The 115,343-nt window shown below is 43.8% G+C and carries 72 protein-coding genes and 2 tRNA genes (1 of these 74 only partly in view); 34 read left to right on the forward strand and 40 right to left on the reverse strand.

Translation table 11 applies throughout. The features are described 5' to 3' along the window. Positions 1-1,100 precede the first annotated feature (1,100 nt). Positions 1,101-1,703, reverse strand: coding sequence for a nucleotidyltransferase family protein (locus tag A3EU_RS0118295; RefSeq protein ID WP_020537647.1), 603 nt, complete (start codon positions 1,701-1,703; stop codon positions 1,101-1,103). A gap of 68 nt (positions 1,704-1,771) precedes the next feature. On the opposite strand from A3EU_RS0118295, the gene A3EU_RS0118300 reads away from it, so the two are divergent. Further along, the gene (locus A3EU_RS0118300) at positions 1,772-2,755 is read left to right on the forward strand and encodes a DUF2279 domain-containing protein (RefSeq protein ID WP_026211456.1); all 984 of its coding nucleotides are present in this window, start codon (positions 1,772-1,774) and stop codon (positions 2,753-2,755) included. On the opposite strand, the gene A3EU_RS0118305 is transcribed toward A3EU_RS0118300, so the two are convergent. Then, entirely contained in the window at positions 2,752-3,708 is a 957-nt protein-coding gene (locus A3EU_RS0118305) for a succinylglutamate desuccinylase/aspartoacylase family protein (RefSeq protein ID WP_020537649.1), read from the reverse strand. The two genes, A3EU_RS0118300 and A3EU_RS0118305, sit on opposite strands and share 4 nt — an antisense overlap. 5 nt (positions 3,709-3,713) lie before the next feature. Beyond that, positions 3,714-4,607 carry an ATP-grasp domain-containing protein gene (locus A3EU_RS0118310; RefSeq protein WP_020537650.1) on the reverse strand — a complete coding sequence of 298 codons (894 nt, stop codon included), beginning with the start codon at positions 4,605-4,607 and terminating at the stop codon, positions 3,714-3,716. Positions 4,608-4,691: 84 nt separating this feature from the next. Between A3EU_RS0118310 and A3EU_RS0118315 the strand changes: the two genes are divergently transcribed. Then, positions 4,692-6,020, forward strand: coding sequence for an MFS transporter (locus tag A3EU_RS0118315; RefSeq protein ID WP_020537651.1), 1,329 nt, complete (start codon positions 4,692-4,694; stop codon positions 6,018-6,020). Between the two features lie 266 nt (positions 6,021-6,286). Here A3EU_RS0118315 and A3EU_RS0118320 read toward each other — a convergent pair whose 3' ends face one another. The 6 genes from A3EU_RS0118320 to A3EU_RS0118345 all read right to left on the reverse strand — a co-directional run bounded on the left by A3EU_RS0118320 (position 6,287) and on the right by A3EU_RS0118345 (position 12,885). After that, positions 6,287-7,729, reverse strand: a complete 1,443-nt coding sequence (locus A3EU_RS0118320) for a hypothetical protein (RefSeq protein WP_020537652.1) — start codon at positions 7,727-7,729, stop codon at positions 6,287-6,289. Then, positions 7,710-8,261 (reverse strand): RNA polymerase sigma factor, encoded by a 552-nt coding sequence (locus A3EU_RS0118325; RefSeq protein ID WP_020537653.1) that lies wholly within the window; start codon positions 8,259-8,261, stop codon positions 7,710-7,712. Before A3EU_RS0118325 ends, A3EU_RS0118320 begins: the two co-directional genes overlap by 20 nt. Positions 8,262-8,336: 75 nt before the next feature. After that, entirely contained in the window at positions 8,337-10,154 is a 1,818-nt protein-coding gene (locus A3EU_RS0118330; RefSeq protein ID WP_020537654.1) for a carboxypeptidase-like regulatory domain-containing protein, read from the reverse strand. A gap of 127 nt (positions 10,155-10,281) precedes the next feature. Beyond that, on the reverse strand, positions 10,282-11,307 hold the full coding sequence (locus A3EU_RS0118335) for an acyl-CoA reductase (protein ID WP_020537655.1): 1,026 nt from the start codon (positions 11,305-11,307) through the stop codon (positions 10,282-10,284). Beyond that, positions 11,300-11,839, reverse strand: a complete 540-nt coding sequence (locus tag A3EU_RS0118340; RefSeq protein ID WP_020537656.1) for a DUF1415 family protein — start codon at positions 11,837-11,839, stop codon at positions 11,300-11,302. The genes A3EU_RS0118335 and A3EU_RS0118340 overlap by 8 nt, the downstream gene beginning before the upstream one ends. After that, positions 11,836-12,885 carry an RluA family pseudouridine synthase gene (locus A3EU_RS0118345; RefSeq protein ID WP_020537657.1) on the reverse strand — a complete coding sequence of 350 codons (1,050 nt, stop codon included), beginning with the start codon at positions 12,883-12,885 and terminating at the stop codon, positions 11,836-11,838. Before A3EU_RS0118345 ends, A3EU_RS0118340 begins: the two co-directional genes overlap by 4 nt. A 221-nt stretch (positions 12,886-13,106) precedes the next feature. Here A3EU_RS0118345 and A3EU_RS0118350 point away from each other — a divergent pair, with 221 nt between their 5' ends. Together A3EU_RS0118350 and A3EU_RS0118355 are read left to right on the forward strand one after the other, a co-directional pair. Continuing rightward, entirely contained in the window at positions 13,107-14,309 is a 1,203-nt protein-coding gene (locus A3EU_RS0118350) for a trans-sulfuration enzyme family protein (RefSeq protein ID WP_020537658.1), read from the forward strand. Between the two features lie 168 nt (positions 14,310-14,477). Then, a complete protein-coding gene (locus A3EU_RS0118355; protein ID WP_020537659.1) occupies positions 14,478-15,674 on the forward strand; it encodes a hypothetical protein in 1,197 nt (398 codons plus the stop codon). A gap of 100 nt (positions 15,675-15,774) precedes the next feature. Here A3EU_RS0118355 and A3EU_RS0118360 read toward each other — a convergent pair whose 3' ends face one another. From A3EU_RS0118360 to folD, 3 genes are read right to left on the reverse strand one after another with little or no spacing between them, the layout of a single operon-like run. Further along, on the reverse strand, positions 15,775-20,370 hold the full coding sequence (locus A3EU_RS0118360; protein WP_020537660.1) for a hypothetical protein: 4,596 nt from the start codon (positions 20,368-20,370) through the stop codon (positions 15,775-15,777). Positions 20,371-20,385: 15 nt separating this feature from the next. Beyond that, positions 20,386-21,219 (reverse strand): 50S ribosomal protein L11 methyltransferase, encoded by an 834-nt coding sequence (gene prmA / locus A3EU_RS31020; protein ID WP_020537661.1) that lies wholly within the window; start codon positions 21,217-21,219, stop codon positions 20,386-20,388. Then, on the reverse strand, positions 21,212-22,093 hold the full coding sequence (folD, locus tag A3EU_RS0118370; protein ID WP_026211457.1) for a bifunctional methylenetetrahydrofolate dehydrogenase/methenyltetrahydrofolate cyclohydrolase FolD: 882 nt from the start codon (positions 22,091-22,093) through the stop codon (positions 21,212-21,214). The genes prmA and folD overlap by 8 nt, the downstream gene beginning before the upstream one ends. A 460-nt stretch (positions 22,094-22,553) precedes the next feature. Here folD and A3EU_RS0118380 point away from each other — a divergent pair, with 460 nt between their 5' ends. Both A3EU_RS0118380 and A3EU_RS0118385 read left to right on the forward strand, forming a co-directional pair. After that, positions 22,554-27,182 (forward strand): T9SS C-terminal target domain-containing protein, encoded by a 4,629-nt coding sequence (locus tag A3EU_RS0118380; RefSeq protein WP_020537663.1) that lies wholly within the window; start codon positions 22,554-22,556, stop codon positions 27,180-27,182. A gap of 69 nt (positions 27,183-27,251) precedes the next feature. Then, positions 27,252-28,331: a PorP/SprF family type IX secretion system membrane protein gene (locus A3EU_RS0118385; RefSeq protein WP_020537664.1), complete on the forward strand. Its 1,080-nt coding sequence runs from the start codon at positions 27,252-27,254 to the stop codon at positions 28,329-28,331. On the opposite strand, the gene A3EU_RS31025 is transcribed toward A3EU_RS0118385, so the two are convergent. Further along, positions 28,328-29,605 carry an N-acetylmuramoyl-L-alanine amidase family protein gene (locus A3EU_RS31025; protein WP_020537665.1) on the reverse strand — a complete coding sequence of 426 codons (1,278 nt, stop codon included), beginning with the start codon at positions 29,603-29,605 and terminating at the stop codon, positions 28,328-28,330. The two genes, A3EU_RS0118385 and A3EU_RS31025, sit on opposite strands and share 4 nt — an antisense overlap. Before the next feature lie 179 nt (positions 29,606-29,784). Between A3EU_RS31025 and A3EU_RS0118400 the strand changes: the two genes are divergently transcribed. From A3EU_RS0118400 to A3EU_RS0118460, 11 genes are all read left to right on the forward strand, one after another. Continuing rightward, a complete protein-coding gene (locus tag A3EU_RS0118400; protein WP_020537667.1) occupies positions 29,785-30,471 on the forward strand; it encodes a heme exporter protein CcmB in 687 nt (228 codons plus the stop codon). Between the two features lie 16 nt (positions 30,472-30,487). Continuing rightward, positions 30,488-31,579 (forward strand): cytochrome c biogenesis protein CcsA, encoded by a 1,092-nt coding sequence (gene ccsA / locus A3EU_RS0118405; RefSeq protein ID WP_020537668.1) that lies wholly within the window; start codon positions 30,488-30,490, stop codon positions 31,577-31,579. Between the two features lie 85 nt (positions 31,580-31,664). Beyond that, positions 31,665-31,883: a CcmD family protein gene (locus tag A3EU_RS0118410; protein WP_020537669.1), complete on the forward strand. Its 219-nt coding sequence runs from the start codon at positions 31,665-31,667 to the stop codon at positions 31,881-31,883. Continuing rightward, on the forward strand, positions 31,870-33,303 hold the full coding sequence (locus A3EU_RS0118415) for a Glu/Leu/Phe/Val family dehydrogenase (protein ID WP_020537670.1): 1,434 nt from the start codon (positions 31,870-31,872) through the stop codon (positions 33,301-33,303). Before A3EU_RS0118410 ends, A3EU_RS0118415 begins: the two co-directional genes overlap by 14 nt. Before the next feature lie 225 nt (positions 33,304-33,528). Then, positions 33,529-34,002 (forward strand): Lrp/AsnC family transcriptional regulator, encoded by a 474-nt coding sequence (locus A3EU_RS0118420; RefSeq protein ID WP_020537671.1) that lies wholly within the window; start codon positions 33,529-33,531, stop codon positions 34,000-34,002. Between the two features lie 229 nt (positions 34,003-34,231). Further along, the gene (locus A3EU_RS0118425; RefSeq protein ID WP_020537672.1) at positions 34,232-39,412 is read left to right on the forward strand and encodes a choice-of-anchor L domain-containing protein; all 5,181 of its coding nucleotides are present in this window, start codon (positions 34,232-34,234) and stop codon (positions 39,410-39,412) included. Between the two features lie 87 nt (positions 39,413-39,499). Then, complete coding sequence (locus A3EU_RS0118430) at positions 39,500-40,633, forward strand: THUMP domain-containing class I SAM-dependent RNA methyltransferase (protein WP_020537673.1); 1,134 nt, start codon at positions 39,500-39,502, stop codon at positions 40,631-40,633. 25 nt (positions 40,634-40,658) lie between these two features. After that, a complete protein-coding gene (locus A3EU_RS0118435) occupies positions 40,659-41,063 on the forward strand; it encodes a hypothetical protein (RefSeq protein ID WP_020537674.1) in 405 nt (134 codons plus the stop codon). 185 nt (positions 41,064-41,248) lie between these two features. Continuing rightward, the gene (locus A3EU_RS0118440; RefSeq protein ID WP_020537675.1) at positions 41,249-44,701 is read left to right on the forward strand and encodes a pyruvate carboxylase; all 3,453 of its coding nucleotides are present in this window, start codon (positions 41,249-41,251) and stop codon (positions 44,699-44,701) included. A 114-nt stretch (positions 44,702-44,815) separates the two neighbouring features. Continuing rightward, positions 44,816-46,768 (forward strand): T9SS type A sorting domain-containing protein, encoded by a 1,953-nt coding sequence (locus A3EU_RS0118445; RefSeq protein WP_020537676.1) that lies wholly within the window; start codon positions 44,816-44,818, stop codon positions 46,766-46,768. A 1,346-nt stretch (positions 46,769-48,114) separates the two neighbouring features. Then, positions 48,115-53,862 carry a T9SS type B sorting domain-containing protein gene (locus A3EU_RS0118460; RefSeq protein WP_020537679.1) on the forward strand — a complete coding sequence of 1,916 codons (5,748 nt, stop codon included), beginning with the start codon at positions 48,115-48,117 and terminating at the stop codon, positions 53,860-53,862. Between the two features lie 131 nt (positions 53,863-53,993). Here the strand turns inward: A3EU_RS0118460 and A3EU_RS0118465 are convergent, their stop codons facing one another. The 3 genes from A3EU_RS0118465 to A3EU_RS31030 are packed head-to-tail and all read right to left on the reverse strand — an operon-like array spanning position 53,994 to position 57,500. Further along, complete coding sequence (locus A3EU_RS0118465; protein WP_020537680.1) at positions 53,994-54,998, reverse strand: O-methyltransferase; 1,005 nt, start codon at positions 54,996-54,998, stop codon at positions 53,994-53,996. Then, positions 54,998-56,407, reverse strand: a complete 1,410-nt coding sequence (locus tag A3EU_RS0118470) for an ATP-binding protein (RefSeq protein ID WP_020537681.1) — start codon at positions 56,405-56,407, stop codon at positions 54,998-55,000. The genes A3EU_RS0118465 and A3EU_RS0118470 overlap by 1 nt, the downstream gene beginning before the upstream one ends. Before the next feature lies 1 nt (position 56,408). Continuing rightward, positions 56,409-57,500 (reverse strand): DNA cytosine methyltransferase, encoded by a 1,092-nt coding sequence (locus A3EU_RS31030; protein WP_020537682.1) that lies wholly within the window; start codon positions 57,498-57,500, stop codon positions 56,409-56,411. Between the two features lie 270 nt (positions 57,501-57,770). On the opposite strand from A3EU_RS31030, the gene A3EU_RS0118480 reads away from it, so the two are divergent. After that, positions 57,771-58,499 carry a sulfotransferase-like domain-containing protein gene (locus A3EU_RS0118480; RefSeq protein ID WP_020537683.1) on the forward strand — a complete coding sequence of 243 codons (729 nt, stop codon included), beginning with the start codon at positions 57,771-57,773 and terminating at the stop codon, positions 58,497-58,499. Between the two features lie 356 nt (positions 58,500-58,855). On the opposite strand, the gene dapF is transcribed toward A3EU_RS0118480, so the two are convergent. Together dapF and A3EU_RS0118490 are read right to left on the reverse strand one after the other, a co-directional pair. Next, positions 58,856-59,641, reverse strand: coding sequence for a diaminopimelate epimerase (dapF, locus tag A3EU_RS0118485; RefSeq protein WP_020537684.1), 786 nt, complete (start codon positions 59,639-59,641; stop codon positions 58,856-58,858). Positions 59,642-59,643: 2 nt separating this feature from the next. Continuing rightward, complete coding sequence (locus A3EU_RS0118490; RefSeq protein WP_020537685.1) at positions 59,644-60,339, reverse strand: RluA family pseudouridine synthase; 696 nt, start codon at positions 60,337-60,339, stop codon at positions 59,644-59,646. 27 nt (positions 60,340-60,366) lie between these two features. Between A3EU_RS0118490 and A3EU_RS0118495 the strand changes: the two genes are divergently transcribed. Continuing rightward, positions 60,367-61,200: a 1,4-dihydroxy-6-naphtoate synthase gene (locus A3EU_RS0118495; protein WP_020537686.1), complete on the forward strand. Its 834-nt coding sequence runs from the start codon at positions 60,367-60,369 to the stop codon at positions 61,198-61,200. Positions 61,201-61,204: 4 nt separating this feature from the next. On the opposite strand, the gene A3EU_RS0118500 is transcribed toward A3EU_RS0118495, so the two are convergent. Together A3EU_RS0118500 and A3EU_RS0118505 are read right to left on the reverse strand one after the other, a co-directional pair. Then, complete coding sequence (locus A3EU_RS0118500) at positions 61,205-63,037, reverse strand: pyruvate kinase (protein ID WP_020537687.1); 1,833 nt, start codon at positions 63,035-63,037, stop codon at positions 61,205-61,207. Positions 63,038-63,251: 214 nt separating this feature from the next. Then, positions 63,252-66,011 carry a putative LPS assembly protein LptD gene (locus A3EU_RS0118505; RefSeq protein WP_020537688.1) on the reverse strand — a complete coding sequence of 920 codons (2,760 nt, stop codon included), beginning with the start codon at positions 66,009-66,011 and terminating at the stop codon, positions 63,252-63,254. A 48-nt stretch (positions 66,012-66,059) separates the two neighbouring features. Here A3EU_RS0118505 and A3EU_RS33500 point away from each other — a divergent pair, with 48 nt between their 5' ends. Beyond that, a complete protein-coding gene (locus A3EU_RS33500; protein ID WP_020537689.1) occupies positions 66,060-67,607 on the forward strand; it encodes an N-acetylmuramoyl-L-alanine amidase family protein in 1,548 nt (515 codons plus the stop codon). A 153-nt stretch (positions 67,608-67,760) separates the two neighbouring features. Beyond that, the gene (locus A3EU_RS0118515; RefSeq protein ID WP_020537690.1) at positions 67,761-68,798 is read left to right on the forward strand and encodes an MlaD family protein; all 1,038 of its coding nucleotides are present in this window, start codon (positions 67,761-67,763) and stop codon (positions 68,796-68,798) included. 1 nt (position 68,799) lies between these two features. Here A3EU_RS0118515 and A3EU_RS0118520 read toward each other — a convergent pair whose 3' ends face one another. From A3EU_RS0118520 to A3EU_RS31040, 5 genes are all read right to left on the reverse strand, one after another. Further along, on the reverse strand, positions 68,800-69,444 hold the full coding sequence (locus tag A3EU_RS0118520) for a class I SAM-dependent methyltransferase (RefSeq protein WP_020537691.1): 645 nt from the start codon (positions 69,442-69,444) through the stop codon (positions 68,800-68,802). Between the two features lie 5 nt (positions 69,445-69,449). After that, positions 69,450-70,610 (reverse strand): BtaA family protein, encoded by a 1,161-nt coding sequence (locus A3EU_RS0118525; RefSeq protein ID WP_020537692.1) that lies wholly within the window; start codon positions 70,608-70,610, stop codon positions 69,450-69,452. Between the two features lie 141 nt (positions 70,611-70,751). Next, a complete protein-coding gene (gene ppk1 / locus A3EU_RS0118530; RefSeq protein WP_020537693.1) occupies positions 70,752-72,788 on the reverse strand; it encodes a polyphosphate kinase 1 in 2,037 nt (678 codons plus the stop codon). A gap of 124 nt (positions 72,789-72,912) precedes the next feature. After that, positions 72,913-73,365, reverse strand: coding sequence for an arsenate reductase ArsC (locus tag A3EU_RS0118535; protein WP_020537694.1), 453 nt, complete (start codon positions 73,363-73,365; stop codon positions 72,913-72,915). 151 nt (positions 73,366-73,516) lie between these two features. Continuing rightward, positions 73,517-74,344, reverse strand: coding sequence for a DUF6089 family protein (locus tag A3EU_RS31040; RefSeq protein WP_020537695.1), 828 nt, complete (start codon positions 74,342-74,344; stop codon positions 73,517-73,519). 208 nt (positions 74,345-74,552) lie between these two features. Here A3EU_RS31040 and A3EU_RS0118545 point away from each other — a divergent pair, with 208 nt between their 5' ends. Both A3EU_RS0118545 and A3EU_RS0118550 read left to right on the forward strand, forming a co-directional pair. Continuing rightward, positions 74,553-76,388 carry an ABC transporter ATP-binding protein gene (locus A3EU_RS0118545; protein WP_020537696.1) on the forward strand — a complete coding sequence of 612 codons (1,836 nt, stop codon included), beginning with the start codon at positions 74,553-74,555 and terminating at the stop codon, positions 76,386-76,388. 64 nt (positions 76,389-76,452) lie between these two features. After that, the gene (locus A3EU_RS0118550; RefSeq protein ID WP_020537697.1) at positions 76,453-76,986 is read left to right on the forward strand and encodes a hypothetical protein; all 534 of its coding nucleotides are present in this window, start codon (positions 76,453-76,455) and stop codon (positions 76,984-76,986) included. A gap of 17 nt (positions 76,987-77,003) precedes the next feature. On the opposite strand, the gene A3EU_RS0118555 is transcribed toward A3EU_RS0118550, so the two are convergent. The 3 genes from A3EU_RS0118555 to gyrA form a co-directional block, all read right to left on the reverse strand. Next, entirely contained in the window at positions 77,004-79,559 is a 2,556-nt protein-coding gene (locus A3EU_RS0118555; RefSeq protein ID WP_020537698.1) for a M1 family metallopeptidase, read from the reverse strand. Positions 79,560-79,653: 94 nt separating this feature from the next. Continuing rightward, entirely contained in the window at positions 79,654-81,030 is a 1,377-nt protein-coding gene (locus tag A3EU_RS0118560; protein WP_156825818.1) for a tetratricopeptide repeat protein, read from the reverse strand. A 102-nt stretch (positions 81,031-81,132) separates the two neighbouring features. Continuing rightward, positions 81,133-83,688, reverse strand: a complete 2,556-nt coding sequence (gyrA, locus tag A3EU_RS31045; RefSeq protein ID WP_020537700.1) for a DNA gyrase subunit A — start codon at positions 83,686-83,688, stop codon at positions 81,133-81,135. Positions 83,689-83,975: 287 nt separating this feature from the next. On the opposite strand from gyrA, the gene ubiE reads away from it, so the two are divergent. The 4 genes from ubiE (at position 83,976) to A3EU_RS0118590 (ending at position 85,923) form a co-directional block, all read left to right on the forward strand. After that, positions 83,976-84,707 (forward strand): bifunctional demethylmenaquinone methyltransferase/2-methoxy-6-polyprenyl-1,4-benzoquinol methylase UbiE, encoded by a 732-nt coding sequence (ubiE, locus tag A3EU_RS0118575; RefSeq protein ID WP_020537702.1) that lies wholly within the window; start codon positions 83,976-83,978, stop codon positions 84,705-84,707. Continuing rightward, positions 84,656-85,399 carry a type IX secretion/gliding motility protein PorT/SprT gene (gene porT, locus A3EU_RS0118580; protein ID WP_083937480.1) on the forward strand — a complete coding sequence of 248 codons (744 nt, stop codon included), beginning with the start codon at positions 84,656-84,658 and terminating at the stop codon, positions 85,397-85,399. Before ubiE ends, porT begins: the two co-directional genes overlap by 52 nt. A gap of 199 nt (positions 85,400-85,598) precedes the next feature. Further along, a tRNA-Leu gene (locus tag A3EU_RS0118585) sits at positions 85,599-85,680 on the forward strand. 161 nt (positions 85,681-85,841) lie between these two features. Beyond that, positions 85,842-85,923: transfer RNA gene (locus tag A3EU_RS0118590), tRNA-Leu, on the forward strand. Positions 85,924-86,125: 202 nt separating this feature from the next. Here A3EU_RS0118590 and A3EU_RS0118595 read toward each other — a convergent pair. Further along, entirely contained in the window at positions 86,126-88,834 is a 2,709-nt protein-coding gene (locus tag A3EU_RS0118595; RefSeq protein WP_020537704.1) for a phosphoenolpyruvate carboxylase, read from the reverse strand. A 299-nt stretch (positions 88,835-89,133) separates the two neighbouring features. On the opposite strand from A3EU_RS0118595, the gene A3EU_RS31050 reads away from it, so the two are divergent. The 5 genes from A3EU_RS31050 (at position 89,134) to A3EU_RS31055 (ending at position 92,306) form a co-directional block, all read left to right on the forward strand. After that, positions 89,134-89,565 (forward strand): RrF2 family transcriptional regulator, encoded by a 432-nt coding sequence (locus A3EU_RS31050; RefSeq protein ID WP_020537706.1) that lies wholly within the window; start codon positions 89,134-89,136, stop codon positions 89,563-89,565. A 104-nt stretch (positions 89,566-89,669) separates the two neighbouring features. Then, the gene (locus tag A3EU_RS0118610) at positions 89,670-90,101 is read left to right on the forward strand and encodes a hypothetical protein (RefSeq protein ID WP_020537707.1); all 432 of its coding nucleotides are present in this window, start codon (positions 89,670-89,672) and stop codon (positions 90,099-90,101) included. Then, entirely contained in the window at positions 90,098-90,616 is a 519-nt protein-coding gene (locus tag A3EU_RS0118615) for a hypothetical protein (protein WP_156825819.1), read from the forward strand. Before A3EU_RS0118610 ends, A3EU_RS0118615 begins: the two co-directional genes overlap by 4 nt. After that, entirely contained in the window at positions 90,603-91,298 is a 696-nt protein-coding gene (locus tag A3EU_RS0118620; protein ID WP_020537709.1) for a metallophosphoesterase, read from the forward strand. The genes A3EU_RS0118615 and A3EU_RS0118620 overlap by 14 nt, the downstream gene beginning before the upstream one ends. A gap of 24 nt (positions 91,299-91,322) precedes the next feature. Continuing rightward, a complete protein-coding gene (locus A3EU_RS31055; RefSeq protein WP_044086187.1) occupies positions 91,323-92,306 on the forward strand; it encodes a hypothetical protein in 984 nt (327 codons plus the stop codon). Positions 92,307-92,579: 273 nt separating this feature from the next. On the opposite strand, the gene A3EU_RS0118635 is transcribed toward A3EU_RS31055, so the two are convergent. The 3 genes from A3EU_RS0118635 to A3EU_RS0118645 form a co-directional block, all read right to left on the reverse strand. Beyond that, positions 92,580-93,575 carry an RNA ligase (ATP) gene (locus A3EU_RS0118635; protein ID WP_020537712.1) on the reverse strand — a complete coding sequence of 332 codons (996 nt, stop codon included), beginning with the start codon at positions 93,573-93,575 and terminating at the stop codon, positions 92,580-92,582. Positions 93,576-93,654: 79 nt separating this feature from the next. Then, a complete protein-coding gene (locus A3EU_RS0118640) occupies positions 93,655-96,090 on the reverse strand; it encodes a glycoside hydrolase family 2 TIM barrel-domain containing protein (protein WP_020537713.1) in 2,436 nt (811 codons plus the stop codon). A gap of 31 nt (positions 96,091-96,121) precedes the next feature. Next, complete coding sequence (locus tag A3EU_RS0118645) at positions 96,122-97,261, reverse strand: glycoside hydrolase family 53 protein (protein WP_020537714.1); 1,140 nt, start codon at positions 97,259-97,261, stop codon at positions 96,122-96,124. A gap of 361 nt (positions 97,262-97,622) precedes the next feature. Here A3EU_RS0118645 and A3EU_RS0118655 point away from each other — a divergent pair, with 361 nt between their 5' ends. Further along, entirely contained in the window at positions 97,623-99,200 is a 1,578-nt protein-coding gene (locus tag A3EU_RS0118655; RefSeq protein WP_020537716.1) for an RluA family pseudouridine synthase, read from the forward strand. Between the two features lie 121 nt (positions 99,201-99,321). Then, positions 99,322-103,059: a DUF3857 domain-containing protein gene (locus A3EU_RS0118660; protein ID WP_020537717.1), complete on the forward strand. Its 3,738-nt coding sequence runs from the start codon at positions 99,322-99,324 to the stop codon at positions 103,057-103,059. Positions 103,060-103,194: 135 nt separating this feature from the next. On the opposite strand, the gene A3EU_RS0118665 is transcribed toward A3EU_RS0118660, so the two are convergent. The 8 genes from A3EU_RS0118665 to A3EU_RS0118700 all read right to left on the reverse strand — a co-directional run. Continuing rightward, a complete protein-coding gene (locus A3EU_RS0118665; protein WP_020537718.1) occupies positions 103,195-103,527 on the reverse strand; it encodes a YegP family protein in 333 nt (110 codons plus the stop codon). A gap of 435 nt (positions 103,528-103,962) precedes the next feature. Beyond that, complete coding sequence (locus A3EU_RS0118670; RefSeq protein WP_020537719.1) at positions 103,963-105,030, reverse strand: ATP-binding protein; 1,068 nt, start codon at positions 105,028-105,030, stop codon at positions 103,963-103,965. After that, the gene (locus A3EU_RS0118675; protein WP_020537720.1) at positions 105,030-106,898 is read right to left on the reverse strand and encodes a CHAT domain-containing protein; all 1,869 of its coding nucleotides are present in this window, start codon (positions 106,896-106,898) and stop codon (positions 105,030-105,032) included. Before A3EU_RS0118675 ends, A3EU_RS0118670 begins: the two co-directional genes overlap by 1 nt. A gap of 113 nt (positions 106,899-107,011) precedes the next feature. Then, on the reverse strand, positions 107,012-109,561 hold the full coding sequence (locus A3EU_RS0118680; RefSeq protein WP_020537721.1) for a WD40 repeat domain-containing protein: 2,550 nt from the start codon (positions 109,559-109,561) through the stop codon (positions 107,012-107,014). 87 nt (positions 109,562-109,648) lie between these two features. Then, positions 109,649-110,953: a hypothetical protein gene (locus A3EU_RS0118685; protein WP_020537722.1), complete on the reverse strand. Its 1,305-nt coding sequence runs from the start codon at positions 110,951-110,953 to the stop codon at positions 109,649-109,651. Positions 110,954-110,986: 33 nt separating this feature from the next. Further along, positions 110,987-112,615, reverse strand: coding sequence for a WD40 repeat domain-containing protein (locus A3EU_RS0118690; protein WP_020537723.1), 1,629 nt, complete (start codon positions 112,613-112,615; stop codon positions 110,987-110,989). 26 nt (positions 112,616-112,641) lie between these two features. After that, positions 112,642-113,895: a hypothetical protein gene (locus A3EU_RS0118695; RefSeq protein ID WP_020537724.1), complete on the reverse strand. Its 1,254-nt coding sequence runs from the start codon at positions 113,893-113,895 to the stop codon at positions 112,642-112,644. Continuing rightward, positions 113,892-115,343: the 3' portion of a caspase family protein gene (locus A3EU_RS0118700; RefSeq protein WP_020537725.1), read on the reverse strand. Its footprint extends 822 nt past the window's final position; only the last 1,452 of its 2,274 coding nucleotides appear in the window; the start codon falls outside the window, past its right edge; the stop codon is at positions 113,892-113,894. The genes A3EU_RS0118695 and A3EU_RS0118700 overlap by 4 nt, the downstream gene beginning before the upstream one ends.

Below are 115,343 nucleotides of genomic sequence, written 5' to 3' on the forward strand. Positions count from 1 at the left end.
AAAAAAGAGCTTTGAGAGGCTATCTACATACCAAAAAATGAAACATCCATTGATGTTCCTAAAACTTCATGAGATTATAATTGATCTTGAAAGACAAATAAGTCATGGGGTTATAATTATTATTAGCAGGTCTTTTTCAACCTTTAGTAGTCATGATTATTTGTTTGGGCAATTCTCCTTCGAGAATTCAAGAAGCTTTTAACTTCCTCATCAACACCTTATCTCCTGTTGACAATACAAATATGCAGCAAGAATTAGCCTAGACGAAGTACATTTGAGTTTCCTACTGTAAACAAATATATTCAAACAAAAAACATAACTAAATAACAAACAGCTATTTAAGCTGACTAAAAAAACACAAATCTGGATAAACCAAACTATATTATTACCCTTTTAAAGGTGGTTAAACTAGCATATAATCACATTAAAAGCCACATACATCATAAAAAGACAGACACAAACCACTCATTAATCCCGTAAAAACGAAACTAATCAATTAGGTTTCCGTAAATCAACAGCAGAAGTACCAAAGAATAGAGCAAGAAAGGAATTAACCATTAAGAGCAGATCATTTTCACAAGAAGAATTCTGCTTATTTTATGCTTGAACAGGGGCATAAAAAAACCGGCTGGGATCACCAACCGGTTTAAAAAAGAGCTTTGAGAGGCTATCTACATACCAAAAAATGAAACATCCATTGATGTTCCTAAAACTTCATGAGATTATAATTGATCTTGAAAGACAAATAAGTCATGGGATTATAATTGTTATTAGCAGGTCTTTTTCAACCTTTAGTAGTCATGATTATTTGTTTGGGCAATTCTCCTTCGAGAATTCAAGAAGCTTTTAACTTCCTCATCAACACCTTATCTCCTGTTGACAATACAAATATGCAGCAAGAATTAGCCTAGACGAAGTACATTTGAGTTTCTTACTGTATTCCTAAAGAACACCAAAAAATCTATAAACAACTCATTGTCAATAACCAATCACCCATTTTACATCAAAAAAATGGAATAATAAACCTAATTTATCGCTCCTTTTTGCCGTTTTATTTCTTGTTTTTTCTTAAAAAAGTTTCCCCAAGCCTGTAATTGCATCTACTTTTCCCTAAACCTTTCCCAATCTTCTGGCCGATCAAGGTCAAATATGCCTTCCGGAAAATCAATAGCAACCAAATTGCCCTTTTCCTGCTTGATTATTTTTCGAGCACCTTCCCCTGGCGCAACTTTTTTCAATTCTTCAAACCATTGGCAGCTAAATAAGGCAGGTACTCCTAACTGTCCATTATCATACCTTGCCGCAAGTATTCCTACAGAATCGACTTCTAGCTTATCAAACGTTTCTAAAAAGAGGTGCAAAAGCGCTTCACTTAAGTAAGGTTGATCTACTACACAAAACAAAACACCGTCCATACTAGAGAAGGAGTTTAAGCCTGCCACCAAGGAGGTCCCCATCCCCTTTTGCCAAGCCGGGTTAACCACAATTTTTAGTGGCAAATCAGAAATAACCGCCTTGATAACTTCAGCACGCGCACCTAAAACTACCGTAACGGGCCTCTTTAGCCTTAGTAGTAACTTAGCTATGTGCCTGATGAGCGGTTCCTTTTCATGAACGAGCAATTGTTTTGGCATTCCCATTCTCTTCGCTTCCCCCGCCGCAAGCAAAATTATTCCCGTATCTTTTTTCCAAATTGTATTCATCCCGATAAGTTAGGTATTTGAATTAGGATTAATCGAGAAGAATGTGGCTTTGTTACTAACTTTACCACATGCAAAAAACGCTATATATCCTACTATTGCTATGGAGCGTCGTAATTACGCCAGCTTATACTCAAGATGCCTGGCAGTGGATGACGCCTGCCGACACACTCAATAAACAACGCTTTTGGGGAACTGTCGGTGCAGGTGCTGCCATCTATACTGGCGCAGCCTATGGCTTGTACCAAACCTGGTATAAAGATTATGAGCTGACCAAATTTAGGACTTTCGATGATGCCCGGGAATGGCAGCAAATGGATAAAGCAGGGCACTTTCTAACCACCTACTCGGAAGCTCGCTGGCTCTATGATGGCGCTCGCTGGACAGGGCTGGACAAAAGACGCTCACTCTGGCTGGCCGGTGGAATAAGTATGTTTTTGCAAGGCACACTGGAAGTCATGGATGGCTTTTCAGCCGAATGGGGCTTCTCCTGGTCAGACATTGGCTTCAACACCCTCGGCATGGGCTTATTTGTTGCTCAGGAAAGCATCTGGGATGATCAGCGAATAATTTTGAAAATTTCTACAAACAGGAAGCTCCCCTCCGCCACTCCCCTGCTAAGCACCAACGGAGAAGCAACCAGTAGCCTTAGAATGCGGCATATAGACCTTTATGGCTCCTCTATACCCGAACGTTTTTTAAAGGACTATAACACCATGACGATATGGGCCAGCGTAAGCCCCAAAGCTTTTGCACCACAAAGTCGCTGGCCAAAGTGGCTCAACATTGCGGTTGGTTATGGTTCTGAAAACCTCTACGGTGGCTTTAGCAACACCTGGACAGACGAGGACGATAACAGCTTCTCCTTATCGGAAACAGATTATCCCCGCTACCGGCAGCTTTATCTCTCCTTTGATATTGATATGAAAAAAATCCGTACGAACCGTCCACTTCTGAGGTCCGCCTTGAGCATTCTAAATGTTATAAAAATTCCAGCCCCGGCGTTAGAGTGGAACACTTTAGGCCAAGTCAAATTCCACCCGCTCCATTTTTAAGAGCTCAGCCCTTCTTCTCGATAAGCTAAATGAAACAGCGCATCGCCTTGGCTTACAACTGGCGTATTATTATGCCCAACAATATAGCCATCAGCGCGCGCGTGGATATACCGCGCAGGCTTAATCGCCTGTGGATCACTAATAAAACCCAGCGGCTCTCCTTTCTTTACCCAACTACCTGATGATTTCATCCACTGAAACAAACCTCCTCGCCCAGCTCTCAGCCAGCTAGATTTATTAAAGAACAGCCCTTCTTTTGGCGTGTATTCGCCAGCTATCATTTTATGGTACTGCAAAATTCGGCGTATCCCAGCCAAACCGTGCTGAATACTCAGACCATCGTACCGTTGATTCTCTCCGCCTTCAAACACCAGAATAGGAACCTGATGTTTATCCAATGCGACCCTCCGTAAGGATTTCCGAAGTGTTCCATAAGCTATTCGTAATGGTGCCCCAAAGACTTCCGCCAATTGACTGGCCTGTTCATTGCCTTTTGTATAACGAATTTGAGGATAGTTATAATTACTTCTACCTCCAGTATGAAAGTCTACCCCAAAATCAATCAATGGTAAAATATGCTTATGANTAGCAAAAGCTACGCGAGAGGCCAGTGATCCGGTTTTTGTTCCAGGAAAAGACCGATTAACATCTTTCCCATCGGGCACCTCTCTGGAAAAGTTAATAAACCCGTAGGTATTAAGGATAGGTATAGCTATAACATTTCCGGCCTTAAGGCTATTGAACATACCGCTTTCAATAGCTTGCCTGATAATCTCCATCCCATTGATCTCATCGCCATGAACGCCCGCCAAAAAAAGCACTGTAGGTCCAGGCTTTTTCGACCTGAAAACATGCGCCGAAACAATAATGGTATTCCCACTAGGAAGCTGCCCTACAGGTATTTTGATCAATTGCTTTTTCCCGGGAGCTACCGTCGTATCAAGGATTTTCATAAAATTTAATCTTTCCTGTTATTCGCTTTAACTTTCCTTTCCACCAACTTAATAATAGTACCTGCTACATCTTTGCCTGTTGTGCCTTCAATACCCTCTAAACCTGGACTGGCATTGACCTCCATCACCAAAGGTCCTTTTGACGATGGTAAAATATCCACACCTGCTACTTCAATGTTCAACACCTTGACAACCTCTTTTACCAAGGCTTCTTCTTCCGGCTTTAGCTGAATAGCCAAAGAGCTTGCTCCCCTGTGTAAATTGGAGCGAAATTCTCCCGGCTTCGCCTGCCTGCGCATACTCGCGATAATTTGCCCGTCAACCACCAACACTCGGGTATCAGCACCTCTTGCTTCTGCGATATACTCCTGCATCAAAAGCCGGTCTTCATCACGAAAAAAACTGGCTGTAATACGCTGTAAAGCCCAATAGTTGTGTGCAAGTTCCACCCCTTCTCCATGCGTACTTTCCAACATCTTCACGACCACAGGAAAGCCCCCTAGCTGTGCTACCGCATCGTGTAGATTTCCATAAGGGTTGATCATAATGGTCTTAGGAACAGGCACCTGGTTTTGCACCAAAGCCTGAAAACTTCTTAATTTATCCCTAGCTAACTGTAGTGCCTCCGGGCTTGTTGGACTAACAATACCCATCAATTCGAATTGGCTGATCACCGCCGCCCCTAAGCCCGTAACACTGGCCCCAATTCTGGGAATAATTGCATCCAGAAAATCAAGAGGCTTCGATTTATAAAAAATATTAGGCGCTTCAGCATCAATCATCAAACTGCACCGTGTATGGTCAATCACGTGCATAGTATGCCCTTTTCGCTTACCAGCTTTATAAAGGCTGCGAGTAGAATAAAGTTCCGTACTGCGAGAAAGGATTCCGATGTTCATAACGGCACGAAAGGTAAGTGTTTTTAATAAGCAAACCAATTCTCAAGATTCTTGTATCTTGACGATTCTAAACTACCAATCTCCATGGATATTCTGGATACGCCGAACGCACCTGTACTTAAGAATAATCGTCGTACCCTTAATGGATGGGCAATGTTCGACTGGGCCAACTCTGCTTTCGCCCTTGTTATTACGGTCGCTATTTTCCCTCCTTATTTCCTAAGCGTCACCAATGACATCATCCATATTGGCGCTTTAGAAGTTTCCAATAGTAGCTTATTTGCATTTGCAATTTCTGCCGCCTACATCCTAATCGCACTGGTATCCCCATGGCTATCAGGAATTGCAGATGCCGGAGGAAGAAAAATGTGGTTCCTGAAGTTCTTTACTACATTCGGAGCTATTGGCTGTTTGTCACTACTTTGGTTCAATGGAATGTCGACTTTATGGGTGGGTACTGTTGGCTTTATTATGGCCATGATCGGTTTTGCTGGCGGCTTGGTTTTTTACAATAGCTACCTTCCTGATATTGCTACCGAAGACATGTACGACCGTGTAAGTGCCCGAGGCTTCGCCTTTGGCTACGTTGGAAGCGTTTTATTATTGATCATAAACCTGGTTATGATCCTCAAACCAGAAGTTTTCGGACTTCCAGCAGAAGACACGCTTCCTGCAAGAATATCTTTCGTAATGGTTGGTTTATGGTGGATCGGGTTTTCCCAGATCTCCTTTCGCAGACTACCCAAAGACCAACGGCGTGGCAGTGACAAAATCAGCACCATGGCCAAGCAAGGCTATCAGGAGATAAAAAAAGTATGGAAAGATCTCAAGGGCCAACAAGAAGTCAAACGTTTCCTTTATAGCTTCTTTTGCTATAGCATGGGTGTTCAGACCATCTTGTACCTCGCTTCGGTTTTTGCAGAGAAAGAGCTTGCCTTCGCGGCAGAAGAATTAATTTACGTAGTCCTTATTCTCCAGGTTGTTGCCATTGGTGGGGCTTATCTTTTTGCGCTGATTTCTGAATATAGAGGTAACGTTTTCAGCCTGGCAAGTATGCTCATCATCTGGATTCTTATTTGTCTTTTTGCCTACTTCGTTGAAGGAAAAACAGAGTTTTACTATATCGCAGGTGCGGTGGGTTTAGTCATGGGCGGCATCCAATCGCTTTCCAGGTCTACCTATTCAAAACTTCTCCCTGAAGGCACAGAAGATACCACCTCCTATTTCAGCTTTTACGACGTGCTAGAAAAAGTAGCTATCGTATCTGGCACTTTTATTTTCGGCCTCGCAGAGCTTATTACCGGTAATATTCGTAACAGTGTTTTGGTGCTGGGTGTCTTTTTTCTTATTAGCCTGGTGCTCCTTCTTCGACTAAAAGTAGAGCGGCCTAAACGTAAAGCGGCGAAAGGGTAGTCGATCTAATAAGAGCTGAGTTTCTTTTGGGGCTATGCCTTCTCCCGACTGATGCAGTCGGGATAGGCACCGGGCTTTCCAGTCGCTACCGCTCCTTTCTATCCCTTATCCTTGGTCACTCCGTGCCCCGTGCTCCGGCCTATTGGCCTGCGCACCAATTTAAGCTACACTCATACGATCCCGTCAATCATTCTTGATCTACTCAAAAAGATGCCCAATGCGTATAAAACAATAGCTAATCTTAATATAAAATCATGCCCTGGCTCCTAAAATCGATACCGTAAACCCAATTGCCCGCCCAAAAGCTGATAGCGCTCCGTAAAAGGAGATTCCTCTGCGGAAAAGTCCTGCAAATTATAACGGACACTTCCTCCTGCAAGGATATCTAACTGCGAGGTAATAGGGTATGCCAATTGTAACCCTCCTTGCAGACTTACGCCCAAGCCTGTACGGTACCAATCAGTCGTAGACAAATCCTGGAATTCATTCTCCAGACTCTGGTTAAGGACAGTCCCCTCCCAACTGCGCTGAAGCCTTAGGCGCACACCGGCTTCTGCCAGTAAAGTCAAGCGTCCTAGTTCAAAATTGTAGCCTCCCAAAAGGGGCAATTCCCATTGACGAATACTATTATAGGTTTTCCTTTCCCTAGTTTGCGTTTCATAGTAAGCTACAGGCCCCAAAACAGAATCGACAGAATTTCCGGGTCCATAAATCAACATCGTCACTCCAGTTACCGTATCAACGGTTTGTGTGACTGCCGTACTTTCAAAGAGTGTATTCAGTTGCGTATAACCTAGCCCACCTCGCACTTGCCATCCATCTGGGCTACGGTATCCAAAGCTGACATCTGCACTTAGGCCTTCAAGCACTTCTTCTGAATTGACTCTTTTACTAACCCAGGAAACGCCTAATGAGTCTTTGTTCTCCAGTTGCCGCTGAACGCCAAGGTAGGCTACATCAACTTGTGCGAAAAACGGACTCGCCTTTCTATTCCGGCTTGGTAAATCTCCTAAAGTGATTATAGGCAACTCCTCTTCACCTTCAGTAAGGGATACTTCATAAGCAAGTGTACCTATATTTTGTACCGCTTTTGTGAATACGGGGTTGTTACTAACGGTAACTGAAGCGTCTTCTGTTACCGCCTCTGCTGTTCTATCTTCAGCATTATCTTCATCAATAGTATTCCCACTTGATGCTTCATTGGTAATATTTCCTAATACTCGTGTATCTTGTTCAGGCTTTTCATTTGCCACTACCAAGTTGGTATTAACAGCTTCTTCTGTTACCTGTATTTCGGTATCGCCAACAGTTGTATTCTTAGCTACTGATGTTAAAGAGCTTGTAGTGTTTTTAGTTGCTAGTACGCTCATGGGTACCTTGTCCGCTAACAACATATCATCTTGTGGCTCTAAACCACTAGCTGCCTGATTTGCAGTTTCTTGATAGGTTTCATCACTTGTATTACCTTCTTCATTTGCAACTGTAGCATTACTAACAACTTGCTGCGAATCAACTACTGTTTCGCTTCCATCATCAGACCATAGCCAAAGTCCTCCGGCGATAGCTACCGCTCCAAACAATGCTAGGAACCACAACCACGGCATACGCCTTTTAGGTGGCTTAACAGCTTCCCAAAGCGCCTCTGCATCTACATTAGACTCGTACCGTCCCAGGGTTTCCCCTATATGCTTATCCAACTCGTTTGACATAAGTCTCCTTTTCTTGTTGTAAAATCATGGCTTGTAATTTTTGCCGGGCACGCACCAATTGCGAGCGAGAAGTACCGGGAGCAATACCTAGTATTCCTGCGATCTCGTCATGAGCGTATCCTTCTACAACATATAAGTTAAAAACGTCCCGAAAACCCTCGGGTAATTTCTGTATCAAAGCGATCAACGCTTCTGCACCTAATTGCTGAACAATATTGGGTGACACCAAAGGATGAGTAATCTCTTCCAGTCCTGCTTGCTCTCTTTGATAAGAAGCCTTTTCTTTGGATTGCAAAGCGATGTTAATCACAATTCGTCGCAACCAAGCAACAAAAGACCCCGTTTCCTGATAGCGATCAATCGCTCGGAAGATGCGTATAAATGCCTCTTGCAGCACATCTTTCGCAGCATGATCATCCCTGCAGTAGCGCCGGGCTACTGTCATCATCATGGGCGAGTAGCGAAGTACCAGTGCTTTCTGGTACTTCGCTTTTCCTCGTTGACAACCGCGAATGATTTCGCTTTCAGTCATAAATTATCGGATGCGTTTTATATCCGGCAAGTAGTAAGAAATATTTTTTCTCACAACTTACTGTTATTCATCTAATTACTGCGGAATTCTCACCCTGAAAGTTCCACTCACAGGAGCATCAAGAACTTGTTGCTGTTGACTACCCCACCAGCCATTGGCAGTACCTGAATAGTTGCCCTCTAGAAACCCTCCAGGACCTTCATTATTGGTAATATTCACTGTAATGCTGCCACAAGGAGGGTAACAGTACAACAGACTGCTGTTGCCATTTGGGCTGTTAGAATAAATGCTATAGTTGTACCCTACATCTATACCCGTGTACGACCCAAGTCCAAGTTCATTAAGGTATAGCATAATAGTATGCTGATTGTTATCCTCATCAAAACCACGTCCACTAATAACACTATAGGTTTCGAAAATAATACTGTCTGGAGAAAGCTCAATCGTATCAATGGCTAAGGTAAGATCATAAAAATCAAGCAAAGTGCCATTCGCATCACTGCTCAAGTAGCTTTCCAGTTCTACACCACAAGCCGCAATTGTTCCGAGATCTAGGTCTTCCGTTAAAGTATAGCTGGCTGGTTCAGATGATTCTAAGTTATCAAAATCATAGACAACGATATTCAATTCCGTGCTAGAACAACCAGAATAAGTATAGGAGAAGTTTCCATTCTCATCAGCTACAGCAACCTGCGAGTACCACCAGATACTGTGATTGAGCATAACGATAGCGCCATCAACGGGGTCTCCACTACAGTCAACAACTTGGCCACTGATTGTAGCATCATCGGCAGACTCTAAAATAAAGCAACCCGTCACTTCTGTATCTTCAGAGAATGGCCCAGCAGTAAATACCTGGCTTCCTCCACAAGGGTTACTGAAGTAAAAATTCAAGGTTTCTCCTGTTGGTACTGGGCCATAATAGTGGCCAGCATCATCAGTCGTTCCCCAAATAATAGTTCCTTGACCTTCTACACCTACCGTAAAGGACTCAAAAGGTGCAATTGATCCATCTTCAAATTTCACACAGCCTGATATGTCAACAGTCTCTGTACCATAAGGGAAATCTACATTCCAGAAAGTAAAGTGACTTACTTCTCCATAGTAGAAATCACCTTCCATAATGGCTTTGCCATCTTCGATCCAAACACCATCGGTTTCGTCAAAATACCAGAGTGGGATTTCTACTGGTGCAATAGATCGGAGTTCTGCGGGCACGGGGTAGCTCAACATTGCTTCCTGTCCAGGAGCCATCTGCAGCTCATTGCCAGACTGGTCGTACAACTCTACGGCAAGCATCCCCATTGAAGTCATGGTTACTTCCTGGCCAGCTTCGTTTACACCAAATAATCCACCTGGCATAAAGTCGCCAAGGTTATCATCGGTTGGATCAAGCCACTGAGCGTATACCTTCACATCGCCAGTAACAACTTGGCCTTGTGGATTAACCACACTGTTTGCGGGAAGCTCAATACTAGCGCCTTCCACTTCAATTGTTCCACCCTGGTTTCCGGTAATCGTTGCTGCCAGGGTCTTAGGTAACAACTGAATACGATTTACATTCCGGGAACCATTCGCTGGATAAAAACGGTCAGAACCTAAAAAGTATCCTTCTTTAGTAACGGTAACATAAGTTCCCTTGGCGTTCATCTGAATATCACGAAACTGATAAAGTCCTGCATCATTGGTAACAGCAACCTCGCTACCTAAACGAACCATCGCATTCTCAATGCCTATACCATTAAGGTCAACAACTTGTCCTGCCAAGTTTGCGGTAACAATTATAGTAGGGGCCTCATAACCCGAACCTGTGGTTGTAGTAATATCATTGTCTTTTCGACAACTAAAAATAACTAGTGGCAGTGCCAGTAAAAGGAAAATCCAATTTTTCATTTTCTATTCTTTTGCTTTTCAAATGATGCATCGAAAAGCGGTGATAAGTTTTGTTTTGACAACGTTCTCACCCTTAGAATAGGACAAGTGCAACATCCGCTGCACGGGCACTGGATTTTTTTATTTTTTATTGCAAGCCAAGCAAAAATGCCATCGTATCCACACCATCTGCATAATCACTTAGCCCTGGCTGCTGGGCATCTCCTAACTTATATGGAGATAAACCAGCCAATGGAAATTGACTCACTACCAGTTGAATCTCATCTTCCCTCAACAATAGTGTTGTCGTAACTGCCTCTACACTCGAATAGTATTCATAATGCAATGTTGCTATCGGCGACTGAAGAGACGTATTCTCTGTCATTAACACACATCCGTTAGCCTCATAAGGCACCCTATTCAAAACGTATAGCGCGTAGTTGTAATCAAAGTTGTTCTTGTACTTCGTGTGATTGATCAATTGATGGCGGTATTCATGAAGCGCCTCTAAAAGTGGTTTAAAATCATACCCCTCTGGCAAATACAATTTCGACACATTGCGACAGCCCAACCCAAAGTAATCAAATATGTCATGCCCCAGCGCTAACAATTCCTCCTTGGACTCTTCTCCCGTCAATACAGCAACAGCATTACGGTTTTGACGAATGATATGTGGATATGCCGCAAAATATTCTTTAAAATACCGCGCAGAGTTATTACTACCTGTGGCGATGACAGCTTCAAAGCCTGCTAGCTTAGTTACAATTTTGAAATAATTAGCAGTACGCTCGTCAATGAGTTTTAAGGTTCGCAAAATCGCAGGGATTAAGTAAGGATCCTTATCAGACAACTTCAGGATTGCCTGATGGCCACTCATAAATACGGCCAGCAAATCATGAAAACCTACCAATGGTAAATTACCAGCCATGACTACCCCTACTTGTTTCGCAACCGTAGTTTCTGACAAATCGTAAGCCCCTAGCCATTCCGTCAACGCTCTAGGCTCGAGCATCTGTGTTGCTATAGCCTTTATGGCCTGCTGCTGATTAGCCTCCGTAAACCAACCATTGTGAATAGCCGAACGTTTAATACTTGCTTGTAAAAACTCGTCGTTCCCTTCTCGCAATAGTTCTCCTAAGCGTACTAGCGCATTAAATCTTTCTTCCTTAGTCATGATGTCCAATACGTAAATTCTCTAATACTTTTTTACTCAAGGTCCGCAGATAAGTGGCGTTGCGTTCTGGAATTTGATCTATTTCTGAAAATTGAGAAATGGCATCCTCCACACTCTCTTCTCTCAGAAGATGAATGAGCGGGTAAGGAGATCGGTTGGTATAGTTTGCCAAATCATCTTGATCACTCTCTCCAAAATAGAAATCTGGGTGAAACCCTACCAATTGAATCAAACCTTCCGTTTTACTCGCAACTAGGAGCTCTTGGGTCCATTCCCAATACGCCCAAAAATCGTCAAATTCAGGAAACAAATTCGGAAAAACCAGTAAAGTAGTTTCCAACCGAGCACGTTCAACAGTAACCAAATCACTCAATTCCTCCAGCAAAGCTTTTGTCAGTACTTCCTCATCGTTGGTTTCCACCACTCGGATTCGAATTCGATCTTGGGTGAATGGACGTTTTGCAAATGGGCATATATTATGCTCAATCACAAACTTGACTAACCACGATTGTACAACCTGATTTTCACTCAAGGCATGTTCTTTTTTCCAGCTTTACGCTGAGCTACATAATCTCGCCAAAGGTTCATTCCTGTTTGAAAATCTTCTGGCAGTTCCGAATCAAACAACATACGCTCCCCTGTTCGTGGGTGTTCAAATCCTATAGACTTTGCATGTAGTGCCTGACGAGGCATTGCCGTAAATATCTTTTCTACGTACTGCTTATACTTAGAGTAGACCGTCCCTTTTACGATTTTATCTCCGCCATAGTGGCGATCGCTAAACAAAGGGTGCCCCAGATGCTGCATATGTACTCTTATCTGATGCGTACGCCCGGTTTCAAGGTTACATTTTACCAGCGTAGTATAATACATCCGTTCGATAACCTCGTAGTGGGTGATGGCCAACTTGCCATCCTCTCCTTCTTCGTAGACCCGATTAACACGTGGATTACGGTCATCACGCCCCACATAATTTGAGATCGTTCCCTTATCCTGTTCCAAGTCTCCCCATACCAGGGCATAATAAGTTCGCTCAATGGTATGATCAAAGAACTGTTTTGCCAAATGGGTCATTGCCAAGTCACTTTTCGCCACGACCATCAGCCCCGAAGTATCTTTATCAATCCGGTGTACCAAACCAATTCGGTTATGGCCATTGCCTTCCAGTACCGGCAGCTCTTTCCCAAAATGGAAAGCTAAAGCATTCGCTAAAGTTCCTGTCCAGTTGCCTACTCCCGGATGAACGACCAGGCCTGGTGGTTTATGCAGGATCAGTAAATCTTCGTCTTCAAAGCGAATATCCAATGCAATATCTTCCGCGAGCAAGGGGGATTCAGCACCATAGTAACGAGGTAAAACCATTTTAATTAATTCCCCCGGCTTCACCTTGTGATTTGCTTTAATCTGTTTATCGTCAACCGTAATACTTCCAGCCTTAATAGCATCCTGGATTCTATTACGGGAAAATTGCGTACGGATCTGCAAAAATTTATCGATCCTCAGTGGCGATTGCTTTCCATCGACCTTGATTTCCGAAATTTCAAACAAGTCATCATTCTCTTTCTCTTCCTCCTGCATACTTATTGGCTATTCGTATTGCGCAAAAAATAAGTTGAGCCTTCTCTTAGGTTTTTCAAATAGCAGCCACGCTTAAAATGAACCGCTTAGCCATCTTTTTGAAAAACGAAGACTCAACTTACTTTTGTGCTGTTCTTTAACAACTGCAAAAGTAGTAATTTTGGCACTACGCCAGCAGTTTTCATTTACTACTGCATTCTGAATCTCAAGAAAAGTAACCTATGTCTAAGCAACCTCTTGGTCCTGCATCCATTAGCGCCCGTGATCCACAGTGGACAGCAGGTAATCCTCCTCATCAATTACCTATTTATGCAGCATCCTCTTTTACTTTTGAAAGTATAGAGCAGGGAATAGCCATTTTTGAAGGAAATACCCCCGGAAACATCTATTCCCGTTTTGGTAATCCAACAATTGATGCTGTAGCAGATAAAATCGCCCGCTTGGAAGGCCGTGGGTTACCCGGAGATACATACGGACTTTTGACCAGCTCAGGAATGGCAGCAATATCACTTATTGGACTAGGTTTGCTAAACCCAGGAGATGTGGTACTGACACAAGCTGACTTATACGGCGGTACGGTTGCTCTTTTTCGTGATGTTTTACAACCATTAGGCATCAAGATGATTATCCATGACCTTCGCGATGAAGAAGGGCTGACACGTATCCTGGAAGAAAATGATCAGATAAAAATGATCTATACTGAAACACCCTCCAATCCTACTTTACGTTGTGTAGATTTAGAGCGTCTCGCTGCTTTTGCCAAAGCATATGATTGCTTTACGGTAGTTGACAATACCTTTGCCACACCAATACTACAGCAACCTCTCGCTTACGGAATTGATTTTGTTTTGCATTCTACCACAAAGTACCTGAATGGTCATGCCACAGGCACTGCTGGTGTTCTGGTAAGCCAGCATAAAGACCTCATGCAGCAACAATTGTTAACCAAGCTACGCTTATTGGGTTGCACAGCAAGCCCCTGGGAAGCATGGTTGCTTCATAATGGTATGAAAACCCTCGCACTTCGGATGGAACGCCATTGCCAAAATGCACAGATGGTAGCAGAGATGCTCTTGGCTCAAGAGAATGTAGCCACTGTCCATTATCTCGGCCTCCCCGACCACCCTGATCACGAACTTGCTAAAACCCAAATGCAAGGGCCGGGTGGCATGATCAGCTTTGAACTAGCGGGCGGTTTAACCGCAGGAAAAGTCTTTCTCAATCGTCTGAAATTTTGCACCCTCACTCCTACGCTTGGAGATGTCGACACCTTGATTCTCCATCCCGCCACGATGTCACACCGCGCAATAGCCCCTGAGGTACGCCGTGCTCATGGTATAAGTGATGGCTTGATCCGAATCTCGGTAGGAATAGAAGACATAGCCGATATTCTGTATGATTTAGAACAAGCTATCAATAGTTAATTGTATTCACAACCTTTCCTTAACAATACTTAACAAGCTTTAACCAAGGCCAATTCTCCTTTAACCATTCCTTAGCGACAGGGATGAGAGGCCTCCCTTATCTTTATTATATGAAACGAAAAGGCCTGAAAGACACAGGCTAATTTGACGCCCATAAAATTTTGAGTTATGAAACGTATCACCCCAGCCTTCGTTTACTTGATCCTGGTTTTATTCACTTTCCAATCTTGTGTAAGTGCTGAAAAGCTCGTCGAGACCGGCAACTACGATCAAGCCATTGCTTTGGCACAAAGAAAACTTAGTGGCAAGCAGCGTAAAAATCCCAAGCTTGTTTTGGCAGCAGAAGAAGCTTTTGCAAAAATCACTGCCCGGGAAATGCGCGAACTGGAACGTCTTCAGCGTGCAAACAGAGAAGACAGCTGGGGGCGGATCAACGAATTGACTCGTAACATTCGCAAACGTCAGGAAGCGATTAGTTCTTTACTTCCTCTTACCGACAAAAACGGATATACTGCAACTTTCAATTTCGTGACGGTTGATGCCCTTGAGCAGGAAAGCCGCGACAAAGCTGCCGCTTACCACTACCGGCAGGCTAACGAACTCCTTCGTCAAGCCGAACAAGGCAACAAAGAAGCTGCTCGTTCTGCTTATCGCGAATTGGAAGAAACCCAACGTTATTTCCGTGCTTACCAAAACACGGTAGCACTGCAACAGAAAGCACACGAACTGGGCACCACTCATATCTTGGTACGTGTAGAAAACAATGCTCCTGTTGTTACTCCTGCTGCTTTTGAACAACGTCTTGCTCAGGTTAATACGGCTAACCTAAACAACTTCTGGCAGCAGTACCATATCAGAAATGATCGTCAGTTTGATTTTGACTACGAAGTCAAGCTACGCATTACCGATATCATTGTTAGCCCTGAAGTAATTCGCGAACGCGAATACGTAGATACCAAAAACATTACCGACGGGTACGAGTATGTTTTAGACAATAACGGCAATGTAGTCAAGGATTCTCTAGGTAACGATGTAAAAGTCCCCAAAGAGATCACCGTAAAAGCTTGGGTTATCGAAACCCTTCAGCAAAAAGAAGCTAATGTAGAGGGTGTGGTAGAAGTATATAACTTACGAACCAATCGCCTTATACGGTCACAGCCTTTAGCTGCTGCTGCCATCTTCGAAAACTATGCTTCTACTTTCCGTGGAGACAATCGGGCACTGAGCAAAGATACCCGGAGAAGAATTGGTAACCGCCCAATACCTTTTCCTAGCAACGAAGCCCTTATTTTGCAAGCCGCAGATCAATTGAAGCCCGCCCTGCTTGATCGAATCCTAGACTACAATTACCTGGTAGAAGTCTAGTAAACAGAAACATAAAAAATAAAAGGGTAGATGGATAAAATTGATTATCCATCTACCCTTTTTTCATGCCTAAGACCTTAGTCTTTTAGCTGAAATCAACTTACTGTACTGCCTGAATTCGGCGAAGAAATAAGTTGGCAGAACTTAATTCCACAGGCACAATCTCGAACGTTTCTCCATCGTCCATTTTCATAATTAAATCCTTAACTTTCATGCCTTCCAACTGCTGCATAAAGACCGTATTGTTAGAGGTTATGCTAAGAATTCCTTGCTTGAAGCCGAAGAAATAAAATAACCCACTGGGTGACTTCAGGTAAACATACAAACGATCGTCGGCATCGGAACTAGGCATTTTTAGCTCTACATAACATTCAACCTGTTTATTCAAAGGTTCTCCGTTAATTGAAATTACGCCATTGTTTTTTTCTGTAGAAACGAAAGACTGGTAATCCTGATGCCACTTCATTGGTAATCGGCTAAACAGAAAATCATAAGGATTCAATCTTTTGGGAACATTCAGCGCTCCTAACCCAAGACCAGCCAGCGCATCATCACGCTCCTTGCCAGCGGGAAATATCTCTCTTACCGTCTTTTGATAAAAAGAAATATCCGTTAAATAACCAATCGCCCTGGATTCAAAAGATGCAGATTCAAAATCATTCTGAACAATCTTCAACAGGTTTTCCGGTATTCTCATTTTCAAGCCCATCATCCACTCTGCTGTAAAAGCTATCTGTGATGGATCAAAAGCGACTGTTTCTTCTGGCTCTTCCGTTACGAGCGGGTCTTCTGCTAACATAATGCCACCAGTTTCTTCCTCTTCTGGTATTTCTTCAGGAGCTGGAGGCGGGAAAGCTGTCGATGCCCTTCCTGCTGCATCTACCTGCATATACCGCAGCTCAGACCCCAAGGTGAATTTACCTTCGGCCTCTACTGATCCGTCGACATTTTTAAACAGCATTTTGTTACCCACTATCTCATTTCCCAAGACAATTGCCGAATCACCTAAAATGAATTGATCTTTGTCCTCCAGATACTTAATCACCCCTGTCGACAAATCCAGTATCCGGCGATCCTTACGAAAGTAAAGTGGTGTAATAATCCTTGGGTAGACACGGCTGAATTCCTTAGAAAGAAACAATCCTGAAAACAAGGGATCATTCTCATAGGAACTAGGAACATCGTAATCAATAACGAGGTCATTTTTATCACCGGCAAAGCTTACCGTAAACCAGTATTTATTCGGAAGGTTTTCTGCATTAAACCGAGCATAACCATTAAAATTAAGGCTCTTCTCCTCTGCGTCCAGGCTAATTGTTCCTCGGAATTGTGTCTTGTGATCGATATAAAAAGTATCCGTAGGTTGAATTTCACCTGTCGCTCTTGTTACCGAACGTTTGTCTTTGTATGATCCTTTCCCAATAGGCTGCCCAATGATATTGTCCAGCTCAAATTCTTGCTCGTGTGGTCCAACATTGTATTCGTAAAAACCGCTGGCTTCATAAACCCTCCGACCTTTAATTTCGACAGTAGCACGATTAATTACATGGTATTTACTGGTCGTATCGGCAATAATTTGAGCATTTTCCAGCTTCGCCATTTCCGCATCAGCGGATATTTCAATGTACTGGCTATCTGGGTAAATAAAGGCATCGGAAGAAACTATGTATTCTACCCCTTCAATGGCCAAGAGGCTGCTTTTTAAATCATAAGTAGCTTCTTCTCCTCTGAATTGCAAAGAGTCCTGGTCAGGGTGAATTGATGTAAACAATGCAGGATTATCCTTATCTGATTCGAATGTGATCGTACTCCCCTTCATGTCCCAATCAAACTTGTTCATTGATGTGGTATACTGATTATAGGGCAAAGTGGTTATTACACTTTCATCATTGGCCTCAAAATGACCGATACCCTCATCATAATCCAGCAGTCCATTGACATTGCTGGTTTCCAGGCCCAGTCGATCATCAACTTCAAGGACATTGATTCTGATCTGCATCGTATCCGCAACAGCTGAATTTGCACCAAAAGAAAAGATTTTAGAGTTCGCTTCCCCTAAACTCCATCCCAGCTTTCCAGATCCTCTCAAACCAGAAGGCGTTAAAACCAAAGTACCTTCCAACTGATGGTCATTTTCCTGATACAGCTCAAATGGCGCATCAGCACTTTTCACAATCAAGCTATCACTATAAGGCCGCCATTCCAAGTTTACTGCCTCACCATGAACTTCTGGAACCGGTATCTCCCCCACTCTATCTTCTTCCAAATCAAAGGCATCGGCACTTGCTGTTGTTCGCTTTGGCATGAAGGTAAAATCCTCCGCATCTACTACTGCCTGTAAGTAATTGAGTCTCCCTTTTCCGAGTAGCCCATTATTATCCAGCTTCATTTCACCAGTAAAGGTTCCTTTATCATCATAGGCAGGATACCCCTCCGTCGGCGTTTCTGTAACAAACCCCAAGGATTGATCTTCTTGTAAGACCAAGGTTTCTTTAATCTCTGGAAACATGCCATTACTGAACAGTTCGCCTTTAAAGTGAACATCCTGTGGTCCGTAGCGATCCAGGTGATCGAAGCTAAAAGGGGCTATTTCAAAGTAAAAGGAGTCACGGGTATACACCCCATTTTGGGTATCGGAACGATCATAAAAAACATAGCTATTCCCTTTACTTTGCAAAGAAGGGAAAATAGGAATGTCCTTCCGGCCAGATTTGTTATTTGGAGCATCTACCAATAACACCCCGTTCAAATGTTCGATTCTCGAACCAATACTAAACGCTTCCGGCTTGTTGTTCTCATCCAGGTTTCCGGTAGGTACAAATAGGTCAAAATAGCGTACAGAGTCAAGGTTAATCTGATTGCTTTCGTATTGAAAATGGAAGTCTTTTCCTTCCATGACACTGTAACCAGCGAACAGTTTGCCATCGAAGTCAAAATTGCGATTGCCCTTCAAGAAAACCTGATTTCCAGAGGGTAACGTAGAGACTCTTTGCGGTTTACTAAAATCAATTCGCTTGACACCATTCAGTACGGTGTAACCATCCCCTAAGCCAATAGAGGCATTAATCGTGTCAGTCGTTGATACCAACTGGAGGTAATCATAATCTACATTACCCGCATCTGCGTTAACGTAATGGTAGATTTTCTCTTTCATTTCTATCTCATTCGTTTCCGGGTCGTAGGCGATGAACCCCTTACTTACCAGATCGTAAATAAGTGGACGGATGTTCTCGATAGTAAACTTAGAATTGATTCGATTCGCCAGTAGAGAAGCCGACATAAAGTTGGTTCCTTCTCTTTCTGCTGTCGCCTTCATGATAGCAAGAGGGTTGGCAGTAGCAATATTTTGAACTCGATTGTATTCCCGTGGGTCAAAATAATTAAGCGACTCAAAGATAACGTCTCCTTTGTTCACAAAACTGGCCGTGGGGCGACCAATAATAAGAGAATCTTCATTCAAGAATACCTTGATAAAGTCTGCATCAATATTCATCTGGTGCAGGCTGTGGTAGAACGGATATCGATCCGTACCTTTTTTACCACGCGTAAGCTCCATGCTAAGGTCATTCAGGTTCAAGCGAACATTGACCGATGGATGATAGAGGCTATCGGCACCTAAGTAAAGAATAGAATTAACCCCTGAACCAACAATACGATCTTGGTCTTTGATGGTTACCAGATTTCCTATGCCTTGAAAACGTGGTTGATTACGATCATTCAGTACCAACAGTTCTGCCGGGGCTTGCTTAGAACCTACTGCATATACCGTAGCCCCATGAAGACGGAAACCACCACGCAGTCTTACCCCCTCCCGCACATTGGGGATATTAATATAGCTCTCCGTTGATTCAAACCGTGGGTAAGAGGTACGGCTATCGTCAGAAACCAGCTTGTCGGTAAAAGTTCCCTTGATTTTTCTGGCATCAAAATACTGAGGATAAGTAAGATAGGCTACTTCTGCTTCATATATACTCCGAATAGTTTCTACTTCGTATCGTTCAAGGTCTACAAAAACGGTTGTGCCTAACTCCGTACGCTGCCAGGTTGTTTTACCACCACTTCCTTTCAGCTTATTTTCTAATGGGTAATAATCGAAATTGGTCTGGTTGATTACAATGGTATCGTTAGATCTCAAGCCAGTTAAGTCTGCATTCTCAACTTGCAAGATGGGCTCTTTGTCATAAGTCCAGTCGAATTTTTCAGTAAAGACAAACCAACTAACACTTGCTGGCGAATACTTAATGGCCTGCAACCCAAAGAAGTCGTTAGAAAACTTCAAAAAAGTGCCTACATTATTTACCGTAAAATTAGCATCATCATTGATCATTCTCTCTAAAACACGATGCCACGCAGTAAACTGCTCTGCGTAGACAGTATTTTGTTTGATCTTTGCTAAAGTTTCAAGATAGTACTGAAAATGAGGACTCGCTCCCAGTCTTTTCGAACGCATTAAAAGTCCTGTATTTGTTACCTGTGTTTGCTCTTCGGGTGTAAAAGCACCTGAACTGAAAATTTGGGCAAAATTTTCGTACGCTTCCTCTACGGGCTTAGGCTTCCCGTTCGTCATTAAATCTTCTAATTCCGCAAGGAAATCAGCTTGAACTTCCGCAGGAGAAAGCGAATCCTGAGCCATCTGTGCAGAAAGCAGGCCATGCCCTCCCAAGAAGAGCATCATCAACAGTAACTGTCGCAACATATTTTTATTCTTTTTTTAATCCCTCCGATAGTGTAGAAGAAGCCAACCGTCTCTTTCTCGGGTTAGTACTTTTTGCCAGCCTTCTTCTGCCGCTTTTTGATCAACCAAAGTTTGATCTTGCTGCAAAATACCTGACACCAATAAATCTCCCCCTTCGACGGTCCTTGCGTATAACGCGTCTAGGCTAGACAGTATTACGTTACGATTGATATTCGCTAGAATGACATTATTTTTAGTCGCCGGCACGGCACTAATATCTCCAGTAAAAACTTCAACACCATCAACGTCATTAGCCGCCATATTTACCAATGTATTTTCGGTAGCAGCTTCTTCAATGTCTACAGCGGTAATGGGTTGGGCCCCTAATTTACGGGCCAAAATCGCTAAAATTCCTGTTCCACAGCCGTAATCAAAAACAGATTTATTATTAAAATCTAATTCCTGCATACGTTCCATCACCAAATAGGTAGTCGCATGATGACCTGTCCCGAACGCCATTCTAGGGTGAATAATAAGGTCGTGGGCCACTTCAACAAACGGAGCATGAAACTCTGCCCGAATGCCTACAAAATCACCAACCTGGACGGGTTTAAAGGAAGCTTCCCATTGTTCATTCCAGTTTTGCCCGGGAACAAACTCACGTTCATAAGTACAGTTATGTATATCTGACAGGATTGCAATACTAGAAATCACCTCTTCTGTCAAATCTTCAACATCGATATAAGCAATCAAGTGCTTGGTCTTTTCTTCAAAGCCAAGCATGGGTAAATCATCTAATACGCCAATAAACTCTTCCCGTTCATCCCCAACCACGGCAAAGGAATACGCCCAATAGGAGTGCTTATCCATAAATGGCCTTTTTACTTGCACTTAAAGTATTCATAAGCAGAGAAACAACCGTCATTTGGCCAACGCCACCAGGAACCGGTGTGATGTAACTTGCTTTAGGGCTAACTCCCGGAAAATCAACATCACCTACCAAGCGGTAACCGCGTGCTGCCTCAGGGTCATCAATACGGTTAATACCAACATCAATAACTACTACTCCCTCTTTCACCATATCTGCGGTAATGGTATTTGGCTTACCTATTGATGCGATAAGGATATCTGCACGGCGGGTATGTTCTGCGAGGTTTGCTGTTCGACTATGGCAAAGCGTCACAGTCGCATTGCCTACTTTTTCTTTACGTGAAAGCAAAATACTAATAGGAGTACCCACTATGTTTGATCGCCCAACAACGACTACTTCTTTTCCTGAGGTAGGAATTTCATAGCGCTTCAGGATTTCTACAATTCCACAAGGTGTTGCAGGCAGATAACAAGGAAGCCCCAAGGCCATCCTGCCAATGTTTACCGGATGGAAACCATCGACATCTTTCTTTGGATCAATTGCCAGCGTAACTTTTTCTTCATCAAGATGAGCAGGTAATGGCAGCTGTACGATGAAACCATCAATTCCATCATCGTTATTCAACTCATGAATAATGTGCAACAACTCTTCTTGGGAAATATCAACAGGCTTCTTGATCAACGTGGAATGGAAGCCAATCTGTTCACAAGACCGTACCTTATTGCGTACATAAACCTGACTAGCGGGGTTATCTCCCACCAATACAGCAGCTAAGTGAGGTACCTTTCCTCCTGCCGCAATCTGGGCGGCAGTTTCTTTCGCTAATTCGTCTTTTACCTGGCGAGCCAGGAGTTTTCCATCCAGTATTTGCATGCCTTCATTTTCTGTGAGTTGCAAATATAGACTTTAGCTTTTGCTTGGCCGAGCTCTAAAGCGCAATATTTACCAATAGTAAGGCAAAGATGGTTCTCTGTAAGACAGGCAGCGAATAGCCTTCAGAGAGGGTCTACCTAGCAAAGAAGGATATACTATTTGTCGGATAACCATCCGAATCTTATAAGGAAAAAAGGGTCGGTCTCAGAAATAAAAAATACATTTGTCACCCTAGAATGGAGGATAAAACAATTTGGGGAATAATTAGGCTAATTAATCTGAGATGTTTACATTTGCTAAGCACGCAGCAACTTTTCAAACTTCTCTTTACTGGATTCCCCGGTATTTATTTTGCCCTTCCCATGAACTGCATCCCAGTTCGAATGCTAATAATGTCTGACTGCTTTGCAGACAGACATGAGCTTTGTAACCCGTTAATTTGAAACAAAAAAGGTCATCCATGGGACAACTTTTACCCAGACACATCTGGACATTCCTGTTTTTTATGGGAATTTGTTCTTTCAGTCTCTCTGCCCAGAGCTACACTATGAACGGAAATCCTATCACAGATTGTGAAGGTTTTTTCCAAGACAGCGGAGGTGGTTCCGCTAATTACGGGTTGAATGAAAATTTCACTACTGTAATTTGTAGTGACGGTACCGAAGGCACCCACATTCAGCTGATTTTCTCTAGTATTGACATTGGCCCAGGAGAAAGCATCACCTTTTATGATGCAGACAATCCTGACCCCGCTTTCGCGGTTGACGGAGCGTTTCTTCTCGACCCTACCAATCCTTTCATCATTCAGGCAACGGCAGCCAACCTCAGTGGTTGTATCACTGTAGTATTTACTTCCGATGGTACCGATGAGGGCAATACCGGCTGGAGTGCTGACATCAACTGTATAGCTGCTTGTCAGATTATTCTTGCAGACTTGGTAAACACCACACCTGCTATGATGCCTGTGGATACCGGCTGGATAGATATTTGTCCCGGAGATAGAGTCAGTTTTAATGGCTCTGGTATATACCCTCAAGATGGCCTGGTCTACAACCATAGTGATCAGACCAGTACTTTCGAGTGGGATTTTGGTAATGGTAACACGGCCATTGGCCCTAATGTTACCAATGTTTTCGATGAACCCGGAGGTTATATTGTACAACTAGAAATCAGGGATCAATTTGGTTGTGAAAACACTAATTTTATCTCTCAAAGAATTAGAGTATCCCCCTACCCTTCTTATCAATTTGGAGGTTCACTTGACCCTACCATTTGTAGTGGAGATTCTATCATGGTGACTTCCTCTATAGACCCGGCGAGCAGTTCTAACGTAACTGTTTTTCCTAATACGGGGACGTTTGCTCAAGCTGGCGTTAGGTCCGACACCCTTTTATTACCTGACGGTAGCGGTGGCCAGTACCAAGAGAGCATTAGTTTTACTCAATTTCGACCAGGAGCTACGCTTACCAATCCTTCGGATATTTGTTCGGTTACATTAGATTTAGAGCACTCCTATAGTGGTGACCTTGACATTGAACTAATTTGCCCTGACGGAACTTCTATCTATATTCTAGATTATCCCTCTGGCTTAGGCTCTACTAATTTTGGAGAACCTTTTGCTAGTAACCCCGTAGATGGGCAGTCTAGTGATGTTACGCCAGGAATACCCTACACTTATACCTTCACAGAAACTGCTGCCAACGGAACATTGCCTGATTTCGACGGCATGGCTCCTACCTACACCTATACAACTGTACCAAGTGACAACAATGGAAATACGTTCACCTATACAGATAGTTATTTCCCGGAAGGAGAGTACCAGCCTGAAGAAAGTTTTGCCAACTTCCTAGGATGCCCACTAAATGGTGACTGGACGATCCGCGTGACAGATAACCTGGGACTTGATAATGGCTGGCTATTTGAATGGAGTATCACTTTCAAAGACTACTTATTTCCAGATGTAGAGACCTTTACGCCCACTTTTGTTGACTATGGATGGGAAACTAATCCGACTGTCATAAGTGCTACCCAAGACAGCATCTTGGCATCGCCTGTCAATGCTGGTTTTGCAGCTTATACTTTCTTCGTCTTAGACGATTTTGGCTGTTTAAATGATACTACTCTTAATTTCGAGGTACTTCCTCCCACTCATCCGGATTGCTATAATTGTAATATCGAATTTGAAGAACAAGAGGACGTAGTATTGTGCGAAGGCGAAACGGCTAACCTTGACCTTTCACAAATCCCACCTATTGCTCAACCTATTACATTTGAGCGGTTCCCACAATATCCTGTAGGCAATGCAAATCACCCTCCGGGAAATGCATACCGCAGCCCACTCAATGTCAACAGTATAAACCCTATTATTATAACGAATCCACTATCGGATATTGAATCGGTGTGTTTTAGTTTAACTACAGACTTTGCTGCCGATGTAAACGTTAGCTTGGAGGCACCAGATGGAAGTATTGTTCCCCTGTCAACTGCCAATGGCGGTGGATCTAATCAGGGCTTTATCAACACCTGCTTTTCGCCATCAGCCCTTGTATCCATTAATGCTGGAACTCCGCCTTACACAGGTGAATTCCAGCCTGAAGGCAACTGGAACAGCCTCATAGGTTCTCCGATAAACGGAGAATGGGAACTCTTGATTACAGATGCCTTTGGACCACTCCAGTTTGGAGAACTTTTAGAATGGTCCATCACCTTTAACAATGAGAACGAATATACTTACACTTGGACACCAAGTGGCGGGCTCAATTGTACGGATTGCCCGACCCCCGTTGCCAGCCCATCTTCCAGTACCTTGTATGAGATATTGATAGAAGATGAATACGGCTGTAGCGTTATTGACAGTGTACTTGTTGCCGTCATAGAAGATGTTCCTGCTCCTGTCGTTTCTTGTGACGAGCAGGGTGGCGATCTACTATTCAGCTGGCTACCAATACCTGGTGTTACAGAATATGAATACAACCTGATACTGCCAAGTGGTCCTCAAGGTTGGATGGGGCCTATTACTGATCTTGAATTGTTGGTTCAAGGTTTAAATAACGGCGACGAAGTGACCATAGAAGTTCGTGCATTTTTCAATGGTACCAATAACAACTGTATTGTTCCACTTGGGTCCAGTACCTGCACCTCTTCTTTCTGTGATTTAGAGATTTCCTTACCCGTCTTAACAGATGTAAGTTGCTTTGGATTCTCTGATGGTGAAGCCGTAATAAATATTGATGCCGGAGAAGCACCTTTCAGTATTCTAATTGATGGTATGACTTATTCCGACCCCACAATCGGAAATTTGACTGCTGGTGATTATGACTACACAGTTATGGATGCACTGGGTTGTGAAATTATGTCTTCGTTTACCATCAACACCCCTGATAGTTTATATGCAGATGCAGCCCAAACACTACAAAGCTGCGCAGGGCTCGATGAAAGTGAAACGATGGTCGTTGCTGGTGGTGGCGGTGGTTCTTACACCTACGCTTGGAGCGATGGACAAAATGATGCTACTGCAACAGATCTTGCGGTAGGCGCTTACGATGTAACAGTTACGGACAACCTCGGTTGCCAGGTTGTTGCTGCGACCACTGTCGCAGAATTAGCCCCCATCACCTTCAATTTTATTGCCGAGCGCCCTACTTGTAACGGGTACAGTGATGGAGGCGTAGGAATTAACCAGATTATGGGTGGCTTAGGAATGTCAGAAACCGATTATAGCTATGAATGGGAAGACGGTACCAACAGCCTTGTTCGGACCGGTGTTCCTGGAGGTGTTCTATATTCCGTTACCGTTACCGATGCACAAGGATGTTCAGCATCACAAGATCGTTTCCTTATGGATCCTGAAGCTGTAGATTTTGGCTTTATGGTTGCAGAACCTAGCTGTAATGGTTATGACGATGGAGCCATCGAAGTTATCAACCCTAGCGGTCCTAACGGTGGTGATTTCACCTTCCAATGGGGACCTGCTGCTGGTAACCAAACCACTGCTCAGGTTGACGATATTCCGGCAGGTACCTATACGGTAACTGTGCGTGATGAAGAAGGCTGTGAGACTACGCTCTCAGAGATTGTAGATGAACCGACTGGTTTGTCTGTTGATTTTAGCATTAAGGACAATGAATGTTTTGGGTACAATGATGGCTCAATTGGCATTAGTGTAACCGGTGGAATACCCGGCTACAATTACAGCTGGCCAAGTGGCTCCACTGCTTCCTCCCTTGACAATCTTATTGCAGGTAATTATGAAATTACGATCACAGACGCTAATGGCTGTGAAGACATTCGCACAGCGACGATCGACCAACCAGTAGCACTAATAGCGACGATTGATAGCCAGGATGTTAGTTGTTATGGTGAGCGTGATGGAATGCTTACCATTAATACAGAAGGTGGTACCCCGCCATTCCGCTTTAGTCTTGACAATCAAAACTATATTGGCAGCAATGTATTAATAGGCTTGTTCGGTGGTGATTATAACATCTTTATTGAAGATGCCAATGGCTGTCAATTTTTGACTAACGCAACAGTTGTTGAGCCAGGTGAATTCATTGTAGATGCAGGACCTGATCTCGAAATTGTTTATGGAGACAGCATTGAACTTGCAGGAACAACGACCAATGCCCAAGGTGATGTTGAATATGTCTGGTATGCTCCTTACGAAGGTACATTAAGTTGTAAAGAATGCCAATACCCTTTTGCATCTCCTGAATCAACTATTGATTACGAGCTCTATGCTATTGATGAAAACGGTTGTGAAGACACTGATCTACTACGAGTGTTCGTAGACAAACCCAAACTGGCAGTTGTACCTACTGGTTTCACACCAAACGGTGATGGCATCAATGATTTACTTCTAGTACATGGCAGGCCAGGTACTCAGGTTATCTTATTCCAAATTTTTGACCGTTGGGGCGAAATGCTCTACGCTGAAGAAGATTTCCCCGTAAACAGCCCAAATAAAGGCTGGGATGGAAGCTACCGGGGAGAACCGCTCAATGGTGGTGTATTTGTTTGGTCACTTACAGTACTCCATGAAGACGGAACAGAAGAAATTCTGAAAGGCCAAACAACTCTTATCCGTTAAGTAATCCTGTCATTCCATTTACCCGAGCAGCAGCATACAGGCTGCTGCTCGGGTTACAAAACTTTTAGCATGAAAATTAACTCTACTTTATACGCACTTCTTTTTCTTATTGGACTAGGCATTCTGGCTCCTATCACGCTTAGTGCGCAAGATGCCCATTTTAGCCAGTTTTATTCTTCTCCTCTACAGATGAACCCCGCGCTTACTGGTGTTTTTCCCGGAGAATACCGGTTTACAGCCAATTACCGAACACAGAATTATGCCGTACTGGGAAACCAGGCATACAAGAGTATCGCAGCCTCATTTGAAGGCCGTCGTCCGGTTGGCCGCGATGATTATTATAGCTTGGGAATTGCTATTCTTCGTGACCAAGTAGGAGAATCTCAATTTAGCCAGTCGCGAGCGGTCCTCAGCGGTTCTTATCTCAAACATATTGGGAGCGGTCGTTCTCGTGGGTCTGGTCAATTCTTGATTGGTGGTGCACAACTAGGTATAGCCCAGTGGTCGTATGATTGGAATGACCTTTGGTTTACGGAACAATTCGAGGTGATGCCTGGAAGCCAAACCGCCTTTATTAATTTTGCTTCTTCTAATGGTGAAGCACTCAGCATGATGGAAACAGATCTTTTTATGGAGTTCAATGCTGGCGTACTTTACTACAACGTTATCGATGAAGACAACAGCTTTTATCTGGGAGGTGCCCTTCACCATCTTACAGAGCCTAATGTATCTTTCCTTGATGATCAAAGTGAAATGCTGCACAGCCGCTGGGTAGGTCAGGCAGGAGGCCAAGTTAGCCTTACTCGAGAAGCTAGTCTTCTTCCAGCTATTGCAGTTATGGGACAAGGACCTTCCTTCCTTGGCATTGGAGGAATGAATCTGCGTTACAGCAATCGCGATTGGCGTGAAGTAGCCATCAGAGCGGGCCTTTGGGGCAGAGTAGCGAATCAGGGCGAAAGCGGCATGGGGCTCGACGCCATGGTTGTCAGTGCTATCCTGGAAGTAGAGCGCTGGCAATTTGGCTTAAGCTACGACGTCACTGTTTCGGACCTTTCAACAGCGAACAATTCTCGTGGAGCCTTTGAACTCTCCCTTATTTATGTTCACCCAAGTAAAGACCGCTTTAAAGTTATTTGTCCGAAATTCTAATTAGAACTATCGTTCATGAGTCCTTCCAGCATCCAATCAGCAAGCAATTCGCGATTTCGTTGAATAATGATGCGTTGCTGATCATGGGTATTCCGAATGTTGGCCAACTCCACATATACAGAAGTCGGCTTACATTCTCTTAGCATGTGGAGGTCGCGAGCAGTAACCGTTCCATGATATTCGCCATTTGCACGATACCGGCGGTATTTTTGCCGCATAATTCGTTGCATTTGGCGAGCCAACTCTCTGCCACTTTCGCTGGAGGGATGATGATAGAAAAACAAATCTGTCCGTTGGCTATGGCTACGAGAATCAACATGAACAACTATTACCTTCTGATCGGTCACTCCTTGTAAGCGATGTTTTTCGTAGAGTTCATTAATGACATCAGAACGTTGGGTCAGCCGTATTTTTTGATTAGACGATTGGCGGATATCGCCCCAAACGACTTCGTCTGTATCGCATTCTAAAAATTTATCATTACGAATACCATCATTAGGGTCTCTATTAATCATATATGCCGTAGCACCATGCGCAATTAAGTTTCTGCATAATCGCAAGGCAACATCATAGGCGTATTCGTCTTCACATAGTCGATAGTTTCCGCGCTGGCCAATGGCTCCTGGATCCGGGCCACCATGCCCACCAACTACATAAAAAACTTTGCCCCTAAGCTTAGTACTGGCTAAAGGAGTGTAAGCATATTCAGAGCCAAATATTGGAAATATTCGTCGCCCGCCACTATTGGACACACCACCCGCCTCGGCGGAGGCTATACTTGTATTTATTGCTGATTCTTCTTCTGGATCAGTCGCTACTGGTGCAGCAATGGAGACTGTTTCGTCCGTACAATTTTGAATATGGAAAGGCACCAATAATTTAAGGCTCTTATCGTAGTTTGATTCCAACAAGCCCAGCTCTACCAAGGCTTGGTTATAATCTCGAATTTCCACAGCAGTATTCCAGTCATTTTCGCCAATGGTAGAACGAATAGTCCGACCATCAAAATCAAACACCTGAATAGGCAAAGAATAGAGTTTACCAACCCTTAGGCCCGTGTTTTTATTGAGGCTATTGAGTTCATAGAATTGGTCAAAATTGCAACGATGTCCATCTAGTTTATAGCGACGTAGCATACTATAGATGCCATCACCAGCGAGTGCTTTTGTTTGGTAATAAGTAACCTCTGCCCAACACATGCCCAGGCTCATCATGAAGCAAAAGGCCGTTAGGGATAATGCACGAAAAGATTTAATAAAGTGGTAGGTATTCATGTAATTTCTCAAAGTTGTTACCGAAGCTGTCTAAAGCTTAATTATTTGCAAATATACATCAGCTGTTGTTTTAAATGGAAGTTGTTCTAAGAAACCTGCGGCAATCTCATAACCTTGCAGTGTATTGCGATATTTAGGTAAAAATCCAACCATTCAGCACCAAACAAATGTCTTAAGAAATGACGATTTGTTACCTTTGCGATCAGATGAACATGTTACAACAGACGATGCGCCTACTTTGGCGCGACTGGATATTAGAATGGCGAACTCGTTATGCCCTTAGTGGCATAGTGCTGTACGTACTAGCTACTATTGTCTTGGTTTATTCCGCCCTTATTGATATTCAGCCCAAGGTCTGGAACGCGATTTTCTGGGTAATTATTCTTTTTGCAGCAGTAAGTGCCATTGTCAAAAGCTTTGTACAAGAGAGCCAAAGCCGACAACTGTATTATTACAACCTGGTTCACCCATTGGCTTTGTTGCTGGCAAAAATGATATACAATACCAGTCTCCTATTTTTACTAAGTCTTTTAAGCTGGGGTGCATTGGCATTGCTCACAGGAAACCCTGTGAAGGAAACAGGCTTATTTATTCTGGCTATTTTTCTGGGTAGCATGGGGCTATCAATCGCCTTTACTTTTGTTTCAGCAATATCAGCTAAAGCCCAAAACAGCGCTACCTTAATGGCGATTTTGGGGTTTCCTGTAATCATCCCTATACTCCTTACTTTGGTCAAAATTGGAGCTAATGCTCTACGACTAATTCAAGACACCTCCATTTCAAGTGATATTCTTATCTTGGTCGCCATAAATTTGGTATTACTAAGCGTATCGATATTGCTTTACCCCTTTCTCTGGCGAGATTAACAAACAGAAAACCATTATGGAAAAACTTATCCGTCAATATTGGTGGAAAGCACTAGGTGTACTAATTCTGCTTTACGTTTTTGTTGTAGGTATGCTTGTGCCTTTAAAACCAGGCATTACGCTGGTAGCACCTTCTTCTGCTAAAACAGGACAGGAGTTAATTCTAGAAATAGAAGGTTATAATACCAATTTTGACAAAGCAGAAGACACGCTGCGGATGTGGCTAAAAATGGACAACGAACGTAGTCTTGCCGCAAAAAGCATTGACGTTATAGGTCCGCGGAACGCCCGCGTCGCATTTAACATCCCTGATTATCTTCCTAGCAGCCAGCGGGTTCAAGATTTTGCACTCGTCATTGACAATCCTATTGATGGTGCCTCTGTACGCCCGAATGCTGTGCTTATCACACAAGACTCCATAGACCCGGATCAAGGAATACAACAGTGGGTCAACGAAAATATGACTGGGCTACACGAAAAGCAGGGCATTACCTTTCCTTTTCGGAATATTCTAGGAGAGACTATCCGGAATACCTACTTCCACGTTTCCCTGTGGTTAGCGATGATGATTATTTTTATTGCAGCCATGGTTTATAGTATTAAGTACTTACGCCGGTTAGATAACCGCTATGATTATTGGGCCTCGGCACTCACCAGTGTTGGACTACTACTAGGCGGTTTAGGTTTGTTGACTGGCGCTATCTGGGCCGAATACACCTGGGGGAAATTTTGGAGTTGGGATATCAAGCAGTTCACCACCCTTATTGCGCTTTTGATTTACATGGCCTACTTCGTACTTCGCAGTGCATTTCCTGACGAAGCGCAGCGCGCACGAATTTCTGCTGTATACAACATCTTTGCATTCATCGCTCTGATTCCTCTAATTTATGTGCTTCCTCGCCTTACAGACAGTCTACACCCAGGTAACGGAGGTAATCCTGCCCTTGGAGGAGAAGATCTCGACAACACCATGCGAATGGTTTTTTACCCAGCAGTAATAGGTTGGACACTCGTCAGTTCATGGATTGCCAGCCTGCTCTACCGAACGTCTCAGATAGAAGAATATCTCTGGGATAAATGGGACGAGGACGACAATTATGAAAAATAGTTCGCAGAAACAAGTAAAAGAAAGCCCCTAAAAAGCGGCAGATTTATAAAATTTATCGACTTTAGCCCCCGCAAAATAATCCATTATGAAAGCTACAAACTGGATCCTTACTGCTTTTCTAGTATTTTTTACCCTCACCACTGGTGCTGCACAGACTGGTTCAACCGACTTTATGCGTAGCATGGGCAAAATGTACGTAGTAGTAGCGGTGATTGTAGCTGTATTTATTGGACTTGTTTTGTTCTTGGTCGTTCTCGACCGAAGACTAACCAAAATTGAAAATCAAATTAATGACCATGGCTAATAACAAGCCGGACGTATTTTACGAAAGTGTACAAAAGTACTTCGACAGCGCAGCAACCCACACGGGTTTACCTGATGGATTACTTCAACAGATTAAAGTCTGTAACGCTGTTTATCGAATTCATTTCCCGGTAAAATTCGGAAGTGAAGTAAAAGTAATTGAGGCTTACCGTGTACAACACAGCCACCACCGCAGTCCAACCAAAGGTGGTATTCGTTACAGTAATCATGTTAACCAGGAAGAAGTAATGGCCCTGGCGACCTTGATGACTTATAAATGTGCAATCGTAGATGTACCCTTTGGTGGTGCAAAAGGAGGAGTAAAAATTAACCCTTGGGAATATACTCCTGGCCAGTTGGAAAAAATTACCCGTCGTTATACCACGGAGCTCGTTCGTCGTAATTTCATTGGCCCATCAGTTGATGTCCCAGCGCCTGATTACGGAACTGGCCCCCGAGAAATGTCTTGGATTTACGATACTTACCGTTCATTTAACCCCACTGACATTAATGCAGCAGGGTGTGTAACGGGTAAACCTGTTACACAAAACGGTATCCAAGGTCGTACAGAAGCTACAGGACGAGGCGTCTACTACGGTATACGTGAAGCTCTTTCTGTTGCGGAAGACATGAAAAAGCTTGGTATTACCCCTGGTACAGAAGGGAAAACAATGGTTGTACAGGGCCTCGGAAACGTAGGTTCCTACACCGCCAAAATATCTCAAGACGAAGGAGGTATTTCAATCGTAGGTGTATCGGAGGTTGAAGGTGCCATCTACAAAAAAGACGGTATTGATATTCATGATTTGCTAAAGTTCCGGGCAGAAACCGGGTCTATTCTCAACTACCCAGGTGCCAAATCTTTCCCGAAAGAACGCCGTAGAGAAGTGATGGAATTTGAATGCGACATTCTTGTTCCAGCCGCACTTGAGAATCAAATCAACAAAGAGAATGCTGCACGGATTAAGGCCAAAATCATTGCCGAAGCTGCAAATGGTCCCGTAACTGCTGAAGCGCAACAAATTATGGTTGAAGCAGGTAAAATGATTCTACCTGACCTTTACCTTAATGCAGGAGGCGTTACTGTTTCCTATTTTGAATGGTTGAAAAACCTTTCACACATGCGCTTCGGAAGAATGGATAAGCGATTTAATCAGCAGACCTATAATAATATCATCAATGTTGTGGAAGAGCTTACTGGAAAAACAGTAAATTCCGCACAACGTAACATGATTGCTCGTGGTGCTGATGAAATTGACTTGGTTCGCAGTGGTTTGGAAGAAACCATGATTGTAGCTTACCATCAAATTCGCGAGATCAAAAAGCGCAAACGTAATATTAAAGATTTACGAACAGCCGCATTTGTTAACGCAATTAATAAAATTGCCAGCGATTACACCTCTTTTGGTGTTTGGCCATAGGATAATAATGGTTAGCTTTCAGCGTTAATTAACCCGTTGGTAGAGATAGTCTCCGCCAACGGGTTTCTTTTTTTCATCAAAGTATTACCGAATTTTATTAAAGTCCACCCCTAGTAAAAAGGCTTGAAATAAAATTTTGATAGGCTTTTTTGTAAAAAAATTGCAATTTATTTCAAAGCTACCTATCTTAGCTTTTTCTTTTGATTAACGAATAATAAAGTTGTAATGGCAGATAAACTGGATAAAATCGATCTGAAAATTTTGAAGATCCTCCAGGAGAATAGTAAAATAACCAACCTAGACCTCTCCAAGAAAATTGGCCTTTCCCCTGCTCCAACCCTTGAACGTGTCAAGAAATTAGAACAGAGTGAGATCATTCAAAGCTACCATGCTCAGGTTAACCCACAGGCTATTGGGCTTAATGTGAAAACTTTTGTATTGGTATCCCTGGCTTGGCAAAAGGAGAACGCACTCAATCATTTCCTCGAAAAAATTAAAGGAATTGAAGAGATTGTAGAGTGTTATATTATTACAGGAGACGCTGATTTCTTGATCAAAATCGTTTGTCAGGATATTCCTACTTACGAGAAATTACTGTTCAAGACACTCTCTCAAATTGAAGAAATTGAGCGTTTAAAAACACTCATGACACTTTCTTCTGTAAAAGATAGCAAAGTACTTCCTTTTAAGTACGAATAAGCGCTTACTATCTCAGTCCAATAGTCATGCAATAGCAAATGACTATTGGACTGAACTCCTCTCTATTGTGCTCCTTCCTGATCTGTAAAATATTCGACGTGTAATGTCGAATTCCTACCGTTACTATTTAGTGTGCATCCCGTCAAATCTACTATCTTTGAATAATTCTTATTCAAGGATGATACGCGTTATTTTGTAACCGGCATTTTCCTAGGAACACAACTTCAAAATGAATCACCCCCCTAGCTTAAGGGCCTTGCTACTCCTTCTTTTGCCAACTATGCTTCTTGCCATTAGTGCTCGATTGCAGGCACAGTCTGATACCATATCAGCATTGACAAGTACAGATGGTGAGTATCTCATTCGGGAGGTATTCTTAGGAGGAGGAGAATGTTTCGAAGTTTCTAATATTCAACTTCGCGGTGAAGTGGGTCAGGCAGGCGTTTTCACGAATGGCTCCTCTTCCATAGGCTTTGCAGAAGGTATTATTCTCTCCAATGGAAATGTAGAGGAAATTATGGGCCCCAATATTGGCATTAACCTCGGTGATCCTAATACACTATCCACAAATTATGGTGTCACAAGTGCTGACCCCGACTTAGTCATTCTTTCTGAGTTGGAAGGCAACCTCAATCCTAATTTTTTTGATCCCGTAGTTCTAGAGTTTGACTTTGTCCCTACACTAGATAGCATCTCATTTGAGTTCGTTTTTGCCTCTGAGGAATATTGTCAGTATTCACTTTCTACCTTCATTGATTTATTTGGCTTCTTTATTGATGGCCCAGGCCTTAATGGTCCATTCACTAATAACGGAATCAATATTGCTGTTGTACCCGAAACTAATCAAGCGATTACTGCCCAAAGTATCAACCCTTTTTTCAATAATACCTTTTATCGCAACAATATACCTCCTGGACAAATAGGCTGTAGTTTAAACCAGCCTGCACCTGCTTCTGATTTTAACGCTTTTAATGGATTTACAGTACCCTTAGTTGCTTCTGCAAGAGTTATTCCTTGTGAAACCTATCACCTTAAGCTAGTAGTAAGTGATCGTGGTTTTGACCCCGAATTGGATGCTGCTGTTTTCCTCAAGGCCAACAGTTTTGCGGCTGGTCTTACCTCTCGGGTTGCAAGTCAGGTAACAGGGCCTAGCCAAAGCAATGATTCTTCCTACGAAGGCTGTGGTTCAACATCTATCATTTTCACAAGAGGAGATTCTGTACTCACCGATGATCTTACGGTATTTTATTCTCTGCTCCCCTCTAGCACAGCAACAGCAGGGCTGGATTATACCGCTCTGCCGGATTCTATCGTTATTCCTGCTGGCGTATTTGCCGATACTGTCGTTATCGACTTCTTTTCTGATAATATCATTGAAGGAACTGAAACTTTCACGCTCAAACTAAGGAACCCTTGTGATTGTAGCGAGTCAGAATTAACTATTTATATTCTTGAAACACAATCACTCACAGGCAGTATCCTTGGCCCTAGCAGTGTCTGTTCTGGTGATGGCCTGGAACTTGCAGCCATACCTATAGGCGGCACTGGCGATATTAGTTACCAATGGCCCAATGGTGACCAGGATTCTATATTCAATATCGTTCCGATGGTGGATGATACGATCCAACTTATCATAAGTGACGAATGCGGGGCTACTGACACCTTGTACCACATGGTTCATGTTCAGTCTCCAGCAGGTTTATTGGACGGAGATTTTGTTCTCTGTGATGGTCGGCCCAACGTAGCTTTACCTATTACCTTAACAGATGGAAGTAGTTTTTCTTTCGATTTCCTTTCCAATGGCTCTCCGACAACCTACACCAATATATCTGAGGGTGTTTTTCAAATACCTATTACAAATACGGGGGTCTATGAAATTACTAACCTCAGTGCAGATGGTTGTACTGGATCAACAGATGGCGAAGCTCAGGTCTTGGTCGTAGATATTACGACAACGACACAGGTTGATACCATTGATTGTTTTGGAGCAGCCAATGGAGGTATTGAGTTGTTCCCGTCAGGAGGTACTGGCGTTTACACTTACATATGGAGTCATCAAGTAGGATTAGATACTGCGATTGTAAACGACCTGGATATTGGCACCTATAATGCCTTTATCAATGATAGCAATGGTTGTTTGGATACTATTTCAGTTACGTTGGGCCAACCAGATTTGCTCGAAGTAACCATCGACACCCTCAATCTTTTTGCTGATTGTCAAAGTTTGGGAAGCCTTGAAGGACAAGTTAGTGGAGGAATTACACCTTATTCATATGCTTGGTCGGATGGAAACATGAATGCTTTAAATGATAATTTAGTCAGTGGAGCATACGACCTTATTGTCACAGATGCCAATAATTGCACCAACACACTCTCCACTACCATTATTGGCGATAGTATACTTCCAGTTGTACTCATTGATGCGATAGACTCCCTTGACTGCGCTACATCCTCCATTACGCTAGACGCTAGCAACTCAAGCCAAGGTAGCAACTATTCTTACCAATGGACAGACGCCACTAATACGATTATTCCAGCCCCGAATCCTCTCATGCTAAGTGTTACGACACCCGACACTTACACCTTAAGTATTGTAGACAATGACAATAATTGCTCAGCAACAACGAGTATACAGGTAGATGTTTATTCTTCCGATTTAAACCCAATGATTGGCGGAGCAGCCAGCCTTAGTTGTTTACAGGATACGGTTCAATTATCTGTGGCCAATCCTGATCCAGACTGGGCCTTCAGCTGGGAAGACATCAATGGCACTTCATTACTTACGAATTCGCCTACGCTGTCGGTATCCACACCTGATACTTATGTATTAATAGCGACCCAAAATGGTACATCCTGTACAGGCAGAGATACGATCATCGTTACTGGAGATTTTATTGCTCCTGAGGTTATGCTTGCCAACTTACCAGACACACTGGATTGTGATCTTAATCAGGTAGATATAGATGTAAATATCCTCAATGGATCAGGCAACTACAGCTTTCAGTGGGATGGGCCGATGGGAGGAATCAATGGAAGTTCACAAGTCGAGGATATAACCGTACTCGAACCAGGTGATTATCAACTCATCGCAGAAGATATCACCAATGGCTGTAGGGACACTTTACTCAGCACGGTATTCGAAGACTTGTCATCGCTGACCATTGATCCTATTCCTGATACGCTTTTGAACTGTTTCTTTCCCACACTAAACCTTACAGCAACAAGCCCTAATACAGGAAATCTTAGCTTTAGCTGGGAAAACCCATCGGGTATGACGATTAGTCAAACGGCTAATGCTCAAATTAATACACCGGGCACTTACCTTGTCATGCTATCAGATGCAGATAACGGATGTACCCAAACGACTCAATTCCAGGTCGCAATAGATACCTTGACACCAAGAGTTATACCAGATTTACCCGGCGATATCGATTGTAACAATGAGACTGTAACCTTGAGCACCAGCTCCGGCCCGGCAAACTATACACCTATCTGGAGAAATGCGATGGGTGACATTTTGCCCAGTACAACATGGGAACAAACGGTAGACCAAGCCGGAGGCTATTCCCTCACCATCAGGGATGAAGCGAATGGCTGTAGAAGTACTATTCTCTTTGATGTAGGAATAGATACGATTGCTCCTATTGTAAACTTCAATCTACCAGACACACTTACTTGTAGTATTGACACCATTGATATTAATTCTAATATCAGCAATGGTCCAGGGGATTATTCCTATCAGTGGAATGGTCCAGGGGGTGGTATAGTCAGTCCTTCCGATCTATCTGATGTTGCTGTTGTGCTAGCCGGAAACTATTCTCTTATTACGACCGATCAGCGTAATGGCTGTGCTGATACCTTGCAAACAATAGTTACAGAGCAACGAGAAATTCCGGTTTTCGAACCGCTCAACGATACCCTCATCAATTGTTATCAACCCAGTATTGTTATCACTGGAAACAGCAATTCTCCTGGAAGCCTTTCCTTTGGTTGGTATGATGAAAGCCAGACATTATTAAGCAGCAATGCGGACCTAATGGTCGATCAAGAAGGTACCTATACCCTAAGCTTGATTAATAACGACAATGATTGTTCTAACGAAACAAATATCAACGTAAGTACCAATTTTACCGCACCAAATGCCAATGCCGGTGATGATGTAAGCATTGGTTGTCTTGATATAAACGCTAATTTACAAGGCGAGGCAGGCCCCATCAATTGGGTACCTAACTGGGTAAGCCCTGATGGCACACCAATAAGTACCGGTAGCTGGGAACTGACCACCAACCTAACAGGCAACTTTCAACTCAACGTTATTGACACACTCAATGGCTGTACAGCTAACGATATTGTGAATGTTGCTCTTGATCAAGATGCCCCCACTGCTGAAGCAGGCCCGGCGATAAACATTCTTGATTGCTTTACCGGCAATGCAGTCATTGATCTCAGCAACTCAAGCCAAGGAGTCAATATTATTTATACTATTCTTGACGCAGCAGGTGTCACGGTAGCCGAAGGAGTTCTAAATAATTTCACAACAAGTACTCCTGGGAACTACGAGCTTGTTGTCACCAATACCGACAATGATTGCCAGTCTAGTGATATTTTTAATGTTGTTATTGAAGAACCCAGCATTGAAACCCTCATTACCAATAATATTGCTTGTGGTGAAGAAACCGGCAGTATTGTATTTGATGAAGTAAGCAACGGCAGCCCTCCATATTTGTACAGTATTGATGGCGGTGATAACTTTGTGGGTGCCCCTGTGTTTCTAAACCTGCCTATTGGTACTTACGACCTTGTTGTACAGGATATCAATGGTTGCGAAGTTTTTGCCGTAACCAGTATTAGTCAAGCTACGGGTATCAATATTTTTTTAGAGGAACAAGTAGAATTAAAGCTGGGAGAACAATACACACTGGAACCTCTTTTTGATCAAGCTATTGATCAAATCGCTAGTATTCAGTGGAGCAGCGATCCACAATTAAGCTGTACAGATTGCCTGAATCCTGTTTTCACAGCTCAACAGACCACCTTCCTTGAATTGTTCGTGACTGATGTTAATGGTTGCAGCTCAAAAGCAAAAATTCTGTTACTCGTCGACGAAACGGTTCCTGTCTATGTTCCCAATGTGTTTTCGCCTAATAATGTCGATGGCATCAACGATCGCTTCACTATTTATGGCGATCCGCAGCAAATTACAGAAATAGTCTCTCTGAATATTTTTGACCGCTGGGGTGGCTTGGTTTTTGTAAATCAAAACTTCCAAGTCAATGATCCATCACAAGGTTGGGATGGAAAAACAAGAGGGAAACGCCTTAACAAGGCCATCTTCGTCTACTGGGCAGAATTGCGTTTACAAAATGGAGAGACAATCATCATAGAAGGGGATGTCTTATTGATGGACTAAGAGACATTGTCCTTAAAGATTGGCAGTCCTTCTAAGAAAAAGCCATAGAATTCTCTTTTTTGCCAAATTTCTCAGCACCTTTGCAGAATGGAAATGTTGGTAAAAACACTGGCCGGGCTTGAAGATGTTCTTGCAGGAGAACTACAAAACCTAGGCGCAAAAAATATTACGGTCTTAAAAAGAGCCGTTACCTGTGAAGGAGATCAGGCACTGCTCTACCGAGCAAACCTATGGTTGCGTTGTGGCGTACGGATTTTAATTCCCATCAAGCAGTTCCACGCTCCCAATGAACAAGGGCTTTATGACGCTTTAAGGGAGATAGATTGGTCAAAGTATTTGCAACTGCATCAGACCTTTGCCATCCAGGCGGTTACCCAATCTCACCAGATGACTCACAGCCAGTATTTGGCACTAAAAACCAAAGATGCTATTGCAGATTGGTTTCGTGACAAAACTGGAAAACGCCCAAGTGTCAATCCCAAATCGCCAGATATTCGGTTCAATCTGCACTTAGACAGCCGTAATGAGGCGACCCTTTCGCTAGACAGTTCAGGCGATGGCCTCCACCGGCGTGGCTATCGTACCGATGGTGGTGCGGCTCCATTAAATGAAGTCTTGGCTGCAGGAATGGTCCAACTATCGGGTTGGAAAGCGGATCAGCCTTTTGTAGATATCATGTGTGGTTCTGGTACTATTCTTATCGAAGCTGCAATGTTTGCTGCCCGCCAAGCTCCAGGAATGTACCGAGATTTTGCTTTCCAAAACTGGCAGGACTTCTCGCCAGGTCTTTGGAAAGAAATAAAAATGGAAGCTCGAGCACAACGCCAACCTTACGATATTCCAATTCTTGGTTGTGACAAGGATTTCAAAGCCATCAGAATAGCAGAAAACAATATCAACGCAGCCAACCTTGGTTCGTACATCCGAGTAAAGCGTAGTAGCTTCCAGCGATTCCTCCCTCCTGAAGGGCCTGGAACGGTAGTCACCAACCCACCTTATGGTTTGAGAATTGATCCGGAAGACATCAATGGCCTTTACGGTGAAATCGGAGATAAACTAAAGACAGACTTTACGGGTTATCAGGCTTGGATACTCTCAGGTAACTTAAGAGCCATAAAAAGTGTCGGACTGCGACCTTCTCGTAAGATTCATTTGTTAAACAGTCAGATTCCCTGTAAATTTCATAAATTCGAATTATACGCCGGGACGAAGAAGGGCTAGGCGCATATCTTTAAACAACTACCGCATGAACAAATATTTATTGATTGGTTTGGGGTTCATGCTACTAGGCTGTAATTCCTTGTTTGGGCAAACAAAAGAAGTTATTGAGCAGCCAATGCTCTTGCTGCAAGAAAAGATAGCGTCTACTACTCCCCTTTCTTCTTTTATCAAAATATTCCCCGTTGGACTACCTTCTTTTTCAGAGGTATCAACGGCCCCTGCTTACTTATCTCCTTTGACGCTAAGTAGTTCCTCCTTAGCACTCGAACAACAACCTAATTGTTATTCCGCCGCAGACTTGGCTTTCTTTTGCCGATTGGAAGTAAAGCTAGAGCAGGCAACAAAAATGCCCGTTCGTTTCCGATTAGGAGATGTACAACAAGTTGATTATCTGGAAGGAAAATTCACAGGTTGGCGCTACGGATACTAAAGCCTATCTTGATAGCTTTCGTAGAAACGCAAAATTCAGACTTCACAATTTTATCGATACTGGTTATATTACTTGCTGGTTGCTGCTATGATGGTGACAAAGGGCTTTCGCACTAGCGTAAAGTACTTTTGTGTCGCTTTTTCTAACACTTAGCCGAACCACACACTAAAAAATCAACTGTCCCCATGCCCAAAAAGATCCAAAGGTTCAAAAAAATTCTTGTCGCCAATCGGGGCGAAATTGCTATCCGTATTCTCCGTGCAGCCTCTGAGTTGAAGTTGCGGACCATGGCGATGTATACCTTTGAGGACCGTTATAGCCTGCACAGATATAAAGCTGATGAAGCTTATCAAATTGGACCGGATGATGAGCCTTTAAAGCCTTATCTCGATATAGAAGCGATTATCAAACTAGCCAAAGAAAAGGGCGTTGATGCCATCCATCCAGGCTACGGTTTCCTTAGCGAAAATGTTAATTTTGCCCGTCGCTGTCGGGAAGAAGGCATTGCTTTTGTAGGGCCCAGCCCTGAGGCTATGGAACGTCTCGGGGATAAGATGGCGGCTAAAGTGCTTGCCCGGGCAGTAGATGTGCCACTCATTGAAGATTCTCAGCAGGATCTTGACAATGCTGAAATTGCACTGGCCGAAGCTCAGAGAATAGGTTATCCTATTATGATCAAAGCCGCCTCTGGTGGTGGCGGACGCGGAATGCGAGTCGTTCGCAATGATGAACAACTGGTAACGGAGTATCACGAAGCAAAAGGAGAAGCTAAGACTGCATTTGGAGACGACACCGTCTTTCTTGAAAAATATATTGAAGAACCCAAGCACATTGAGGTTCAGATACTTGGAGACCAGCAGGGCAATATTGTACACCTTTACGAACGCGACTGCTCTGTACAACGCAGGTTCCAGAAAGTTGTTGAAGTTGCGCCAAGTATTACCCTGAAAAAGGAAACGAGGGAGAAGCTTTACGAATATGCCATTCGCCTTGGCAAGGAAGTTAATTACAGTTGTGCCGGGACCGTAGAGTTCCTCGTAGACAAGGAGGAAAATATTTATTTCATTGAGGTAAATCCTCGGATTCAGGTAGAGCATACCATTACAGAAGAGATTACAGGTATTGATCTGGTGCGGTCTCAAATCCTCATCACTATGGGGTATCCTCTTGCACATAAGACGATCTTTATCAGAAACCAGGATGATGTAAAAATCAATGGTTTCGCTATTCAGTGCCGTGTAACGACAGAAGACCCTCAGAATGGCTTTAAGCCAGATTATGGCACCTTAATCGCCTATCGTTCAGCTTCCGGCATGGGTATCCGCCTCGATGCAGGTAGTGCGTTCCCTGGTGCTAAGATCAGCCCCTATTTTGACTCCATGCTCGTAAAGGTTACCGCTTGGGGTAGAACGCTTGACGGAGCTAGTGAACGTCTTCACCGTGCCTTACGTGAATTCCGTATTCGTGGTGTAAAAACCAACATTGGGTTCTTGCTAAATCTTTTGCAAAATCCAACTTTCAAGAAAGGACAGGCGACGGTAGGTTTTATTCCTGCCCACCCCGAGCTACTAAAAACACCCAACTGGAAAGACCGCGGCACCAAACTGGTGAGCTATCTCGCAGAGGTTAATATCAACGGTAATGCTGATGTTAAATACCACGACAAAACGAAGGTTTTCCTAAAACCTCAGGTGCCTGCTTTTGTAAAAGAAAATCCATTCCCGCAAGGCAGTAAAGATCGTCTTACGCAATTAGGCCGCGAAGGTTTTATCGCAGACCTAAAGGCAGACTCGAAAATTCATTACACCGATACTACCTTCCGCGATGGGCACCAGAGTTTACTAGCGACGCGCATGCGCACTTTTGACATGCTCCAGGTTGCCGAAAGCTTTGCCCAACAGCACGGTGCCGACGTCTTCAGTATGGAAGTATGGGGCGGTGCTACTTTTGATGTGGCCATGCGTTTCCTCAAGGAAGACCCCTGGAAACGATTAGCTCAGCTACGCAAAGCAATGCCTAACGTACTGTTGCAGATGCTTTTGCGTGGATCAAATGCAGTAGGCTATACTGCTTATCCAGACAACTTAGTTGTTCGCTTTATTGAGGAAGCTGCCGAAACGGGTGTTGATATTTTCCGCATTTTCGACTCCCTTAACTGGGTCGATAATATGGCCACCAGTATTAAGACCGTGAGGGAAAACACCAACAGTTTGGCCGAAGCCTGTATCTGTTATTCCGGGGATATTACCGATCCTGGCAAGACTAAATTCACCCTTCAGTATTACCTGGACATGGCCAAGGAGCTGGAGGATCACGGTGCTCACATCATCGCCATTAAAGACATGGCAGGACTATTGAAACCGTTAGCGGCAGAGCTTTTGGTTAGCAGGTTAAAAGAAACTGTCGACACGCCGATTCACTTGCATACGCATGATACGAGTAGCATACAAGCGGCAACCTATCTAAAAGCTATTGAAGCTGGCGTAGATGTGGTGGATGTATCAATAAGTGCCCTCTCGGGGCTCACTTCACAGCCCAATTTCAATTCTGTGGTCGCGATGATGCAAGGCCATGAACGGGAGAACAAAATTGACTTGCCTTCACTCAATGCTTACAGTGCTTACTGGGAAAGCGTGAGGGCTTACTACTACCCTTTCGAGACGGAGTTACGCGCCGGTACTGCCAGCGTTTACGAGCACGAAATCCCCGGTGGACAATACTCGAACCTGCGGCCACAAGCCCGGGGATTGGGGTTGGAAGAACAGTTTGAAACCATCAAAGCCAATTACCAAGCGGCCAACGATCTTTTTGGTGGCTTAATCAAGGTGACTCCTTCTTCCAAGGTCGTGGGAGATATGGCCATGTTTATGACCAGCAACGACCTCACAAAGGAAGACGTTCTCGAAAGAGGCAACAAGCTGGCCTTCCCTGACAGTGTAAAAGCACTGATGCGTGGAGATTTGGGTCAGATAAACGGAGGGTTTCCTAAAGAGATTCAACAGCTGGTCCTCAAGGAAGAAGTCCCTTACACCGAGCGCCCTAATGCTCACATGGAACCCATTGATTTTGACAAGGAACTCAAGGCTTTCAAAAAGAACTTCGGTAAGGATTTAGGGATCAAAGATTTACTTTCCTATCTGCTTTATCCCAAAGTTTATCAAGATTATTCCGACTTCCGCGAAGAGTTTGGTGAAATCAGCAACTTGCCTAGTCCTGCTTTCTTTTATGGTTTGAAACCTAATGAAGAAATCATGGTGACCATTGCTCCTGGTAAAACCATCATGATCAGGTATCTCAACAGCACTGCTGCTGATGACCTGGGTAACAGACTCGTATTCTTTACTTTAAACGGGCAGACTCGGTCTGTACAGCTTCGCGATCGCAATCTGAAGGTTGAGCGTGTAATGAATCGTAAAGCCAGTGGCGATAAAGAAATCGGCGTACCACTGCAAGGAAATCTCAGCAAGATATTGGTGAAAGAAGGGCAGGAAATCAAAGAGAATGCTCCTCTATTCATCATTGAAGCGATGAAAATGGAGAGTACTATTACTTCGCCCGTAGCCGGTATCGTGAAGAAGGTTCACTTGAAAGAGAAGACGCTGGTACAGCAGGATGATTTGGTAATAGAGTTGGAATAAGCGCTAAGAACTTGTTCCATTTGGTAAGGTGTAAGTCACTATTTTAAATTAAATATTGATTTTAAAAAATTGATTGTTAATTTTAGTGAATTACACCTTACTAAACACCAACTAATGCGCACTCTCAAATTTTTCTTCTCAGTTCTATTTCTTTTTCTAGGCATTTATTCCCCAATCATCGCCCAAGATTACATTATGGACGGCAGTCCAATAACGGATTGTAGCGGCGTTTTTTTTGATCCAGGAGGAGACGATGATTACGAAGCTAACACGACCCTCTCTACATTGATTTGCAGTGATGGTACAGGAAGCACTCATAGCTTATTGCAGTTTTCTAGCATCCAGGTGCTGCCTGGCGATACCCTGCGATTCTATGACGGCAACGATGCCTCTGCGCCATTGCTCACCCCGCCGGTGAGCATTCATTCAGGTATTCCATTTTCCGTGCAAGCGACAGCCGCTAATTTGACCGGTTGCCTTTACGTGGAATTTAGCAGTGATGATGAAGGGGAAAGCGATGGTTGGGAAGCTACAATTGCCTGCTTATCCTCCTGTCAACCCATAATAGCGGACATAGCGAGCATGCCACCTGCCATACCGAACACCCCTTTTATCGATATCTGCCCTGGCGATACAGTACGCTTTGATGCACAAGCCATTTTCCCTCAGAACGGACTTGTTTATCCTCAAGACTTGACGACCAGTACGATCAATTGGCAGTTTGGTGACGGAACCTTTAATAACAGCTCTCAGGTTGAGAAGGTCTTTACCGAGCCTGGATTCTATTTGGTGCAACTGAACATTACCGATGAAATGGGTTGTCCTACCGTAAATATTCCTTTCCGTTTTGTCAGGGTGTCTCCGGGAATTAGCCTTGCTGCAAGCGAATTGCTACAAGATACCTATTGCTGGGGCGATACTATTCTATTGTATACCCTGCTCGACTCACTTAATAACATTCCCGGTTTTACCCTTCTACCTTCCACTTTGGTTACTTACAGTGCGGGAGCACTTGGTGACACGCTACTGCTGCCCGATGGGTCAGGAGGACAATATGAATCGGCGATTACTTTTAATCAGTTTCCGGCAGGTGCTACCGTCGGTGACGAAAATCCATTAGACAGCCTTTGGATGGATTTAGAACATTCCTACTCCGGAGACTTGGACATAGAATTGGTTTGTCCCAATGGAAATAGTATTTATCTACTAGACTACCCTAGCGGAATTGGGTCTACCAACTTTGGAGAACCCTTTGCCAATAACCCTGTTGACGGTGTATCTTCCGATATCACTTTTGGTATCCCCTACCGATACACCTTTGTTCCAGAAAGCACCAATGGCACCTTGATCGAATTTGATGTCAACGCCCCAACTTATTCTTACACCACAGTTCCCAGTGATGTCGATGGCAACATTTACACCTATACGGACACTTATTTCCCGGCAGGAAGCTACGAGCCTGAAGATAGCTTCAACGATTTGCAAGGCTGCCCATTAAATGGAGAATGGAAGATAAGAGTAACAGATAATTTAGGCCTGGATAATGGCGTCATCTTCTCGTGGGGGATCAATGTAGAAGGCGAGATTGAAGCTAATGGAGAAGAAATCGTAAGCGCTGCTACCTGGTACTGGGAAAATAGCGACGATATCCTCTTTCAAAACCTGGACAGTATTATTATCCTCCCACTAGGCATTGGCCTGACGACCTTACAGTTTACCATTGAAGATAATCTAGGCTGCCTTACCGATACCACCATCACACTGGAAATCCTCCCCAGTGATGATCCAAACTGTATGGTTAACGATGCCGAATACCTTTTAGAGAACGACGCCTGGGCCATCTACCCCAACCCTTTCAATGACAACTTCACGGTAAAAATTAACGATTCTCCGGCCCGCTATCAGCTTGAAGTCTACAATGCTTTAGGTCAAAAAACGATAAGCAAGAATTTTGCAAATGAGGAAAATATTTCTACAGAAAATTGGTCCGCAGGTATCTATTTTTTACGAATAAAAGATCAAGAAGGCCACGTTTTGGTAGTGGATCAGTTGGTGAAGGTGCGGTAGTGGTGTACTGAAATCAGAGTAAGGAGCTGGATGAATGAATACTCATTTATAGTACCTATGAAAATGAATCCCAAACAGTATTTTTTGACACTGGGAGTAATACTCTTATTCTTAGGATTTGTACTCCTATTTTCCTTAAATAGTACAACAACTCTCCATTTTGGAGCAGGTATTGTTGATGTCTTCTATTGTTTTGGTATTGGTATTCTTGAGGTAATATTGTTGGTGTACCTTTTGGATAACATCTATTACAAAACAGTTAAAGTCATAGAATTACAGCATTATGAAATTCTTGTTTTTTATGTTATAATGTCTCTACTGATATTCCTCAAATTTACATTTCTAAGAGGCTCAATGAGTCCTTGGAATGGTCAAATTTTTTTTTAGATCGCCCGACGACTGATTAGTTATCTGATTTGTGCGTGAGTATGGCCGAAGAGCCTGCACTAAGTGCAATATAGCCTCCCAGTCAGCAGATAACTAGCTAGTAGCCGCCGGTTGGGAGACCAGCGAAATATACATGTTAGTTTGGAAACTAACATGCGCGATGCAATACTACCCCTAATTATGAAAAAGTTCATTGACCTCTATGTAAGTCTTTTTGTTGAGATCTCCGAGTTCAGAAGAATTAACATGCATGGTAAGAATAATGAATTCCCAACGCTGCTTTTAATATCTATCATTAGTTACTTGTACCTAGTAATTATACTGTATTTATTATCCTATCTAATGGGTTTTCAAGCAGAGTTCTTCTTGGTTATGGGAAATAAATACTGCTCACTAGTATTCTTAACCACCAGTGCTTTCATACACTGGTGGTTATTTTTTAAAAAATACGGACTTAGTCAAATATCAAACGATGTTGAAGATATATCTAAGGGAAAAATGTTTTTTCATAGAAAGATAAGGAAAGGGGCAATGATTCTGTACGTAACATTACCATTCGTTATAACCTTCTCATTTCTCTTATATAAATCTATTAATGGTTAGTGTTTTATTTTAATACGCTCATACAAAAGGAGATAGAATCTGTGATTTCACCTAGTTATTAGAGGCTGAATCACAATGGCTAACATCTATAAAGTAGTTGTAACGCATGATGCAAAAAACAACCTTCGCGAGATTATCGAGTACAAAGGGTAGCTAAAAAAAATACCGTAAATTTAGGCCGGTTACGAGCTTGTTTAGACCTTATTCCTACTGCGAACTAACGCTTTACGAACCTGACTTCGCTGCAAAATACTCGTTTAGCCCGCTAAACTCGAATTTTGCAGCTTCGCCAGAACCGTAAATCTTTAATTCTCGTGACGAAAGCGTTCAAAACAAACTCTTAAAAATCCTAAAACATGCGTTTCCCCAAAAGCTTCCTTTTCCTACTCCTTTTTTCCCTGAGTAACATAAGCTTCCTGTTTGCTGCCGATTATTTTTGGATCGGTGGAAGTGGCAACTGGTCAGATATCAGCCATTGGGCTACCAGCTCTGGTGGTGCCATCACCCATCCACAAGCACCAACTGCCGATGATGATATTTTCTTTGATGGAAACTCCTTCACTGCACCAGGGCAAACGGTGACTATGAATACCGATATCATTTTTTGTCGAAGCATGAGTTGGGTGGGCGTCACCAATAACCCGACCTTTATTGGTGGTGCCAACGTGACCTTAAACATTTATGGCTCGCTAGACTTGGCGCCTACCATGACCTTCTCATTTACCGGGCGAACAGTCTTCACAGGCACACTCCCTACAAATACCATCAGCTACGGTACGCAGCCAGCCGGGCAAGACGTCTTCTTTGATGGTACTGCCACCTGGCTACTCAACAGTGGGATTACCGTAGACAGCGCTTTTGTCTTAAACGAGGGCAACCTACAAACCAATGGTCAAAACATTGATTGCAAATACTTTGAAAGTCGTACCAATAACAACAGAACGCTAGACTTAGCGGGGTCGATTATCACCATTCGTGGTACTACAATTGATCCTTTTAGCGGGAATGTCCCAGAGCAGATCATCCAGCCACTGCGGTTGCATGCAAGCAATCTGACGATGATTGCTGGAACCTCCACCTTTATCCTTATTGATCCGGTCGTTGATATTTGGATGGAAGGGCCTGGTGTTATTAATTTCAATCGAGTGATCCTAAGCAGTCCGATGGGGAATAGTCGCATTATTCCTTGGATACCTAGTGGCAATGGTGCCGATGCGCCTACCATGAACTACAACGAGCTGGATCTCTTTCACCTGACCCTACTCAACGGCAGCCCCACCATTGGTAATCTTATTTTACACCCCGGTCAACGTTATCAATTTGAGGCTGGCGAAACCTTTACGCTAGGGGCGATTGATGCACAAGGCGATTGTCTACAAAGCATCGGAATAGAATCTAGCTCCGCTGGTAATGCGACCAACTTTGCTACAGGCAGTAACGTGGCGGTCGACTTCGTCTCCCTTCGTGACATAAATGCTACGGGAGCTTTCACCGCCGATAACGTGGTCGATTTAGGCAACAATACAGGTTGGACACTCAATCCACGCCCCTCACAAGATTTCTTCTGGGTAGGCGGTACTGGCAACTGGAACGACCCTATGCACTGGTCATTTACCAGCGGCGGACCGGGCAGTGGTTGTATTCCCTCCCAATTGGATGACGTGTATTTTGACGCCAACTCCTTCAATGCCGCTGGCCAATCTGTAACCATAAATGTAGAAAACGCCTACTGCCGGAGCATGGACTGGACAGGAGCTACCAATATGCCCGACCTTACTGGTTTAGCCAATAATTCACTGCGATTGGGTGGTTCGCTGACTTTTATAACAGCCATGCAACACACCTTTGCGGGTGCTTACTACTTTGAATCCGACCAACTAGGGAACACCATCACCAGTGCCGGGCAGCCCTTTAATTTTGATGTGAATTTTTCCGGCACCGGAGGCGAATGGATTCTTCAAGATGATTTGTACGTAGACTTCAACCTCTATTTCTTTTCTGGTATCCTGCGCACCAATGACCAGGATATGGAAGTCAATCGCTTCTATTCCGAATTTGCTAGCCCACGGGAATTGTACCTTGGGTCCTCTTATATCCGGGTAAATCTTCATAATTTCTTCGCGCCTATTTGGGAGGTTAACACCGACAATCTGTTACTCGATGCCGGAACCTCAACCATTGAGCATCTGGGACAATTTTCCTCACTACACCGAACCTTTGGCAGTGCCACAGCAGCCTACCACAAGGTGATCTTTAGCTCTTACGAAGGCCGCCTGTTTTCCTTAATTGATTTTCCAGGTACGGATGTAACCATCGATTCTCTATGGTTTTACCAAGAAGGAGCTATTTCCGGTAATAACACCGTCGATTACTGGTACCTGGCTCCCGGCCATCAATACAATTTTGTTAGTGATGTCACCCAAACCATCAATGAGCTGGATGCCAATGGTAATTGCCTAGATGGAATGATCTATATTCGTACCAACAGCACCGGCTATACCACCAACTTCAACATTGCTAACGATCATACTTTTGATCGTATCTTTCTACACGGTATCATACAAACCGGCACCGGGAATTTGCAAGCCAACAACTCAATTGACGATGGTGGGAATGTAAACTGGAACTTCGCCAACTTTGCTGGTCGAACCCTCTATTGGGTAGGCGATGCCGGAGACTGGAACGACGAAAACAATTGGTCGCTAAGCTCAGGTGGCCCTGGCGGCGAGTGTATCCCAACCCCAATTGATGATGTTATTTTTGATGCCAATTCATTTTCTTCGGTCAACCCTTTAGTGAATAACTTGCTAGGCAACAATATGTATTGCCACGATATGACCTGGGAGGCAGGCATTGCCAATACACCTAATTACAACTCCAATTACCTACAGATATTTGGTTCATTGACCATCGAAAGCCTAATGACCTGGAACGTTTTCCTCATTAAATTTAACGGCAGTAATAATCATACGATAACAACTACGGGAGTAAGGCTCTACACCCTCTTTTTTGAAGGAACTGGTTCCTACCAACTTACCGACCCATTGAATGCATCTACGATTAGTCTCAACCGTGGCACCTTTGATACCAACGATCAATCCATTCTCGCAGAAGATATTGTAGCAGTAGGTCTACCCAATCCAAAAACCTTACTGTTACGAGATTCAGAAATAGAACTGACTGGTAACAATCCAAGTCCGTTTATCTCCACTTTTACCGTCTTCTCATCAGGGCTTGATTTACAGCCTGGTAACTCTAATATCTATTTCACCAATACCTTACCCGGCATCCGTTTTGACTATCCACTTTCACTGAACAATGTTTACTTCACGGAGCCAGCAGGAGACGCCACGATTGACACAGACAATGGTACATTCAATGCGATTACCCTTAATGGGAATGCACGATTGTTGCGCCAACAAAGTATGGACACTCTCCTGTGTGCGCCGGGAAAAGCCTACCGTTTTGACGCTTTCTTCACCCAGACGATCAATGAATACTGGCAGATCATTGGCAACAACTGTACGCCGATCAGCTTGTCTTCGACCATGCTCAATTCGCTAGCCAACGTAAATATGCCTGCTAGTGGCAATATCCTTGCCGACTTTATCCAGATGCGCGACATACAGGCCGTAGGTGGCGCTAACTTCCTCGCAGGAGCCCGCAGTACGGATATTGACAACACCAACGTAGGCTGGATCTTTGACAGTGCACCAGAGTTTATCGACGTAGGTTTCCTGGGGCCTGACCAAGCACTTTGCAATGGTGATCCATTGACTCTAAATGCCTATTCCTACACCATAGGAGAAACCTACCTCTGGCAAGATGGCTCCACCGATTCTACTTTGGTGATTACACAATCAGGTTCTTATGCCGTAGAGGTTAATTTTCAGACCAGCTGTGTTATAAGAGATACCATTGAAGTCATTGCCGCCCAAGATTTCGCAGTAGACCTTGTAGATGACCCGATAGTTTGTAGTGGTGAAACGCTTACGCTAGAGCCCGGTATTACCATTAATGGTGCAAGCTACTTATGGCAAGATGGGTCTACCGATCCTACTTTTACGCTAAATGCGGCTGGAGAATACAGCGTGGTCGTCAATATTGGCGGCTGTGAGGCCGGTGATACCACCATGGTTAGCCTGGCTACGGCCCCCATTGTCGACCTTGGTTTAGATATTAATCTTTGTGATGGAGAAACCTTTGACTTGACCTCTAATGTCACCGCAGATACTTACCTATGGCAAGACGCAAGCACTAATAATAGTTTTTCCGGTAATGCGCCCGGAATCTACTGGCTGGAAGCAGCCAACAGTGGTTGTAGCACCCGCGACACCGTACTCGTCAACTATTCTAGTGTACCAATCATTGACTTAGGCAATGATACCTTAGTGTGTGACCAGCCCAGTCTTATACTAGGATTTCCTGCTTCTGATATTAGCTATACTTGGTCAACAGGAAGCACAATGAATGGGATCACCGTCTTCCAATCCGACCTTTATTGGGTAGAGGGCAACAGAATGGGCTGTAGCAGTCGCGACTCCATTAACGTTACTTTCCAGGATAATCCAACCATTGAGTTTGGCGATGAAATATTTGCCTGCCAGGGAGATGTGATCAACCTCACTTCCCCTGCAGTAGCCGATGCTTACGCTTGGAGCGACGGAGATATGGATGCTAATTTTTCAACGACCACAGCAGGCACCTATTTTCTTGATGCTACCTTTGGAAGTTGTATCGTCCGAGAGTATTTTGAGGTCATCCTAAGTGATGGTCCTGTAATTACACCATTAGGTGCTGACACTACACTTTGTGAAGGCGAAAGCCTCAACCTGATGGCTATTACAGATAGCGGCACCGTCTCATGGCAGGATGGGAGTACGGCAACTAACTTTACGGTTAGCAATGCTGGAGAATATTGGTTTATAGCCGACAACATGGGCTGTACCGCCAGCGACACCATTCTTGTAGCAATAACAGACCTACCAGAACTCGACTTTGATCCATTTTACGAAAGTTGTGAAGGCAGTACTTTTACACTAGATTCCCCAATAACAGCAGATAGTTACCAGTGGAGCAATGGTGACACTGGCCCCACTTTTACGGAAACTACACCTGGAGGTTATGACCTGACCGCCACGATTGGTAACTGTACTTTAAACGATGATTTCACCCTTAACTTTCTGACTGCTCCAGCAATTGACTTGGGTCCCGATCAAATGCCTTGTGAAGGTGCTCCAGTTGTATTAAATGCAGGCCAAGATGGCCTTTGGCAGGATGGTTCCTCCTCTTCTGTTTACCTTGTTGAAGACAGCGGCCTCTATTTCGTACAAGTAGCCAATGGTGACTGTACTAGCCGCGACTCTGTAGTTATTGATTTCCTTCCTTCTCCTGATTTTGATCTAGGAAGCGACATCATCGCCTGTGAAGGGGAAGCTATTTCGCTCAATGCGCCTTCAAACCTTGGCGCCATAAGCTGGGACGATGGAAGCACAGACCAAAATCGAAATCTAAATACTCCTGGCATCTATTGGCTTGACATCACCGGCGCAAATGGCTGTATCAGTCGCGACTCGGTCAATCTAGCTTTTGCACCGCTCCCTTTACTGGAATTAGGAATGGACACTATCGTGTGCGAAAACCAGTCTTTTGAGGTACAACCAGTGGTTGGTCAAGGAGTCTTCCAGTGGTTTGATGGCACAACAAGAGACAACTATCTAGTGGAAAGCCCTGGATTAATTACCGCTACTTTGGATAATAACGGGTGTATTATAACAGACTCAATTCTCGTCCAATTCAAGGAATGCAAAGTTTTTCAAGCTTTCATACCAAACATCTTTTCACCCAATGAAGATGGTGTCAACGATGCTTTCTTTATCCAAGTAGACCCATCCGTACTCGTTTTGGAATACGAATTACAAGTCTATGATCGCTGGGGCGGTCAAATCTTCGTGAGCAATAATCTCAGCGAAGGCTGGAATGGCAAAACACGCGGAGAGTTAATGCCCGCCGGGGTCTACGTTTATTTTGTCAATATCACCTACAGTGATGATCTTGGCATCAACAAGGAGGTTTTGATGGGGGATGTGACTTTGGTTAGATAAAATGGTTGGATGGTTGGAAAAAACCACTTGCAATTAGGTTTTGCCATTAGACTGAACAGTCTAGCTATCAGGGAATGGGCCAAGCTTATCCTGTTTTCTTACGTTCTTAGCTAGGTATTGTTCTCTACATTCTAAATATTAATATCGAAATAGTTTGGGTACCTACGATAATGCTTAAAATACTGATTTAAAATCCTTTTCGAAATCTCTGGGTCATTATCCAATTGAAAAGGTAAAATTTCATCATGGATTTCATCGATCGATTTACAATACAATTTTGAGTCAATTAACAATCTCTCTTTTAATGAGAGGCTCGGAATATTTATTTTTTTTACATCTTCAGAGTTATCCGGCATGAATTCCCAGTCGGAATTAAGAGAAACTCTAGTTCGCTCTATTTCAGTCTCGCTACCATAGAGTTTATATGCAACATTTAACATCTTATGAGTACCATCACTATAAGCAAAAGACAACACATTTAAAGCGTACAAATCCTCCCGCAAGCCTGAAATCAAAGACAATTCAACTCCTCTTCTAATTACATTAACAAACTTCTTGTTTGTTATATCGTTTTTATCAAATTTTTCGTCATCAAAATATTCACTAATCTGAGATCTTATTCTTTTAAACCTTCTCTCTTGTAATTCTTCACCAGATTCTTCATTACTCTGTCTTTGCCCTAATGAGGTTGGATTCACATTTATTGTTATCTTAACCAGATCACCGCTATTAAGTGTTGACACTAACGATTGGAACTCACTAAGTTGTTCGTATCTTTCATTAGCTGCGGCATAGTCTAACCAAATTATATAGTCTTCTTCAGGGTATCGCTCATCTATATCAGCAAAATTAGATATCATTTCATTTACGGACTGTAATTCGCAATGAATGCAACCAGGTCTTAAATTAAATATTTGTCGATCAAATACATTCGGATCGGATTCTATTGAATAGAGTTTCTTAAACCCCAATTCATAGTGCATCAGCTTATGATCTACTAACTGTGGACCTCCCATAGATATATATGCATAATTATCTCTTGGTTTATCACAAAGGAGACTAAGCAAATCGACAAAAAGACGACGCTCGATGTGCTTGTTCGGTCTGAGGTTATATGAAATATTTTCACCGGCCATTAGAGTTCTTCTTTAGCAAGTTCGTATTGCTTTTCAAAAGCAAAATCTCCGATATCGGAGGGATTTGCAGCGGAATCACCATATATATATTCAGCTACTAATTTTACTTCTTCTTTTTCCCTATAAAATGTTATCCTTACTTTCGTGTTTCTTCTTGCTGGTTTAGGTAAACTAGGATTTACTCTTTTCTCATTGAATCTTCCTTTCGGTACAGCACGCCAGCTTACCTTCTCTTCATTTTCATTGATCATTTTGATAGGATCTTGATAGGTCGCTTTCTCGAAAAATGACTTTACCTCGCTTTCTTTCCCTTTCCATTGATTGGTGAAGTCCGTAAATTTTTTCACTCCTTCCTTTATGTATTCTAGTGCGTACCAATAAATTTTTGCAGAAAGATTCAATCCTCTTTTTGTCGTTGTAAGTGGCAGGTTTTCGCTGTTAGCGCTACTAAATCTAACTATTCCTGCAATCGGTAAGAACTGATTATGGAATGATGGGACAGGCTTACTTCCCCAACCCGTAATGTGAGATTTATCTCTAAAAAGTACTATTCTATCATTACATATAATTGTAATTCCTGCATTTGCAGCTGATCGACTTAGCCTATTTTCTTCTTCTACTTCGTCTATTGAAGCAAGTGGCCTGTAGAACCCAATAGCAATATCAATCATTACATCGTTATACTCCGATTTGAGCTGATAAGTTTCAATACCGTCTTTTTGATCTTCTATCTCATCTGTTTGAAGAAGATCAAAAGAAACTGGTGAAACCTCCACATCATTCACCGTTACAACAAATCCTTTTTTGATGATGAGTGCAAAAATTCGACCTACCTCATCTCTCAACTCTTTTGCAAAGCCTCTACGCTGTGAAAAGCGATCAGATATCTCATCATGAAGATTGTTTACAATTATTGATGTCCCTTCATGACTCGTCCCTAATAATTTCAGGTTTTCCAAATTAAGCATCCAATCATTATCATCTTCAAGCCATTCTGGAGGTATTTCCACTGTATACCTATTTTCTTTATGTTGACTTTCAACAAGTATATGCGTCCCCATTTTAAAGACTGCTCTTTTCATTCCAATTCCATACATTCCAACAGTCTCTAACTGTGCATCTCTCTCAGGATTAGTTCTTCCGAATTTAAACGCTTCTTCAATTGCTATTTTCATTGGAATACCTCCACAATTATCATGGATTTCGAACTTCTGTTCATCTAAAACAATATCTGCTCGGAACCCTTTATATACATTTTCACCTTCTAACGTTTTTAGGTCTTTGGACCTAACTACACCATCTATGCAATTATCTAGTAGATCAAGAATTGCGTCTTTTAGTTCAATGTCGCGAGTTAGACTATTTACAAAGAACCTCTTTGTGGGTGTTGCTTGTACAGGAGTGCTCATTCTAACTTAAAATTTTTGCGATCGTATGCCCTATGGACTCCGATAAATGTGGAGGTACTGAATTTCCTATTTGCATCATTCCATACCATTTCGTAGGGTAAAATACGAACCAATCCGGAAATGAATGTAATCTTGCAGCTTCTCTTGTCGTAATACATCGATTAAACACTGGATGAATGGGCCTGGGAGCCATAAATTGGCCCATTCCTCTTTTTGTACCTGCTCTCAGTGTTGGACTTAAACCATCCAGCGCTAACCTCTTATATCTACTAATAGGCTCCCTATTCCCTGGAGTTGTAGCTGCAAATCTTTTTACTACTTCAGGTGTGTGGTTTGTAGTCATACATCCAGTTAGACATTGAATTTTATTCAAAGCACCTGTGATATCTATATCATCAGCAGTAGCATTAGATAACTTTTTAGAGTATGAAGAAGACTTGCCAAATCTTCCATTATAGCAATCTGAGGTATTAGGTTCTAAATTTACATCTAAAATATCACACAATGCATCTCTTACCGTAACGTATTTATCAGTACAAAAACCAGATCTAACTTTAGCTGTTATACGTATAGAGTCAATTTTATTTTTCAGCCCAATAAAAAATACTCTTTTGCGGTTTTGAGGAATAAAGAAATCCATAGCATTTAGTACCAAAGGATCGTATACAGTATATCCATTTTTCTTTAGAAATTCCGAAAAACTTGCAAGGCGGTCAGAGAATTTTTTATTCAAAATCCCACTTACATTTTCCATGATAAAACACCTAGGATTCAGTTGAACTACTAATCTTGCGAATTTCATGATTTGATCATTCCGCAAATCATCAACTTTCTGCTTGCCACCATTTGAAAAACCTTGACATGGTGGTCCACCAAACACAAGATCTAAATCACTGCAATCCACACCGAAATCATCTATATCGAAATCAATATTCGATATATCTTGTACGATAGATAAATTACCTAAGAAATTCTTATTATAAGTTTCAACATGCCTCCAATCAATCTCAAATGCAGCCTTAACATCAAACCCTGCTCTCTTCATACCTAAACTGAACCCCCCAACACCTGAATAAAATTCGATTGCTTTCATTCCTATTATTATTTTCGTAGGACAATGATACGAACGACGGTTCTACTTTACCAAGATTATAGCTCAGTACTTCTAATTAACTGTGGTAAAATAGCGGTAAAAAATGAGGTTCTCTGACAATTTTTGTGTGCGATAGAGCTCTGGTTAGCATCGGTCTACAAAAGACACTGATAATCAAAATGTTGCAACGATTCGTTTTATCGTAATATCAGCTGACCGCAAAAAATATCAGAAAACCAAAAATGATAAAAACATTTACGACTTGCTACTATGAAAATCATAAACCTATGGTCAAGCCCTAGAAATATATCTACGGCTTTGATGTACAGTTTTGCACAACGGCCAGACACAACGGTCGTTGATGAACCCTTGTATGCCTACTACTTAGCGCATACCAATAGCGAGGCCGAACATCCAGGGGTTCCCGAAATTATGGCTAGCCAATCAGCTGATGGAGATGACGTGGTGAATAAGGTAATTATGGGTGGCCACTACCCTACTCCTGTTGTTGTACACAAGCAAATGACGCACCATTTACTTGATTTGAATCGCAGTTTTCTACACCAATGCGATAACGTGATGCTCATCCGCGATCCGCGGGCTATCCTGGCTTCCTATACCAAGGTTATCAAGCAACCTACGCCCTATGATATCGGCATTCCTCAGCAAGATGATTTGTATGCTTATCTGAAGGAACACCACCTGCTAAAAGCCATCGTTGATGCTCGAATATTGCTACAAAACCCCAGGGATATTCTACAAAAGCTTTGCGATCAACTAGAGATTCCATTCACAGAACAAATGCTTAGCTGGACCGCAGGAGCACTTCCTGAAGATGGCGTTTGGGCCAAATACTGGTACAGCAATGTTCATTCCTCCACCGGATTCAAACCTTATCAGGAGAAGATTATTGAACTGCCAACGCATTTAGAGGAGATTGCACAGCAATGCCTGCCAGCTTATGAGATGTTGTTGAGAGAGGAGTTATTGGTGAGATGAGGTTTTGGTACATGGTACTAGGTACCTGGTACTTGGATTCAAAAAGCGCTCCATCCGAGTCAGAGTTGATTGGTTCTGAATGCGCTTAAGTTCGTGCCCAATTAAAGGGATCTACGTGTCCTCCTTTGGAGGAGGTGCCCGAAGGGCGGAGGAGGGTTGCCCTAGTCGCAAGGGCAACCCTCCCTCGATCCTGTGGATCGGTCCCTCCAGCGGGACACATTTGTTCCTGCTAGTAGCATGAATACCATTGGTTAACGGAGGTGGCATTACGTTAATCTGGCTTTTGGAGGACGTTCTTTGGTAAAAGGCATAGAACCAATCAACTCTGCATCCAAGTACTAAGTACTTTATACCGTTCAAATCCCTATTTCGCCCTCAAAAACAAAAGTTGCCGGACCACACAACCAAGGTAAAAAGACGTTACCATCATAATCCACTTTTACTTCCAATGCGCCACCTTTGGCAAGAACGGGCACGGTGAATTGCCCCGGCTTTCCATTGCGTTGAACGGCTACAATTGCCGCTGCGGTAACGCCCGTGCCACAGGCTAGTGTCTCTGCTTCAACCCCACGTTCATAAGTCGAAATGGTTAGGCCTTTGACATCGCCATTAATGAAATTAACATTGGTACCACCGGGAGAAAAGGTTTCGTTATTTCTCAATGCACGCCCTTGGGCATCTACATCAATGTTGGCCAAATTGTCGTGCCACTCCAAATAATGGGGAGAACCCGTATCCAAAAAGCAGCCATTAAGGACTGTTTCAATTTTGTCCACTTTGCCCATCTCCAACTGAATCCAATCAGGGCGTTCAACTATTGCCCGGTGGATTCCGTCTACGGCATGGAAAATCGTTTTTTCTGCAATCACCCCTAACTGGAAAGCATACGCCACCAAGCAACGCCCTCCATTACCACACATAGTGCTGGGCCGTCCGTCCGAGTTGTAGTATTTCATCTCGAAATCCAGCTCAGGGTGCGGCTCCAATAGCATGAGGCCATCACCACCAATACCGAAACGTCGATCACAGAGGCGGGCAATGTTCTCCACAGAAAGGTCTGTCAAAACAGCGCCTTCCAAATGATTGACAATAATAAAATCATTGCCCGCACCCTGATATTTTACGAAAGAAAATTCCTTCATAACTATCTTTTCCAAAAGCCTTTAAACAAGTCCCAAATATCTTCCTTGGGTGGATTAGCATAGATCGTCACTCGCTCTTTCTTGACGGGATGGATAAAGGAAAGTTGACGACAATGCAGATTGATATTACCGTCTAAATTGGTCGTAGTAGCGCCGTATTTAATATCTCCTCGAATAGGTGTCTTATTCTTAGACAGCTGTACTCGAATCTGGTGAGGGCGCCCCGTTTTGGGCTTCACTTCCTGCAATGAGTAGGTACTGATGCGGCCAAGCATCTTATAAGTCAACTCTGCTTTTTTAGCACCATCAGCACGATTACTCATAAAGTCGAAAGCTTTGGCAAAGTTTCGATCTTTCTCTTTACGGATATAATGAACCAACTCTCCCTCCATAGGGTCGGGTTGAAGCTCCGTAATCGCCCAATAGGTTTTGTCGACCTCACGTTGCTTAAACAACTCGTTCATTCGCGTCAGGCCCTTGCTGGTCCGTGCAAATAGCAGAACGCCGCTTACCGGGCGATCCAAACGGTGAATAACGCCAAGGAAGACGTCACCAGGTTTGTTGTATTGAACTTTGATGTAATTCTTTACATATTCCGCCAAAGTAGTATCTCCGGTATGGTCACCTTGAACCAGGTAGCCCGCAGGCTTGTTAATGGCAATGAGGTGGTTATCCTCGTAAAGCACTTGTAAGTGCATAGTTTCTTGAATTTAGGCCACAAAATTATGAAATTATCTCTAGGGTTTTCTCCTTGTCCTAACGACACTTTTATTTTTGATGCTTTAGTCCACCAAAAAGTCGATACTGAAGGGCTCGAATTCGACGTAATACTGGCCGATGTAGAGGAGTTGAATCAAAAAGCAGTACAAGGCGTTTTAGACATTACCAAGCTTAGTTATCACGCTTACGCTCACTTGACCAATCAATATATATTGCTCGATGCAGGCTCCGCGCTGGGGCGCAATTGTGGACCTTTACTTATTGCCAAACGCCCGCTAAGCGCAGAAGAAATTAAAAAGGGGCCAATCGCCATCCCCGGAAAATTAACCACAGCCAACTTTTTACTCAGTCTTGCCTACCCTGAAGCACAAAACAAGCAGGAGTTTCTTTTTTCCGACATTGAAAAAGCCGTACAGCAAGAAGAAGTTATTGCCGGATTGATCATTCACGAAAATCGTTTCACCTATCAAGATAAAGGCCTCGTAAAAATTCAGGACTTAGGCGAGTTCTGGGAAAGTAGTACCGGCCATCCTATTCCCTTAGGAGGAATTGTGGCACACCGTCGTTTAGCTACTGATATTCAGCATAAAATAAATAGAGTGATGGCAAGAAGTGTCGCTTACGCACAACAGCACCCTTTAGCAACCCGCGACTATGTAAGTGCTCACGCCCAGGAAATGAACGAGGAAGTCATGTACGCTCACATAGGTCTTTATGTAAATGATTATACCCGCGATCTCGGAACGGAAGGTCGTGCTGCTATAGCGGCTTTGTTTCAGAAAGCAGAAGCCCTTAATGTTGTTCCTGCCATAAAGGAAGAGATTTTTCTAAATAAATAAGATATTAACTCACACTCAACTTCGTTCGCTTCGCCAACATCACTTCTTTTTTGTTGTGGTACTGTTCCATGTCTTTCAGGATCTTGTCCAACAACTCAATGGCATCGTTGATGTAAGCTCCTTTATTCAACATGACACATTCAGCTCGCAAAGAAGTGGTCGTATCAGTTATCTCAGCGCGCGAAGGCAGGCCGTTTTTAGCCATATTCTCCAGTACTTGTGTGGCCCACACCACTGGCAGGTGAGCAGCACTACAGTGGGCAAGAATTTCATCCTGAACCAAGCCTATATTGTCCCAACCAGTCTCTACAGCAAGGTCACCCCGGGCAATCATTACGCCTACCTGCTTGGACTGCATCGCAGTCATCAGTATCTCCGAAAGATTATTGTAGGCTAAACGGGTTTCGATTTTTAAAATCACGCCCAATTGATTGAGCGCACCAAGCTGTTCCAGTTCCACAAATAGCTCTTCTACATCAGCTTTGGAATTTACAAACGAGAAATTAACAATATCAGCATACTGGGCTACAAATTTTAAATCTTCCTTATCCTTGGCTGTCAATCCACTTATTCCCAGTTCCGTTTGGGGAAAATTGATGCCCTTCTCAGCACGCAGTTTTGCCCCTTTTTCCGAGGCTCTCAAAATGGTCACCTGGAAATAGTCCTCATTTACTTCCGTGACTTTAGTGAATATCTTTCCGTCATCAAACAATACAGTATGGTCCTTCTTGATTTTGTTAAAGACTTCTGGCAACTGACAAGATATATGTGCCGATTTGATACAATTTCCTTCCTGGTCGTAGACCGCAGATTCACCAGGAATCGCAGCTCGAGTCACCTGAAGGGTATCCCCTTCTTTTAACAAGAGATAGTGTTCTTTAGGCGGCAATTTACCAACAACCAAAACCTTACCGGATGCTTTAGAGTGTTCCAACACCATACCGCTTGCTACATAAGTTGTTTTCCGACAGGTGGCTACCAAATGGCCTTCCGCATTTCGATCAATGATGGAAATTTTCCTTTTCTTATTGCGCGTATCTCTCAATCGCAGTTCATCGCCGATAGCTAAATCGTCCAGCGCTAGTTGACCAACAGGCAAAGTATTCTCCGCTGATGTTTCTCCCAATTCCGGAACCAACAAGATGATCGCTGGTTGGATAATCTGCCCCAACTCATTTCGAAGAGGCTTAAATTTACGAACCTCTGGTCCTTCGGTAATGGCTCCTGTCCTAATTTTGGGCCCTGCCAAATCCATGGCTATTTTCACCTTCCGGCCCGACGCTTTCGCTGCTCGTTGAGCATTCTCAATGATTGCCCACCAAACTTCAGGCGTATCGTGGGCGCAATTGACTCGCACCACGTTCATCCCTTTTTTCACCAATTGTTCTACCAGCTCATAATTATTGGCAGCTTCGCTGGGTTGGGTCACCATGATTCTCACCCGCCTGCCCGGAGAGCGATACCCCAAAAGTTGTTTGGTGTGACTGGCCAACAAACGCCGAGCACGCTTGATAGACAAGCCTGATTTTAGCAGCTGCTTTCCATCGTCCTTGATAAGCGCCTGCAAAATCAAGCGAGTATTGAGTAAGCTAGCTCTAATGTGGCCCTCTGCATTAGCAAAACGAGAAAGCCCTAAGTCTCGCATACTTTTTTGAAAATCACGGAGGTCAAATGTCCGGAAAGCGCGGTAGTGCACCAAGTTGCGGGCGCTCTTACGATAAGGTTTTGCAACCTTCTCCAAACTGTCCAACTGATGTTTTTCAGCTTCGTTGATCGCTAAGAGGAACTCATCAATTTGCTCAAGCAAACTTTTTAACTTTTCCACCTTGATTCTCATAAATCAATCATTGTTTGATGGGGTAATAATGATTAAACAACCGAAGCGTAAATTCGATGCGCCAAGGTCAATAATCAATCGCTTTATCCTGGTGATTTATGATAGCAGATTACAACCACAAGTGTCAATTATGAGCAATACCTAGATGTGAGCATAGTTACTTGAGTTATCAAATTAGTTTACAGTGCTTTTTTGCATAAAACATAGAAAACCATTACTCAAAAGCACGGCTTCCATCGGCATTGTTACGCTGATAAGGTACTTTGAGAAAATCGAGGGTACCCGGTTTCACCCGGAGATAAAAGGAGTAGGTATTCCGGGTAGGTGCCCAGTTGAAACCCATTTCCCAGCAGTGAAGATCTCGGCGCAAGCCAAGATAAGGATAGGTAGTTTGCTTACGTGCAAAATCATAACCAATAGAACCAATGTCTACATTCCAATTTGGGGTAAGCCCCAAACTTCCTCGAAGTTCAAGGCTATGGGTATTCACCTGAAAGGTATCACGGTCAGCCGACAGAGGAGTAACGCCAAAGGTCAGGTTGTGGCGAATAGAGAAATTTTCAAATAAGCTGAGAAAATCGGTTTCATCTACCGGCCGAAGTTCGTTGCCATCACGGTCTACTTCTTCTACTATTTCTTCTTCCTTACCTTGAAAAAGAGCTCTGATTTTTGAAACAGTCAAATTGGTATTGAAACGGAAGGTTGCATTGACAAACTCAAAGGGTTTACCGTTTTGCTGCCAAGTCGTCTGGTTTATTCGTTGAAAGACACCAGAGCCCTCACTTGTTTCTTGTCGTATATGCGGATCAAAAGTGGTATTGAACGAAAAGGTTGTTGCTCCTTTAAACAGTCGAGTTGTACCCGTTATCGCAATAGGTGACCACTTTAAAGTATCCGCCGCAAAGTTGTAATTACCATTGATGTAGATGTTATCGAAAAGCTTAATGTTTCTTTCCGTTGAATCCTTGCGAGAGAAAATCTTGGCTTCAAAAATATTGGTGATACTATAGTTTAGGGCCATCTGCATTTCTGAGCTGGGTGGGGCCCCAAATATGCCATCCTGATAGCGAGAAACCAAGCGATTGGTCGTTATATCCAAGGTATCCGTGACCGAATCATAATAATTTCTATTATTGATATAATCCGGCTGATAACCAATCGAAATATTGGGCTTTATGACGTGCCGAAGTCCGCGAATCCTCCCTTTATCAAAGCGGTAAGTACCAAAAATCTGAGTATTTAAACTCAGATTAGCACTGTACGTCCGGTAGGAGGTGAAGCCTGGCACTGTATCTTGAATCCAGGTACCAAAGTCTACAGTCTCTATCAGAGGATCGCCGTTAGGCAGATACGTGGTATCTTGTACTACGCCATTTTCGCTATCAAAAGTCAGATCTAATTCTTCCATGTACCATACCTCCTTCATGTTTACCCCTGGGTTGAGGTTGAAGTATTTAAGTACCTTGAAGGAAGTACCGGCACTAGCCGTTTGTTGCATACCATAACGGGCATTGTCGAGCGTCTGACGTTCGAAAAAGGCGGTGTCTGGTGCGGTAAAATTCGCCCTCGCTTCATTGGTATAACGCAAAGTGATGTCTTCGTACCAGCGCTTGGCCCCTACCCTTTCCTTTTTGCGGAACGGGTACAAGGCCTGGGTTTGAAATTGAAAGGTGGGAAAATCCACGTTCATGCTCCGCGTCCGCGTATTCTGGCTGTGGCGGAAAGCAACACTCATTGAAATCGGCTTATCCAACCAATTCCGCGAAAAGGTAAAGTTAGAGTTAATCACATTTGTTCCCACCGAGCGAGCATCATTGAAAACCCGCTGCTGGAAATTATTCGTCTGAAAGTTGATCGACCCACCCAGCCTGTTCATCGGGTGAGCAGCAGCGTCTTGATTGTGTGACCAGTTGAGTAAGATACCATTGGCACGGCGAAAAACCGATTCTTGCACAATGTTCCCATTAGGGCCTATCATTGTTTCGCCAGTATCAGGGTCAAGCACATTAAGTATTTCTTCCTGGCGGCGGCTATCAAAACGGAAATTAAAATTGCCATTATAGCCATACCTCTTACGATACTGAACGGCTGCTCCCAAACCATAAGTCCCTTCCAGATAAATATCACCCGCCACTGTGAGGTTGAAGTTATCCCCTAAAGGGAAAAACCAGCCGATCTGTTTCAAACCAAAGCCCCATTGTTCTGAATATTCATAATCTCTGGGAAAGATAAGCCCGGTACTACGCCCTCCTGAGACCGGAAAAAAGCCAAAAGGCAACCACAGAGGTGTGGGTACATCCATGATTTCCAGATTAGAAGGGCCTATTACAACCAACTTATTAGGAATCACTTTCTGTTTTCTGCTACGAATACCAAAATGAGGGTGATCAGCCGTACACGTCGTAAAGATGGCATCTTCGCTATAGATAATATCGTGCGCCGTCGTATCACCAGGAGGAGCGCTGATGAACTTAGAGCGAGCGCCTTTTACCCGAATATCGTCTTCTTCTGTTGTAACATCGTAAACGATTCCTTTCCGGGTTTCAAAATTGTAGCGCATCCGTTTCGCAACAAAAGTATTTTCTCCTTCCGTAAACTCTGGCGTCCCTTCCAGCACGCCAGTAGTATCATTTCTTACTCCTTGAGCCAACACTTCACTTTTCGACCAATCCAGTTCAATATAATCCGCTTTTAGTGTAATATTGGTATAGGAAACAAAAGCATTGCCGTAGAGATAAATTTTCTGGTTGCGGGCATTAAGCTTCATGGTATCCGCGTTATAATCCACGGCAGCTTCCAGGGCATCCTGGGAAACAGGTACACCAAGACTGATGCTCAGGCTAGAATCCTGCCCCAGCGTATCCACTTGAATGGTTTCTGGAAAGGTATCCTGTTGCACCAACGTAGTATCCTGAGCAGACAAGATGCTGAATACTAGGAAGAACCAAAATGAAAAGAGTAACTTTGTCTTCAATTGTCTATGATTCGAAATCAAAACATCCCCGGACTTAACGTGCCACCAATGACACAAACCCTGAAACTAATCCTTTTCTCAACGCTGCTTCTATTGTTTTCGCCGCTCAAAGCTGCATTTTTTAACAATACTTTAGCAAGCGTTAAATTAGAACTTCCTACTGGGAAGTATCCACTTGAACAAAAGACCGAAGCCTTGGCTGAACGGCTCAAAGGTATCTTAAAGTTGGCAAACACCAAGCCTCCTTTTCGGATTAAAACCATTGTTATCGATGCTGGCCACGGTGGGCACGACCCAGGATGCTCAGGAGCAGGCTCTCATGAAAAGCATCTCGCACTGGCCATTGCCAAAGCTTTTGCAGCAAATATCAAAGCCAACTACGCTGATATACAAGTGATTCTCACCCGTGACAAAGATGTTTTCATTCCATTACATGAAAGAGCAGCCATCGCAAACAGGGCTCATGCCGACCTTTTTATTTCTATTCACTGCAATGCCATGCCTCCTAATAATCGTGCTACCGCTGGTACCGAGACTTACGTGATGGGTTTACACACCGCAGGGCACAACCTCGATGTAGCCAAGCGGGAGAACAATGCGATCCTGTTGGAAGAAAACTATGAGCATAATTACGATTATGATCCTAATTCTCCGGAAGGTCACATTTTGCTGAGTATGTTTCAGAATGCCTTTCTTGAGCAAAGTATTCTTTTTGCTGAAAGAGTAGAACACCACTTTCACGTCACTGCTGAACGAAAAAGCAGAGGCGTAAAACAAGCGGGTTTTGTGGTATTAAAAGAAACAGCAATGCCCAGCGTTTTGGTAGAAACAGGCTTTCTTACCAACAAAGGAGACGAAGCTTTTCTTGATTCTACCGAAGGGCAAGCGCTCATGGCCAATGCGCTACTCGCTGCATTTAGCGAATACAAGGCACTGATCGAAGGCGAAGAAGTTGCTCCAGTTCAACCTGTTAATTTTGCTATAGCAAAAGAAGAAACACCCAACAGCTCTTCTCAAAACAATCCAAATAACGCGCCTCAAGTGCCAGGAAAAGGAACTACTCCGGCTACCGTAAGTTACACGCCACCTCCGGCCCCAGCAACTACTCGCCCCGAAGTACCAGGAACCTACACCTATTCCAATAGCACAACCAACGCACCTTCTAGCAATGTGCAGGCAGAGCCATTAATCACACCAGCAAGGCCCGCTCAAGAGCGGTACAGCGCTCCTGTGCCCGCCCGTGAACGTGCGCTACAACCTAAGGGATCAAGCGATACCAGCTGGGCAGCTAAGCTGGGGCATGACGAAACAAGCAAAACTGCTGACGGACTCATCTTTTGCGTGCAATTGGCGGCGGCTCCACAGCCATTGGATACTCGAACCCCTGTTTGGCAAAATGCCAATTACTTGATTGAAGTGGTTCAAGAAGCAGAAATGTACAAATACCAAGTAAGAAATTTCCGCCAACTGAGCGAAGCGAGTAATGCCCGTGCGGTACTACAACAGCAAGGCTTTCAAGATGCTTTCCTCGTAGCGTACCTCCAAGGACAACGAATTAGCATTGCCGAAGCAAAAGCTTTATTGAATGGAAACTAAACCTAGTTGGGTTTTATACTGTTTCTCTTGCGATGGAGATAATAATTCTCCTAACCACACACTTTGATTACTTTTGCGCTGTTTATAAATTTTAGCCGGCGCATCAGCACAGTTCGCAGTAAAGCTGCCCCTGTCGCCCCAAACTAACAATGCATGTCTTCAGAAATACGTACCGGAGTTTTAGCCTTAGCAGCTATTGCGATTACCTTATGGGGGATCAAGTATATCCAGGGAAGTAACATTTTCAGCTCGTCCAAAACTTTTTATGCCTACTATGATGACATTATGGGAGTGCAAGTAGGTACACCCGTTCAAATCAGTGGTGTAAGCGTAGGGTCTGTCTCTGCACGCGACCTAAGCGTTGAAGACCGTCGGGTAAAACTGACCTTTACATTGGAGCGCGAAGTGCCACTGCCCAAAGAAACTAAGGCCGTTTTGGCTACGACCAGCCCATTGGGGGATATGGCTATCATCTTTGAATACGATCAGCCCTGCCAGGGAGGAGCTGGATGCGCAGAGGATGGCGATATTTTTGAAGGAGTAACACGCGGTTTGGTAGAATCCGTACTCGGAGACGGGGGCCTTACCAGCTACCTTGAGCAACTCAAAGAGGGAATGAAAGAAATTGCGGATTCCCTTAACAACGGATTCCTCAGTGAAGATGCAGAAGGCCCTCTAGCGGAATCAGTACGTGACTTACGTGGAACGATGTCCAACCTAAAAGAAGCTACTGGTCGAATGAACTTGATGCTTCAGCGTTCTTCTCCGGCACTTGAATCCTCACTGAATAATATGGCTACCCTGACCAGTACCCTTGAAGAACAGAAAGCCAGCATTGCCAGTATTATCGCTAATACCGACAGTATCAGCCAACAAATGGTGAATGCCCGTCTGGATGAGGCCGTTATGCAAGCAAAAGCTACCATCACGGAACTCAACGAAACACTCGTCACTGCCAAGTCTGCAATGGGTGGTGTTGACGAATTGGTTGGTCAACTGAAGGATGGTGAAGGTACACTAGGTATGCTCCTTCAGGATGAAGAACTCTATACCAATTTAAATGCACTTTCCTTTTCGTTAGATTCCCTTATGGTTGATATTCAGGATAAACCCTACCGATACTTCCCTCTTAAGAGTCGTCGTAAAGTTGAAAAATACGACCGACAGGATGCTCAAGAGGTAAATAATTAACCTAAACTTTTCTTCCTACAAAAAGCAGGTATTTCCAAAGTCCCAAATAGGCAGATTTGATATCTTCTCTTACCGGATAAAAATTATCTTTTAAAACCGGTAACACATGGCTGTCCATCCTTACGTGATGGCCAGCCATGTGTTTTTTAAAGAAAGTCCAGCTGGAGTCATGAAAGTCGACAACAGCAATATACCCGCCGGGGCGTAGATCTTTGTATGCTTGGTGAATCAATGTTTCCCACTGCGGGTTGATCATCGTAAGCGCATAAGAAAACAAAACCACATCTAATTTACCAGTCCAGGTATAGCAATTATTCCCGTATGCTTGTTCTAAAAAAACGACCTCTTCTGAAGAAGAAAATCTCCGCTTAGCTCTTGCCAACATATCTCCGGATACGTCCATTCCCGTTAGTTTCACTTCAGAGAATAGATGGCGTGCCCGCACTAGGTTATGCCCTGTGCCACAACCGACTTCTAGTAGATGAAATGGCTCTTCGTGCTCGAAAGGCAACTCGTTTAAGATTGCCGATCGTCCGAATAAAAACGACCAGCGTGTGAGGTCATAAATACGAGATTGAAAAGCATAATACTGCTGAATTCTTGTTGCCTGCTGCTGGTGCTCCTCTTGATTTGTCATTATCCCCATCTGATCTATTTTACAATTCCCAGCTGAACACTGGCACAAGTACCGACACGATCCACCGCATGAATCTCAGCGAGTTCCACGTTCGATTTAAAGTCAACTTGATCATGAACAAAGTCAGGGATGAAGTCTATTTTTTCTGCTGCAGAACGCATCAGTATCCGCGTCCCAGGCTTACTATTTGCTAAGATCAGCTCCCATTCCTCTACTAAACCGGGTAGGTCATAAGCAGCGAGCCAATCCTGATGATCCAATAAAATAAAATGAGAGTAAGCTCCAGGGTTTTCTTGCAAAAAACCACTCACCGTATTGTTATACGTCTCTATTCGCTTTTCTCGGTTCTTCAACACTTCAAAATGCGCCTCTTGCAAGTAACTAGGGGCGCAATCTGGCTTATAAAAGCCTTGAAAATACAGCTGCCAGAAGTAGTTATCTTTAATAGGCAAAGTACGGAAGACCCTTCGTAGGCAATCCTGAAGAAACCCCGTAATCCCTCTTTCATACTCATCCTTAAAGAGTGCTTGCTGACTTTGAGGCACCCCAATTAGACACATCGTAAAATGGCGGTTGACCGCCCAGTGCACCAGCTGATTCAACAAACGAGGTTCTAATTCATCATAAATACGAATCTGCTCTTCCAAAGTCTCGGCGCCAAAAAGGGATTTTAGCTCACGGTTAATTTTGGGCCGTGCCTTGAGATATCCTCTCAGCAACCAAGCCAACACACCGGATGTACCGTAGTAATACATTGTTTTCCGCCCCGCTTTCCCAGAAAAGTAATTGGCTGAACGATCCCAAACTTCCTGTGCATAACCAGGGAGTTCTTCTCGTAGAACTTGTGCATAAATGGAAGAAAATTCCGAGTGTTTACCCGAGCCAAACAGCGCAAAATGATCCTCAAAACTCAACTGGGCAAGGCTGGCTTTCTTTAAATCCAACAGTGCATTTTGTCGGGGATTCATATCTATAGTATGGATCACCTTCGGATCATCTAGTAAATAATCCAAGGCATTACAGCCAGCACTAGTAATCATCACGACCTCGCTATCCTGATTGAATTCCAGTAGCTGCCGATCGCAGCGAGGATCTTCCCAGCAAGTATTATAGATCAGGTTATTCTGATGGACCAGGCGAAAAAGCCAGTCTTGAAGATGGTTGACGTACTTCACGGATAACGGTATTGGTCTAAAATTCCGGTGAAGTTAAGTCACTCAAAGACCAAGCCTATCTATCCACACTTTATGAATAAACTAAGTTTTCGTTAAATGAAATCGCAATAGATGAAGTTATTGTTAAGCTACAACCTATACTCAAGACAATTGACTCCGGAGGTATTCGTAATAATCAACTTGCGAACGCCTCATCGCCTCATCAGGAGCAGCTAGCCGATATCGATCATCTTGTTTAGCATTGATGATTCGTGCCTTGCAATTGTCTGCCCACTGAATATCTAGCAAATCTTTTAGTTCCTGTCTAAGGCGTTGGTCATAGATGGGTATTGCCACTTCAACCCGCCGGAAAAGATTGCGGCTCATCCAGTCTGCTGAAGCAGTAAAAAGTTCCTCCTTGCCATCATTGAAAAAGTAATAGATACGGGCGTGTTCCAAAAAGCGATCAAGAATACTGATTACTTCAATATTTTCACTCTGCCCTTCCACTCCTGGTACCAGACAACAGATTCCACGGATAATCAATTGAATTTTCACCCCGGCATTACTCGCTTGATAAAGCTTTTCAATCATACCCTTTTCTTCCAGGCTATTCATTTTCAAGCGAATAAAAGCCTCTCTACCTGCTTTGGCATGCTTTATTTCCCTATTGATTTTCTTGACAAGTTTATTTCGTAGATCAAAAGGAGCAACCAAAAGGTGCTTGGTCGCGGGTAAAATCAAACGTCCGGTTAATAACTCAAACACTTGGCGAACATCAAATGTCATTTCTTCATTGGCCGTCAACAAGGCATGATCAGCGTACAATCGAGCAGTTTGCTCATTGAAATTACCTGTTCCTAAATAACTAACATCTTGCTGCTTAGTACACTCTATCAACAGTAATTTTGTGTGTACTTTAATTCCTGGAAAACTATAGCGAACGTCAGCTCCCGCTTTTTTTAACTCCTCTCCCCAGTATAAATTAGCAGCTTCATCGAAACGGGCTTTGGCTTCAACAAAAACTTCTACTTTCTTCCCCAAGGCCAAAGCCTGAAGCAGTCCATCCACTACATCTGATTTGGCAGCCACCCGATATAAGGTAATCCTTAGCGTATGCACGTCAGGGTCTTGTGCTGCTTCTTTAATCAGTTGTGGGATATAGTTGTATTCCTGATAGGGAAAATGCAGCAATTCATCTCGCTCCCGGATGGTAGAAAGCAAGTGATCCGCGCTTTTAAATCGGGGATGCGCCAAAGGAATAAGTTTACGATCACGCAAACCTTCTTTGCCTGCTGGTTCAGGGAAACCGAAAAAGTCATTAAAGTTATGATATCGGCCTCCTGGAATCATGTCATATTTCGACAGACCATAGGCTTTCCGCACATTGGTAACCAAGCTTTCTGGCATAGTCTGGTCGAATAAAAAGCGAGTAGGTAGACCTACTTCTCGTTCCACAAGTGATGCTTTGATCTTATCTAATAAATCACCACTGTATTCATCATCTATGTAAAGCTCGGCATCCCTGGATACTTTGACACTGTAAACCCGAGACGCTTGCTCACCTAAAAACTGAGGTAAGGAAGCCCTAATAACATCATCCAAATACATGACCACGTAATCATCGTTGGAAGAAGGGATAACTAAAAATCTCGGTAATAGGTTGCTCGGAATATTTACGACTTCCCATGGTTTCTCTTCACCATGATCAATTACAAAATAAAGCTGCCGGTTTTCCAGAAAAGGAGCCGTTTCTCCGTCTACATAAGCTTTCCTCTCCAATAAAGGGAAAACCTTTTCTTCGAAATATTGGTGAATGAACTTCAATTGCTCCGCGCCAATTCGATCCTGGGTTACAAGATAAACCCCCTCTTCTTGCAGGGCTGGAATAATCTCTTCCCTGAATACCCGACCAAATTGCCGCTGCTGCCATTGCACCAATGCTAAAATTTCTTTGAGTACTTTTTTAGGTTTGATATCCAGCAATCGTTTCCGATCTTTTTTACGCAATGACTTGAAAGAGCGCAGGTAAGCCACTCTCACCCGAAAAAACTCATCTAAATTCGAACTGTAGATTGCCAAAAACTTAACTCTTTCATACAAGGGCACCGATTTATCCATCGCCTCCTGGAGCACCCGGTAATTAAAGTGTAGCCAACTAATATCCCTTGATGTATACTTAAAGTCTGTATTTTCCATCTGTCTTTTAAATAATTGCGCTAAGAAACAGCAATACTAAGGTAATTTATTCTACAAAAGGAGTAACCCATAAAAAAACGCCCAAGCTATTCAGCTTGGGCGTTTTTTTATGGGTACATGAATCTTAAAATTCCATCGACGATTCACCTAACACATGAAACTCATCACGTTGGCCTATGAAACGAAGCATCTTACGCTTAATTTCTTCCCGGACATTAATAAATACGGATAGTTTTTCCTCTTCTTCCTCCGCAGGAGAAAATGCGGGATTTGGAATATCATAAAAAAAATAATGATCCGCAGTAATATCTGCTGGCCGGCTCTCTTCTGCATTTTTGCATACCGTAATCAGGTAATCAAAATGCTGGCCGGAAAAATCACCCAAATGATTAGATTGAGCAAAGGACATATCTATGTTGTCTTCAAGCATCACTTCTACCACTAAAGGGTGAACCTGATCAGGTTGAAGACCCGCACTATAGATTTCCGCATTGCCTCTGGTAAAATACCTGAGATAAGCTTCCGCCATTTGGCTCCGACAAGCATTGCCCGTACAGAGCACCAAGATTTTTCTCATTGCAGTATGGTTACCTGGCAAAGTTAACATTAACTTTACATCCAGACAGCATTCTATGCAGGAAAAAATGGCGTTTCAATTCAGCGGCTAATCTTTTAGCTTGAACACAAGGCTTTTAGCTCAAACATAAAAATCACCAAAGAGATATGCTTTAGAATGTAGGGCAACCAATTCCTCTGCCGTTCACCCCACTTCCCTCTCCAAAAGCAAAAGAAAAAGATATTCCTCCCATAAAAAACCAATCATCATATTCTCCTCCTCTACGATAGGTAAGGTTTTCAACCTCAGGATCCTTGATACTAGGATTACTTAGCTGAGCTGCCAGCGATCCAGTATTTTCAAGTACATCAAGGTAATTCACTTCGGCAGCGGAAACATCATCCAGGTAATCCGTAAATGTCTTACGACCGCCTAGCTCCAAACCAATGGTAAACCGCTCTTTAAAGATAAATTTAATCCCGCCACCAGCAAGTAAGGCAAAGTCTGTCAATGAATAGGGATCTTCATAGCCGGGTGCCCCCTGAGCTTCCGTAGCTAAAGGCTGAAGCTCAATCCAATTACCATCAAAGTTAGCCTCTGGATTAAACCGAAAGACACTAGCCCCTCCCATTGCGTAAGGAACGACCTGGGTCCCTTTAGGATTCCCGAGACGGAACAAATGTATATCCGCTTTTAATGCCAATTCGGTAATATTGGTACGAAAATTCAACATTCTGCTGGTGTTGTCGTTGGTCACACCATCTTCCGCACTTATCTTACCTAGGTTGAGGCCAAATTCTAGTGATACAGCCTTGGCTGGATTCATGCGTAGAAAAATACCACCTGCTGGTTCAATAGATTTAGTGTAAAGACCAAATTCTTGAGGAGAAAGGTCACCGGAATAGATTGCTCCACCGCCCCACAACCCAAGTTCAAGGTTTTGGGCAGCTGTACCGATAATTGCAAATGATAAAATACAAAAGGAGAGTAAGAATCTCATAAGTTAAATATTGTTTTTCAGGATTATATGACACAGTAACGGAAAAAAGTAACACAATCGTTTATCATAAAACATAAAAAACGACAGTAAGATGATTAAAAAATCAGCCCATCGCTCTATAAGTGCGGTAAAATTAATCAATTTTGCAATTGAAACTCATAAGCCCTTTTTGATGTTATACGAGGGTTAAAAATGAAACAAGCGTAGCATGGCAGATAATTCTNAAGAAAAAGAAAAGAAAAGCTTGAGCAAGGAAAGTCTCGCACAGGGGCTACAGATTTTCCGATATGTTCTGCCTTACAAATGGCCTTTCATACTGGGGATGCTCGCATTGGTGGTAGGAAGCCTGATTTTCCTGGTCATTATGCTCGTCCCTGGCGAAATGCTTAATATTCTGAATGGAGCTTCAGCTGAAGGGTTTAGCAGTATCTCTGACCGTTTACCTGGGAATTCCGGATTAGGGATGAACATCAATCAACTCTTCCTAATTGCCTTAATTCTCCTTGGCCTTCAGGGGTTTTTATCGTTCTGGCGCGTCAATCTCTTTGCTATTGTTAGCGAAAAAGGCATGGCCAACCTTAGATCTGATATTTACGGTAAGCTGATTGGACTAAGTATTCCTTTTTTTGAACAACGTAGAGTCGGAGAACTAACCTCACGCATTACGACGGATGTCACGCAGGTTCAAAATGTTATCAGCACAACCCTGGCGGAGTTTATCCGGCAAATCATCATTCTCTTTGGCGGTATTGCTATCATTGTTTTTACGATGCCTCGCCTTGCACTTACCATGCTCCTCACCTTTCCGGTGGTCGTTATAGGGGCTATGTTTTTCGGTCGGTATATCCGTAAGCTGATGAAAGCTCGCCAAGATCAACTTGCAGAAACCAATGTCGTTGTCGAAGAAACCATGCAAACGATACAGACCGTTAAAGCTTATACCAATGAGTGGTTTGAAGTAGGTCGTTATTCTCAAAAACTTAAAGGTGCAGTAGACATTGCCTTGAAAGCTGCCAAGATGCGAGGATTGTTTGCCTCCTTTATTATTGTTGTCATGTTTGGTGCTTTGTTTTTCATTATGTGGCGTGCCGCACTCATGGTGCAAGCAGGCACCCTTGATCCTGGCGATCTGGTTCACTTTGTTGTTTTCACAGGTACCATTGGAGCTGCTATAGCTAGCCTGGGGAGTTTTTATACTGAAATTGTTTCTGCCATTGGTGCTACAGAGCGTATTTTTGAAATACTCGAGGAAACTTCAGAAATAGAACCGAATGCAGACAAAACAGACAACATCCAGTTAGATGGCCCTATCCGTTACGAACAAGTCCACTTCACCTACCCTACCCGCCCCGATATTGATGTTCTTAAAGGCATTGACTTAGAGATTCAACCTGGTAAAAAAATTGCATTGGTCGGTGCCAGCGGAAGTGGAAAATCTACCATTGTTGCACTCTTGCAACGTTTTTACCCTTTAGCAGACGGACAAATCACTATCGGAGGGAAAAACATCAACGATTTACCACTCAGTGCTTATCGAAGAAATATAGGCATTGTACCTCAGGAGGTTTTGCTTTTTGGAGGCACCATCAGAGAAAATATTCTTTACGGTAAGCCAGGGGCAGAAGAAAGTGAAATCATTGCTGCCGCAAAGAAGGCCAACGCCTGGGAGTTTATCAGTGGCTTCCCGGAAGAACTGGATACCATTGTAGGAGAGCGTGGCGTGAAATTATCCGGAGGCCAGCGCCAAAGGGTAGCTATTGCCAGAGCTATCTTAAAGGACCCTGCCATTCTTTTACTTGATGAAGCAACCTCCAGCCTTGATGCTGAAAGTGAACGACTGGTGCAAGCTGCACTCGACGGCTTGATGGAGGGGCGTACCAGTATTATCATCGCCCACCGGTTGAGCACTATCCGGGAAGTAGATCAGATCTACGTTATTGACGATGGCAAAATAGTCGAACAAGGAACTCATCAGGAATTGTCCATGCGAGAGGATGGCGTGTATAACAACCTCGCAAAATTGCAATTCGAATTAATTGAATAAGAGACCTTAGTTCTGCTAGTACAGAACAAGTCTAAGGAACAGTACAAAAATCAGTGCTTATCCTATGAGTAAATTTCGGTGGATCGCAGTAGGGTTAATCATATTAGGAATCGTAGCGGCCTACACCCAGGAGCTACCCGTCATGATGAACTACCTTCAGGTGGGCCTGTTTTGGCGAACAGGCTTACTGATCGGTTTATTTACAGGGATTGCCGTTTTACTATTTTTCTTTTTCAAATCAAATTCTGTCCCAGAAGACGTTGTTGCAAAGATGCGTTTGGGTAGCAGTATCCTGTTTACCTGTCTAATGCTCTGTCCACTCTTTCTAAGCTGGACAAATAGGTTAGGCATCCCCAAGGATAGTGCCCAAGAAACATTCGTAATATTTGAATCGGAACAGGCCCGTTACTCCAGTCGTTTTGGAAACCCCGCAGGAACAAAACAGCAGGCTAATCAATTTATCCTCTTTTTCTTTAAAGATGGTCAACTACTAAGAGTAAACGGGCAACATCCTTTTTTCCCTGGTGCTCAGCGTGGAGATACCCTCCCTCTCAAGATCAATACTGGTCGCTGGGGTTACCAATGGGTAGAACTTTAGAGCTTTAGCCGTCATTCTTACCTCTGGCTCCGGAAAAGCAGATCTGCGGCCATCAAAATTTTATTCCGTAAACGAGGAGGATAATCCGGCCGTTCTTCCAAGAATTGGTTGACTATTTCTGCGGCAGCTACCGATTGATGACCGCCAAGCGTAGCTGTAATAAATTGTCGCGGGAAGAAGATGTCTCCTGTTGCCTGAATCTCTTCCATCATGACCAGACTCTGATGCAGATAATTGATCGAGGAACTAGTACGCAAAGGATGATGAAGGTAACCTACTGCAGTAACTACCCAAGGTTCCGTCCCACGGTTTTCAAGTAAGGATAGGCTTGCAAAGAAACTGTCTCGTATTTCTTTCTCCGAAGATAATGCGGGTTGAATAAACCGAAGCTCCTCCTTTCTATCTTGGTTCTTAGTACGAGCCAATTGAGTTTCGATTAATACTTGAGCTTCATTCGGTAGCCGTAACGCTAATTCTGCGGTCAAATCAATCGCTTCTGTTTCCGATAAAGCCAGAATAGAGGTAATCTGTTGATTTTCCCAAATCTGTCTCAGCTCAGTACTCGCCTCTTTTGATAGACCAATTCGATAATAGGTTCTAAAATAAGCTAACTGGGCGGATGCATCTATTGCCCCTGTATAGGCTTTCTTAAGGGTTGCCTCCAGTGCTAAACCGTATTGTGCTCGTTCTGTAGGTGTAAAAAACTGCCAAAAAATGGTCTCCGTCAAGCCTAGTAGGTAATTACGATTCAAAGCATCTTCCTCCTTGAGAATTCCTTCTAACAATGCCAAATACAAGTCTCCTACCGACAAGCGGTGCCTGAGCATATCTTCATACAAACAAATCCATGCGGCGCCACGCAGGAACGGGTTTGTTAGCTTTGAAACGTTTTGTAAAAGGTATTTCTGGCTTTGCGCCGTCAAGGGAAAGTAACCGTAAGCCATAGTAGAAGCATGCGGTAAGATCGCCAATGGCTGTTCCGGCAAGGAACCAAACGTGGCCTGTGGTTCAGCAGACAACCGAACAGGCAACAACGATACAGAATCCTCATAAAACAATGCAATCGCTGTGGATTCCGACCAATAACGACCTTCCTTTCCCTCCTGTGCTATACTTAGTGTGTGCTGCCCATCCTTTTCTATGGCTTCGATCGTAAATACAGGCATTCCAGCAGATTTCACCCATATTTCACTCCAACTTTTTAAATCCTCTTCGGTGCGCTCATCCAGGATATTGATCAAATCATCCCAACTGGCATTACCGTAAGCAAACCGGCGTAAATAAACACGCAACCCATCTCGTAGCCCTACCACTCCCATTTGGTCTTCCAGTTGGCGCATAACAACAGGGGCTTTCTGGTAGATAATTCTTCCGTAAAGCGTGCCCGCCTCCCTTAGGTTATCCAAAGGCTGCTGGATAGGATGACTCCCTCTTGATCGGTCCTCTCCATAAGCAGAAGGCTGATGCCGTAACAAGAAATTAAGGTCGTGATTAACCGTTGGAAAGCCGGGATTGACAATCTTGGCTGCCATGAAATTAGCAAAAACTTCTTTCAACCATACATCTGAAAACCACTCCATCGTCACCAGGTCGCCAAACCACATGTGGGCCGTTTCATGGGCGATCAGGGAAGCTCTTCCAATCTGCTGGTTTTGTGTAGCATTTTCGTCTAGCATCAAGCTTGATTCCCGGTAGAATATTGCTCCTACGTGTTCCATTCCACCGTACTGAAATCCAGGAATTAAAGCAAAGTCAAACTTCTCAAAAGGCAGAGGAATAGCCGTATATCGTTCCATCCATTCCAGTGCATGTTGGTGCAGGCTAAATATTTCCGGAAGATTGCGCTGTACCTTCTCTTGGTCACTCTCCCGGTATAGCATTCGCATGGACCTTCCGCCAATGGTAGTCTCTTCTACCTGGAACCGTCCTGCTGTAAAAGCAAACAAATAAGTACTGATCGGGGCTGTTTCTTTAAAGGAAACTAATTTACGATCATTCTCCAATTCGGTTTCCAGGATAGCACCATTACTCAATGCTTCCCATTCTGCGGCCACATCAAGGGAGAGTGTAAACTTAGCCTTCAGGTCTGGTTGGTCAAAACACGGAAATAAGGTTGAGGCACGATCTGGAACTAATAAGGTGTACAAAAAATCTCCTTTCCTATTTAGACTGAGGTCGCCAGCAATAAAATCAATTTCTACCCTGTTTTCCCCTGCTACCAAAGATGTTCTTGGTAATATTAAGTGCCCTTCCTGAAACTTGCTCTGAGTAACTTCGCCATTGACCTGTACCTCTTCTATCTGATCAATTAGTGCTTTAAAATCCAATTGAAGATCCCTATCAATAGATTGTAGTTCAAAGCTCGCAACCACCTTTGCCGGGATACTATCTGTTTTATTTTCAGGGATTTGAAAATGGAGATCGTAAGTAAGCTCCGAAATGTTTTTCTTGCGTTGTTTGGCCAAAGCTAAACTTACTCCTTCTTCGATTACGATTTCTGCCGGAGGCTGGTTACAACCTGTAATCATAGCAATGGTAATTAAAAGCCCGCACTTGATGATAAAATTGGTCATAATCTATTTAATCAAAGAAATTTAGGGTAAAAATAGTAAAAGCCACCCTGAAGTCAATCAGGATGGCTTTTACAAGAAAGCGTATTAGGCTTTATTAGTTATTCAGGAAGTAAGACTCAACGGTCTCCCCAGCTTGAACTGTTTCCAGACGAGCCTTAAACTCATTTGACATTGTGAAATCACTCTTACGAGCATAGATTTCTTTTAATGCAATTAGGGTATTAATATCGTTTGGCTTCTGCTTTTCAACAGTGACAAAGAAAGGCAAAGCAGTTTCAAAAACTTCTGCTACTTCAGCTTGTAGTTCGTCATATTTGCGCTGTCCTTCTTTAGAGAAGTCATCCGCAAGTGTAGACAATTCCTGTGTCATGTTTGCTGCCTGGTTGAAGTAAAGGGCACCGATGCTGTAAGTTGCATCTGTAAAGGTTGAATCTCTTTCCAATGCCATACCGTAGTACTTCAAAGACTCAGAGAAATACCCCGTTGCTGATTCTTCGTTACCGGCTTTAGCTTCACGCTGATAAAGATTATCGTAAACATTACCCATCGTTGTATAGAGGGAGATATTGTCTGGTTCTTTTTCCAGTGCTGCCTCCAACTTAGTAATTAACACATCAAGTTGGTTAATACGAAGGAAGTGATTGATTTCAGCGAAAAGGATAGAAACATCATCAGGAAAACGCTTACGGCCATCCTGTAGGTTCACATAAGCCTTTTCCATTACAGCAGTCTTCTCTTCTTCTGTAAGCTTGGAATCAGGGGCCAATGCATCAGCTGCTTCAATTTTATAAAGCGCTTCGTAAATGGCTGCTTTTTCTGCACCATTTTCCTTAAGCTTCGAGAATAATGGAGCTGCAGCAGCGATTTCATTAGCGTTCAATGCTGCCAGGCCAGTAATGTAAACCTGATCGTTAACGGCCTCTTCTGTCTCCAACATGCTTTCCTCATCATTTTCGGTCAACAGTTCGTGAGCAGTTAGTACACCATTAAAGTTGTTATATGCATTAGGGAATTCGCCTTTTTCATAGGCATAAATACCCATGTTATTTAGATTGGTCTGTACCGCCCGAATGCCCTTCAGCGCATCTTTGGTTTGATACTTTTTTTCAGCCATAGACAAGGCCTTCTGATAGGCACTAAAGGCTACCAATGCAGGCGTTTCTACCTGAGGTAACGCATCAAGAGTACCAACATTCAATTGCTGAACGCTAACAATCTGGTTAGCAATAGTGTTGTAGATATCTCCCTGAGATAGCCAGGTAGACGCATTGCCATTGGTTTCACTGGCAGCTACTGCGATAGCAATCATATCTACTGCTTCGTGCAGTTTATCCAAATTAGCCGTTTGGTCTAACTCGAAAGATTTCAAGGCATTTCCGGCTTTCTTCAAAGCCTTGGCAGGATCTTCCTGTGCTTGTACCGTAAAGGTCAGTGCTAGAAAAGTTAGACAGCCAAAAATTAGCTTTTTCATAGTCATTTTAAATTATTTGGTGATTTAAACCACCCTTATGACGGAGTAGTCAAGTTAAAGGCTCTTAATGAAATCTTAAAACTTTAGAGCCCAAAATTAATTTTATTCTTCTTCCTCGCTTTCCTCTTCACGAGCCACTACTGTAACGTCAGCAATTTCGTCTTTAGCATCCAGACGAATCACTTTTACGCCTTGAGTAGCACGCCCCATTACGCGAATATCATCAGCACGCATTCGGATAACAACACCAGATTTGCTGGTAATCATAAGGTCATTATCATCCTTTACGGCTTTGATCGTGACAACGGCACCGGTTTTCTTCGTCACACTCATGGTGCGAACCCCCTTGCCACCTCTGTTGGTTAGACGATATTCGTTGAAGTCAGTGCGTTTACCCATTCCTTTCTCGGAAATAACCATAACAGAAATGTCCTCGTCAGTAGCATCGATACAGATCATACCCACAACTTTATCGGACTCATCTGCTAAAGAAACACCCCGTACTCCGGCTGCGGTACGCCCCATTGGTCGAACTTTTGATTCTTCGAAGTGAATAGCATTTCCTGAACGTGTCGCAAGGAATACGTGACTATCACCTGTTGTTAGGCGAGCTTCCAAGAGTTGGTCACCATCATTGATGGTGATGGCATTGATACCTCCTACACGAGGTCGAGAATATGCTTCTACGAGGGTCTTCTTCACCACACCATTCCTGGTACAGAACATAATGTAGTGGTTCTTCAGGAATTCTTCATCAGTCAGGTCTTTCACAATGATGTAAGCCTTGACACTATCCTCTTTAGGTATTGCCAGAATATTCTGGATCACTCTACCACCAGAATTTTTCGAAGCTTCCGGGATTTCGAATATACGTATCCAATGACAACGCCCTTGCTCTGTAAATAGCATCAGGTAATTGTGATTGGTAGCGCCAAACATGTGTTCGACAAAGTCAGTATCTCGGGTTCTGCTTCCTTGGCTACCTCGCCCACCGCGGCTCTGTATCTTGTACTCCGACATCGGCGTACGTTTGATATACCCCAGGTGGCTAATTGTTACAACTACTTCTTCATCCTTGATAAGGTCTTCGATAGAAATATCGCCAGCTTCCAGGCTAATTTCTGAGCGACGCTCATCTCCATAACGTTCTTTAATATCACGGAGTTCTTCCTTGATGATATCACGCTGCATCTCTTCACTTGCCAATATCGCCCGCAAGTGGTCAATCAATGCCTTGATTTCATTGTATTCGTCCTTGATCTTATCCCGTTCAAGTCCAGTCAACTTCTGAAGTCGCATTTCCAAAATTGCTTTGGCTTGCTGCTCAGAAAGGACATTGCCTTCGAGTACAATAAGATCACCCGTTTGTACCTCTTGCACCAGGTCTCCGAACTTCTTCCAGAAAGCATCCTTGTCATCGATGAAATCTCCATTGATTAAGCCCTGCTTGGCTTCATCAGGCGTCGTAGACCTACGGATCAAGGCAATAACTTCATCAAGATAATCAAGGGCAATCAGTAAGCCTACAAGAATATGAGCTCGGCTTAATGCCTTGTTTAGGTCATATATTGTACGGCGAACGATAACCTCGATTCGGAACTTGATAAACTCAACGATAATATCCTTGAGGTTCAAGACGACCGGGCGGCCATCTACCAATGCGATATTGTTGACACCATAGCTGGTTTGTAGTGGGGTATACTTGTAAAGTTTACTCAACACCACAGAAGCCATTGCATCTCGCTTTATTTCGATTACAATGCGTAAGCCATCACGATCTGATTCATCGCGTACATCACTGATACCATCCACTCTATCGCCAACAAGTTCGGCAATTTTGGTAACCAAGGTCGCTTTATTAACCTGGTAAGGGATTTCAGAAATGATGATGGTTTCACGATCTCTATTGTCCGTGATGATTTCTGCTTTACCACGTACAACAACCCGACCTCTACCGGTATGGAAGGCATCTTTGATACCTTGGTAATCAAAAATGATCCCGCCAGTAGGAAAATCAGGTGCTTTGATGAAATTCATCAATTCATCAATCGTGATTTCCGGGTTTTCAATGGTTGCAACAACCCCGTCAATGACCTCAGTGAGGTTATGAGGCAACATGTTGGTAGCCATACCTACCGCAATACCTGATGCTCCATTAATAAGCAGGTTAGGGATTCTTGCGGGTAAGACAGTTGGCTCTTTCAACGTATCATCGAAGTTGAAAGCAAAATCGACGGTATCTTTGCCAATGTCTGCTAACAGTTCATCGCTGATTCGGCGTAGGCGGGCCTCCGTATAACGCATTGCGGCCGGGCTATCGCCGTCCATGCTACCGAAGTTACCTTGTCCATCTACTAATGGATACCGCAAGGACCAGTCCTGAGCCATCCTCACCATCGTGTCATAGACAGAAGAGTCTCCGTGAGGGTGATATTTACCCAGAACCTCCCCGACAATACGGGCGGATTTCTTGTGAGATTTATTATAAGCCAGTCCCAAGTCTGACATACCGTATAAAACACGGCGATGAACAGGTTTGAGGCCATCCCTTACATCGGGTAGGGCACGAGAAACAATCACCGACATAGAATAATCTATGTAGGCAGATTTCATCTGTTCCTCAATATTAACGGGGATAATTCGCTGATTAGAAGACATCTAGCGGGATAAAGATTTTTAATGAATACTTGCTGTACGTTTGCTCAAGACACTAAGCCAAATTAAAGGTAAATGGCTTAGTTATAATAAGCGGACAAAGATAACAAATTATTGGCGATGAACGAAGCCCCGGACAAAGTGTTTATAGCAATGATAAAGCGATTTGATCTTTACCATTTTTGGTTTTTAGAATTCGCTTTAGGTTCCATTATTAGTATAACTTTATTAGAAAAGTTAGTGCTCGTTTGAACAATGAGCGCTTATCTTTGCGCACATAAAATGCGGAAATGAAAGAACAAGTGACTCCCTACGGAGATGGGGATGCGAAAAAAAGTCAGGTGTCCAAGATGTTTAACCGGATAGCAGCCAGTTACGACTTGCTTAACCGGATGACTTCAATGGGTATCGACGTTATTTGGCGCAAGCGAGCCATTGCTCAACTCAACCCACAGGAGCATCAAAAGATTTTGGATGTTGCGACCGGCACCGCCGATGTAGCCCTCGAAATTCGCAGACAGATGCCTCAGGTAACACACATTACGGGCCTGGATATCAGCTCAGAAATGCTGGCTTTTGGTAGAGAAAAAGTAAGAAAAAAAGGCTGGGACGATCAAATTACATTGGTGGAAGGAGATTCTGAAGATTTACCCTTTGCAGACAATACATTTGACGCAGTGACCGTTGCCTTTGGTGTTCGAAATTTTGAGCATCTGGAGGTAGGTCTAAAAGAAATCTACCGCGTAATTCGCCCTGGAGGTAAGCTGGTGGTGCTGGAATTTAGTCATCCACAAGCTTTTCCTATCAAACAGCTCTTTAATTTATACTTCAAGTATATACTTCCGAGCATTGGGCGCGTTATCTCCAAAGACAAAAAAGCTTACCAGTATCTTTATGAATCGGTACAGGCGTTTCTTAATCAGGAGGCTTTTTTAGAACAATTATCTCAAATAGGCTTTAAATCAAACCAATGCAGGTCGCTAACCTTCGGAATATCATCACTTTACACGGGTATAAAATAACCCTCATTTGTTTGCTCTTGGTGAGTAGTCTTTCTACTCAAGCACAAATTGGAGGCAAAGGGAACTACAACTTTTTTGAGTTTCAGCAGAAGCCTTACTATTTTGGGATCACTTTGGCAATGAACAACAGTAGTTTTACGCCATTTCGCTCAGAAGAATTTCTGTATTCAGATAGTATCCAGTCGGTACAGGCGTTACGAGGCCCTGGGTTTAATCTAGGTATTGTTACGAACTTGAAAATTGGAGATTACTTCGACTTCCGCTTCCTCCCTACCCTATCCTTTGGAGAACGTAAACTGGTATACGACCAGACGCGCCGGGATGCGCCAGCAAATCAGCGATCGGTAGAATCTGTGTTTGTAGAGATGCCATTTCATTTCCGCTATAAATCTGCTCCTTATAAAGATAAAAGGCTCTTTGTTTTGGCAGGTGTAAAATACAGTTTTGATGTAGCTAGCGACTCGCGCGCACGCCAAGCAGAAAGCCTGGTAAAAATATCTCCGCATGATTTTGCCTTGGAGTATGGTGCTGGCGTTCAGTTCTTTTTTCCCTACTTTATTTTCTCTCCGGAGTTGAAGTTTAGCCACGGAATAGGCAATACGCTGATCTTCAACCCTACACTAGAAGAATCTACTGTTCTGGAAAAGGTGCTTAGCCGCACATTTACGCTTAGTTTTCACTTTGAGGGATAGTTTTTGGTGCGGAGTGCGGGGCAATACTTTATGGTCTTTCCCTAAACAAGAGCCGTAAAGAAATATAAGTCGCTTTTTAAAAAAAAGAGCGAGGATATTGTGCGGTTTCAAAAAAAGCTATACATTTGCCCCGCACTGATCCAAAGGGGTCAGTTGGAGCTTGGTAAAAAGTATTAATTTTACTTTTTCAGACTCTTTTGCCGATGTGGCGGAACTGGTAGACGCGCTGGATTCAAAATCCAGTTTCTTCGGAAGTGTGGGTTCGATTCCCACCGTCGGTACTTAACTAAAAGCCTTGCAAATCAATGATTTGTGAGGCTTTTTTATTGTTACTCAAAAAGGGTAAAATACTCTCTTTTGCTACTCCTCATTTCTTTCAAAAATAATTTGGAGAACAATTAGGTATTTACCATCTTTGCGCACCTCGAAAGAATCTGATCTTGCCGAAGTGGTGAAATTGGTAGACACGCACGTTTCAGAGGCGTGTGCAGCAATGCGTGCGGGTTCAAGTCCCGCCTTCGGCACTACCTAAAAGAACAAGGGTTTATGAGCTTCTCAGAAGTTTGTAAACCCTTTTTCTTTTCTCCTCTATCCAAAGGACCAAATAGACGAAAGTAATTATACACGCTAAGGAAGTCTCTTATGATTGATCAGTCAACCATGAGGCCTGAAATACCTTGGAATAGCCGCTAGTAGTTCTTTATGTGTTTCGTCATAAAAAGGATATCAACCAGTGCTTTTCAAGCCACCGGCAATTCCATTGGTCAGTAATAATAATTTTTTCAATAAAGGACCTGCCATTTCCGGTGCTGTTTCTTTTGCAGCACGCCATGCCTTCAAGTATTCTAGTTGCAAGTGATGCAAATTATCCAACACTTTGCCTCGACGAGCAGTATTTTGCAGTTGGCTCATTCGTCGATCAGCGACTGGGCTGCCAAATAATTCGGTGATCTGCCGGAGTCCTGACGCCCGGTCTTCAAATAGCAAGGCCATTAATTCGTCTCGGATATCCGTTTCACTTACTAACTCGGCAAACGCTGCCATAATAACAGGATCTGAATTGAGCAGGCTGGTCTCTACCTCAATCAGTGTATAATACAATAAGGGCCAATCAGCTGCAGCAGCCTGAAGGGTTCCCCAAGGTTCTGGTGTTTGCTCTTGCAGTTCACTCAGTGCAGTACCTACCCCATACCAACCGGTCAAATTAAATCGGGCTTGATTCCAACTAAACACCCAAGGAATAGCGCGTAGATCAGCAAGACTACGAGTGCCAGTCCGTCGAGCCGGGCGGGAACCGATTTTGCTTTGCTCTAACACATCAATCGGGGTAGCTTGCGTATAAAATGGGATAAAGCCAGAGTGGTCAATGAGAGAAGGATAAGTTTGCTGAGCCCTTTGAGTAAGTTGTTCCATGGCCTCGAAGAGAGGAGCAGGAAGTTCTGGTGCATCCTGAAGTCGCATCACTTGCCGGGCTGTACCGGCCAATAACATCTCCAGATTATAAGTCGCATTCTTTAAATTGGCGAACTGTTGGGCAATCGTCTCTCCCTGTACCGTGATTTTGATCGCTCCACTCACTGATCCAGCAGGCATACTATCCAGAAACCGGTGGTACTTCCCACCGCCGCGGCTGATAGTGCCACCTCTTCCATGGAAAAAGCACAAGGCCATATTATGTCGTGCTGCCGCTTTACTCAATTTCTCTTCCGCTTTGAATATATTCCAGCGACTGGCTAAAATCCCACCGTCTTTATTACTATCACTATACCCCAGCATTACCTCCTGAAGGTTACTATGGCGCCGGCTGACGGTCACCGGATGACTTAGAAAAGCCCCCAATATCTTATCACCGGCTTGGAGATCATCGATGGTCTCCAATAGTGGTACCACAGGAATGGGCTGATCCAGTAATCCCACTTCTCTGAGGAATAGATAGACGACTAACAAATCAGTCAGATCCCTTGTCATGCTGACAATAACAGAACCGATGCCGTCAATACCATAGCGCTGAACGTGGCGGCGCAATACACGATAGTAAGCCAATACTTTGTCGGCTTCCGGGCCGCAACTATCCCCCATTACCAGGAACGGCCGCTTACTTTTCAGTTCCTCGTTAAGGAACTTGAGTCGTTTGCTCATGTCCCAATTGACAAAATCAAAATCTTTAAAGCCAGCGGCTTGCAAAATTTGGCGGATTGCCTTTTCGTGATAAGCACTATTTTGGCGGATGTCTAACTTCACCAGGTGAAAACCAAAACAGCGGACCTGCCGTTCCACATCAAAGAGTAGGTCTTGGGCGATTCGTTGTGCGCCAATATCTTGAATCGACTGGCGCAGCAATGTTAGATCTGCCTGGAGATCCCCTGCAGTAGGGTAATAACACCCCGGTTCGGTAGTTGCATTAGTTTGGGTATTATTTAGTCGCGCCAGCATCAGGTTGACAAATTGCCGGTAAGGACTCCGTGGATTCCTGGCTAATGCCGCCGCTCCTGTATCCCCAAGTGCCGCCGCCATCGCCTGAATAGCTTCCTTTAAAGCAGGAGGCATTGCCTGATGTACATCGGACATACTTAAACTAGCTGCAAGTTTAAGTAGCTCTTGATGTAGTAATTGAAGCGCAGCATCCCGGTGTTTTCCCAAGGTACTTTCCGTAAATTCAGCGGTTACATAAGGGTGACCATCCCGGTCTCCGCCTACCCAACTACCGAATTCCAGGATCGGGAATTGTTCGGGTTCACTAAGATAATCGGGAGCAAAGCCCATGGCTTTCCAGCTCCCACGCAATCTACGGTCACTTTCCCGGAGTGCCTGAGGGAAAACATGGGTAAAGTAGTGGAGGACGTGGTTACGTTCGTCGTACAGGTCAGGTTTTTCCAGATACACTTCCCCGGTGCGCCAAAGTCGTTCCAGTAAAGCTTTGATTGATTCTCGGATTTGATCTCGTTCCGTATCAGACCAGGTCGTATTCTCGTTCTTAACCAAGAGCAGGTAAAGTTCCCGGTGCAGCTCAAGGACAGTGACTCGCTTGGCTTCCGTCGGATGCGCCGTGAGGACAGGTTGTATCCGAAGTTTTGGAAAAACGGCCGCCATCTCTTCTTCTGTACGGCCTTGCTTTTTCCATTGATCAAAGGTTTCTCCCCATGATCCACGAATAGCTGATATTCCCTTATCATTTTCTACTTGTCGCTTATACTGTACGGCTACGTTTTCCTCTACCATATTCAATAGCTGAAAAGAAATACTCAGAGCTTGGATAAGCTTGGTTTCCTGATCATCGACTAAACCATTAATAGCAGAAGACTCATTGATCCAAGGAAGTTGATGTGCTAGCTTCTCCTCACCCAAGGATAGCAATACTTCCTGAAAACAGGTCATAACGAAATGTAGATCCTTGACGGTCTTATCGATTTCTTGATTCTGATGGGTATCTTTCATAGTGGGGTAATGAGGGTTTGTATTATTGCAAAAACACACTTTCCTAAAGAGATTAAATATAGAAAAGCCTATCTGGTTCAGACTCACTCTACCTCTGTTTTCTTGTTCTCAAACAAATTCTGTGCATTGTAAAAGAAGAAAGTTTTTACACGATAAAAAGTACCCCCAGCATAATACGCAATAATATCCATAGACTTCATTCCCAGAATTTTCACCCCCCCCATCTTTAAAAATTCGCCTTAACCAGATTACTGTTCTATCTTTGCTTTAGCTCTCAACCGTTGTAAAAACAACAAAATATGTTTAGCAAGTCTTGTAAATATGCGATTCGCGCAGTTCTTTTTCTAGCTATCAACACTGATGATGATACTAAATTGGGGGTAGAAGAATTAGCCAGTGAGTTAGAGGTTCCAAAACACTTTTTGGGGAAAATTCTACAGCAGCTCGCTAAGAATAAGATGGTATCATCGACAAAAGGAAGAAACGGTGGCTTTTTCTTGAATAAGCAAAACAAGGCAGCCAATCTGCTGGCCATTATTGAATCTATTGACGGGAAAGATATTTTCCAAGAGTGTATATTGGGTTTAGAACAATGCTCAGATACAAATCCATGTCCATATCATGATTCAATTCAGAAGGTTCGCCGAGAGTTTCTCCTTCAATTAAAAGACGAAACCATTGAAGCTTCTGCTGCCAGAATTAATGAGCATAGCTTAAAACTGAAGGATTAGATCAAATCTAAAAGCTTCTTATTTTGCCTTTAAAAACCACTGGTATTAGAAATTACTTATCTCTAATATTACTTTTTGTTCCCGCAATCCTCTTTGGTGTGTTAATGATTGTCTATCAAGAAAATCTAGCACTTAAGTATGGTTTTGACTTCCCTCGTCTTCCTCTACAATTTTTCATTTTAGTGGTGGCTGGCTTCGTGGCTACACTGGGCGGTGTTCTGGACTGGCGCTATCACCGTGATCCACTAAAACTCAAGCTTTCAAAAAAAGAAAGAGATGCGGAGGCTGCGGCTTTAGGCCTCGGTGGTTTGCCTATGTTCGTTTTAATGTGGGCGGCCATGATGAGTAACCAGCCTACTGTTTTCCTGGTCCCCATTATCATCGTCTTGATTTATACCGTAGTAGCGATTTGCTACGACGAGTTTGTTTTTCATATCCATCGCTGTGAAAAAATAGAAAACAGATATCATCGGATGCTGGTTTTTGGGAATGGTATTGCTTGGCTAGCTTGGTTTCATTTTATCTATTGCCAATGAACTACCAAGATCTACTCCTCCGCAGTAAGGTCCATTTAAGCCAGTTTCCATTAGAACAAGAGATAGATTTCATGCCTTTAGTGTTCACCAAAGGGGCAAAATGGATGACACAACGGTTAAATGAAATAGATAAAAAACAACGCAATTTCAACTCAAATGTAGCATACGAATACTATGGTTACTTAAAGTATTCTTTTTGTTTTTTCTGTTTTATAATGAGCGGGTTGTTCTTTTGGACCAAGGCCAGTTATCTTAGTCCGCTATCCATCCTGGTCTTTTATTTCTTTGAAGTTCATTTCCTTTTCCTTTTTCCTCTACTAATTGATGGTGTTGAAAAACCGTTGGCCAGAAGCATCCATATGACTTACAAAATGGGTATCTTTTATACTATGAGAACCGTCATTCCTATTGGTTTTTTCATGGTAACTGGATTATTTAATTGGCGTAATCCCCTTCAAAACTGGCATATTGGATGCTTGGCCGTATTAATCTGGTACACTGATGAGAAGGGATAATTTCGAGCTCAGGGAAGAACAGATAAGTGCAAAGGTAAAGCACCCCTTCAGTGTACTCTATTTATCCGACTTTCACTTTAATGCCCATAGCCTAACCGCTGCGCACTGGATGCTGGAGCAAATAGATACCTTAAAGCCTGACATTATCCTGTTGGGTGGTGACTATGTAGATACAAGACGCGGTTTAAACATTTTTGAGTTCTTTTTAAGCAACATCCCCCATCCTGATAATTGCTTCGCCGTAGCAGGAAATCACGACTACTTTTTTGGCATCAACACCTTAAAAAAACTGCTCACTAATTATGGTGTCACCTGGATTGAAAAAAGTTTCGCCTTCTTAAACCTAAAAACAATACGGATTCGTATTGACGGCAACCTAAGCCAATCGGCTATTGATAATGATTTCTCCATTTTATGTGCCCACAAGCCTCAAGTACTTAATGGAGAGCTAAGTAACTACCAACTCGCTTTAGCTGGGCATCTACACGGAAGCCAAGTCGTACTCTGGCAAAATGAAAAAGGGTTGTTTCCAGGAAGGTTTTTCTATAAATGGAATATTCTAACCAAAAAAATAAGTGGTTGTACTTGCTATATTAGCAAAGGGCTAGGCGATACATTACCCGTACGGTTCAATTGCAAAAAGGATGCTATTTTTGTTAAAGTGCGCCCCACTCCAATATAGATTTCCGTATCGTAAACTCAATCCATGAAGTCATTTTTTGCCTTAACTATTGCATCCTCTTACGGATTATTGATCCGAGGGATTTTCGGGTTTATTTCGCCCAATTTCGAGATCATGAGTTTAACGTTCCTTTGCTTAGTCCCCTTTATTATCGGTTTTTTAACCGTTAGGTTCTGGCCTGAAGGGAAAATTAAGAGCAACTGGTCGGCCTTTGCTAAACCTTGGCTGACTTGCCTAATCCTCTTGATCGTCTCCATGTTGCTAAAAATCGAAGGTGCGATCTGCTGGATCATGATTTATCCGTTCTTTAGCTTCGCCGCTGGTTTGGGAGGAATTTTGACTTTCAAAATAATGAATAAAAGATCCTCCTCCAGCAATAACCCTGACATTCTTGACGAAAACGATTGGGACAATTCCTCAACCCTCAAAATGTCCTTAGTACTTTTGTTACCTGTTTTCATGGGTTTTATTGAAGGCGACCACAGCTCCTCAAGACAATACATCACCTTGGAGGAATCTGTAACAATCAACGCTTCTACGGACGAAATATGGCAAACGATTACGCACATCGACCAAGTTGATCAAGGCGAAAAAGGCACCTATCTTACGAATGCACTGGGCTTCCCCAAGCACCTCTACACTACGCTCGACACCTGTCTATTAGGTAACAAACGAATGTGCTATTACGAAAAGGGATTGGTTTTTGAAGAAACCATCACAGAAGTTGTCCCTCACAAAAAACTAGTATTGGATATTTACGTCGATCCTACAAAAATCCCGGCAACGGTCTTGGATGAACACATCGTCATTGGTGGAAAACATGTTGATGTACTAAAAGATACTTACCTATTAGAGCCCCAGACGGATGGCGCAACTCACCTGTCTCTTACCTCTCAGTATTCCATCAACACGCCTTTCAACTGGTACGCTGGTATTTGGGCCAAGTACCTTATGTCAGATTTATTGAAAGGAGAATTGAACTTAATCAAGCAGCGTTCAGAGCTTTAAGTAACAGTAAAAAAACATGAGTCATCCCGAATTTTGATTGTCATCAAAATCCGTGCTGACCAACTGCAAAACCTATTATTAAAGACGAAACCCCATGATTTCACTAGTAGGAATCATGGGGTTTTCTACAAAAAGTCGGATAAATCTTTCTTTTTAGCTAATTACAGACTCTTTCTAAGTTAAAATCAGGCTGGATTTTGGCCTTAGCCAAAATTCGGGATGACTCATGTTCTAATTTTAACTTCATCTATTCGCCCATCCGTTTGAGCTAACTCAAGCATCCTCATACTTCAGTAAAAACTTAGGGTTGATTACTTTAAAAGAAACCCGGCCAATTTGATCAGTTTTCTCTTTCAGTGGGCGGATAACAATACCTTCCCGGCGTGTTTCCTTTCTCAACAAAGAGCCCCCGACAGATAATTCAACCAGTGTATTGATATCTGACACCAAAGGGAAACGCTCTTCTAAAACAGGCACCATTGGCAGCTCCAGGTTTTCCACAAGCGCTCTAAAATCTGAATAGTTCAGATACTCATAATTACTGATGTCAAAAGCATTAAAAAACCGGACGGTCTGGCCTTTCAGCTTGTACTTATTACGTTGAATACCTTCACCAATCAATTCCCCTTGAATGGCAATATTCTTTCCAAGGCTATTAAGTTTTGCCTCAATGCCCAGGTTGACTGCCACTTTCCAAAAAGAATTGTCTTCCGATTTTTCCAACTCCATATTACGGCTACACACACCAAATTCACCTTCATTCAAGTAGTAGGTAACACTTGATCCATCCAGTTTTTCAGTAACAAAACAATGCTCGCCTTCGTACTTCTGTAGCAAATCAACTAAAATTTGAACGCGAGTTTCATCCGTTTTAGGAATAAATGAAGGAAATCCCCCTTTCATAACACCCGATAACTGAGCAGGAATTGGTGGCTCGTATTTTTCGATTCCCAATACTGTCGTTACATCAAGACCTTCTTCCACCTCAAGTGTGTCAGGCAAGATTGATAGAGGAAAACAAACTCCCTGGGAGATTTGCCCCCGCAACCGGACAGTGCGAATTCGGTTACTTCTTGCTCTGAGAAATTCAAATTCAGGACGCTCAGGCAGGATACTATCAATTTCTACATAAACACATAAATCTCCAACGGAGAACTCCCCTTTCTTTACCACTAGCTGCCAGCCTAGAACAGTAGCTTTCAAAATGCTATCGGCATTTGGAATGGGTTCAAGGGTAGTAATTCTTTGAAGAGAGGCTAATTTTCTCATTGATCTTTTAATAGGTTCATCCACTAAACTTATTAGTCAAGAAATTAGTTCCGTGTCAGATAAACCAAAACTACAAACCCTACTCTGTTCCAATCACGGCCGTAGCAGCTTCCAACTTATCCGCGCTCGCTTTCAGCGTCATTTTTCCTGGTTCTTGGCCAGACTTCAGGATTATCATTGCCTTACCGTAAAACAACTCCACCTCGTGGGACTGGAAAGGGGCAAAAGACTGTGGATTACCATTACCAACACCGGCAATACTACCTGTTCCCATAAGAGAAAGGTTGATTTCATCCATAGCAAGAGGCGCTAAATTTCCTTCCGCATCCAGGGCTTCGATCAATACGTAGGAGAGGTCCTGGCCATTGGCATGTATTCTGGTGCGGTCGGGCGTAAGCCGAAGCTTGGTCGCCTTTCCGGCAGTTTTCAGTGTCTGCTCTCCTATTTTTCGGCCTGCTTTATAGGCAACTACTTTTAACTCACCGGAGTCGTAGACGACGTCATTCCACATCAAGCGGAATCGGTCTACTGAATTCTCTGACTTCGGTTGCTTGCTGCGGCGTCCTTGTGATTTTCCGTTGAGGAATAACTCTGCCTCATCACCATTGGTGTACACAAAAACGGGGACGTTCTCCCCTACCCGCTCAGGCCAGTTCCAATGCGGCAGGATATGGATCATATTCTCTTCCGGCAGCCAGTAACTTTTGTATAGATAGTAGCGATCCTTGGGAATCCCCACCAAATCCACAATCCCGAAATAAGAACTACGGGCAGCAGCTTCATCCGTAAAGCCCATTTCTTTCACAGTAGTGTTATCATAAGGCGTAGGTTCGCCGAGGTAATCAAAGCCTGTCCAAACGAATTCTCCAGCGATGTAAGGCTCCTCTTGCTGCCACATAAAGTCATCGTCGGCGATCTCCGCCCACCAGGGCGCATTCAAATCGTAAGAACTTACCTGCAAAGATTTCGTGAATGCCGTTTTGTCTTCCGGCAAGGGAAACTCGTAGAAACCACGCGTACTCAAAGTAGAAGCAGATTCGCTAATGATTACAGACTTATTCGGCTCCATTTGTCGAGCCAAACGATAGCGGCGGCCATAGTTCCAGCTATGCACATCATAATAATCAAAATGCCGACGGGCAGCATTGCCCAATTGGTCATTTGCCAGCGTCACCGGGCGAGTAGGATCGTACTTACGAACGTAATTCACCATCGTATGTAATCGCTGAAAGCCATTGTTATCATTGTTCTGAACGTCAGGGATTTCATTCCCTACCGACCATAAGAATACAGAAGGGTGGTTGCGGTCACGAACGACAAAATTATGAACGTTCCGCTGAGCGAAAGTTTCAAAATCAGTATCCTCTAATATTGCAGCTTTAGCATCGTATTTGTCAAAGGCTTCATTGAAGAACAGTAGACCCATGCGGTCGCACATCTCCAGCAGCTCGGGTGCAGCAGTATTATGGCTGTTGCGGATAGCGTTAACGCCCATAGATTTCATGATCTCCAACTGTCGCTCCATTGCTCGTGGATAGAAAGCAGCGCCCAATGGGCCGTGATCATGATGGAGATTAACGCCTCTGAGTTGTACCCGACGGTCGTTGAGATAAAACCCGTGATCTGGATCGAAACGAATGGTTCGTACTCCAAAATTGGTGATATATTCATCTACAATTTCTCCATCTTGTTGCACCCTGGTTACCAGGCGATACAGGTAGGGGTGGTCAACATCCCAACGAACAGGATCTGTCACCGTCAGGGTACTTTCCAGCGTCGACTGCTGCCCTGCATTAATCCACTTTCCAAAGCTTCCTTTTGCTACAACTTGTCCTCCATCACTTAAGATTTCGTGCATAACGGTAACATTTGCACGTTCAGCAGCGAAGTTGTTAACCTTGGTACTTACCCGAACATCAACATAATGAGGTTTGACAATGGGTGTCGTCACGTAAGTGCCCCAAATATCCACGTGTACAGGTGCCACTGTCAATAATTCTACCTTTCGGTAAATGCCTGCACCGGGGTACCAGCGGCTATCAAAGTTTCGGGTATCAGCATGAACCGCTAAAACATTTTTGCCGCCAGGCGTAACGAAGTCGGTAATATCTACAGAAAACGAGTTGTAGCCATAGTCCCACTCCCCTGCCAGCTTGCCATTAACGTATACTTTTGGGAAAGCCATTACGCCATCAAAAACCAGGTACATCCGCTGGCCAACAGCCGTAGCCGGAATAGCTAATTCCCGACGATACCACGCCTGATCTTGCCAAGGCAATTTCCCGGTGCTACCATTACCATCCAGGATAAACGGGCCCGAAATGGCCCAGTCGTGGGGTACACTTACCGTTTGCCAACCATCATCCTTAATGCCTACGGTATGAGCATCTTTGGTTTCTCCCTTCTTGAATTTCCACCCATCGGAGAGGGTAACTGTGGTTCGATGTTGTGCTCCAAGGGTTAAGGTAAAAGCCCATAACAGGAGTAAGAATAAGGAAGACTTTCTTTGAATCATAACAGAAATGGATTGTAACAGACCTAAAAAACTACTCACCTGAGTAATACTCCATGCCTTTAAGTGCTTGTTTATTTTCATCAAACAAGGTAGCATTATCCCAGTGAGAGCCCTGCCCCCAGCGGGTAGAGCAGGAAGTAGATACCCAGGCTGGTTCCCAATAGATCAGCCCGGTTCCTCCACCGGCTTCAATTTTTTCTTCCAAGGCCTTGAGATACTCATATTGCCCTTGCTCAGTGATAGCGTAACCTGCTACCCCTGCGTCTTCCCCAAGAATATTATTGGCACCATCCAGGTTATCCAAGGTGTATGGGTAGGCCGTTTCTACAACCATAAGGTTTTTGTTATAAGTACTGGTGAGTGTCTGAACGGCCGTTGATAAATCATTGAGGACAATATTCGACCATAGTGGGTAGTAAGAAATGCCTATCCAGTCGAAATTCGTCAAGCCATTCTCTTTAGCTTCAGCAAACCACCACAATGCATTTTCAGGTTGGGCCACATGCAGCATCGTCGCAATCTCTTTATCCGCTTCCGTACTCACAGCCCGCACGGCAGATAAGCCTTTATTCAATAAAAAAGCATTTCTATTCCAGTTGATGCTATTATAGCTACCATTAGGATCTTGTAAAATTTCAGCGTTGGTTTCATTACCCACCTGTACATATTCTGGCAACAAATTCAAGTCATTTAATTGGCTTAACACCTGATGGGTGTAGTTGTATACAGAATCTCCCAAGGCCATCATATCATTGACAACGGGCAACCAGGCTGCCGGGACCTTTTGCTTACCAGGGTCCGCCCAGTCATCAGAATAATGAAAATCGAGCAATACTTTCATACCCGCAGCTTTAGCACGTTCAATAGACTTTTTCACGTCTTCATAGTTCGAGTAGTCCGTCCAGTCTGGTTGATGCCATAGGCGCAACCTTACAATATCAGTGCCCGCATTTTTAAAAATGGTATAAGGATCTTCGGTTGAGCCTTCTGCATTTAGATAAATAGCACCGCAATCTTCCATTTCATTCACATAAGATAAATCTGCCCCGCGCATGAAATCCTCTTCAGGTGTTGTGACAATTGGAGGAAAATCAGTAGGTGTCTCCACACCCTGGTCACAAGCAACTCCCAGCAGTGCTGAAAAAATAATTAATCCGAATATCCTTTTCATAATCTCCTTTTTTCTCAAAACTGACGCAAGGTAGAATAGGTACACCCAAACTACTTTGCGCCTAGTGCAAACGTCCTAATAGTTAAGCCAACCAAATATAAGTGTATTTTGTACATTTATCTAAAAAAACCGAATACCAATTTTTCACAACTACAACTGGTACTTCTTTTATTATCCTCAATGCTTACGTACCTTTGCAGACTGAATAAAAACTGTTACCATTCCCACCTCTCCATCTTCCACCTCATCATTTACCCCGTCTAGATCTAGCAATTTCACGCTTTTTAAAGCGGAGGTCAAAGCAATACCCCTCCCTGAGAAATTTACTTTCCCATTCTATTACGAACCTCATCCGCTGGCATTGCTAGCAGCTCAAGAGCTTCAGCAACATTTATTAACTCAGACAGACTGGGAACATAATTTCGGCAGTGACGATTATAAACAGGAAGCTGCAATTGGTAAAATGTTTGGCGTACTGGTAGTCAAAGATAGCGCTGGACAATTGGGTTATCTCTCTGCTTTTTCGGGTAAAGTAGCAGACAGCAACCACCATCCTGGTTTTGTTCCCCCACTTTTTGATATGCTTTCCGAAGGGAGCTTTTTTCTCGAAGGCATGGAAGTACTCAATCAGATCAACGAACAGATTAAACAATTATCAGTCTCCCCAGCTCTATTGGAGTCCCGGCAAGTTTTAGCAGATACTCAGGCAGAAGCAACAGAACAAGTCGAAGGTTTTCGTACCAAAATGAAAGCTGCCAAAAAAGCGCGCAAGGTCAAAAGAGAAGCCGCCCGAATTACATTCGAGACGGCTGATTTCCTGGTACTTCAGGAAGAATTGAGACAAGAAAGTCTTCAACACCAGTTTTATTTCAAAGACCTTGTAAAGCGTTGGACAGAAAGGACAACCCAAGCGCAGGAGCAATACGATCATTATCAATCTGAGATTGATGTTTTAAAAGAGCGCCGTAAAAACCGTTCCAATGCACTTCAGCAGCAGCTCTTTGCTCAATATCAGTTTCTAAATCAGGCTGGAGAAACGCGTAGCTTGGAGGATATCTTCAAACACACTGCTGTAAAAAAGCCACCCGCTGGCGCAGGTGAGTGCGCTGCCCCCAAGCTCCTGCAATATGCGTTTGCCAACAACTTTCAGCCGGTAGCTATGGCCGAATTCTGGTGGGGGCAATCTCCAAAGTCGGAAGTAAGAAAACATGGCAATTTCTATCCTGCTTGTCGAGGAAAATGTGAGCCTATTTTAGGTCACATGCTAGCAGGGATGACGCTGGACGACAACCCTATGCTCAGCAACCGCAACCAGGTAACAGACATTCCTGTTGTTTATGAAGATGAGCACCTGCTACTCATCAACAAGCCACCGGAGTTTCTTTCTGTTCCTGGCCGTCATGTGAAGGATTCTATCCAGTTGCGGATGAAACAAAAGTATCCGGAAGCCACCGGCCCAATGGTCGCGCATAGGTTGGATATGTCTACCTCTGGCCTTATGATTATAGCTAAATCCATGGAGGTTTATAAGTTTCTCCAACGCCATTTTATGAAGCGAACGGTGAGTAAACGCTACGAAGCTTTGCTTGATGGTATTGTTGCTGAAGATGAAGGTACGATTGACCTCCCGCTGCGCCTGGATATCGATGATCGCCCACGACAGATGGTTTGCTACGAACACGGTAAAGCTGCGCGTACCCACTGGAAGGTGATCGACCGCCAAGATGGTAAAACCCGCATACATTTCTTTCCTATTACTGGTAGAACCCACCAATTGCGCGTCCATGCGGCTCACACGCTGGGCCTCAACACCCCGATTATTGGAGATGATCTATACGGCAAAATAGGTACTCGCCTTCACCTGCACGCCGCGGCCATTACGTTTAAGCATCCGGTAACCAAGGAAATGGTGAGTTTTGAGGTAGCCGCGGATTTCTAGGTGCTTTTAGTTGCCTTGACAGCAAGATATTTAGGTCTTAATTTTGGTAATTCTTCAAATTATCATTTCCTTTATTTGATCATTTTTATTCATGTCTATCACCTCCTAAACCTTCAAATTGATGTCTTTCTCTAAAAACGCTCTGACTCTTCTGTTTTTCTGTTTTTTTACTTTTTCTATCGCTGCTCAGGATGCACTCACTGTCGGTTGGCAACATTTTGCCAATAATGATTTTGATGCTGCTCGGTCGGTATTCGAGACAGCCCTCAATGGGCCCGATAAAGCGCGAGCTCACTTGGCATTGCATTTGGTTGGCGCAGCAGAAAGTGCTGAATCTGCAGCTACTTTCCAACATTTTAAAAAATTCTACGAAACCAGCGACAATCCTACTCCTTATATTATGGGGTTGTGGTCTACTAATTACGGCCAACGAACGGACGCTGAAATAGACTTCCTGGAAGAGTTGATAGAAAAAGAACAAGGAACTCTCAAAGCCCTGGCTTTGCAAGCACTTGGGAACCACCATTATGCTAGCAATGATTCACGAAAAGCTGTTCGGTATTATGAACAAACCGGAAGCATTGAACCCTGGTCTGTCTTGGGCGAGTTTGAGAACATTTCTGAAAGTGGTTTTGATAAAAACTTCCAAGCACTTGCTCATCCTGATAATGGCTTTAACTTTAGAAATAAATGGGGAGTGCCTGTAAGTTGGTTCGACATCAAAGCGCCCAGGTGGGACAACTGGGTAGACATGGACTATTTCTTCTACGCTCAGAATTCCATTATCTACGCTCAGAATTTTTGCACCAGCCCTATCGAACAAGACATACAATTCCGCATTGGCGTATCGGGTTCTGTAAAAGTATGGGTCAATGATCAATTACTATTCAGCGAATCGCAGGAGCGTAACAACAACGTAGACGCCTATATTTTTCCGGTAAGGTTATCCGCCGGAAGCAACCGTATCCTCATCCAGCTTGGTGAAAGTGAAACGGACAACTGCAACTTCTTTTTACGAATTACAGATGAAAAAGGTGAAAATATCGAGGGGCTTACTTTCACCACGAAAGTGCAGCAATACGACAAGGAGTACAATTACGAGGCTACCGTATTAACCGATGAAGTCGAGACCTTTTTTCGTGAAAAAATAGCAGCTTCCCCTAATAATCTAGAAAACTACCTGGTACTCGGACAGTACTTTATCATTACTGATAAAATTTTCAAAGCCAAAAGTGTTATTAGCGAAGCTCGCGAGCTATTCCCGCATTGCACCTATCTCTTGTTTCAGCAATTGAATGCCTATGCAAAGGATGACAATCGCACCGAAACAGCAACCCTCATCGAAGAAGTCAAACAGAAAGATCCTGATGGAGCCCTCGCCCTCGGCTACTTGCTTGATGATGCAAAAAACAGAGATGACCTGGAAGCACAAGAAGAAATTATCCAAAAGATGGAGGACCGTGAAGGCCTTTCTGAAAACGTCTATCAGCGAAGAATATCACTCGCCGGCGATAAAGACGAAAGAGAAGTAATGTTTGCCTTGATCGACAAAGCCTATGATACCTATCCCGATAATTTCATTTTTGTTTATTTCAAATACCTGGTTCAAAAAGATGTTGAAGGGAATGCTCGTAATGCTGTCCGCGTCTTGAAAAAATACCTGGCCAACCATTATTCTGAAGAAGCAACCGCTGAATTGGCTAGTGCCTACTTTAATATTGGCACTGTTGACCAAGGTGTTGATACTTACCAGAAGTTAATTGAAAACAACCCCATCGCCACGGGATATTACAGTAGGCTAGCTAGCTTATACTACAATCTTGGCAACTACAAAAAAGCAGAATCCTACGTACAGGAATGTATCTCCATCGCACCTTACATAGACTCTTACCACCAAACGCTAGCAAATACTTATTCGGAATTAGGGCTTCAGGAAGCAGCTGAAACATCTTACCGCAAAGCCATTTTTTACAACCCCTACAATTACGATGCCCGCCGTCAGCTTAGAATTCTCAATGAGCAACCTGATATCTTTTCCTCTTTTACGGAACCTGACGTTTACCAAATTTACGCAGATGCACCTGAAGGGACAGACTACCCTAATGACCATAGCCTCCTCTTGGCCGATGAAACCCAAAAGGTCATTTACGCTGATGGAGGCTCGGAAGAAAAGCACATTCTGGTGGTCAAGGTTTTCAATACCAATGGAGTAGACACGTGGAAAGATTACCAAATTCCGGTTTACAATAATCAGGATGGCTCTATTGATAAGGCTGAAGTGCTGAAGAAAAACGGTGCGCGTATCGCTGCCGAAACCAATGGTGGCTATATTGTCTTTTCCAACCTCGAAGAAGGCGACGCTATCCATATTACCTACCGCTTGCAAAATTACTTCAGCGGCAAGCTGGCTAATCACTTCTGGGGTTCTCATTTTTTCGAGCTCTTCCTCCCGGTAGCACATACCAGCTTATCTCTCTTGGTCGAAGAAGGCACCAATTTTTCCTACAAGGTAGAAAATGGCGAGCTTGAACCAAAAATCGAGCAGTTTGACAATTATGAACGGTATACCTGGGAAGCGTCCAATGTTCCTGCCATTGAATACGAAGCCTTGATGCCTAATCTTACCGATGTTGGCAAAACGCTCCACTACTCTTCTTTCCCTGATTGGAACTACATTGCCAACTGGTATGCTGACCTGGCGCAAGCCAAAGCTAAAGTAGATTTTGAGGTAGAAAACGTAGCTGCCGAACTTTTCGAAACCAATAATACCCTTACACCACGGGAGAAGGTGGAAACAATTTACGACTACATTGTCAATAACATCCGCTACCGTTCCGTATCCTTCCTTCAGAGTGGGCTCATTCCGCAGAAAGCTTCCACAACAATTGCTGCTAAACAAGGCGATTGCAAAGATGTATCGACCCTCTTTGTTGCACTCTGCGAAACCCAGGGTATTGATGCCAACTTGGTGCTTGTCAATACCCGACAAAATGGACAAAAAGAAATGATGCTTCCCAGCATAGATTTTAACCACTGTATTGTTCACCTCCCGCTAGAAGAGAAAGATTATTACCTGGAACTCACCGCAGAGAACCTTCCTTTTGCCGTCAAGGCCAGTAGCACCTCCGGGGCTTTTGCACTCAAAATCCCCCGACAATTAGAGGAAAAAGTAACAGCTCAGGTCCTCGCTCCGACAGACCAAGTGCCCGCTACGGCTGTCCGTACAGCAACCGTCAGTTTTGAAGGTGACAAGATGGTAATAAGCAAAGAGAGCACAAAAACAGGATACGCAGCATCAAGCATGCGCGATTCCTACGAAAAGATAGGAGAAGATATCCAGCGAAAAAAGATGCAAGAAGCTATCAATGGCGAAGCACCTGGCGTATCGCTAAAAGAACTCACATTTCAGACCGGATTAGATGATAATTCGGCCCAATTAATGTACAGTTTCACCTACGAAATACCCAGTGTATTTACGGATATCGGAGGCCTCAGAATTTTCAGCATCCCCTTTTCTGATGACCTTAGCAATCCCAACTTCATGTCTCTCACCGAGCGCATCTACCCGCTAGAGCTATGGCAGTACTTCAACTGGGAATTGGAAGACGAGACCCTGAATATCAGCATCCCCGAAGGTTACGAACTTGCTGAAATACCAGCTGATTTGAAAATTGAAAATGATAACCTGTTCTACGAGTTGACCTTTCAAGTGACTGGCCAAGCATTAACAATCAAACGATTATTCAAGTTGGTCAACGATAGTGTTGCCCAGGAAAATTACCAAACCCTCCGAACGGCTATCGAAAAAATTGTCAAGGCAGATGCTCAAAAAATTGCTTTCAAAAAGACAGAAAATTAATCGCTGATGGTTTGTGAATCGCTCTACTCACGTTTCTCTACGGCGATGGCAAAGTCCAACTAAAACAGAAACTCCTCTGCCCAAATTAACGGACAGAGGAGTTATACTTTTCAGTTTGCTATTGAATAGCTCGTCTTAAACGGTCAAATCCTTAACAGCTGCATCAGCAGAAGCATTTTTCTTAACAGACTCGATACCATTCTCCATGGTAGCTACTGCTTTGTACATCTGGCTCTTACCAATGATCTGGCCATTAGAAGCCTTCAGTGTAAAGAATGGAGAACCATCTTTTGCCTCTTTGCGCTCAAAGTTAGCGTCATCTTTTGCATGGTTGATCACCGACTGTACGCCGTTCATTGCGCCCGGCTTACCAGCATAACCCTGGCTGGAAAGGATCACCTGACCGTTGGTTGCTTTGAGGTTGAAATAGAATTTTCCGGAATCATTTTTGAATACTTCGAAAGCCATAATTAATACTTTATCTGTGAATTAAAAGTGTTTCTTGGAGGGTGTCCAACAAAAGATACATCCTACAGACGGAAGAATCTTTCTTAGGTAACAGGTTTTCAAAGTTTTTCTTTCCAAACCACCTAAATTAAGACATTTCCATTCCGCAGGAAATATCTTAATTTTTAAGCAAACTACAGAAGAAATGAGCTTTCTTTTTTATGCAGGCCCGCCTTTCAGGCGGCCGCGCTATCCGCTATAATATCCTCGCTGCGCTGCGGGTATTCCGCTACTATCGCTGCCTGGTTTAGGCAAGGTATCCACAAGTAGTCACGCCGGACGCTACTTTGGAGCTTACCAACCTTTACGCCCTCTTAAAAGTGGGAAATCAGAGGTGGGAGGTCGGAAGTAGTTGAACCACAAACCATCCAACGATCAAACCAACCCTTACACCATTCAAACCTCTTCTGCAAACCGCCTTAACAACTTGATCCGCTCAAACTCCGAAAGGCAAAACTCAAGATCGGCTGCACTCAGTTTACGGTTGGCAGGCATGTCTTCCTGAATGGATACAGGGTCTTTACTTCGTTTCGTGCCGTCTTCCGTGACGAGGGTAAACAGCACCTCTAAGGGCAGGCCTTCCGGATTTTTGACACCGCGCTTTTTCAAACCAGCTTCGATGTCCTGCATTTGTTCGTCCAGAAATTCAGAAAGCACATTTTTCATTGGCCCCACAGCATCTACCAATTCCTCATCAAAGGTCACCTGCTCTGGTTGTTGATTGCCTTGGCGATCAAGATCGCGCCGCCAGAGACGATCGAGGTACACCTGAAGGTTGGTCAGGTCAATGCCTTCGCGTGGACTTCTGAGGTTATTCAGAATCATGCCCGTGGTTTCTCTGGGCTCCTTTACTTCGATCTTACCGTAGCGGCAAGTGCCCAAGACGACTTTGCTAAGATTGTGATCATTCATCTTCTCAATCCGCAAACGGTTATCAAAGAGTGGAGGGACCACTTTCTCAAATTCCGACAGGTATGCAATGTATTCTTCTCGGATGATCAGCAGGATTTTACATTGCAAACCCGCCTGCAGGAGGTTACTGATGGATTGGTGAAACTGCTGCTGCTCGGCCTCCGTTCCCATGATATAGAGTTCTTCAAACTGGTCGAAGATCAGGTATACCGGGCGGTAAGTTTCCAAATAGAGGTCTTTTACGCGGTGCCGTAACGGCGTATCGTCCTCCCACTGGGTGCTGGTATGCTTCCCAATTTCTCGCAAGAGCGATCGGTTGAGGTCACTGCCCCTGCGAATGAAAATTGGCAGCCAATCCGTCTTCTGAAAGCGGTTCGCCAAGCCACAATTGACCAGACTGGTCTTCCCCGTTCCCGAAGCACCGTACAACAACACCAAACCCGATGCGTGTACCGCATTAAAAAGCTGGGCTGTTTCTTTATTGCGACCGAAAAAGCGGTCTTTGTCCTCCTTGTCGTAGGAGTCGAGGAATTTGAATGGATTCGTCATCATTACGCCAGGTCGTTTTTGCAGAGGAGGTACTGATCGTACAATATTTGAAATACTTTCGGGCTGTCATCGCTGCCGGTATCGGCATCAAGGCCAAAGTCGAGGCCAAAGTCATCACCAAAGTCGTCGTCTTTGAGGTTGCGGCCTTCCGTAAAATCCTCCTGCGTCATATTGGTATGAATTTGGTCATCTTCATTGTTCAGCGCATGGAAAAAGCTGTGATCAACGGCCAGGTAGGTCAATTGATTGTCGGCCTCCCAGCCCATCAGGAAAATGTGCGCGAGACGATCCTGCTCCGTGGTTTCGCTTTTCTTGACTTTCACAAAAGTGTTCTTGTCGATGAGGAAAGGGGAAAGATTCAGCGACTTATCCAGGTGTTTTTCGTTGGATACCAGAATGACCGAAGAACTATCGGAATAGTTTTCCTTACGGCGGTATTCCTGATCCTGGTACAGGTTTAAGCCCGTGCCCTGGGTGGCATTCAGTGGCCCCATATCCAGCTCGTACGCCAGGGGCTCAAATCGCGGCCGATTGATGGACACATTGCGTACCGTGAGTAGACGATAACGAGCCAGGAAGGCCGCGGCGCGCAGGACGATGGAAGTCGCCTGTTCTGTTTTCACACACAACTTATCCAGATCAGCAGTAGGTGGGCTGGTCTGCAACTCTCTCCGTAATTTTTCTAAAAAGCTATGAGCTTTAGCCAAGGGACTTTCTGCATTTTCCAGATCAGTCGCCAGCATTTCCAACTCGCCGATAAAGGGCATTCCTATTCCGACGATTTTATCGTACAAGGCAGGAATTTGTCCTAGAAAATCGAAGTTGGCAAAAGCAGATTTCTGTTGCTCTAGCTGCGGCCATTTGGCTTCGTGAATTGTTCTGCGTGATTGCTCCCACAGATCAGACACCAAAATGTAGTACAACATCTGACTGGTGATCAGGTAAGTACTCACCAAATGTTCCAGTCGCTCTACGTTTGGTTTATCATAAAAGCGCAGCAAGCGAATTTGCGAACCAATTGGCCATGGAAAATTCTCAATTACCAGCCAAGGGAAGTGCTTCGAGTCTTTTTTGATGACCTCCTCCCCTCTTTTCTCCACCATCTGGTCGTAAATATCGGGGTTGTATTTACACATCTCGTCCAGCACCAACACGATGTAGCGGTTAGCTGTGAAGCTGCTCCCAATGTACTGGATCATATCTTGCGGCAAGCCTACTGGTCGAAAAAATGGCAGCTTCCAACTCAGAATTTCGGTCTTCCGAGCTTCCTGCACGTACAGGCCCCAGGGCATGTCCATACTGTTCTCTTGTTCAGCTGCGCCTACCCATGAGGCATCGCGCATCACCACTTCCACGCTCTTACTGAATTTGGTTTCCAGATAAGCCTGCGCCATTTTGAATGCCTGCTCTATGGTCCGGCGATTGGCCAGCGCTTCGTAAAATTGCTGGCTAAACTCCATAGCTTTGCGGTCTTCGATGGGTACGGCTGTAGCGATCACCGCTGGCACGCCCGCTGCCAACAGCGTCTGCACCTGCCCTTTGGTGGAACAGCCGTTGAGAAAGACCAGCTGTAGTCCTTCCTGCTGCCCTAGCAACTGAGCCAAGCCTTCCGCGTCCCCACTTCCACCTTCCAAATTTAACTGGGTGCCTGCGGCGTGGCCGGCGTAGTGAAAGATGGCTATCCGGTCCTTGTTCTTCGTAAAAGAAGCGAAGATATCCTTGACCTGGGCACTCTCCTCCCGGAGGAGTTTGAGGTATTCCTTGCGGTCCAGTTCTTCGAGTGCGCCGTACAAGCGCCGGCTCTCCTCCTTGAGGAGGTCCAGGTGCGCGTCTGGGTCGTTGGCGAAGGTGAGGAAGATGATGGGGGTCATGGATTTACTGGTTTGTTGGTTTTACTGGTTTGTTCGTTGGATGGTTTGCTGGTCCGTATTGTTTTCGTTGCCGTTGAGATGCATTGCAATGCGTCTGTACAGCTATGGAGATATCAATCAATGCCATATTGTTTTCGTTGTTCGGGGGTGAGTTCAGGGATGGCAGCTTCGGTTTTGAGGTAGTTGTAGATGCGTTGGGGAGTGGGCCAGATCTTGGCGGTATCATCATTAGAGGCCGTTACGATGTAATCGCCGTTTGGCGAAAACCGAGCAGTGGATACCTTCTCTTCATGGCCTCTTAAGGTCGCTAATTTTGTACCGCTCTTATTCCAAATTTTTGCGGTGCCATCCCCGGAGGCCGTTACAACATATCGGCCATCAGGTGAAAATTGAGCATTGTAAACTTTCTCTTCATGGCCTCTTAGGGTCGCTAATTCCATGCCGTTCTTATTCCATATTTTTGCCGTACCATCGATAGATGCCGTCACGATGTACTCACCGTCAGGTGAAAAACAGGCAGAACGAACATAATCCTGATGACCTGATAAGGTTAATAATTCTACGCCACTTGCATCTTGCACAGTAACCAGTTTAGGTGAAGAGTTTTTTACCAAATATTGCCGGTCATACGGTAAATGATTCGAAGTACCGGTAACGGTAATATCTTGATCGCTGGCGAAAGTGGCTAAAAGCCTACCCGCTTTATCCCACAGTTTTGTGCCGGAATGCGCGCTCGTTAAAATCTGTTCTCCGTCAATCGAAAATTGGGCAGAGCGAAGATTGAATTGATCTTCTAAGACTGTTGTCAACTCTGCACCGTTCGTGCTCCATAGTTTAGCGTGACCATCATAGGCCCCGGTTAGTATGTAAGTACCGTCAGGCGAAAAATCAGCGGACCCAATAGCACCGGTATGGCCTATCAAAGTCATCAATTCAATACCGTCTATACTCCATACTTTCACCTCACCATTGTTCATACCCGTTATTACATGCTTTGCGTCGGGGGAAAACCCCGCTGATAGAATCCCTAAATTAGGGACTGAAAAGGTTACAAGCTCGGTGCCTTCTTTACTCCATAACTTCGCAATATCGAATTCAGACACTGTCAATATGTAGTTACCATCAGGTGAAAACTGGGCAGACAGGAGCTTATCCCCACTAGATAGATTCCAGGACTCCGAGCCATCTTTTCTCCATAAGTTTGCACTACCACTGTAAGATTCTAAGAGGATATACTCACCGTCAGATGAAAATCGCGCCGAAGAAAGTGGAGTCGTATACCCTTTCAGGGTATTTAATTCTGCACCACTTTGATCCCACAGTTTGGCACTGCCATCCGTAGAGGCTGTAACAATATATTCACCATCGGGAGAAAAGTGTACAAAAGTAAGCGAAGCATTATGTCCCGCCAGGGTATTTAATTCTACGCCATTTTTATTCCACAATTTGGCAGTACCGTCATCAAATGCCGTCACGATGTACTCACCGTCGGGGGAAAAATCTGCATTGGCAACAGTAGTGTTACTCGCCGCCAGGGTACTCAGTTCTGCACCATTCTGATTCCATATTTTGGCGGTGCCATCCCTAGATAAGGTCAAGATATACTCACCCTGCGGTGAATAGAGGGCTGACCAAATTGGAGCGGAATGAGATAGCGTTGCGAGAGCGGTGCCGTTCTTGCGCCAGACTTTCGCGCTACCAGCATCTGATATTGTCAACAAATAGGTGCCGTTAGGCGAAAACTGTACAGCGCCCAAACGAGTATGCCCAGGCAAGACTGCTAGAAGAGTACCGTCCTGGTTTCGTATTTTCGCAGTACCACCATCCGATTTCGTTACTATATAATCCCCTTCAGGGGAGAATTGTGCAGACATAGCAGTCCCCGTCTCTTCCGAAAAATCGGCAATTGGTAAGGGTTGTACGGGAGACCCAAATTGAGAATAAAAGATACTGGAAATAGTTTCCTGCACATCTGGTAGTGGCGTCGGTGTTCTTTCCCAAGCAGCCTGGGCTATCCGTAAAGCAATTGCTTTTTGCTCACGAGGCAAAGAACGCGCACGAGCGGCCAATGACAAAGCCTCTGCTTGTAGGGTCTGCCGTTCGGCGGCCAAGCGCTGTAGGTTCGCGTCATTCAGTGCGAGCCCCAATTCAATGGCTTTCAGGCTATCGGCAGCTTTGGCAGCATCTGCTACTTTTAAGGCAATGCTCAGGTTGATAGCCCTTAAACTATCCTGTTGCTTGGCAGTCAAGGCTTCGGCAGCGTGTGCTTGAGCAGCCGCCGCATTTTCCTGTGCTTCCAGGGCATTAGCTTGGGCACGTTCTTCACTGGCTATCGCCTGCTGGCCATTGATCACCGCCCAGGCTGTTAAGCCTAATAGCACTGCAATAATAGCGAAGACCAACAGGCGAATATTCCGCCGTTTGGTGGCCAGTTGCTTTTTAGCGTAAAAAATAAAATCTGCCTCCTCCTGCGAAATATTAATCTGCCCCCAATAAGGCATCACATAATCCACATCATCCTGCGTCAGACGCGCGCCACGCTGCTGATAGGCTTCGTAACGCTCGCGTACAAAACGCTCCACCTTCCGCCGCGTACGTGCTTCGGTACTGGCCTTTTCAAAGACCTGGCGGGCGATGGTATCGTGGGAAAGTTCGTAAGGCATGGATCAACAATGGGTTTAAGGGTTACATGCTTGGTAAAGTTACAATTGCTGAACCACTTCACTACAACAGCAATTATGTGTTTTCACTTATTCATTTAACTTACTCCTGAAATCTCGCTCAACAGCCATTACAGCATCATAATACGGAGCTTTGACGCGATCTAAGGCGTATGGCAACTTCGGATTTTCCGTCAGGTTACTGAGAAGAACGGTACTTACGCGCAAGTATTCGGAAACGACCATCAACTGGCTATACTTTGCCGTATTTCCTGAAGCACTCAGGATGGTACCGAGTCCATCTACCGCCGCTGTTTGCCAAGTCACTAGTTGCGTTTTTTGGTCAATCACCCAAGCAAACAAACTAGCTTCTTCCGGACTCAAAAAGGCACGACATGCGTCTCTCTGTGTCACCAATACGGAGAGTGAACTCTTTATTTCGGGCAAATTGGTATTAATTTGCTGACGCCGAGCGCCCAATATTCGCTTATAAGTAAAGGGTATTGAGGCATTATTCATCATCGGCATCACTTCTTGAATCTGACGGGCATTTAGTTTAGTGGCCTTCGCCGAAGGGTGCTGCCGATTATAGACCATCCTCATTTCTGTTTCCACCATCGCTGAGATATCCAGATAGACATCCGTAACCACCTTCTTGACATCTATCGTTTGATCAGGATGAATGATTGCGCTAGAGGGCGCACCATAGGAATACACCTCTTCACTGGTGCCATTATAAAAGGCCAAACGGTACAGCCTATTAAGCGACTGGCTATTTTTAAAAGTAGTACTGTAACGGGTGTCAGGAGCTGTACGGGTACGTCGGGGAAACCTTAAGTAACGAGGATTCTCGCGGATATTAAACTCCCCTAAAACATCGTGGCGGACAATGGGGTACCAAGGCGGCACCGAAACACTGCCTGTGCCGGCCCTGGGGTTAGCCATAACACGATCACTGCCCGGTGCTGCAGGACGGCCACGCCCTCCAAGAGGAGACTGACGAACAGGTGGTTCTGATGCTGATTGAGCATTTATGGCCGTATAAGTTTTCCATAAAAGGTTGTTTTGCAAGGCTTCTAAGTCTTCTAGAAAGAAGAATATGTTTAAGTCTTGATAAGGCACCCACGTACCGGGATCTCTGGTGTAATTCCGCATACTCATGGCCAGTGATCTTGAAAAGGTAATTTCAGGCATCATCCGAATGGAATCGGCTTTCAAAAAATTGAGCCACCAATTTCGGTTAGAAATAGTTTGATTCAATCCTCGACTGGCATCCATCGTGGTAGCGACATCTTCACCTCCCAGGTCGAGGGTATCCTTAACCGTTGTCTGAGCACTTAGTTGGGGGGCTAAAAAGCAGCATGTGAGGGCGAATAAAAGGAATAGGTGTTTCATGAAAATGGTTTTAGAGAAATCTAAAAAACAAAACTATTTCAACTGGTAATATGCTTGTTCTTCTGGTGAAAACGGATGTAACCTCGTCTGATAATACTGAATTAGCTGCTGCTCACTCAATGCTTTTTTATCCGCTACATAATCAAAATCAAATTTCCAAAGTAACGCCTGGTTATTGCCTCCAGCCGATAGAAAGTGGACGTTATTAGGAGCATATACGCCCCACAAGATCCGATTGTTAAAGCGAAAAAGCTCTTGATTTTGTTCCATCAAGCTATCGACGACCTGCTGGACAAGAGTTTCGTTGTTATCACTAGCTCCCACCAAGTACCTCCCGTTATCGCTCATAATGGCAAACTGTGCTTTCCCTTTTGGCAGCCATTGCAAGTCGAGATCGGATTGGGTTGATCCCGTATTCCAAACGTAGACGATATTCCTATCCCTGCTAATAGAAACAATTTTCTCTGGCATCCTACTTGGTACAAACTTTGACTGAATAGGCTGGTAAGCACGGAACAAAAGGGATGTTCTGGTGCGAAGCGTATCACCGTTGTTCGCTAGCATAAAATCACCGGTAGTCGTACGAAAGACCATCTTGTCGTTGTTCGGGCTGATACTGATCCCAGTGACGGGCCGACCCAACACATTGCGGTAAGCCATTACTTCCTCCCCTACAGCGTTCCAGCGCTTTATTTCGGTCGCTTTACTAGCTGTTACAAGGTCCCATCCGGTGTCCACTTGTAAAAAATCGATAGCGGTAACCGGGGCTTGCATACTCACCACAATGGGTTGTTCCGTTGGCTGGCGCAAATCCCAAACGTACACTTGCTCCTTGGCTATTGCTCCTAACCGGGAGCCATCAGGGCTTACCCGGGCCTTCATGAATTCAATCTGTCCGGTCAGAGGTTGTACTTTGTTATTGGTTACATTCCATAGCTGTAATTCGCCCCTCCTGCTAAGGCTGACGACACGTTCGTTATCAGGTAAAAGTTCGGCCCAACTAAGCCCCTCCTTGTACGCTATCTTTTTCAGTATTTCTCTTTTCAAATTAGAGATTCTTACCTCTCCATCCTGTGATGCACTCATAAAGAAGGAGCCATCTCGAGAAAATTGCAACGCTACTATCGTATCCTCATGGTGGATACTGCTCACCAGTGGGTTGGCTTGTATTTCCAGCAAGACCTCACGAGCAATTGTTTTGGCATTCTCATCATTGTCCCACAAGAGGGTTTGCTCAGCCAGCCGAAAGGCTTCTCGGGGACTTCCTTCGTAAAGGGCATAACGAGCGGCCAGGCTTACCCGCATGGATTTGCTTTCTTGCTCCCGCTGTTCTGCGGCATTGCGCTGACTATTTGCGACAAGTGCCAGTACTCCAAATGCAATACTAATAGTGGTAAGTAAAAACAAGCGCAGGCGACGACGGCGTTGCAAACGTTGCTTACCCCTCTGCAAAAATACAAGTTCCTCCCCAGAGCTATTGACTTGATCCAGATATGGCCAGACGAAGTCAATATCATCCTGGGTAAGGTATACCTGGCGATCATGATACGCCTGATGGCGTTCGCTAATATAGCGCTCCACTTTCCGGCGCGTACGAGCCTCCGTACTGGCCTTTTCGTACACCTGCTGAGCAATGGTATCATGAGTAAGTTCGTAATGCATAATTTAGTTATGGCTTTTGGTAAATATCAGTTTCTTTTCTTCATTACTTGGGTATAATAGTAATCTCTACGCTCGTTGAGAATGGCAGAGGCCATCTTTTTGTATTCCCAGTAATTCTCTTTACTCAGAAGCTGTACCGCAAAATAGGCCTCCATCAAACTATTATATGTGTAAGGCTTCTCTATCGCATTAATTGTGCTTACGTACTTTTCCATTGCTTGCTCCACTTGGCGAGCCCCCACCATAAAGCTATCGATCATCTCCCTTTCCTTCGGATCCAATCCCGCTTTATTGGTAGTATAAATCGTATTAAAAGCAGCTACTTTTTGGGAGAAACTTGATTGTGTGGCCGAAAACAGGGGGCTGATGTTTTGAAGGTATTGATCGCTCAGGTCTTCCGGCAAGGGTAAATCCTGTATTTCGGCGATAATTTTATTATACTCCTCTGGTTCCAAATTTAATTTATACTCGTCTGCACGGCGGGTTGTTCCACTAATAGCATTAAGCTCTGAATAATAAACATTGGTACGTTCTTCCAAAACATTATTGATCCTCCTTAATAAACCATCCCTCATTTCTTCCTTATAGGGATACAGTTTATTGTAAACGGGGTCAAGAAAATAGGGTTGAAAACGATCATTATTCAACAGCGCCTCATATACTTTTTTACGTTGAAGTAATGGACGATTTTCAACAACACTTGCTTGGTCAGGTAAACCTGCTATCGGTTTGAAGTAAATAATATTTGGAGCCCTGTCACTCGGTCCCTCGGCCGTAGAATAAAATTCTCTTACGATGGGGTACCCTAGCTCTTCAAAAGAGTACTCATCTCCATATTTTTTCACCTGAGGAAATGTTGGAATGTGCTTATCTGGATACTTGAAAAATAAATTCAATTTAATGAAGTCTTCCAAAAAATCAATCAGGCCCAACTCCTTGTAAAGAACCCTTACCGGAGGGGGCTCTTGTCCATAAGGATATATCTGCTGTTCTTTTACTACATTAGACGATTCGTTGCGCTGCTCTACCTTGCCATATTCACTAATCAGTTGATTCCAAGCTTCCTCATTTTTTATTTTCACCGGCGGCGGGGCAAGAACAGTACCAGCAACAGATGGCTCCTCTCCACCGCTAAAATTCAAGGCCCCTGAAGCATCCGGATTTTCAACGGTTTCATCCTGTCCTCCGAGAGTTTCCTTCCCTCCACAGCTTGTCCCAATAAAGGTCAAAGCAAAGGCTAGGCTAATAATTATGCCCATTTTGTTAATTAGTGTATTCATGGTTTTAGTGTTTTTACGGTGACCATCGTCGTATACCAATCCGGCACTTTACGACGAACTCGGGAAAGGTTACTCCCCCAATTTACGCCACGGTGTTGGATATTACTCAATAAACTATCAAAAGCATTGCTTATTTCCAGCGCAGCACCCGTTCGGGGAACCTTAGCCCGCTGGAGGCTATTCTGCCACAAATGCATCGGATCAAAAGGGACGGTGCTAACAATCAGCTTGAAGTGATCCTCTACTTCCTTTACTGGCACACCACCTTTGTTGGGTGGCAAACTAAACGCCAAAAACAAACCTTCCGGATTGGCGCCCCCAGGAAGTTGGATATGGGACCCTGCGTAAATTTCCTTTTGTTCTCGCTTAATTATTCGGCCTCCATCCATAAACTCCACGGTTCCCAAATGGGCATCGCTGGCCAGTAGACCGGGATTGATGCCAAAATCTGGCCGCAAATGCAACAAGGCACAATACAAAGCTCCTGGATAAGCTTTACGCAATCGAACCCTGAACTTCAACTGGGGATCTGGTTCGCCTTCAGGTGTAGCTTTCAGGACAATATCTTTTTCTTCGGCATTGACGACCTCTCCCGCAGGGTTAAGAACATCAATGGTCACTAGTCCCTGAGGAATGGAAGCCGGATGATCGTTCCGTAGGGAAAGGGTGCGCTGCCATTTCCCAAGANGGGCCAGTTCATCGATAAAAGCTTGCATGGTAGGCTTATCCCACCCTATTCGTGGCTGAATGAGGGCTCCGACTTCATCTTTTGCACAGATGCGTAGTTTCTTTTCTCTTTTATATAAATAAATGAATAGCCGGTATTGCCAGCCACCTTCTTCTTTTTTTACAACAGAAAAATGAGGGGCGTCTTTGAGCAAATTCAATAAAACCTGTTGGGCTTCTAGCAGTTGCCCCTGTTCAGGAGAAAGGGTTGCTTCATCAAGCAGCTTCTCTTCCTCTTCTAGCTCGATACACACCTTTGTTTTAGGCAACGGTGAGCTATGTACAATTGCCTTGAGTAAGGGCTCCCCATCCGGAAAGGGCCTATCATCGGTAAAGCTGACGATACTATGAGCCGGAGCGATGGTTTTGAGAAGGGCCAACCTTGTTTCAGTCAGTTCTGCCGACGGTTTATTCGATAACACTTCAAAAAAAGTAGCTCCTTCCTCCGGGCCAAGAAGACCGTGTAAGGAACCTGCATCCAGGTGAGCTTCCAGCGGGTTATCCGTGGGTAACAAGGTAAAAGGTGCCTTTTCAGATTCCGTGGACTGGTTGCCCCAAAAGTAATTATCCATGTCTTTTGGCAGGCTCGCATGTATCTGAGGGCTTTGGTGGGTAACCCTCTCTTTGGCTTTAGCACGAATCAATTTCAATAGGTCACGGTAAGTAATTCGGCCACGCGTAGCCCTGAGAGTTTGAAGAAGGTAGTAAGTAAAAACGCCAAA

Origin of the sequence: Lewinella cohaerens DSM 23179, assembly GCF_000379805.1 — a bacterium.
In the GTDB taxonomy this organism is placed as follows: Bacteria; Bacteroidota; Bacteroidia; order Chitinophagales; family Saprospiraceae; genus Lewinella; species Lewinella cohaerens.

Excerpts from the sequence above, each read along its gene's own strand:
- A3EU_RS0118685 (WP_020537722.1), bottom strand. The coding sequence starts at position 110,953 with ATGAAACACCTATTCCTTTTATTCGCCCTCACATGCTGCTTTTTAGCC.
- A3EU_RS0118680 (WP_020537721.1), bottom strand. The coding sequence starts at position 109,561 with ATGCCTTACGAACTTTCCCACGATACCATCGCCCGCCAGGTCTTTGAA.
- A3EU_RS33500 (WP_020537689.1), top strand. The coding sequence starts at position 66,060 with ATGACACAAACCCTGAAACTAATCCTTTTCTCAACGCTGCTTCTATTG.
- A3EU_RS0118550 (WP_020537697.1), top strand. The coding sequence starts at position 76,453 with ATGAGTAAATTTCGGTGGATCGCAGTAGGGTTAATCATATTAGGAATC.
- A3EU_RS0118645 (WP_020537714.1), bottom strand. The coding sequence starts at position 97,261 with ATGAAAAGGATATTCGGATTAATTATTTTTTCAGCACTGCTGGGAGTT.
- ccsA (WP_020537668.1), top strand. The coding sequence starts at position 30,488 with ATGGAAAAACTTATCCGTCAATATTGGTGGAAAGCACTAGGTGTACTA.
- A3EU_RS31055 (WP_044086187.1), top strand. The coding sequence starts at position 91,323 with ATGAAGTCATTTTTTGCCTTAACTATTGCATCCTCTTACGGATTATTG.
- A3EU_RS0118400 (WP_020537667.1), top strand. The coding sequence starts at position 29,785 with ATGACGATTTGTTACCTTTGCGATCAGATGAACATGTTACAACAGACG.
- A3EU_RS0118360 (WP_020537660.1), bottom strand. The coding sequence starts at position 20,370 with ATGTTGCGACAGTTACTGTTGATGATGCTCTTCTTGGGAGGGCATGGC.
- ppk1 (WP_020537693.1), bottom strand. The coding sequence starts at position 72,788 with ATGGAAAATACAGACTTTAAGTATACATCAAGGGATATTAGTTGGCTA.
- A3EU_RS0118635 (WP_020537712.1), bottom strand. The coding sequence starts at position 93,575 with ATGAGAAAATTAGCCTCTCTTCAAAGAATTACTACCCTTGAACCCATT.
- A3EU_RS0118420 (WP_020537671.1), top strand. The coding sequence starts at position 33,529 with ATGGCAGATAAACTGGATAAAATCGATCTGAAAATTTTGAAGATCCTC.
- A3EU_RS0118615 (WP_156825819.1), top strand. The coding sequence starts at position 90,098 with ATGAACTACCAAGATCTACTCCTCCGCAGTAAGGTCCATTTAAGCCAG.
- A3EU_RS0118445 (WP_020537676.1), top strand. The coding sequence starts at position 44,816 with ATGCGCACTCTCAAATTTTTCTTCTCAGTTCTATTTCTTTTTCTAGGC.
- A3EU_RS0118440 (WP_020537675.1), top strand. The coding sequence starts at position 41,249 with ATGCCCAAAAAGATCCAAAGGTTCAAAAAAATTCTTGTCGCCAATCGG.
- A3EU_RS0118295 (WP_020537647.1), bottom strand. The coding sequence starts at position 1,703 with ATGAATACAATTTGGAAAAAAGATACGGGAATAATTTTGCTTGCGGCG.
- A3EU_RS0118300 (WP_026211456.1), top strand. The coding sequence starts at position 1,772 with ATGCAAAAAACGCTATATATCCTACTATTGCTATGGAGCGTCGTAATT.
- A3EU_RS0118660 (WP_020537717.1), top strand. The coding sequence starts at position 99,322 with ATGTCTTTCTCTAAAAACGCTCTGACTCTTCTGTTTTTCTGTTTTTTT.
- A3EU_RS0118480 (WP_020537683.1), top strand. The coding sequence starts at position 57,771 with ATGAAAATCATAAACCTATGGTCAAGCCCTAGAAATATATCTACGGCT.
- A3EU_RS0118315 (WP_020537651.1), top strand. The coding sequence starts at position 4,692 with ATGGATATTCTGGATACGCCGAACGCACCTGTACTTAAGAATAATCGT.
- A3EU_RS0118460 (WP_020537679.1), top strand. The coding sequence starts at position 48,115 with ATGCGTTTCCCCAAAAGCTTCCTTTTCCTACTCCTTTTTTCCCTGAGT.
- gyrA (WP_020537700.1), bottom strand. The coding sequence starts at position 83,688 with ATGTCTTCTAATCAGCGAATTATCCCCGTTAATATTGAGGAACAGATG.
- A3EU_RS0118335 (WP_020537655.1), bottom strand. The coding sequence starts at position 11,307 with ATGACTAAGGAAGAAAGATTTAATGCGCTAGTACGCTTAGGAGAACTA.
- porT (WP_083937480.1), top strand. The coding sequence starts at position 84,656 with ATGCAGGTCGCTAACCTTCGGAATATCATCACTTTACACGGGTATAAA.
- A3EU_RS0118610 (WP_020537707.1), top strand. The coding sequence starts at position 89,670 with ATGATTGTCTATCAAGAAAATCTAGCACTTAAGTATGGTTTTGACTTC.
- dapF (WP_020537684.1), bottom strand. The coding sequence starts at position 59,641 with ATGAAGGAATTTTCTTTCGTAAAATATCAGGGTGCGGGCAATGATTTT.
- A3EU_RS0118495 (WP_020537686.1), top strand. The coding sequence starts at position 60,367 with ATGAAATTATCTCTAGGGTTTTCTCCTTGTCCTAACGACACTTTTATT.
- folD (WP_026211457.1), bottom strand. The coding sequence starts at position 22,093 with ATGCAAATACTGGATGGAAAACTCCTGGCTCGCCAGGTAAAAGACGAA.
- A3EU_RS0118320 (WP_020537652.1), bottom strand. The coding sequence starts at position 7,729 with ATGTCAAACGAGTTGGATAAGCATATAGGGGAAACCCTGGGACGGTAC.
- A3EU_RS0118350 (WP_020537658.1), top strand. The coding sequence starts at position 13,107 with ATGTCTAAGCAACCTCTTGGTCCTGCATCCATTAGCGCCCGTGATCCA.
- A3EU_RS0118665 (WP_020537718.1), bottom strand. The coding sequence starts at position 103,527 with ATGGCTTTCGAAGTATTCAAAAATGATTCCGGAAAATTCTATTTCAAC.
- A3EU_RS0118380 (WP_020537663.1), top strand. The coding sequence starts at position 22,554 with ATGGGACAACTTTTACCCAGACACATCTGGACATTCCTGTTTTTTATG.
- A3EU_RS31025 (WP_020537665.1), bottom strand. The coding sequence starts at position 29,605 with ATGAATACCTACCACTTTATTAAATCTTTTCGTGCATTATCCCTAACG.
- prmA (WP_020537661.1), bottom strand. The coding sequence starts at position 21,219 with ATGGATAAGCACTCCTATTGGGCGTATTCCTTTGCCGTGGTTGGGGAT.
- A3EU_RS0118560 (WP_156825818.1), bottom strand. The coding sequence starts at position 81,030 with ATGAAAAAGCTAATTTTTGGCTGTCTAACTTTTCTAGCACTGACCTTT.
- A3EU_RS0118435 (WP_020537674.1), top strand. The coding sequence starts at position 40,659 with ATGAACAAATATTTATTGATTGGTTTGGGGTTCATGCTACTAGGCTGT.
- A3EU_RS0118490 (WP_020537685.1), bottom strand. The coding sequence starts at position 60,339 with ATGCACTTACAAGTGCTTTACGAGGATAACCACCTCATTGCCATTAAC.
- A3EU_RS0118690 (WP_020537723.1), bottom strand. The coding sequence starts at position 112,615 with ATGCATTACGAACTTACTCATGATACCATTGCTCAGCAGGTGTACGAA.
- A3EU_RS0118310 (WP_020537650.1), bottom strand. The coding sequence starts at position 4,607 with ATGAACATCGGAATCCTTTCTCGCAGTACGGAACTTTATTCTACTCGC.
- A3EU_RS0118325 (WP_020537653.1), bottom strand. The coding sequence starts at position 8,261 with ATGACTGAAAGCGAAATCATTCGCGGTTGTCAACGAGGAAAAGCGAAG.
- A3EU_RS31050 (WP_020537706.1), top strand. The coding sequence starts at position 89,134 with ATGTTTAGCAAGTCTTGTAAATATGCGATTCGCGCAGTTCTTTTTCTA.
- A3EU_RS31030 (WP_020537682.1), bottom strand. The coding sequence starts at position 57,500 with ATGAAAGCAATCGAATTTTATTCAGGTGTTGGGGGGTTCAGTTTAGGT.
- A3EU_RS0118515 (WP_020537690.1), top strand. The coding sequence starts at position 67,761 with ATGTCTTCAGAAATACGTACCGGAGTTTTAGCCTTAGCAGCTATTGCG.
- A3EU_RS0118695 (WP_020537724.1), bottom strand. The coding sequence starts at position 113,895 with ATGAATACACTAATTAACAAAATGGGCATAATTATTAGCCTAGCCTTT.
- A3EU_RS0118430 (WP_020537673.1), top strand. The coding sequence starts at position 39,500 with ATGGAAATGTTGGTAAAAACACTGGCCGGGCTTGAAGATGTTCTTGCA.
- A3EU_RS0118470 (WP_020537681.1), bottom strand. The coding sequence starts at position 56,407 with ATGAGCACTCCTGTACAAGCAACACCCACAAAGAGGTTCTTTGTAAAT.
- A3EU_RS0118385 (WP_020537664.1), top strand. The coding sequence starts at position 27,252 with ATGAAAATTAACTCTACTTTATACGCACTTCTTTTTCTTATTGGACTA.
- A3EU_RS0118345 (WP_020537657.1), bottom strand. The coding sequence starts at position 12,885 with ATGCAGGAGGAAGAGAAAGAGAATGATGACTTGTTTGAAATTTCGGAA.
- A3EU_RS0118595 (WP_020537704.1), bottom strand. The coding sequence starts at position 88,834 with ATGAAAGATACCCATCAGAATCAAGAAATCGATAAGACCGTCAAGGAT.
- ubiE (WP_020537702.1), top strand. The coding sequence starts at position 83,976 with ATGAAAGAACAAGTGACTCCCTACGGAGATGGGGATGCGAAAAAAAGT.
- A3EU_RS0118330 (WP_020537654.1), bottom strand. The coding sequence starts at position 10,154 with ATGAAAAATTGGATTTTCCTTTTACTGGCACTGCCACTAGTTATTTTT.
- A3EU_RS0118675 (WP_020537720.1), bottom strand. The coding sequence starts at position 106,898 with ATGACCCCCATCATCTTCCTCACCTTCGCCAACGACCCAGACGCGCAC.
- A3EU_RS0118535 (WP_020537694.1), bottom strand. The coding sequence starts at position 73,365 with ATGAGAAAAATCTTGGTGCTCTGTACGGGCAATGCTTGTCGGAGCCAA.
- A3EU_RS0118640 (WP_020537713.1), bottom strand. The coding sequence starts at position 96,090 with ATGATTCAAAGAAAGTCTTCCTTATTCTTACTCCTGTTATGGGCTTTT.
- A3EU_RS0118415 (WP_020537670.1), top strand. The coding sequence starts at position 31,870 with ATGACCATGGCTAATAACAAGCCGGACGTATTTTACGAAAGTGTACAA.
- A3EU_RS0118500 (WP_020537687.1), bottom strand. The coding sequence starts at position 63,037 with ATGAGAATCAAGGTGGAAAAGTTAAAAAGTTTGCTTGAGCAAATTGAT.
- A3EU_RS31040 (WP_020537695.1), bottom strand. The coding sequence starts at position 74,344 with ATGAGATTCTTACTCTCCTTTTGTATTTTATCATTTGCAATTATCGGT.
- A3EU_RS0118520 (WP_020537691.1), bottom strand. The coding sequence starts at position 69,444 with ATGGGGATAATGACAAATCAAGAGGAGCACCAGCAGCAGGCAACAAGA.
- A3EU_RS0118465 (WP_020537680.1), bottom strand. The coding sequence starts at position 54,998 with ATGGCCGGTGAAAATATTTCATATAACCTCAGACCGAACAAGCACATC.
- A3EU_RS0118410 (WP_020537669.1), top strand. The coding sequence starts at position 31,665 with ATGAAAGCTACAAACTGGATCCTTACTGCTTTTCTAGTATTTTTTACC.
- A3EU_RS0118670 (WP_020537719.1), bottom strand. The coding sequence starts at position 105,030 with ATGATGACGAATCCATTCAAATTCCTCGACTCCTACGACAAGGAGGAC.
- A3EU_RS0118425 (WP_020537672.1), top strand. The coding sequence starts at position 34,232 with ATGAATCACCCCCCTAGCTTAAGGGCCTTGCTACTCCTTCTTTTGCCA.
- A3EU_RS0118555 (WP_020537698.1), bottom strand. The coding sequence starts at position 79,559 with ATGACCAATTTTATCATCAAGTGCGGGCTTTTAATTACCATTGCTATG.
- A3EU_RS0118620 (WP_020537709.1), top strand. The coding sequence starts at position 90,603 with ATGAGAAGGGATAATTTCGAGCTCAGGGAAGAACAGATAAGTGCAAAG.
- A3EU_RS0118355 (WP_020537659.1), top strand. The coding sequence starts at position 14,478 with ATGAAACGTATCACCCCAGCCTTCGTTTACTTGATCCTGGTTTTATTC.